The following is a 114,038-nucleotide window of genomic DNA, read 5'->3' as shown; positions in this document are numbered from 1 at the left end:
GTTGCTCTTCGTGATGCTCACCGCTCCGGTGGGGGCGCACATGCTCTCGAAGGCGATGTACGAAACCGGGTACCGGCCGTGGGAAGCGGACGGCCGGGCTCCCGCCCGGCGGCGGCGCCGCTGATGCCGTGACCGGGCGGTATCCCTCAACCGCCCCCGCAGACCTGACTGAAAGAACTCTTGCAATCCCCCTCCTGTTGTAGGAGAATCTTGCACGGAGGGGGTGCGCGTGGAGTCGCTCGATAGGTTCCGGCAGCGGCTGGAAGACCGATTCCCCGGGCTCACCAAGAGCCAGCAGCGCATCGCTTCCTATCTCCTGGACAACTACGACGAGGCGGCGTTCCTCCCCGCCGCCGCCATAGCCGAGCGCTTCGGCGTCAGCGAGGCCACCGTGGTGCGTTTTGCCAGGGCAGTAGGCTTCGCCGGCTACCCCGAACTCCGCCGCATCCTGCAGGAGTTGTTCCGCCAGAAGGCAAGCCCGGCGGCCCGCCTCCGGCGCAAGATGGACGACCTCAAGGGCGACCAGAGGCACCTCCTCACCAAGGTTGCCGAGATGGAAGTGCAGTACCTGACGGAGATGCTCCACGGCGTGCGCCCCGCCGACTTCGACCGCGCGGTGGAGATCCTCTTGAAGGCGCGCAGTATCTTCGTGTTTGGCATGGGCCCCTCGCGCATGCTCGCCGACCTTGCCAAGATCCGCCTCCAGAGGTTCGGCATACCCGTCCGCGGCCTGACCAGCTCGGGCCGGGACGTACTGGAAGAACTCCTGCTGCTTCAGCCGGGTGACGCGGTGCTGGCCGCGGGCTTCCTGCGCGCCACCCCTGAACTTGTGGCGGTGCTCGCCCACGCCCGGTCACTGGGCTGCCGCACCGTGCTCCTGACCGACACCCTGGGGCTGGCCTTCAAGCACAAGGCCGACGTCGTGCTGGCCGCCCGGCGGGGACCGGTCTCAACGTTCCATTCGATGACCGTGCCGATGACAATCCTGAACGCCCTGATTCTGGCCGTGGCCGTGGCCCGCCCCAAGCAGAGCCTGGACAGCGTCAACCGGCTGCAGGATCTGCGTGCCGCGTACGGCCTCGACATGCTGGGAAAGGGTGGGACAATACAGGCCCTGGAGTGACAGAGATGCGCCGGATCGAACTGCGCAACGTGAGCAAGCGCTTCGGTAAGGTAGTTGCCGTCAACGACCTCAGCCTCGTTATCGAACCAGGGAGCTTCCTCACGGTACTGGGCCCCTCCGGCTGCGGGAAGACCACGGTATTGCGCATGGTGGCCGGCCTCGAGGATCCCGACTGCGGGGAGATACTGATAGACGGCCGCCCCATCTTCTCGCACCAGCAGGGCATCCACGTGCCACCGTCGCGCCGGGGCCTGGGTCTGGTCTTCCAGAGTTACGCGCTCTGGCCCCACATGACCGTTTTCGAGAACGTGGCGTTCGGGCTGGAGCTGGCCCGGCTACCGGCCCAAGATATCAGCCGCCGGGTCGCCCAGGCCCTATCCGACCTGCAGCTTGCCGGGATGGAAGACCGCTACCCGCAGGAGATGAGCGGGGGGCAGCAGCAGCGCGTGGCCCTGGCCAGGATGCTGGCGCCCCGGCCCGGCATATTCCTGCTGGACGAACCCCTCTCGAACCTGGACGCGCGGCTGCGAATGGACATGCGCTCCGAGCTCAAGCGCCTCCACCGGGACACCGGCGCCACGGTCGTATACGTCACGCACGACCAGATCGAGGCGCTGACGCTCTCGACCCACGTGGCGGTCATGAAGGAAGGAGTCCTGGAGCAGTTGGCGCCGCCCGACGTGGTATACCGCAGGCCGGCCACGGTGTTTGTCGCGGACTTCATCGGAGCCCCAAAGATGAACCTGCTTCCGGCAGCCGTACGCGGCCGGGGAGAGGCGGCCGTCCTCGACTTCGGCGCGTTCACCCTATGCTACCCGGGCCCGCCTGCCCTGGAGCGCGTCATCGCCGGCATCCGGCCGGAGAGCATCATGCTCTACTTGGAACCCCAGCAGGGCGCGGTGGAGTTCGAGACATACTCGGTCCTTCCCGCTGGAGCGGAACTGATCGTCAACGCCCGGCGGGGTGATTTGATGCTCACCATCCGCGAGACGCGCCCCATGACGATCGAGATGGACCGCAAGGTCTGGCTCTCGTTTGTCCCGGCCACCTTCAACCTCTACGATCCGGTAACCTCGCGTCTGTTGACCGATGGTTCCGGGGGCCCGGCGCCGTAATGGCCGCGCTGAATCCTCCCTGGTCGTCCGCGCTGCATCCGCACATGCGCCGCCTCTGGCGTGCGATCACGACGCCCAGGATTCTGCTCTCGCTCGTCCTCTGCGCCTTGCTCATCTACCTGGTGGGGGTTCCCCTCCTGCGGATCGCGTGGGCGACAATCACCTGGCACCCTGAGGACGCGCGGGTGGCCAGGGGGTTCGAGGAAGGCGCGTTCACCCTGTTCCACTGGAAGCGCACCTTCCTGGGCACGGTCAGCAACGAGCTGGTCTACAGGCCTTTTCTCAACACCGTTGTCACCTCCGCGGGCGCGACCCTCATGGCCCTGCTGATCGGGTGCCCGCTCGCCTGGCTCCTGACCCGCACCGATCTGCCGGGGCGCCGTCTGCTCGGCGGCCTGATCACGATCCCATTCATCCTGCCCTCGTGGACCATAGCGCTGGCCTGGCTGGTCGTCTTCAGGAACTCCCGGCTGGGCGGAGCAGGTGGCCTGTTCGAGTATATGACCGGCGTCGCCACCCCCAACTGGCTGGCATATGGGCCGGTCCCCATCATCATCGCTATGGGACTGCACTACTACGCCTTCACCTTCATCCTGGTGTCGGGCGCGCTGGCCTCGGTTGACAGCCATCTCGAGGAGTCAGGGGAGATCCTCGGGGCGAACCGATGGAAGATCCTAAAGAAGATCACACTCCCCCTGGTCCTTCCGGCCATACTTTCGGCCTTCATCCTGACTTTCTCACGGTCACTGGGGACGTTCGGCACGCCGATCTTCCTGGGCAGGCCGGTGGGGTACTACACGCTCGCCACCACCCTCTACAACAACCTCAGGATGGGCTTCAAGGCCTCCGCCTACATCCTGGCCGTAGTGCTGGTTGTGTTGTCCGCGCTGACGATCTATGGCAACCAGCGCCTCATCGGCACGCGCAAGAGCTTCGTCACGATCTCAGGTAGGGGCCTGCGGGTGCGCCTGACACCGCTGCGCGGCTGGCGGTACCCGTTGCTGATCCTGGTATTGGCGTTCGTCCTGGTCTGCGTGCTGGTTCCCCTCCTGCTCCTGGTCTGGCAGTCGCTCATGCTCGAGGAGAACAACTACAGTTTGGGCAATCTGTCGCTGCACTATTGGATCTCCGAGGGCGGAAACCGCCGCTACGCCGAGGGGGAAGCAGGACTGCTGCGAAGCTGGCTTGTGCTTGGAGCCGCGAAGAACAGCATCGCGCTGTCGGTAATCACAGCGGGATTGGTGGGCCTGCTAGGCCTGCTCCTGGGGTACGCCATCGTGAAAGGGCGCGGTACGCGGCTGTCGCGCGCGCTGGAACAGATATCGTTCCTGCCATATCTCGTTCCCAGCATCGCGTTCGGGGCGGTCTACATAGCCATGTTCGCCTCGCCGCTCGGTCCGATCCCGGCGCTCTACGGCACCTTTGCGTTGCTGGTGCTGGTCTGCGTCGCCAAGAACCTGCCCTTCTCGTCGCGGACAGGGGTCTCTTCCATGCTCCAGGTGGGCCAGGAGCTCGAGGAAGCCGCGGTTATGTCCGGCGCCTCCTGGACCGCCCGGTTCCGGCGCATCATCGTTCCCCTGACACTGAGCGGATTCGTGGCAGGGTTCCTGCTGACGTTCATAAGCACAATCCGCGATCTATCGCTCATCATTCTGCTGGTGACGCCGTCCACCCGGGTGCTGCCCAGTCTGATCTTCCGCTACAATGAGCAGGGCTTCACCCAGTTTGCCAACGGCATCGTGATAATCCTCGTCGCCCTGAGTCTGGCAGGTCAGTGGTTGATCCGGAGAATCGGAAAGAAGGAGGCAACCCAATGATCAGGCAGGTTTCTTCCCTGACGTGCGCTCTGACCATCGGCGTCCTCGCCGTTGCGCTGGCGGGGACCACGCCGTCCCTGGGCGCGCCGGCGATGTCCGAGGCCCAGCAGAAATGGCTCCTGGAAGCCAAACTGGGTCCCCACTCACCGGCGACGCACGACTGGGCCGCGATCGAGGCGGCGGCCAGGAAAGAGGGTAAAGTCGTCGTCTACTCGTCGTCCTCGCGCATCCCGGCGGCCGCCAAGAGCTTCGAGGCCGCCTATCCCGGCATCAAGGTCGAGGCCTTCGACATGGGCACCGTAGAGGTGATCAGCAAGGTCAAAGAGGAAGTCCGTGCGCGCGTCCGTACCGGCGACGTGTTCTTCGCCGGCGATCCGCCCACGGTGATCTTCGAGATGGTTCCCAGGCGGATGCTCTGGAACTTCGTCCCGAGCGAGCTGGTGGGGCTGATCCCAAAGGAGCTCCGTGAGCCGCTGCTCGTACAGCGCCTGGGCACGCGGGTGGTCATCTACAACTCTGAAGTGTACAAGACGCCTCCGATCACGAGCTGGTGGGACCTGACCAAGCCCCAGTGGAAGGGCAAGGTGCAGATCAAGGACATCTTCGAGTCCGGCGAAAACCTGAGCATGATGGCCACCTTCGTCAAGCATGCCGATCACTTCGCGAGCTCCTACAAGGATGCGTTCGGCAAGGAGATCGTCCTCGACAAGGACTGCCCGAATGCCGCCTTCCAGTGGATCAGGAATTTTCTCAAGAACGATCCGGTCTTCGCCGGCAGCGACGGCGACGCGACCAGGGCCGTGGGCACGCGGGGGCAGAAGGACCCGCCCCTGGCCACGGTTGACTATGCTAAGTACCGCGACGTGATGGCCGGGAGGTTCGTCTTCGAGCCCGCGCTGGACATCAAGCCCGTCGGGGCGGTCTTCTACCAGACCTACCTGGGCATCATTGACCAGGCACCTCACCCCAACGCCGCCAAGCTCATGATCCGGTGGTTGATGGGCGACAGCCGGGGCGGAAAGGGCTATGAGCCGTTCTTCGTGCCCGGAGACTACCCGGTGCGCACAGGCATGCTGGAGTTCCCCCGTGGGGCGGTGCCCATGGCCGTGCTGAAGAACAAGGCCTGGACCATTGACCCCATGTACGCCTACGAGCACGGGGCGAAGATCCTGGACTTCTGGGTCGCGAACCAGCGGAGAAGATAGTGATCAAGGCCGTCGTCTTCGACCTGGGTGGCACGTTGGAGGAGATCTACTACGACGACGCCACCCGCCAGACCGCTGCCGGCGGCCTGCTGGAGATGCTGGCAGGCCGGGGACTTGACCCCGGCCTGTCGGTGGAAGACCTGCGCGCCGCCGTGCTGTCCGGCATGGCGGCCTACCAGCGCTGGCGGGAGCAGCACCAGCGCGAGCTGCCGCCGGATCGTGTGTGGACCGAGTACGTCTTCCCCGACAACGGGTTGCCCCGGGACCGGCTGATCGCCGAGGCCGAGGATCTGACCCTGTACTACGAGGACAACTTCTACGGGCGGACGCTGAGGCCGGAGGCGCCTGCCGTGCTCGCCGAACTGCAGCAACGCGGCTTCCGCCTGGCGGTCATATCAAACATCCTGAGTCTGGGGCTGGTGCCGCGGAAGCTGGCATCGTACGGCATAGCCCGCTTCTTCGACCCGGTCATCACCAGCTCCGGCTTCGGCTACCGCAAACCTCACCCGCGCATCTTCCATGAGGCGGCGGCTCAGATGGGGCTGCCGCCGGAGGCCTGCGCCTACGTGGGCGATACCGTCTCCCGCGACGTGGCAGGCGCCCAAGGGGCCGGGTATGGGCTGGCCATCCAGATCCGGTCGTTCCTCACCGACAAGTCCGACGGCGATATGGAGGAGCCGGCCGCGGACGTCGTTATCCGAGACCTACGGGAGATCATCGCGGTCGTGACAGGACCGATCGCGGGCAGGGGCGGACAGGGGGCCGTGAGGGAATCGTGATCCGAGGCGTGTTCTTCGATGCGGCAGGAGTGCTATACGACCGCAAGGTGCCCACCGGTAAGTACGCGGTCCGGCTTCTCGCGGAGAGGGGCTACGACCGCGAGCCCACGGAAGCCGAACGCGCCCGTCTCAGGATCACGCAGGCAAATGCCTCAACCGGTCAGGTCAACGCGGGCGATTACTGGGACGAGTTCCTGCGCGTGCGCGGCGTGACCAACCCGGAAGAACGTAAGGATCTCACCCGGCTGATCATGGAGCAGACGCACGAGGTGTACGGCCTGAGCGGGGCCCGAGCCACCCTGACCGCCCTCAAGGAGCGCGGCCTCATCGTCGGGATCATTACCGACACCATCTATCCGCTGGAGTGGAAGATGCAGTGGTTGGCCCAGGCCGGGGTCGCCGGCCTCGTTGATGCGGTCGCCTGCTCCAGGGTCGTACGGGTCCAGAAGCCGGATCCCGCGATCTACATGGAAGCCCTCAGGCAAACAAGCCTCGCGCCGGATGAGGCGGTGTTCGTGGGCCACGAAGGCCGCGAGATTGACGGAGCGCACGCCGTGGGGATGGTCACCGTGGCCGTGAACCACGAGCCGTCGGTGTGGGCCGACTACTACATCGCGGCGCTGCCGGACCTGCTGGCGCTGCCCTTGTTCACCCTACCGCCGGCCTGATAACATTAGGTTTTGGAGGAGTTCGGGAGCCCGGTACCCGGACGGTCTCGAAAACCGTTGGGCGGGAAACTGCCTCGTGGGTTCGAATCCCACCTCCTCCGCCAACTCCGCGCCACGCATCCGGGCGCCTGCCGGTCGGACGCATCTGCCTCAAAGGTTGTCCGGCGCTCCCGGCGCCCTCACCAGCAGCATCGGCCTGCGGCACCTAGCCATGATCCGGATCGCCACGCTGCCCGCCCACACCGCGCTCATGCCGGACCGGCCGTGGGTGGCCATCACCATGAGGTCCGCACCCAACCGATCGGCGGCGGCGGCGACTTCCCAGGCCGGATCACCGCGCCCTACTTCCGCCTCCGCGGTCAGGGCGTCCTGCCGCAGTCGAGCGGCCAGCCCATCGAGGTAGAGCCGCGTCTCCTCCTCCTCGAGATCAAGGGCAACCGCGGTCGCGATTGGAAGGAACAGCGCAGCGGGCGCGCGGTCAGAGGAGACCGTGGCAACGGTAGGCACCACGGTCAGCAGGTGAAGGCGGCCGCCGAATGCGCGGGCAAGCGCCTCGGCCGGCGGCAGGGCGGCCTCGGACGGCGCGCTGCCGTCCAGGGGAACCAGAACCCGGCCGCAGGTGAAGGCCTGGGCCTCTGGGCCGGGGCGGACCAGCAGGACCGGGACGCTGCCGTGGCTGAGAACCTGCTGAGCGACGCTGCCGTAGATCAGCTCCCGGGCTCCGCCCTGGCCGTGGGTGCACAGTACGATCAACGCGGCGCGCAACTCGTCGGCGTGGAGGGCGATGCTCTCGGCAACGTCGGTCTCGTCGGGGGCGTGCACGTGCGTGGTTGCGGCCCCTGACGGGAACTCCCGGACCGCCACCTCCGCCAGGTAGGCCTCTGCCTCCGCAACGGTAGTCAGATGCGGCTCGCCGTGCACTTCGTCGGGCGGTGTCCGCTCGACCACGTGCAGCAGGGTGACGGCCGACCCGAACCGGCGCGCGATCGCCCCGGCGGCAGGAAGCACGCTCTCGGCGAGCCGCGAGCCGTCGAGTGGTATCAGCAGGTGATCGAACACAGCCGCATCATCCTCCGGCGAACACCTGGTAGATTAGGAAAAGGTTGAGAGCGACGATGAGCGCCGTAACGAGAACAGCGGCCGCCGTCGTGATTACATGGTTCGTCAGAGGGCCCATCAGGTCCCGCCGCCGCGTGAAGAGGACCAGAGGGATAAGTGCGAACGGTAGCCCGAAGCTGAGCACCACCTGGCTGATGACAAGGCTGCGGGTGGGGTCCAGCCCCAGCGCAAGCACGACGAGGGCGGGCAGCATCGTCACCAGCCGCCGGACCCACACCGGGATGCGGCGGTGCAGGAAGCCCTGCATGATCACCTGACCCGACATCGTGCCCACCACGGACGATGAGAGGCCCGATGCCAGCAGCGAGATAGCAAAGACAGTGCTGCTCAACCCGCCGAGCAGCGGGATGAGCGTGCGGTGGGCCTCCTCGAGGGTCCCCACATTGGTCAGCCCGTGTGCGAAGAAGGTGGTGGCCGCCATGATCAGCATCGCGGCGTTGACCAGCCCGGCGATACCCATGGCAATGACGACGTCCGCGACCTCAAACCGGAACAGCCGTCGTGCCTGATGGGCGGTCCGGGCCACGATCCGGTGCTGCGTCAGCGACGAGTGCAGGAACACGACGTGCGGCATTACGGTGGCACCCAGGATGCCGGTCGCGAGCAGCACGCTCTCGGGGCCTGCGAAGCGCGGCCGCAACAGACCGCCCAGCACCACGGACAGCGCGGGCCGCTCGAGCCCCAGCACGATCAGGTAGCAGACGGCGATTATGCCGACAAACGCGGTTATCACAACCTCCAGGGGGCGGAACCCCCGGCGCTCCAGCGCCAGGATGAGGAACGTGACCGCGCCGGTCAGCAGGCCCGCGGGAAACAACGCCAGGCCAAACAGCAGGTAGAACCCCACCGCGGCGCCGACGAACTCGGCCAGGTCGGTGGCCATGGCCACGACCTCCATCAGGACCCACATGATCCAGACAAGCGGCCGCGGGAACTGCTCCCGGCACAGCTCGGCCAGGTTGCGGCCGGTAGCGATGCCTAGCTTTGCCGCAAGCACCTGCACCAACATGGCCATCAGGTTGCTGGCCAGCACGACCCAGAGCAGCAGGAAACCGAACTTCGCGCCCGCCTGGATGTTGGTGGCAAAGTTGCCGGGATCCACATAGGCGACCGAGGCGACGAACGCGGGACCGAGAAACGGCAGGAGACGGGCCAGCCCCCGCCGCCCGCTGCGGCCGGCAAGCACGTCCCCGGCGGCCTCAACGGTGACCTTGTCGGAACGCTGCATGCAAAGTGACGTCCTGGACTTAGTCGTGTCTAAACGACTGCGCCTACAGGGTACCGACCGCATGCTGGACGGTCAAGCAAGGGGAATAGCTCCCTCCAGGCCGAATGTCTCCGGCGGGCAGGCAACCAACGATGCCGGTGAACCTTCAGGTTCTACCCACCGCCGGGGCAACCCGGTCCGCGCTCGAGACGCTGCTGGACGGCTCAGAGAGCGTCAGGATCGCATCCGCCTTTGTCCGTCAGAGCGGCGTGGACGAACTGCGCCTGCTGCAGCGACCCGTCCGCCGGTTGCAGGTGATCGCGGGGACCGACTTCGGGCTGACCCAGGTCGAGGCGCTGGAATCCCTGCACACCCCGCCGGAACGGGAGTGCAGGCTCTACTACGCCCCGGAGGACGTCGCGGAGGGCGTCTTCCACCCCAAGCTCTACCTGGGCACCGCCGGCTCGGACTTCATCGCCGTCGTCGGCTCCTCGAACCTCACCGGTCCCGCCCTGACCAGGAACATCGAGCTCAACGTAGCCCTCACCGGCAGTCTCCAGGATCCGCTGGTCCGGAACCTGGAAGGGTTCTTTCGGAGACTCTGGCAGTCACCGGGCGTGCTGCCCCTGACGAGGGAGATCGCCGACGCTTACCGCGTCGATCAAGGCGCCCGCGAACGCCTGTGGCGACAGGTGCGCCACTCGCCGGAGTTCCGCCGCGCCCGCGAACTCGTCCGGCGGACAGTGCTGAAGCACTTCGCCGCAGGCACGGGCCGGAAATGGCTGCTGGTGACTTCAATGAACAACTACTTCAAGTGCCTGGGGCGCCAGCGCTGGGGCGATGAGAACTACGGGCGCATCAACCGCATGCAGCCCGGCGACCTCCTGCTCTTCTACATCAAGGGTGTACACAAGCTCGGCGCGGCGGCGGTCGCCACCACGGCGGTCTACCAGTCGTCGGAAGCCACCTGGGCCGACCGCGAGTATCCGTACCGGATCGACTTCGAGGTGATCGCCGACCCCGCGACGCCGATCGACTTCAAGCCGTTCATCCCGCGGCTCGGCTTCCTGGCGCGCAAGGACGAGAAGTGGGGAACGGCCCTACAGACCTCTGCGCTCGAACTCCCGCGCGCGGACGCGCAGCTGCTGATCGAAGCGATCGGCGCCGCCGAAGCCGCGCCCGAGCTCCGGCTGGCGGTGGCGGAAAGCCGGGCAGGATACGGCGCAGAGATGAAGCGCTCAACGTAAGAGGGAGGCTGTCAGGGCCGCGATAGCAAGTGTGGGGGCAGATCTTACGTGCCCATGCCACCAGTCGCTCTGCGTGCTTGATCGCGGCTTCCGCGTCATGCACCCGACACAGGCGCCCTTCGTACTCCACCGTATTCTTGCGATCAAGCAGCGCCGCCAGGTGACTTGATGCCTTCTTGGCTTCATCGTCCCCGGGAAACAACTGGCGAATTAGCCTGACCTGGTCCATGTGCGCCGGGCTGATCGACCGGACGCAGTGTTCTGCGACGCACGCAGCGTCGGCTGCGGAGATCCCGGCGTGGACCGACAGGAGAACGGCCGTATCCCACCGGCTTGCCGCCGCCGCTTCGAGCGCCTGCGCGAGATGACCCTCAGCCTTCTTCAGGTAATTCGCGCCCTGAATCCGCGCCGTGTCGCGTGTTGGGACCGTCGGCCGACCCGTAGATTCGCGCTTAGCCACCGACGGCGATCTCCGCAAGACTGCGTCCGGCCAGCACCCGCCCTTCGCTCACGATCGACCGCACCAGTTGATCGCCGGCCCCTAGCTTCGCCCGTACCTCTTCGGCCGTCATCACCATCATTGAGATGAATCGGCCGAACCGCTCGCCGAGGCGCCCGCGAAGTTCGTCGACGCGCCCCCCAACGGTCTCGCGTGCGGCCTCATCTGTCACCACCAGCAGAAGGTCAACATCGCTACGCGGCGTTGCCGCCTCGCGGGCCCAACTGCCGTACAGGACGACGGACTCCGCTGACGATCGGAGAGCTGCTAGGATCTCTTCACCGAGTCGCTCAAACCATCGCGCCTCGCTGCGGAAGGCCGGCTCCAGAATCTCGGTAACGACGTAGCGGTCGCGGTTCAGGGAGTAGAGATACGCCCTCCCGGCGCGGCGTCGCTCGATCACACCCTCTTGGGTCAGCCGTTCCAAGACCTGACGTGCGACAGAGTGGTGGACCCCCGCGGCGCTGGCGAGCTGGCGACCGGTGATCGCGGAGGGATGGGTTACCAGGTGGCGGAGCAGTCGAACCGCCGGCTTGGAGACCAGCGCGTCAAGCGGGCGCGGTGAGGGCAGGCACGGGGGCTGTCCGGGTGTACGCTTTTTATGTACACGTGTACGCATTTCGTGTACATTCTATCGCCTTGGATGAGGTCTGGCAAGTTCCCACACGCCATGTGTGATAGGTCAATGACTTTGTCACCAGCCAACGGGCCAATGAATATGTCACCCTGGGAGCATGACTAGGGAGACGATTACCTTGCAGGCTGTGGCAGTCACCACCCCTGGCTCGAAGATCGCGGGCCGCGTCTCATGCTCCACGCCGCCATCGATGACGCCACGGGCCAGGTCCTCGGCGGCGTACACTAACTTCCACGGGACCTTCCACCGCGATTTCCGCACCCCGCTCACCCTGGCCGAGCAGCTCCCGCGAGGGACGCAGCCCTCGGGATGGCTCCGGGAGCGGTCCCGTGAGTGCACGCGATATCCCACGACCCCGCTTCCTGGAAACGGCAAGCAGCCATCCCGGGATAGGCACATCCCTCCAGCGGATCATCCGTTAGGGTAACAGGATTACCGGCCTACGACAGCGCGCGACTGCCCGGCCGGCCTTGACCGAATTTCAACCCAGCGGGAACCCCGCTTGCATGGCCTCCTCCGAGCTCGGGTGACAGACTTGCGCCAGTGCAGAACCGCACCACACGGAGGTGTTGGCATGTTCGGCGCGATTATCAAGAGGACGTTGCTGGCGTTGATTCCCATAGCGATCCTGACAACGGCCGGGCTGGCCCTGACCGGCGTGACGCAGCTACCGGTGAAGTTTCTGAGCACGCCCACCGAGGAGGAGGCCGTGGTGCCGCCCGCGACCGACCCGGCGGCGGTCCCACAGAAGACGCTGGTGGCGCAGAATCAGCCTTCCGCGCAGCCGGACCAGACCGCCCAGGCATCTGAGCAGGCCGCGGCCGCGGAGGAGCCGCTCCCGGTCCTGGTGGTTGACAAAACCGCGCTGGCCTCCGCCCTGGCCGAGATTGATCGCGCGGCCGCGCAGGCCAAGTTGGCGGTCACCGCGCTGGACGCCGACGCGCAGCAGCGTTACATCCAGGAAACAATCAACCTGCTGGCGGGCTCCGCGGATCCCAGCTTCCAGCGCGTGGCGCAGGCAGGCAACGGTGACGGCTACAAGGGTATCAGGCCGCTGCTTATCGAGGCCCGCGTCATCCGCGAGGCGGCCGAGGTGCAGTGGATCGCCGCGGTGCAGCGACAGATTGAAGCCAGCGCGCGGAAGCATGCCGAACTCGTGGCCCAGGCCGGATCCGGCACCGGGGTCGCGCCCCAACCGGCGCCGGCGTCCGCCGGAGCCGAGATCGTCGCCATGGTCGGCCCGACCGGCGTGCTGGGCACCCGCGGCATGCGCCCTGAGGAACAGGCCGCCGAGCTGGTTAGCCGGGCGATCAGGCAGGCCTCAGGGGCGCTGGGGACGATCGTGAACCGGCGGCAGGGATACATCCAGGAGGGCGGCGTGGATCCAAACCACGCCTCCGAACAGGCCTCTGATACCATGGAGGCCGTGCTCAGGATGCTCGATTCGGCCAGGAAGATCGTCCAGATCGCGGCGGACCGCTAGAGAGGGAACGGCTGCGGCGTAATATACTGGGGGCGTGACCAGGCTCAGCCTCGGTGGCAAGTTCGTCCTGGCGTTCGTGGGACTGTCGGTGCTCTTCGCCGCCACGTTCGGAACGCTGGCCGCCTATCGGCTGCAAAGGGCCCTGCTGGAGCAGGTGCGACTCCGGGCGAAGGGCGTCGCCGAGGAACTGGCTCGCGACGCCTCCCGGTTTCTTCCCACGCCCGAGGGCCTTTCGGAGGCGCCCACCTCCAGCCGGCTCACACGACGGCTCGTGGCAGGAACGGTCCTCTACGCGCAGATCATCCGGGACGGCGAGGTGCGCTTCACCGACGGCCGCTACGCGCTGGCGGTCCCTGCCGGCCCGCTGACGCGGCCGTTCGCCGTGGAGGAGCGCAGGACCCGGGGCGGCACCGCGTACCTAGATATCTTCAGGGCGGTCCCCGACTACCCGCTCGACCGGCAGACCTACGTGCGCATTGGGTTTCCCCTTGCAGACGTACACGCCCGCATCCGGGCGGAGACCGAGCGGATTCTCCTGGCCAGCCTGCTGATGGCCGGCGGCGGCGTGGCGGCCGCGTTCGCCCTGCGGCGCGCGATCCTTGGGCCGCTGGCCCGCATGAACACGGTGATACGCCTGATCCGCCGGGGCGACTACTCCGCGCGCGTGGAGACTGGGGGCGGGGACGAGCTGGAACTGTTGGCCGACGAGTTCAACACCATGGCCTCCGCGATCGAGGCGCGTGACCAGGAGCTGGCACGCGTCAACGAAGCACTCCGGAAGGCCAACCAGATCAAGGACGAGTTCACCGCGGCGATGAGCCACGAGTTGAAGACCCCGCTGCACGCGGTGCGTGCCTATGCGCAACTGCTGCTGGAGGAGATAGACGGTCCGATCACCCAGGCGCAGCGCAGGGACCTGGAGGCGCTGCTGGCCGCCGGCGACCACCTCCTGCACCTGATCGAGGGCATCCTGCGCTACTCGGCGCTGGAGGCGGGCGGGATCCAGCCCCAAGCCGGCCGCGTAGACGCGGCGGTGGTCATCGAGCAGGCATGTCAGAACGTCGCACACCTCGCGCGCCAGAAGGGCCTGACGGTGGAAGTCGCCGGCACGGCGACCGTGCTGGCAGACGAAACCATGCTCCGGCAGATTCTCATCAACCTGCTGCACAATGCCATGAAGTACACCGAGCAGGGGAAGATAACGGTAACGGCCGCGAACCGTGACGGGCTGGCCGTCTTCGAGGTGACCGACACCGGAACCGGCATCCCAAAGGGACACGAGCACGAGGTCTTCGAACCGTTCCAGCGGGCGGGGCACCCGGCGCGTCGCGAGATTGACGGCATCGGCCTGGGACTGGCGGTGGTGAAGCGCTACGTCGAGCTCCACGGAGGGCGGGTCTGGTTCGAGCGCGCATCCGGAGGCGGCACGCGGTTCACCTTCACCCTGCCGGCCTTCACCATGCCGGCAGGAGATGGGGCATGAGAATCCTGGTCGTTGAGGACGATGCTCGATCCAGGGACCTCCTGGTTCGGTACCTGCGCGCCAAGGGCCACGATGTGGCGTCTGCCGGGGACGGCGCCCGGGCGCTGGAGGCCGCCGGCGCAGGAAATCCGGACCTGGTGCTGCTCGACGTCAACCTGCCGGTGATGGACGGCTGGGGGGTGCTGGAGGCGCTGCGGAAGTTCAGCCAGGCGCCGGTGATCATGGTGACCGTGCTCGACAGCGCCAGGGACAAGATCGCCGGGCTGGAGTCAGGCGCCGACGATTACATCACCAAGCCATTTGATCTGCGCGAGCTGGATGCGCGCATCCAGGCGGTGATGCGCCGCTGCCGGGCGTCTGCCCCGAGGGTGATCCGGACCGCCGAGGTGACCCTGGACGACGAACGCAAGGAGGTAACGGTCCGGGGCCTTCCGGTGGCTCTCTCGCCCAAGGAGTATGAGCTGCTGCGCCTGCTGGCGTCCCGGCCGGGCAGGGTGTTCCCCACCGAGGAGATCCTGGCTGCGATCTGGCCGGACCGCGATGCCGCGGCAGCAGAGGACGTCAAGAAATACGTCCACATGCTGCGCGCCAAGATCGAGCGAGACCCTGCTGAGCCGGCGATCATCGTGACCGCTCGGGGGTTTGGGTACCGCTTCGCACCCCCCGTGGAGGGGGAGCACTAGGCCGGTGTCACGCGCGGCGAAACCGGGTATACTGGATTGGGCTCCGGAGGGGTGCGAGAGTGGTTGAATCGGCACGCCTGGAGAGCGTGTAGGCGGGCTACAAACCTGCCTCGTGGGTTCAAATCCCACCCCCTCCGCCACATCATCGTGCACACCGGATGACCTGGTAACGCAACGCAGGGCATTAGGGTATTGAGGATGCTCACACGGCTCCGAGAATGGTTTGGCCGGCTCCCCGTAGACTGGCGCCGCGCGGGCCGAGGTGCGCTCGACTTCGCCAAAACGCTTGTGGTCGCGTTTGTGCTGGCCCAACTGGTAATGGTCGGCGTGGCGCAGGCCTTCCAGGTCGAGCAGTACTCAATGGAACCCACCCTGCTGCCGCACGACCGGGTGCTGGTCAACAAACTCATATACCGGATCCGCGAACCCCAGCGGGGCGACGTGATCGTGCTGCGCTATCCCCGCGACCCAGGCCGCAACTACATCAAACGGGTCGTCGCAGTCCCGGGCGACACGGTAGAGATCAAGAGCGGCCACCTGCACGTCAACGGCACCGCGGTCGAGGAGATGTACGTGAACGGCGCCCCGTCGGGTGATCACGGGCCGGAGACCGTGCCTGCGGGCTCGTTCTTCGTCCTGGGGGACAACCGCAACAACAGCGAGGACAGCAGGGCCTTCGGCTTCCTCAGCCGAGCACAGGTGGTCGGGCAGGCGTCGCTGATCTACTGGCCGCCGCAGCGGGTCCGGATGCTGCGGAACAGGTAACCGCAGCACAGGCGGCGCGCGTACCAGGGGCCGGGTGGCCCCTTACGCTACTCTTCCTCCGGCAACTCGTCCCTGAGCTGCTCCCGCTCCCGGATTTCCCTTCGCAGTGCCTTGCCGAGCAGCGTCTTGGGGATCTCGCTCACGATCTCAAACCGCCGCGGCACCTTGTAGGCCGACAGGCGCTGCGCGCAGAAGTCGCGCAGCTCGCGCGCCAGCGCCCGCGCGTCCCCCGCCTCCTTCGGCACGATGTGGGCGACCAGCATCTCGCCGCGGAGGCGGTGCCGGATCCCGGCCACGGCCACGTCCCTCACCCTCGGGTGCTCGTAGAGCACCTCCTCGATCTCGCGCGGGAAGACCTTGAGGCCGCCGATGTTCACCATGTCCTTCTTGCGGTCCTCTATGTAGAAGTAGCCATCGTCGTCCATGCGGGCGATGTCGCCGGTGTACAGCCAGCCGTTCCGGATCGTGTGGTCGGTCTCCCCGGGGTTGTTCCAGTAGCCCTTCATTACCTGCGGGCCGCGGATGACCATCTCGCCGATCTCGCCCGGACGGAGATCGCGGGTCCCGGTTTCGGCGTCAACGATCTTCGCGTCGGTGGAGGGAATCGGAATCCCAATGGAGCCCTCCTTGCGCGTGCCGTAAAGAGGGTTTCCGTGGGTGAGCGGAGAGGCCTCGGACATCCCAAACCCCTCCACCAGCCGCCCGCCGGTCAACTCCTCGAAGCGGCGCTGCACCTCCACGGGCAGCGACGCGGCTCCAGAGACGCAAGCGCGTATGGACTTCAGGTTGTACTTCTCGACGCCGCGTAGCTGGTTGATCGCCAGGTACATCGCCGGCACGCCGGGGAAGATCGTGGGACGGTATTTCGGCACCGCCTCCACCACGGTCTTCACCTCGAACATGCGCATCAGCAGCATGATGTTGACCGCACCGATGGCCACGCTCAGGTTCATGCAGATCGTCAGGCCGTAGACGTGGAAGAACGGGACAACCGACAGTAGGCGCTCGTCGCCCTCCCTCAGGTCGGTCAGCCACGAGCGCGCCTGGAGGCAGTTGCAGACCACGTTGCGGTGGGTCAGCGTGGCGGCCTTGGGTATGCCGGTGGTCCCTCCGGTGTACTGAAGGACGGCCGCGTCATCAGGGCTGATGACCGGCCTCTGCTCAAGACGCTGGGCGCGAAGCGCCTCCCGGAACGGCACGATGCCGGACCCCTCTGGCATTACGTCGCCTTCCTTCTTCGCCTTGAGCAGCCCATAGAGCAGCCGCCATTTCCCAGGGAAGAAGTCGTGGACGTTCGTCACGAACACGGTCTGCAGGTCGGTGTGCGGCCGGACCTCGTGCAGGTCCTTGTAGAGCCGAGAGATCGCCACGGCGAACCGTGCCCCGGAGTCCTTGAGGACAAAGGCGAGGTCGCGGCCCTTGTAGAGGGGGTTGACCTGGACCAGGATCCCGCCGGCCTTCCAGATGCCGTAGGCGGCAACCACGTACTGCGGGTTGTTGGGCAGCATGATCGCCACCCGGTCGCCGCGGTGGAAACCGCGTTCGATCAAGGCCTTGGCAAACCGATCGGAGAGGTCGTCCAGTTGTCGGTAGGTGATGCGGTTGTCAAACTTGGGGCCGGCCTGGATCAGGGCCGGGTTGTTCGGGTACTTGCGTGCGCTTTGATCGAGGAAGCCATAGATGGGTTGCGACGGGAAATCCAGCGTGCGCGGTACTCCCGGCTCATAGTGCCTGAACCAGGGCCGGTCTCCCTGGGTCACTGGGATCGCCACGACCAGCCTCCAGCAAGGGGGTGTAACAGTATTAATTCTGTGGTGGTCCGCGTGAATCCTGCCCCGCGCCCGTGCTCCACCTGTATGGTATGATGCGGTTGGCCGTGCTAGGTGGGGAGCTAGCGGTTCCCTGTACCCGCAATCCGCTACAGCGGGGCTGAACTCCCGCCCAGAGGCGCCATCTCGTGGGGCCAGGCCCGCGCGCGCAGCAAGGAAGGCCGGGTCCTGTGCAACGGGAACTGACCAACCCCGCCAGGCCCGGAAGGGAGCAACGGTACGTCAGCCGCCCCGTGTGCCGCAGGGACACCTGGCCGGAGCCGGCGGCGCGGACACCGCCCGGGGGATGGTCGTCGAAGGCGGGTGCACGGCCATTAAGGAGGGCGTGTGATGGGCGACCGGCAGTGGCTCCTCGATTTGTGGCAGAGGGCCTGGACGGAGGGCCTGTATCACGCGGCATGGGGGAAGGCGCTGGACGGACTCACGGCGCAGCAGGCGTCCTGGAAACCCGCGCCGCAGCGGCACTCCGTCTGGCAGGTCCTCCACCACATTCTCTTCTGGCGCGAGTACGCGCTGCGCGCAATAGCCGGGGATATGCCGGACAAGTCCGAGGTCAAGCGCCGCAACTGGGAGGAGCCGGCCGAGACCAGCGACGATGCCTGGCAGACCGCGTGTAGCCGGTTTGCGGACTCTCACCGGCAGGTCTCGGAAGCCATCGGCACGTCCGATGAGAAGGAACTGGAACGGCTCGCGCCCTACATCGCGCACGACAGCTATCACGTGGGGCAGATAATGACCCTGCGCGGCCTGCTGGACCTACCGCCGATCGACTAGCCTGCCTCCTGCTGATCGCCGCCCGGACTGCCCGGGACGGCGTCGGGTGCCGCCTCCTTGTCCGCGCCGTCCTCGCGGGTTCTCCCCTCGTCGCGCGCCGCGCGGTGGGGCGCAAACCGGCGCAGCAGATCCGCCATCTCGTCCAGGCGCCGGGCCACCAGGAAGTTGAGCGTGCCCTCGGGGTAGCTCCCCTGTTCGTCGGCCTGGCCCGCGGGCAGCCCGGTCAATACCTCGATGCCCTCGTCAATCGAGCGCACGGCCCAGATGCCGAACCGGCCCTCCCGAATCGCCCCGGTCACCTCGTCGTTCAGCATCAGGTTGCGCAGGTTCTGGTGGGGGATCAGCACGCCCTGCCGGCCGGTCAGCCCCAGCGCCTTGCACGCGTAGTAGAAGCCTTCGATCTTCTCGTTGACGCCGCCGATCGGCTGGATCTCGCCTTTCTGGTTCACTGAGCCGGTAACGGCAATCCCCTGGTCTATCGGCGCCCCGGCCAGGTCGCTGAGCAGCGCGTACAGCTCGGTGGAGGATGCGGAGTCCCCCTCGACCTCCTCATAGGTCTGCTCGAAAGTGATCGAGGCATTGAGCGAGAGCGGCCGCCGCCGGGCGAACTTACCACCAAGGTAGGCCGACAGCGTCAGCACGCCCTTGCTGTGAATGCGGCCTGACATCTGGGCCTCGCGTTCGATGTTTACTACTCCCCGGCCGCCGACAAAAGTGCGAGCGGTCACCCGCGACGGCCTCCCAAAGGCGTAGTCACCCAGCATCAGGACCGACAGCCCGTTCACCTGACCCACCGCGGATCCCTCCGCGCTCATGAGGATCTGCCCGTTGCGAATCAGATCGCGGATGCGCTCCTCGATCCGGTTGCTGCGCCGGATGCGCTCCTCGATCGCGCGCACGACGTGAGGCGCCGAAACCACCGTGGACCCCTCGGTCTTCGCCCACGTCGCGGCCTCATAGATCACATCCACCATTTCGTTGAAACGCATCGAAAGCCGATGCTGGTCGTCGGCGATGCGCGCGCTCTGCTCGAGCGTGCGGGCCACGGCGCCACGGTCAAAGGGCAGCAGCCCCTGCCCGCGGCAGATCGTCCCGATCGCCTGCGCGTACTCGACCATCGCGGTCTTGGTGCGCTCTATGTCCACGTCGAAGTCGGCCTTGATCTTGAACAGCTTGGGGAAATCGTCGTCGAGCTGGTACAGGAGATGGTGGATCATGGAGGCGCCGATGACGATCACCTTGACGTTCAGCGGAATCGGTTCAGGGCGCAGCGTCGCGGCGGCGAACATCCCGTACTGCTCGGCGACGTTCTCAATGCGTACCTCGCGGCTCTTCAGCATGCGCTTCAGGCCGTCCCACGAGAACGGCGCCACCAACAGGTCCCGCGCCTGGACGATCAGGTATCCTCCGTTGGCTCGGTGAATGGCGCCGGGCTTTATCATGGTGAAGTCCGTGACCATGGCGCCGAACTCGCCGCGATACTCCGCCTTCCCGAACAGGTTGTAGTAGGTGGGGTTCAGCTCGAGCACCACCGGCGCGCCCCGGGTCTGGCTGTTGTCAATCAATAGATTTACCTGGTAGCGCGTGAACTCGGCCCGCCGGGTCATAAACGGGAACTGCGGCTGTTGGGCCGCCTCGTCCTTGAAGTCGTCGTGGCGCTCGACGACGTCGGCCAGGAAGCGATCCAGCCACCCGAGGATCCGCTCGTGGCCGGCGTTTTGCTGCTTGAGTGTTTCCACTGCATGGCTGGCCACAGAGAGGACCGCGGAGCGCTCCAGCTCCTGCACCGCCTCCTTCGCTTCCCGCTCGATGCCGCGCACCTTGCGGGTGGCGTCGCCCACGCTCTCCTGCAGCGCACGCGCCCGACGCTCGAGCTCCTGACGGTGGGTTGCGGTGAGTTGGGCCAGTTGCTCGTCTGCCAGCGGCTCTCCGGACGGCGCGATCGGGATCGTCACTATCCCCACAGGCGTGCGCTGGAGCGCGAAGCCCAGGCGCCGCGCCTCCGCCTCCAGGTCGCGCCAGAGCGCGTTCGCCTGCTGCTCGAAGGCCTGAACGACCCCGCTGCGCTTGGCCTCAAACGTCTCGCTGGCGAACAGCTTACGTATCGAATCCTTGAGTTCGTCCACCAGGCGTTCGATCTCGCGGCGGAACCGGGACCCTTCACCTGGAGGAAGCGAGATCGCCATGGGTTGGTCGGGCTGCTGGAAGTTGTGCACGTAGATCCAGTCGGACGGCACGTCCTTGGTGGCTGCAACCTGCTGCACCCGACTCTGGGTATAGGTGGTCCGTCCGGTTCCCACGGGTCCGGACACGAAGATATTGTAGCCGGGCTGGGAGACGGTCAGACCGAAATCGAGCGCCCGGACGGCACGGTCCTGCCCGACGATGCTCTCCCCGGCAGGGAGGTCGGCGGTGGTCTCAAATGGCAGGTCCTCTGGCCGGCACGTCCAGCGGACCTGGTCCGCGGGCACCCTGCATCTGGCGCGGAGATCGCTGTTGTGAGTATCGTCTGAGGTAGGCATGTGGGGAACATTCGGGGGGTAAACAGCCCACTCCTATCGAATCGTGGTGGGCGTAGGGTATCCGAAACACCAGGAGGGGTGACGCATGGGTGCCTATCTGATGCTCAGCAACCTGACCGACGAGGGCGCGGAGACGATCAAGAAGAACCCGGCCCGGATCAAGGAGGTCAACAAGGAGGTCGAATCCTGGGGGGCCAAGATCCTGGCGCAGTATGCCGTCCTGGGCCCGTTCGACTTCGTCACGATCCTGGAAGCGCCCAGCTCGGAGGTTGTGGCACGGGTCTCGATCGAGTTGGGCGCGCGGGGCAGCGTGAAGATCATGACGCTGCCGATGATCCCGATTGACACATTCATCGCCTCGATGAAGCCCTAGTGATTGACGTCGCGCTTGTTGGGCACTTCGCCAAGGATAGGTTGATCTTCCGTGGGATCACGGAGATTGCGTCCGGGGGCGGGGTCTACTATGGCTCAATGGCGCTGCGCCGGCTCGGATTCGGCGTCGCGGTCGTCACCCGCCTCCACCCGGACGATTTCGGCCTACTGGAGGAGCTGCGCGGCGAGGGGATAAGCGTCCACGCGTCAGCGGCTCCGGAGACCACCGGCATCGAGAACGTCTATCCGGGCAATGAGATGGACAGGCGAATCTGCCGGCCGCTGGCGTTCGCCGGTCCCTTCCCCTCCGGGGAAATCCCTCGCTTGGACGCACGCGTCACGATCATCACTCCCCTGATGGCCGGTGAGGTCACCGGTGATCTCGTGAGCGAGCTGGTGGCGCGCGGGCCGGTTGGACTCGACGTGCAGGGGTTCGTGCGGGTCCGGCAGGGCGACGCGCTGGTCACGGTGGACTGGCCCGGCAAGGCGTCCGACCTTGCCGGCGTCGCGTTCCTGAAGGCCGACGACGCCGAGGCCGAGGTGCTCACCGGCCAGACCGATCTCCGGAAGGCGGCGGAAGCCCTCTCCGCGCTGGGGCCGCGGGAGATTGTGCTGACGCACGCGGGCGGTATCCTCGTGCGCGCGGAAGGAATGTTCGTCGAGGCCGCGTTCACACCCCGGATCGTGCGCGGCCGCACCGGCCGGGGCGACACCTGCTTTGCCACGTACGTGGCTTCGCGGCTGGACTCGGCACCGGAGGAAGCGTGCCGGCTTGCCGCCGCGGTCACCTCGCTGAAGATGGAACACCCCGGACCCTACCGGGGGTCGCGGAAAGAGGCAGAGGGCATGCTGGCAGGGAGTCCACCGGATTGGCTCTAAGCAGACAAGGCATCATACTCGGAGGTGGCGTGATGAGAGGTCGCTGGGTTGCTCTGGTCCTCGCCATGTTCCTGGTAGCGGGCGCGTTCGTCCTGCCCGCACCCCTTCCTGCCCAGACCCCGCTCAAGATTGGCTATCCGGTCTGGGTGGGCTACGGTCCGCTCTTCCTAGCCGAGAAGAAGGGCTTCCTCAAGGAGATGGGCACCTCGGTCGAGTTTGTGCTGATGGAGGACACCAAGCCCCGGTACGTGGCGCTGGCCGCCAAGCGCATTGACGGGCTCATGACCACGATTGACACGGTGGTGCAGCGCGTCAAGCCCGACTTCCAGATGGCCGCCATTCTCGCGATGGACGACTCCAAGGGCGGCGACGGTATCGTCGCACGCAAGGAGATCGCCTCGGTCCGGGACCTCAAGGGCAAGAAGGTGGCGTTCAGCGAGGGTTCGGTCAGCCACTTCTTCCTGGCCTTCCTCCTCAAGCAGGCCGGTCTCTCGCTCAAAGACATCACCGTGGTCAACATGACCGCCGGGGATGCCGGCGCTGCGTTCGTGGCCGGCAAGGTGGACGCCGCGGTCACCTGGGAGCCCTGGCTGACCAAGGGCAAGCAGGCGCCGCACGGCAAGATCCTGGTGGACTCCTCGGCCACGCCCAATCTGATAGTGGACGTCCTGGTCTTCCGCAAGGACGTGATCAAGGCCCGGCCCAAGGACATGGCCAACCTGGTCAAGGCCTGGCACCGCGCCGTGGACTACTGGAAGCAGAACCCGGACGAGAGCAACAAGATCATGGCCGAGGCCGTCGGCGGATGGCTGAAGGATCCCAAGATCTTCGCGGAGACGCTGACCGGCATCCGTTACTACGATCTGGCCGCCTCCCAGGAGTTCTTCGGCACGAAGGACAAGCCCGGGATCGGCTACAAGACCGCGCAGTTCGCCGTTGACCTGTGGACCGGTCTGGGCAAGGCCGGGATGAAGGGGATCAAGGCGACAGACATCCTGGATCCGTCGTTCGTCGGGAAGTGAGACGCTCCAGGCGGTGAAACGCGACCGACCCGGGCTGCTGGCCCGGCTAAGCGAGATCCTGCGGCCGCACGAGCCGATCTCCCGCAGCGCGTACCTGGCAGGGGTGGGCGCGTCGGCCGCAGGGATTTTCTCGCTGTGGGCCATCCTGACTTACGGCGGCTTCGTCACCCCGCTGTTCCTGCCGTCGCCGTCTGACATCGTGCGGGCCGCGGCCGCGCTTATCGCCGACGGCAGCCTGGCCGAGCATGCCTGGGCCAGCGTCAGCGTAATCGTCACGGGATGGGTGCTGGCGGTGCTGCTGGCGGTGCCGCTCGGCATCCTGATGGGCACGCTCAAGTTCGTCGAAGCCTTGTTGGAACCCATCGTGAACTTCGTACGCTACCTGCCGGTAAGCGCGATGATCCCGCTGCTGATCCTCTACGTCGGGATCGGCACCCCGCAGAAGGTGGCGGTGATCTTCATCGGCACCTTCTTCCAGTTGATCCTGCTGATAGCGGACGTGTCCGCGGGCGTGCCCAAGGACCTGCTCGACAGCGCCTACACGTTGGGCGCCGGCCGCGGCGACGTCTTCGGACGCGTGCTCCTACCCGCCACCCTGCCGGGGGTGATGGACAACCTCCGCATCACGATGGGGTGGGCCTGGACCTACTTGATCGTCGCCGAACTGGTGGCGGCCAACCGCGGGCTGGGGTACATGATCCTGGACGCCGGCCGCGGGCTGTTCACCGACCGGATCTTCGTCGGGTTGTTCACCATCGGCCTGCTGGGCTTCGTCTTCGATTTGACCTTCAAACGCCTTCACAGGTTGCTGCTGCCTTGGTCACCGAAGATCTGAAGCTCGCCATCCGCGGCCTAAGCGTGGTCTTCACGCGCCGGAGGGGCGGCACAGTGACGGCCATTGAAGACCTCAGCCTGGGCGTCCGCGACGAGGAGTTCGTCTCGATCGTCGGACCCTCCGGCTGCGGCAAGTCAACCCTGCTGCGCATCGTGGCCGGCCTGATCCGGCCAACTTCGGGCGAGGTGCTGCTCGATGACCGCCCGGTGGAGGGCCCGGGCGCCGACCGCGGCATGGTGTTCCAGTCCTACACGCTCTTTCCCTGGCTGACGGTGCAGGGCAACGTGGAGTTCGGTCTGCGGTTGCGCGGCACGTCTGCGGAGAAGCGGCAGGAGATAGTGCGCCGTTACCTGGACCTGGTGGGCCTGCGGGGCACTGAGCCGGCCTACCCCAAGGAACTCTCGGGCGGCATGCAGCAGCGGGTGGCCATCGCGCGCGCGATGGCCAACGAGCCGGCAATTCTACTGATGGACGAGCCCTTCGGCGCGCTGGATGCTCAGACGCGCTCGGTGATGCAGGAGTTGCTGCTGCGGGTCTGGGAGCAGACGCATAAGACGGTGCTGTTCGTGACCCACGACATAGACGAGGCGATACTGCTCTCCGATCGGATCTACGTGATGACCTCTCGCCCAGGCCGGATCAAGACCGAGGTGGCGGTTGCGCTTCCCAGGCCGCGCGAGGTGAGCGTGATGGACACGCCGGAGTTCATCGCGCTGCGCCAGCGGGTGCACGGCCTGATCCGGGAAGAGACGCTGCGGGTGCTGGACCAGGAGCGCCCCGCGGTCGGCGGCTCCGCGGGCGGCTAGAGCGCCCTGCCGGCGCATCGTCGGGCGGCTAGAGCGCGGCGACCACCTCTGACAGAATGCTCAGGCCCTCGTCCAGTTCCGCGCGGTTCACCGTCAGCGGCGGTGTGATCCGCAGCACGTGGCCGGACTGCCCGGCCGGATAGAGGAGCAGGCCGCGCCGCAGGCATCCCTCCAGGACGGTGCGCACGGCATTCCCGTTGGGCGCCCCATCCGCAGCCGGGTCTACGAACTCCAGGCCGATCATCAGTCCCCTTCCCCGAACGTCCCCGATGAACGGCGACATCCGGGCAAGCTCGCCGAGCCGGGCCATCGCCTCCTCGCCGCGCGCGCGGGCGTTGTCAAGAACGCCCTCTTCCCGGAAGACCTCCAGGGTAGCGATCGCCGCTGCGCAGGAGACCGGGTTGCCGCCGAAGGTCGTTCCGTGCGAGCCGGGACCCCATCGCTGCATCAGGGCCGGACTGGCGGCCACCGCGCTCAGGGGAAAGCCGGAGGCGATGCTCTTGGACAGGGCCAGGATGTCCGGCGTGACACCGAACGTTTCGGACGCGAACATCGCGCCGGTGCGGCCGAACCCTGTCTGGATCTCGTCGAAGATCAGCAGGATCCCGTGCCGGCTGCAGAGGTCCCGGAGGCCGGGCAGGAAATCCGGCGGCGGCACCACGAAGCCGCCCTCTCCCTGGATCGGCTCAACGATCACCGCCGCGACCTCGCATGGGTCCACCACATACTTGAACAGCCGGTCCAGACTGGCGAGGGGATCGCCGCAACAGCCGGGCCCGACCCTGTGCTGGCAGCGAAAACAGTACGGGAACGGCACGTGGTAGATCGATGGAAGCAGCGGCTCGTAGTGCTTGCGGTACTTGGAGTTGGACGCGGTGACCGAGGTCGATCCAAACGATCGGCCGTGGAACCCGCCGATGAAGCCCACGATGGCCGGGCGGCCGGTGACATATCGCGCCAGCTTCAGGGCGCCTTCCACGGCCTCGGTGCCGCTGCTGCCCCAGAAGAAGGCGTTGAGATCGCCCGGCGTGATCCGGCCCAGATCCTCGCTCAAGCGCAGGATCGGATCATACACCACCAGGCCGATCGCGCCGTGGATGAGCCGGTCCATCTGGGCCTTGGCCGCGGCGACCACGCGGGGATGGCGGTGGCCCAGATTGCACGCGGCAAATCCAGCCACGAAGTCGAGGTAGCGCCGGCCGTCCAGACCAAACAGAAAGGCTCCTTCGCCGCCGACTACCGGCAGGTTGGGCCAGTCCTCGGAGAGGTTGGCCGCCAGGAGGTCGCGCATGCGGGTGACGCGGTCCGCGAAAGCGGCGTGCTCGTCGGGCATCGTTCACCTCAGTAGTGTGACCCTTTCCACATTACCCGTCGGCGGAGGTAGTTCCTGCGGCCGACTACTGAACCCCTGCCGCGTTTGTGCTAACCTCTACGCAGGCAGGGCGTACGCGCAGGGGGCGAAAGCGATGTTCAAGCAGGCCGGTTGGCTGCTGCTGGCGGCGGTTGCGGTTGGGGTGAGCGGCGCGACCACCGTTTCTCAGACCGTTCCGCAGATGCCGCAGCCCGTCCAACCATCCCTGGAGATGCGCGAGTTCATCCCCCTGCCCGGTCCTGACAGCCGGCGTCCGCAGCCCCAGCAGGGAGAGTGCGAGCCCCTGATCCTGTTCTACCACGAGGGCCGGCTCTACCAGTTGCGGCCCGGTCCAAAGGACGGTGGGGGCCGCCCGGGTGCACCGCCGGAGTTCTATCAGATGAATCCGTATCAGGGCCCGCCGCCCTCTTCGCCCAACCCTAGATCTTCGCCCAACCCTCGCTCATAGCGGAACCTGGAATCGTGGCCGGCGTAGCTTCCATCCGCGTGAGCAAGGAAGCGGCAGTCATAATGCCGCTTCTGCTCATACTCGTTGGATTCGAGATAGGCGTTTCCGTTTTCGGCCCGCTCCTGCCGCAGCTGCAGCGGGAGTTCCAGGTTTCCGCCGGCAGCGTGGCAATGGCGCTGTCGGTGTATCACGGGGTCCGGCTGCTGGTGAACGTACCGATGGGCCGGCTCGTGGCCCGCTCCTCCCTGCCCGGGATGCTGGCCACAGGTGGCGCGATCCTGGCCGCAGGAGGGGTCGCCGTGGCCGTGGCGCCTTCGTTCGCCGTCGTGCTCGTTGGGCGGGCGATCATGGGCGTGGGGTCCGCGCTGTTCTTCATCACGATCCAGTTTTGGATCTCCAAGGTCGCCACGCTCGACAACAAGGCGCGGTTGTTTAGCTACCACCAGATTGCAGCCCTTACGGGCACAGCCCTGGGCCCGGCGCTCGGCGGCGTGGTGGCCGGCTGGTTATCGTGGCGGTATTCGCTGGTCCTCGCCGTGATCGCTGGGATCATGGCGCTGGGGGCAGGCCGCCGGCTGGCAGATCCTACGGCCAATCGTCCTGTCACGCAGGTGCAGACCGATCCCTCTGACGGAGCCAAGTTGGAGATCCGGAGCATCCTCGGCCCCGGCATCATAATGATGGCGCTGTTCTTCTTCTACGGCGGTGTTATCGCGACGTTGATCCCGCTGTTCTCCGCCCGGGAGATCCATCTTGGGCCGGCGGCGATCGGCACCATTTTGATGATCGGCACGATCCAACGGTTCGGCGCGGCGCTGGCCAGCGGCCGTTTGGCCGGCCTGTTTGGCACGCGGCGTGTGATCCTGACCGGCCTCACGGTGCTGGGGGTCTCGGTACTGAGTTTCCTGGGCGTCGGCTCACCGCTGGGAGTGGTACTCGCGGTCTCCCTGGTCTCGTGGGCCAACCTGGGAGGCAGTCTGGTGATCGCGCTTGTCACCGACGTCGTGCCCGAGAGACACTGGGGCGTGGCCCTGGGGATCAACCGGACAATGGCGGATGTCGGCGCGATGGTGGCACCGTTGCTCATCGGGTTTGTGATAGACCAGCGCGGATTCGGCGCCGCCTTCATCGTCGCGGCGGCCGTCCTGCTGGCGGCAACGGGACTTGCTGCCATGCTTACCGTAACGCATCCGGCCGACGCCACAGGAGCCGGAGGACGTGATGCGCCCTGAGATCACCGCACATCAGATCGCCGCGGCAGCGGCAGCCGGCCGGCGGCCGTTCGATCTGCTCGTAACCAACGTGCGCGTGGTCAACGTGTTCACCACAGAGGTGCTTCCCGGGCACATCGGCATCGCCGGCGGCCTGTTCAGCCGCATCTTCGCACCCGACGACCCGCTGCCGCCGGCGCACCAAATCGTCGAAGGCCGCGGCCGCTTCGCGGTGCCCGCTCTGGTGGATTGCCACCTGCACTTCGAGAGCACGATGGTGCTTCCGCCGGCCTTCGCGGAGGCGGTGGTGCCGCTGGGCGTGGTTACCGTGACGCCGGACCCGCACGAGATCGCGAACGTGATGGGCCTGGAGGGCATACGCCTGCTGATCGAGCAGAGCCGCAACCTGCCGCTGGACGTGTTCATGCAGGTTCCGTCCTGCGTCCCGGCGACCGGGCTGGAGACCTCCGGCGCAAACATCGGCCCCGGGGAGGTCGCGACGGCACTGGGATGGGAAGGCGTGATCGCGCTGGGCGAAGTGATGGATTACCCCGCGGTGATCGCCGGCGACGCCCGAATGACGGCAATCTTGGAAGAGGCGCTGGATGCAGGAACCGTCATCGAGGGCCACGCGCCGAATCTAACCGGCGCGGACCTGGCTGCGTTCGTGGCTTCGGGAATCAACTCCGACCACACCTTCGTGACACCGGCGCTCGCGCTGGAACGGCTGCGCGCCGGCGTAACGCTGCAGCTTCAGGAGAAGTCGCTGGCACCGGAGACGCTGGCCGCCTCCCAGGGCGCGGCGCGTGCCCTCAACCTGTGCCTGGTTACCGACGACGTCCTTCCCGACGACCTGCTGGCACGCGGGCACCTGGACCTGGTGCTGCGCGAGGCGATCCGAATGGGACTGGATCCGGTAGAGGGCATCCGCGCGGTCACGCTGGCGCCGGCGCGGAGAATGCGGCTATACGATCGCGGTGCGATCGCGCCCGGGCTGATCGCGCACCTGGTGCTCGTCAGCAACCTGGAGGAGTTTCGGGCGGACGCGGTCTTCTCCCGGGGCGTGCTCGTAGCCGAAGAGGGGCGCCTGCGACCCGGAGCCATCACGGTGCGGCCCGCGCCCGCTGCCGGCCTGGGGACGGTGCGCATCCCGGCGCCCGGGGTCGAACGCTTCCTTGTGGATGCGCCCGCGGGCCTGGCCGGACGCAGCGCGGCGCGCGTCCGGGTGATGGAGATGAACGCCACGACCACCTACACTCGGGCCGCGGAGGCTACGCTGCCCCTGGTGGACGGTCGCCTGGACTGGGAATCAAGCGGCCTCTGTCTGGCAGCGGTGTTCGAGCGCCACGGCCGCGCCGGGGGCGCCGGCTACGGGCTGGTGCGCGGTGCGCTGCGCGATGGAGCGATCGCGACCACCTGGGCGCACGACAGCCACAACCTGCTGGTAGTCGGGCGCAGCGCCGCCGAGATGGCCACGGCCGCCGGCTGGGTGGTCGAGCATGGTGGCGGCATGGCCGCGGTGCGCGGCAGCAAGGTGCTGGCGGGTGTCCCGCTGCCGGTGGCCGGAATCGTCTCCGATCAGCCGGCCCGGGTGGTCGGAGAGCAGGTGGCGGCGTTCCGGTCGGCGCTGGCAGCTCTGGGGTTCGCGCACCGCTCGCCGATCATGACCCTGGCCGTCCTGACGCTAGCGGTCAGCCCTGCGCTGAAACTAACCGATCGCGGGCTGGTGGACGTGGTCCGCGGTCGCCTCGTGGATCTGTTTATCCCGGAGGATGAACCATGAGCGACGAACTTCCCCAGCGCCACCTGAAGGTCACCACCGGTGCCGTGGCACGCACGGTCCTCATCCCGGGGGATCCGGCCCGGGCCGAGCGCATCGCCGCGCACCTCGAAGGAGCCCGCGAGGTGATACGCAACCGCGAGTACCTGGGGTTCACCGGCACCGCGGGCGGCGTACCGATCTCGGTCTGTTCCACCGGCATCGGTGGGCCGTCCGCCTCGATCGCGGTCGAGGAGCTTTGCAATCTCGGCGCGGACACGTTCATACGGGTGGGTTCTGCTGGCGGTCGGCAGCCCGAGATCGAGGTCGGGAACCTTGCCATCGTCACCGCCGCCCACCGCGACGAAGGCACCGCGCTGGCCTACCTTCCGCTGGGATTCCCGGCGGTCGCCGATCTGTCCGTGACGCAGGCGCTGATTGACGCGGCCCGCAGCCTGGGCCACCGGCCGTTCGTGGGCGTGGCGACTTCGCGCGACGCGTTCTACCGCAAGGACCCCTCGCTCACCGAACTGCTAACGGCGCAGGGCCACATCGTCGCCGCCGAGCAGGAGTGCGCAACGGTTTTCATAGTGGCGCAGGTCCGCCACGCGCGGGCGGGCGCGGTGTTGGCGATCGACTCCAACATCCTGCGGGAGAAGCTGCCGCCGGAAGAGGCCGCGCAAAGATTCCGGGCGGCCGAGGCGGCCTCAATCGAGGTGGCGATCGCGGCGGCCAGGAGGTTATCCGCGGGCTGATGTCGCGTTGACCCGCTGGGCCGCCCCTACCTGCCGGGCCGCCCAAACCCGCTGGGCCGCCCTACTCCTCGGCCGCGACGCGGTTTGTCAGAACCCCTATGCCCTCGATCTCTATCGAGACCTCATCGCCGGGCTGTAGCTGTCCAACCCCGGCCGGGGTTCCGGTAGCAATGATGTCCCCGGGCTCGAGCGTCATGATGCGTGACGCCATCGCCGCGAGCGCGTAGACGTCAAAGGCCAGGTGCCGGGTCGAGGAGTCCTGCTTCACAATCCCGTTGACGCGCGTCATCAGGCGCAGATCCGAAGGATCAACGTGCGTGGCTACCACCGGCCCATATGGCGCAAACGTGTCGAAGCACTTGGCCCGAACCCACTGCGTCTCCACCTTCTGGATGTCCCGGGCGGTAACGTCGTTGAAGATAGAGTAGCCCAAGATGACGGACCGGGCGTCCTCGACCGGGACGTTGCGGCAGCGCCGGCCGATCACCGCAGCCAGCTCGCACTCGAACTCGAGCTGCTTGGTCTCAGGTGGATAGACGATGATCTCGCCGTGCGCCAGCAGCGCGCTGGGCGGCTTCAGGAAGAACAACGGCTCCCTGGGCAGCTCCCGGCCCAACTCCTTGGCGTGGTCACGGTAGTTGAACCCGACGCAGATGATCTTGCTAGGCGCGGTGGGCGTGGAGAATCGGGCGTCGGCAACCGCCATCCGGCGGCCGGACTGCGTCGTGACCACCGAGTCTTCGACCTTCGCCTCTTCGATGGTATCTCCGTTGAACACTCGTACTAGAAATGACATTGCGCTGCCTCCTGATAGCCTGACATGTTCCTAACGTTGTTCGACACCTCTCTTGGGCTTCCCCGCGACGACACACCGATCGCCGTTGCTATACTGGGAGGGCTCCAACCCTACGGTCCTTGAAGGGAGGATCTCCAGATGCGCCTCGGTGTGGTCTTTCCTCAAACCGAAATAGGCACAGACCCCGTCGTGATCCGCGACTTCGCGCAGGCCGCAGAGACGCTCGGCTTCCACCACCTTGTGGCCTACGATCACGTGCTGAGCGCGAGCACCGCGAACCGCCCTGGATGGCTGGGGTACGACATGGACGATCCGTTCCACGAACTGTTCGTCCTCTTCGGCTACCTGGCCGGCTGTACGAAGCGGATAGAACTCGCGACCGGGGTCATCATCCTGCCCCAGCGCCAGACCGCGCTCGTTGCAAAACAGGCGGCAGAGGTGGACGTGCTCTCCGGGGGCCGCCTGCGGCTTGGAGTGGGCCTTGGATGGAACTCCGTTGAGTACGAGGCGCTCGGAGAGGACTTCCAAAACCGTGGGGCCAGGATCACCGAGCAGGTCAAAGTGCTGCGCGCCCTATGGACGCAGGAGATCGTGACCTTCCGCGGACGGTGGCACACGATCGTCGAGGCAGGGCTCAATCCCCTCCCGGTGCAGCGGCCTATCCCCGTCTGGATGGGAGGCGCGGCGGACGCGGTACTCAGGCGCGCCGCGCGGATTGCAGACGGCTGGTTGTTCGGCGGCGGACTGCCGAACCCTTACACCCGCGGCCCTTCCAGAAAGCCGGCCGAACTCATCGAGCGCCTTCGCCTGCACCTCCACGAGGCAGGACGCGACCCTGCGTCGTTTGGCATCGAAGCGCGGATCGCCGTCGGCAAGGACGGCCCGGACGAGTGGCATCGGCTCGCCGAGGAGTGGCGGGAGATGGGCGCCACTCACCTCAGCGTCTCCACGATGGGCGCGGGGCTGGGGACGCCCGACGACCACATCGAGGCGATCCGGCAATTCAGGGATGCGGTCGGCTAGCGTCCCGCTACCAGCCTCAGGTCCGCAGCCACAGGAAGATCGAAGGCATCGCCTTGCCGGAGTCGGACTGAGAAGAAAAGGATCTCCAGGTTCTCGACCTCGCCGGTCGCCGGGTTGATTCGGGCGACGACTCCTTCGCCCAGCTCTTCAGACTCCTGTTCCGGGTAGGGGGGCCGCTTGCTGATGTGAAGGATGTCGGCGTCCCGGTCATAATGGAGCGTCAACTTCGCGTCCATGCGACAATCCCTCCGGTGATTCTCCGGGCCAGATACGCTGTGACCACCCAATGGTGCCCCGGGACTCCCTGCTTGCTAACGACGACCACCACAACGTGCTTACCGCCTCGAAAACCAGTATACCAGCGCGAGAACAGCCGCGCGCTCGGGACACCGGTACTTAGGCGAACGAGATCGGGATCGGAGAGCGTCTGGGCGACTAGTGTACGGTGCTCCGGGACAAGGTCAGGATGTCTCTCAAGGATGTGCCGCTCTCGCTCTTCGGAGAGTCCCACATCCGCTGCGAAGTACGGACATGGAAACCGGAGCACGATGGACCCCCAGGATATGCCTCGTGAAGATCATCGGCATGGGCGCTGTGGCATTCAGTGACGGTACCGACCCAGGATTGCGCACCCATGCGGTCAGGCTCGAAGAGATCTCGAAGCACAGGCTCCAGTCAGGCTTTGTGGAGATCCCCCAACGCGGGTGCCGAGTTGGCCCAGAGACATATCGTTGCCTGATCTAGGCCGCAGTGCCTCGGATCACGACAGCTAAGGATGACAGCGTTCTCTCCATCACGGCCCTCATCGCGGCCCTGATGGCGCGCTTACCCTTATCTCCCCCGCGAAGTGACATGCCGCCACCTGCCCCCTCCCCGCGTCCTCCTGAGGCGGGAACTCGCGGTGGCAGATCTCCTGCGCGATCGGGCAGCGAGGGTGAAAGGGACAGCCCGGCGGCGGTGAGACCGGAGAGGGCACGTCGCCCGAGAGGATGATGCGCTCCCGCATCCTCGCAAGCCGCGGGTTAGGAACGGGGGTGGCCGACAGCAGCGCCTCTGTGTAGGGGTGCAAGGGCTTGCCGAACACCGCCTCGGTCGGGCCTTCTTCAACGATCCGCCCCAGGTACATCACCGCGACGCGCCGGGCCACAGAGCGCACCACCGCCAGATCGTGACTGATGAACAGGTATCCAACGCCCCGCTGCTGTTGGAGCCGCTGCATCAGTACAAGGATCTGTGCCCGTACCGAGAGATCGAGGGCGGAAACCGGCTCATCGGCGATGATCACTGTAGGATCGGCGGCGAGCGAGCGGGCCACATTGATCCTCTGGCGCTGGCCGCCCGAGAGCTGGTGTGGAAACCGCCCGAGGAACACCGCCGGAGGCTCCAGGCCGACCTCGACCAGCAACTGCGCCGCGGCGTCTCGGCGCGCTCCCGCAGCCACCCCATGCGCGGCCAGCGCCACTTCCAAGATCTGCGCCACGGTCTTGCGCGGGTTTAGCGAAGCCTGCGAGTCCTGAAATACCATCTGCACACCGCGACGGTACTCGCGCCAGGCCTGACCGGTCAGCGCGGACAGCGCCCGGCCGCGATAGCGCACCTCGCCTGCGGTCGGCGCCTCGAGTCCGGCCAGGATGCGGCCCGTCGTGGTCTTGCCCGATCCGGACTCTCCGACGAGCGCGAGAGTATCACCCTCGGCCACGCTCAGAGAGACACCCTCCACGGCACGCACCCAAGCGCGGGTGCCGGTGAATGTCCGGCCCCACGGGAACCGCTTGGTGAGATCACGGGCTTCCAGGATCACAACGCGCCCTGTCCCTGTTGAAGCCAGCATGCGGCGAGATGGTGCGGGCCGAGGCGGAAGGCCGGCGGGTCCTCGATCCGGCAGCGATCCATCACGGCCGGACAGCGGGGATGAAACCGGCACCCGCGCGGCAGGCAGGCCAGGTCGGGGACCGCACCCTCCATCACCCTAGTGATGGGCCTGGCCTCGTCAATACTGAGCGTGGCGGCCAGCAGGCCCTGGGTGTAGGGATGGCCCGGAGATGCGAACAGCGCTTCCGCCGGGGCAGACTCGACGATTCGGCCGGCGTACATGACGTGGACCGTCTCGCAGACCTCGGCCACGACCCCCAGATCGTGGGTGATCAGCAGCAGCGCCATTCCCATCTCCTGGCGGAGGCGCTGGAGCACATCGAGGATCTGCGCCTGAATCGTCACATCCACCGCGGTCGTTGGCTCATCGGCGATCAGCAGCGCAGGCCGGCAGACGATCGCCATGGCGATAACGGCGCGCTGGCGCATCCCTCCCGAAAGCTCGTGCGGAAATCGGCGGTAGGTCTCGCCCGGATCCGGCAGGCCCACCAGACCCAAGGCCTCGACCGCCTTCTGCCGCGCCTGCGCCCATCCGTGGCGCACCGCGTACGCTTCGGCCACCTGCTGCCCAATGGGCATCACCGGGTTGAGGTAGGTCGTTGGGTCCTGGAAGATCATCGCCACGTCCCCGCCACGCACCCGGCGCATCTCCTCATCGGTGAGGGACAGCAGGTCGCGCCCGGCAAGCTCGATCCGGCCGCGCACGACGCGGGCGGCATCCGTGGGGAACAGCCGGAGGATCGAGAATCCGGTCATCGTCTTGCCTGATCCGGACTCGCCAACCAGGCCCGCGGCGGAGCCCTGCGGAAGCGAGAGCGAGATGCCGTCAACCGCGCGCACCACGCCCCGCGTCGTCAGAATGTGGGTATGGAGGTCTTCAACCAGCAACAGGGGCTCGGTCCCGTTCATAGAAACCACCGCAGGAGACTGCCGCCGTCAGGCGGCAGAGGAATGCGGCTCCTCCTTCCCTGCTTGATAAGAGCGGCCAGATGTTCTATGCTAGAATTATGAAGCTGGTGGCCAACCTCAAACTGGTCCCGGATGCGGCCCAGTCGAAGGCGCTGCGGGATACGTTGATCACGGCCAACGCCGCCTGCAACGCGATTTCCAAGACCGCCTTTGAGACCCACACCTTCGGCCAATTCGCCTTGCACAAGCCGACGTATCACGAGACTAAACGACGGTTCGGCCTCAATGCCCAGATGGTTGTCCGGTGCATTGCGAAGGTCGCCGACGCCTACAAAGCCGGGCGCCAAACGCTTCGCCGATTCCGCCCCGATTCGGCCCAACCCTACGATGACCGGATTCTTCGCTTCTGCGCGAACGACACGGTCTCGATCTGGGTGCTCGGCGGTCGGATTAAGGTTCCGTTTCGCTGCGGCGACCACCAACGGCGCCTGTTGGAACACCGAAAAGGAGAAGTCGATCTGATGCGGGTGAACGGCGTGTTCTACCTCGCCTGCGTCTGTGACGTAGACGATCCTGCCTTGATCGAGACGACCGATGTGCTCGGTGTCGATCTGGGTGTGGTCAACATTGCCGCCGACTCTCGCGGTCGCACCTACAGCGGGAAGAAGACCGAACGAATCCGCAAGACGTTTGAACATCGGCGGCGCAACCTGCAACGCAAGCAGACGAGATCGGCAACCCGCAAGCTCGTCAAGATCTCCGGGCGGCAAGCCCGATTCCAGAAAGACACCAACCACTGCATTAGCAAAGCAATCGTGTCGGAGGCCCAACGCTCCCTGTCTGCGATTGCCCTGGAGGATCTCACGGGCATCCGTGGACGGGTTCAGGCCCCGCGGCCCCGGCGGGCACGATTGCACAACTGGCCGTTCGCCCAACTGCGGGCGTTCCTCGGCTACAAGGCGGCCCTGAAGGGCTTGCCCGTGATCCTGGTCGATCCCGCCTATACGAGCCAGACCTGTCCAGCGTGTGGGCACTTCGAACGAGGCAATCGGCCCACCCGAAGCGAGTTTCGCTGTCGGTCCTGCGGTCTCGCTGGACCCGCCGACACGATTGCGGCCCGAAACATCCGGGCCAGGGCGCTTGTCAACGCGCCGACGGTAGCGAGTGTCCAATGGGTTGCGTAGTCGCATACCTTCCTCAGCTACAAGCCGCCTGATTTAGCGGGCGGTCGTTGACGGCGCCTCACACACCGAGTCGGGGATCGGCAGCGTCATTGAGGCCGTCGCCCATCAGATTGAATCCCAGCACCGCCAGCGAAATGGCCAGTCCGGGGAATACGCTCATCCACCAGGCCTGGCGCAGGTGGGCCTGCGCGTTGTTCAGCATCATTCCCCACGACACGAGGTTGGGATCCCCCAGGCCGAAGAACCCCAGGCTCGCCTCCAGCAGTATGGCGCCGGCGACGTCAAGGGACCCGATCACGACCACCGGAGCCAGCACGTTCGGAAGAATCTCCGAGAAGATTATGCGGGCGTTGCGCAGCCCCAGCACGCGTGCGGCGTCCACGTAGGCCGCGCCCCGCAGCGCCATGACCTGGCCGCGCACGACCCGCGCGGCCTGCGGCCAGGACAGAATGCCAATGACGGCAATCAGCTTCCACAGGCCGCTGCCGAATAGTGCCACCACGAGCAGCGCGAGCACGAACCGCGGGATCACCTGGAACAGCTCGGTGACGCGGCCCAGGACCGCGTCCGCCCACCCCCCGTAGAACCCGGCCAGGGAGCCGATGAGTACACCGAGCAACACCGCGGTGGCGGCGGCGCAGACGCCGACGGTGAGCGAGACGCGGCTTCCCCAGAGGACCCCGCTGAGAATGTCGCGGCCGAGGTTGTCCGTTCCAAGCGGATGCCCGGGGATCCCAGGGGGGTTGAGCGTGACCAGGGAGGTGGTCTGAGGGTCGCGCGGCGCCAGCAGCGGCGCGGCCAGGGCGACGACAACCAGGAGAACGACCAGGCTGAGGCCGAAGACGCCTGCACGGCTCCGGCGAAAGCGGCGCCAGAACTCGCGCCCGCCGGCCGCGGAAGGTGTCTCTGTGCTCGCACCACCAACCATCTGTCAGTACCTGACACGCGGATCCAGCGCCGCGTAGAGAAGGTCGGTGAGCAGGTTCACGACAACGACCGTCGCGGAAACCATTAGAAGCACGCCCAACAGCACCGGCGTGTCACGCTGCAGCATCGCATCGTACAGCAGCCGTCCCACGCCCGGCCAGCCGAAGACGGTTTCCACCAGCGCCGATCCGGCCAGCACAAAGGCGAAGTTGTAACCGATCACCGTCACAATCGGCAGCGCGGCGTTCCGCAGGCCGTGCTGGAGCAGCACGAGGCGCTCCGGAAGGCCGCGGGCCCGCGCGGCCAGGATGAAGTCCTGGCTCATCGCCTCCAGCATCGAGGCGCGGGTCAGGCGGGAGATGAGCGCCATGTACCTGAATGAGAGCGCAGCCGCCGGCAGTATCAGGTGCCGCGCCGTGTCCAGGACAGCGGCCAGGCCGGTGTACTCCTCGCGGACCGAGCGGATTCCCTGCGCCGGAAGCCACCCCAGGAACACGGCAAAGAACAACACCAGAAGCTGTGCCAGCCAGAAGTCGGGGATCGAGTACCCTGCCAGCGATATGCCGGTGGCCGCGGTGTCCAGTCCTGAGCCCCTGCGGCGGGCCGCGGTGACTCCTAGTCCGACCCCGACCAGCGCCGCGAGCGATAGGGCCGTCACCATCAGAAGAAACGTGTTCCCCAAGCGCCCGGCCACCAGGGTGGCGACAGGCAGGCGGTAGGCAAAGGAGAACCCCAACTCGCCGCGGACCACGTTCCAGGCGTAGAGCGCCAGCCGCATCGGCGCGGGCTGGTCGAGGCCGAACTCACGGCGCAGTTGCGCGATATACTCCGGGGGTGCGGGATACTCGCCCAGGAGCGTGGCCACGGGATCGCCCGGAGCCAACGAGATGAGAAGAAAGTTAACTACAACTACACCCAGCAGCAGCGGGACGGCCTGCACCAGCCGTCCCGCCGCGTACCGCCAAAGCGGCGTGCTACCCGCCGTCACCACCGCGCCTGTGCCACCCTCGCCGCGCGTGCGTCTGCGCGCGGGCCCCCACCCGGACTACTTCTGGACCCACACCGCGTCCCAGCGGTCGCGGGCCTCCGCACCGATCCACACACCCCGCAGCGTTGCGCGTGTGGCATCCACACCTATCTCGTCAAACAGCATCAGCGTCGGCACATCCGCCGCCAGGATCTTCGATGCCTGGGCGTAGATCTTGCCCCGGGCAGCCCGCTCAGGCACCTCCGCGGCGCGGTTGAGCAGCGAATCCACCTCCTGGCTCGAGTACCCCGTGGCGTTGACGAACGGGGTGCCCGGCGCCGCGGATGCGTAGATGCGATGGTACCCGATCGCCGGATCCCCGCCGCTTGTAAAGGTCTGCACGGTCAGCTCGTAGTCGGGCCGGGTGTAGATGCGCTCGATCATGACGGCGCGGTCCATCGGCTGCAGATCCACGGTGATGCCGACCGCGCGCAGGTTGTCACGTATGATCGCTGCCGTCGCCGCAATCGGTGCGCGGGCCGCGTCGTACACCATGCGCAGGCGCACGGGCCGCTCGCCGCCGGCGCCCCTGGGGAGGCCGGCCTCATCCAGCAGAGCGTTGGCCCGTTCGACGTTGTAGGGGTAGAGCCGGTTGTAATCGGATTCGGGCGAGAACGCCCACTTGAATCCATCGCCGAACGGTCCGCGGGCCGGCCTCGCGAGGTTACCCATCGCCTGCGTGACGATCTGCACTCGGTTGATGGCCAGGGCCAGGGCCCTGCGCACCTTGGGGTTGTCCAGAGGAGCGCGGCGCGCGTTGATGAACATGAACCCCATCGAGGGTATGGGCTGGCCCAGCCGCAGCCGGACATTGGGGTTGCGCTTGAGGCGGTCAACGTCGGTCTTGGGCAGGTAGAAGTCCGCGACCATGTCCACCTCGCCCACTTCCAGCGCGGTCACGCGCAGGGCGGCGCCGGGAATGATCCGGAAGATCAGGCGATCCAGGTAGACAGGGTCCCAGTAGGCATCGTTGCGCTCCAGCACCAGCCGATCACCGCGCACCCATTCGCGGAACTTGAACGGACCGGTGCCCACCGGGTCGTTGTTGCGGGAATGCCGGGTGATGTCCTCGCCCTGGTAGACGTGCCGCGGCAGGATGGGACAATCGAAGACCGTCAGCAGCCGCAGGAGCGGCGCGTACGGACGCTTCAGCGTGATCTTGAGCGACTGGGGCGACATCACCGTAATGGCCTCGAAGTTCAGGAAGGCCGGCCGGAACCGGCCGTGGTAGAGGCCCGTCACCTGCTCCATCGTGAACTTGACGTCCTGCGCGGTGAAGGCCCGTCCGTCATGCCACTTTACCCCGCGGCGCAGCTCGAAGGCGTAGCTCAGCCCATCGGACGACACCGTCCACGATGTGGCCAACCCCGGCTGGATCTCGCCGCGCGCGTCTATCCAGACCAGGCCGCTGAAGATGCTCGCGGCCACCGCGCCGACGGCGTAGCCCGTTGTGATGCCCAGGTTGAGGGTTTCCGGGTCGCCGCCTATGGCGACAACGGCCGAACCACCACGCTGGGGCTCCGGTGGGGCAGCGGCAACGGTACTCCCGGCGGCAACCACAGCCATCAGCAGAACAATCATGCTGATCCGCATAGAACGTGTCCTCCCGGTCATATCGGTGCGTAACGGTCAGTTGAGTGGGTCTTTGACGGCCCTGGGCGGCCTCCCTGCCCGATCAGTCAAATGGCCCGCCCTCATCCAGCCGCAGTACCGCGCGCAATAGCACCTCGGCTCCCAGCGCCGCGTCCTCCCACTCGGTCCACTCGCGCGGCGAGTGGCTGATCCCGCCGGCACTGGGCACGAAGATCATGCCGGAGGGCACGTGTGGGGCCAGGACCATTGCGTCGTGACCGGCACCACTGGGCAACGCAAACGGCTCGCATCCGGCGTCCTGAATCGCCTGTTTGATCGCCCGTTGCACGCCCTCATCCATCGGCACGGGATCGCGCAGATCCCAATCTGCAACATGGCAGCTCAGGCCGCGGTTCTGCGCTACCTGCCGGGCCTCCGTCTCAATGCCGGCGCACAGGCCGCGCAACTGGATGCCGTCGGTCGTCCGGAACTCGATGCTGAGCTCCGCACGACCGGGCACCACGTTGGAGGCCCCGGGTGACACGGACAGCGCGCCGACGGTTCCCACGGCAGGCGCGCCCGCAGCCCGGGCCAGGGCGTGTACCGCGAGAACCATCTCAGCCGCGCCCACCAGCGCATCGCGGCGATCCACCATCGGGGTCGTGCCCGCGTGGTTGGACTCACCTTCCAGGACGACCACGGTCCGGGCGATCCCGGTAATCGTGCTCACCACCGCGACACGGCGGCCGGACCGCGCCAGAACAGGACCCTGCTCGATGTGCAGTTCCAGGTATGCCGCGGCGCGCTCTGGAAAGGCGCAACGAGGAAGGCCGGGCGCGAACGCCGCCAGCGACTCGGCCAGGGTACGACCGTCGCGCCCCCGCAGTGAGGCAAATCTCTCCCTGGGGATCCTCCCGGTCACGCACCGGGACGCCAGCGTGCCTACCCCGAACTGATGGCCTTCCTCGTCGGCAAACCCCACAACTGCCAGCGGGTGATGCAGGCCGCGGCCTGACTCGTGCAGCGCCGCCGCCACCTCGACCCCGGCCACGACGCCGAGCGCGCCGTCGAAGATGCCGCCGCAGGGAACCGTGTCGAGGTGCGACCCAAGGATTATGGCAGGCCCGTCCCCGGAACCCGGGCAAGTGCCGATCAGGTTGCCGAACTCATCGCAGCCCGCGGAGAGACCGGCCTCTTCCATCCATGCCGCGACAACGCGGACCGCCTGAGCGTGGGCTGCGGAGAAGGGAAACCGGCTGACGCCCCGGACGTCACCACCGAATGCGTCGCCTTCGGATGCTTCGCCGCCCTGCGCGGCCAGCATCTCGAGGCGCGCCCTCAAGCGGTCGGGTCGAATCGTCGGTTTCGGCATGACAGTGGCAGGGCTGGTGGCATCAGGATCGTATTACTATGCGGGCGCGACTATTCCTGTAACGAACCGGGGGAGTGAAACGTGATTGCACCTCGCGGACCTAAGGTCCTGATCTCAGCGCCGGGGTTCGGCCGCACCGGAGACGAAGCGATCGGGCTGCTCCGGGAAGCCGGATGCGAGATCATCCCAAACCCAACCGACACCACCCTGACCGAGGAAGTGCTCGTTGGGCTTGTGGGCGACGCCGATGCCGTCATCGCCGGCATGGAGCTCATCACAGAGCGCGTGCTCGGCGCGGCGCCTCGTCTGAAGATCGTGGCCCGCCGCGGGGTGGGATACGAGACCGTGGATCTGGATGCGGCCACCCGGAGGGGTGTCCCGGTGACAATCACCGCCGGCGCGCTCACCGACGCCGTGGCCGATCACACCATGGCGCTGTTGCTTGCGGTCTCCCGCAGGATCCCTTCCCTCGACCGGAGCGTCAAGGCCGGTAAATGGGACCGCGTGCCAGCTGTGGACGTCGGCGGCAAGACGCTGGGTATCTTGGGGTTCGGCTCCATCGGTCGGGCAGTTGCCCGGCGCGCAGCCGGGTTCGGCATGAGACTGCTGGCGCATGATGCGCTGCCGGACGAGGCGACCGCGGCAACGTTCGGCGTAACGCTCACCGACATGGACACGCTGCTGGCGGAAAGCGACTTCGTCACGATCCACGTGCCATTGACGCCGCAGACCAGGGGCATGATAGGCGAGGCGGCCCTGCGCCGGATGAAGCCGGGCGCGTACCTCATCAACACCAGCCGCGGGGCGGTGCTCGACGAGGCGGCACTGGTCTCGGCCCTGCGCGAGGGCCATCTGGCAGGCGCAGGGCTGGATGTGTTCCAGGACGAGCCGCTCCGGGGCCTGTCGCTGGCAGGACTCGATCAGGTGGTGGCCACGCCGCACGTGGCTTCGCACACGGCAGAGACGCTGGCCCGCATGGAACGCTCCTGCGCGGAAGCGGTGCTGGCCGCACTCCGGGGAGAACGCCCGCTTCACGTGGTGAACCCGCAAGTGTACGACCACGGTCCCAGGAGATGCGGTCCGAGCAGGTAGGGACGGCCCGCGTTCCGGCGAAGCGATAGTCTATGCCTGCCCCCACACACGCCATGCTCGCCGAGATCCGTGAACAACCGGCAGCCCTGGACCGCATGTTGAGCCGGCACGCGGCCGAGATCGGCGAAGCGGTGCGCGCATTGCGGCACCGGCAACCACCGTTCGTCGTCTTCGTTGCGCGCGGCACTTCGCACAACGCGGCCATCTACGGACAGTACATGGTTGAGACCTTCCTGCGCACACCTACGGGCACCGCGATGCCGTCGGTGACGACCCTGTACCGCCGCACGCCGGACTGGCGCTCCGCCGCGGTGATCGGCATCTCACAGTCGGGACGGTCGGTGGACGTCACCGAGGTGTTGGCCGAGGCGCGCAGGCAGGGCGCCCTGACCATGGCCATCACCAACGATCCCAACTCGCCGATGGCAGGTTGCAGCCACCACGTACTGCCCCTGGCTGCAGGGCCCGAGCTGAGCGTGGCGGCGACCAAAACCTTCACGTCGTCGCTGGCGGTGCTTGCCGCCTTGGTCGCGGGATGGGGGAGAGCGACGACGCTGGCGCGCACCATCCGCCGCCTTCCAGATGCGGTCGCTTCGGCCATCGAGCACGAGGCCGTGATCAGGTCGCTGGCCAGACGCCGCGCCAGGCGCGATCCCTGGGTGGTGACCACGCGGGGCTACATGCTGGGCGTGGGGGACGAGATGGCGCTGAAGCTCAAGGAGACCGCGTACGCGGCCGCGGAGTCGGCCTCCGCGGCCGCCCTTCTCCACGGTCCGATCGCCGCCCTCGACCGAAGAAGCACTGTGTTGCTGCTCCTGCCGCCGGGAAAGAGCAAGGCCGGCCTGATTGACCTTCGCGACCGCTTGCGCAGCCGGTCGGTCACCACGCTCACGTTCACGTTTGACGACGACCCGGGAGACGTGGCCATCCATACCGGCCTGCCCGAACCGCTGGCGCCCATCGTCGCATCTCCGGCCGTGCACCTCTTCGCCTACCACCTCTCGGTCGCACGCGGCCTGAACCCTGACAGGCCCCGAGGTCTAACCAAGGTCACCCCGACGCGCTGAGCGATGCAAACGGTGCAGGCGCGCGCCCTGGTGAAACGCTACGGCGACCTGGCTGCCGTGGACGGCATCTCGTTCGAGGTTCGTCCCGGCGAGTGCTTCGGCTTCCTGGGCCCCAACGGCGCCGGCAAGACCACCACGATGAAGATGATCTACTGCGTGCTGCCACCGACCTCGGGCGACCTACGGGTGCTGGGCATGGACGTGCGCACGCACCCCCGCGCGATCAAGGCGCGGCTGGGGGTCGTCACCCAGGACAACACGCTGGACACCGCGCTGACGGTGCGCGAAAACCTGGTGATCTTCGCGCGCTACTTCGACATTCCGTGGAGATTGGCCGGGCAGCGGGCCGATGAGCTTCTGGATTTTGTATCGCTCACGGACCGGTCCGGGGACAAGGTTGAGTACCTGAGCGGCGGCATGAAACGGAGACTCATGGTGGCACGGGCGCTCGTGCCGCAGCCCGAACTGCTCGTACTCGATGAGCCGACGACCGGACTCGACCCACAGGCAAGGCAACTGGCATGGGAGAAACTGCGGCAGCTCAAGCGAACGGGCGTCACCCAGATACTCACCACTCACTACATGGAGGAGGCAGCGGCGCTGTGCGATCGCATCGCCATCATGGACCAGGGCCGCATCGTCACCGAGGGCTCACCCGCCGACCTGATAGCCGCCCACGCCGGCCGCGAGGTGGTTGAACTGAGGGCCAACGACGCGGACTGGGGTGATCAGGACGTCCTGAAGCGGGTACTGAGCATCGCCGGCGACCTGGCAGAGACCCATGAGGTGTACGGCGACCTCCTGATGCTGCCCACGCAAGATGGCGAGACCCTGCTGCGCCGCATCCGAGAACAGGGCGTCTCCCTGGAGTCCGCAACGCTGCGGCGCGCCACCCTCGAGGACGCGTTCCTCAAGCTCACCGGCAGGAGGCTCCGCGACTGATGGCGCCGCGCGCGCTCGGCCCGTCCTCGTTCCTGTTCTTCTCGCCCCGTGGCGCGTTCCGGTTTTGGCAGCGCAACGCCTACATCTTCAGGCGCATCTTCCCGGAGTCCATAGCGGTGAACTTCCTGGAACCGGTGATCTACCTGCTGGCGATGGGTTTTGGAATAGGTGCGTACCTCAGCACAATCGGCGGGCTGCCCTATCTCACGTTCGTCGCCACCGGGCTGGTGGCGACCGCGGCGATGTTCGGGGCCACGTTCGAGTGCACCTACAACGCCTACGTGCAGATGCACTACGAGAAAGCCTACGACGCGGTCATCACGACCCCGCTGGGGGTCGAGGACGTGGTGATCGGTGAGGTCTGGTGGGGAGCGACCCGGAGCGTGCTCTACGGTACGGTGTTCCTGGTGGTGATCACACTGTTCGGCACCGTGCGGTCACCGCTTGCCCTGCTGATCCCACCGCTGTTCCTTCTATCGGGCCTGATGTTCTCGGTCATCGCAATGACCTTCACCGCGGCCAACCCCAGCATAGACTACTTCACGTTCTACTTCGCCCTGTTCGTTACGCCGATGTTCATGTTCAGCGGCGTCTTCTTTCCCCTTGATGCCCTGCCGGCCTGGGTGCGCACCGCGGCCTGGTTCACGCCGCTCTCCCACGTCGTCAGCCTCAGTCGGGCGCTGGCGTTGGGAACGGTGGAAGCGCGCCATGCCAAGGACCTGGCGTGGATCCTGACGGTCACGGTGGCGATGTTCCCGCTGCCCGTCGTGCTGATGCGGCGCCGGCTCGTCAAGTAGCGGCGGTCTAGTGGAACAACCGCGTGAGCCGGAACAGCTCCGGGTCGAGCGGGCTCGTGCCGGCAAGCGCCTCCTCAAGGCCGACGGTGGTGATCTTCGTACCGCGCAGGGCGACCATCACGCCGAAGCGCCCCTCTTCCACGGCTTCAACCGCCGCCACCCCGTAGCGGGTCGCAAGTATCCTGTCGAACACGGTGGGTGATCCACCCCGCTGCAGGTGGCCCAACACGGTCACGCGCGTCTCGTAGCCCGTCTGCGCCTCGACCTCGCGTGCAAGCAGGGCTCCTATCCCGCCCAGGCGCACGTGGCCGAACTCATCCACGCGGGCATCCTGCGTGATCTGCATCCCGAAATCGGTCGGCCTGGCCCCTTCGGAGACCACCACGATGCTGAAGGTCCGCCCGCGCGCATGGCGCCGGCGTACGATCTCGCACACCTCCTCGATCGTAAACGGGACCTCTGGAACGAGGATGACATCGGCGCCTCCGGAAAGGCCGCCGACCCCGGCCACCCAGCCGGCATCGCGTCCCATGACCTCAACTATCATCACGCGGTGATGGGCCTCCGCCGTGGTGTGCAGCCGGTCGCAGGCGTCCATCACGATGTTCACGGCGGTGTCGAAACCGATCGTGTAGTCGGTGCCCGGCACGTCGTTGTCCATGGTCTTGGGGACCCCGACCACCTTGACGCCCATCTGGAATAGTTTGAGGGCCACGCCCAAAGTGTCGTCGCCGCCGATGGCGATGATGGCGTCAATTCCCAGCCGCTCGATCATCTGAAGCAGGCGCGCCTCGCCGTCGTCGGCCTTAAACGGGTTCGTGCGCGAGGTGCCCAGGATGGTCCCGCCGCGCGGCAGGATACCCGACACGCTGTCCCGGGTCAGGGGAAAGGTGTCCCCATCAAGCAGACCCAACCAGCCCTTTCGGATCCCGATGACCTCGTGGTTCCCATCGAGTGCCCGCCGGGTGATCGCACGAATCGCCGCGTTCAAACCCGGCGCGTCACCTCCGCCGGTCAGCACCGCTATCCGCATCTCAACACCTCCTGACCCCTGGCTCAAACTTCACTCCCCAGCGAGATCCCCAACTCGCGCGCCGTACGGGCCATCTCGCCGTCGGGAGCCACCCGCTTGGGTTCGGTGATCGCCTCGGATATCGGCACCGCGACAACCGACGGTCCCCGCAGCGCGACCATCTGGCCCAGGCGTCCCTCCATGACACACTCCACCGCGCGCACCCCGAACCGCGTGGCCAACAGCCGGTCGAACGGGGTGGGACTCCCGCCCCTCTGGAGATGCCCCAGCACGGTACACCGGGTCTCTCGGCCGGTCATGTCGCCTAAGGCATTAGCGACCTGCTGCCCTATCCCGCCCAGCCTGGGCAGCCTGCCCGGACCGCCTTCCTCCACAACGACCTGAGCCCCGCCGACCTGGACGGCCCCCTCGGAGATCACCACGATCGAGAACCGCCGCCCCCGGGCCGCCCGCTCCTCGATTGCCTGGGCGACGACCTCGAGACGAAACGGGATCTCCGGGATCAACACCGAGTTCGCGCCCCCGGCGATCCCGGACTCCAATGGGAGCCATCCGGCGTTGCGGCCCATCGTCTCCACGACCATGATCCTGTGGTGACTCTCAGCGGTCGTGTGGAGCTTGTCAATCGCCTCGGTCGCCGTGAGCCGCGCGGTGTCGAATCCGAACGTCACATCCGTGGCCGAGATGTCGTTGTCAATGGTCTTGGGAATACCGACGATAGGCGCGCCCATCCGGTACAGCGCATCTGCGATGTGCAGGGTGCCGTCGCCTCCGATGACGAGCAGCGCGTCCAGCCGGAGGGTTTCAATTCGCTTCAACACCGTGCGGGACGCATCCACGACCTCCCGGCGTCCATCGCGCTCGACCGGCCAGGCAAAGGGGTTCCCGCGGTTGGTGGTCCCAAGGATCGTGCCGCCCTGCGTCAGGATGCCGCGCACGTCGTCGCTTTCCAGCGGCCGGATCCTATCGTGCAGCAGGCCGTCGAACCCGTCCTCGATGCCCAGTACCTCCCAGCCCATCCCGACGGCAGCGGACAGCACCACGGCCCGGATGACGGCGTTCAGCCCTGGGCAGTCCCCTCCCCCGGTCAGGATCCCTATTCGACGCCGTGTACTCATCACAACAACCACCTCAGCGTAGGGTTGGCTCGGCATGTCGCCGAAGTTACCTGGCATGGTGAGTTCTGCCAAAGGCCTGCCCTCTTCCTCCTGGATCTCGATTGACGGCCGGCTTATCCTGGGCGCACGCGCGGTCCGGACGTTCGCCTACGGGTTCCAGTCGGTGTTGCTGGGCGTCTACCTCAAGGAGGCGGGCTTCGCGCCCTGGCAGGTAGGCGCGGTGCTGACCGCGACCCTGCTGGGATCGGCCGCGCTCACCGCGTTGTTCGCAGGGACCGCCGACCGGTACGGCCGGCGCAGGATGCTGCAGATCAGCGCGGTCTTCATGGCCGGCAGCGGAGCGGCGTTCGCGTTCAGCACCTGGTATCCCCTGCTCATCCTGGCATCGCTGACCGGTACTGTGGGCGCGACCTCGGGTGAGGTTGGCCCTTTTCTCTCGCTCGAGCAGGCGATTCTGCCGCAGACGACTGCGCAAGAGCACCGGACGCGGCTGTTCTCTATATACAACATGGTCGGCGCGCTGGCAGGTTCCCTGGGCGCGCTGGCCGCCGGCACACCGGTCCTGTTGCAGCAGGCCCTGGGCATGGATCCCAGGATGTCGTTTCGGACGATGTTCCTGGCCTATGCCGCGTTTGCCTGCGTCGCGCTGTGGCTTTTCACGCGACTCAGCAACCGCGTAGAGGTAATAGCGGGAAGCCCGTCGGGCTACGGCCTGCGGCGCTCACGCGGAATTGTCCTGAAGCTGGCAGCGCTGTTCAGTCTGGACTCGCTCGGCGGTGGGTTCGTGGTGCAGAGCCTGATCGCCTACTACTTCAACCTGCGCTGGGGAGCAGGGCCGGAGATCCTCGGCCCGATCTTCATGGGCGTCGGCCTGCTGCAGGCCGCCTCCTTCCTGGCCGCGGCCAGGGTCGCCGAGCGCATCGGCCTAATCAACACGATGGTGTTCACGCACCTGCCCTCCAACGTGCTGCTGATGGCCATCCCTCTGGCGCCCTCGCTGCCGTGGGCGATCGGACTGATCCTGGCCCGCCACGCCCTCTCTCAGATGGACGTCCCCACGCGCCAGTCCTACGTCGTGGCCGTGGTGGATCCCGAGGAACGCGTGGCAGCGGCCGGGGTGACGAACATCGCGCGCAACCTGGCCCAGGCCACGACACCGATCGTGGCCGGCGTGGCGATGCAGATGGTCGGACTGGGCGTGCCGTTCTTTGTGGGGGGCGGGCTCAAGATCATCTACGACCTGCTCCTCTTCCGGATGTTTCGCAACGTCCGGCCGCCAGAGGAGCAACGCCGGTGATTGGCCGGACCGGCGCAGGCGAGATATGCTGACGACCAGCTACCACACCCACAACCGCTACTGCGACGGAGAGGGCGAGATCGCAGAGTACCTTGATGCCGCCCTCGGCGCCGGGCTGGAGGCAATAGGGATCTCCAGCCACTCGCCGCTTACCTTTCCCAACGACTTCGCCCTGCGGGCTGGTGATCTGCCGGCATACTGCGCCGAGGTCGAGCGGCTCCGGAAGTCCTACGCAGGGCGGCTGCGCGTGCACCTGGGAATGGAGTTCGACTTCATTCCTGAGTACGCAGCGCCTATGTGGGAGATCGTGGCGCCGGTCCGATTCGAGTTCCTGATCGGCGGCGTCCACTTCCTCGGGCACGACGCGGCAGGAGTACCCTGGGCCTTCGACTACACACGGCAGGAGTTCGAGCGGGGGCTGCGCGAGATATTCGGTGGCAATGCCCGGGCGCTGGTTGCCGAATACTACGGGCGTGTGCGGCAGCTGGCAGAGTGGGGTCACGTAGCGATCCTGGCGCATCTGGATCACATAAACAGATGGAACCGAGATGGGTGCTACTTCAGCGAGGGCGCAAGGTGGTACAGGGACGAGGTGGAGGCCACTCTGCGGGCCTGCGCGCAGTCAGGCCTGATCGTGGAGGTCAACACCTCGGGATGGCGTGGCCCGTCGGCGGCACCGCATCCCAGCCCGTGGATCGTCCGGCGTTGCGTGGAACTTGAGATTCCCCTGGTCGTCACCGCCGACGCCCATAAGCCCGAGCACGTTGCCGCCTTCTACGCCGAGGCGGAAGCGATGCTGCGCGAGGCGGGGTGCTGTGCGACCGTGGTCCTGCGCGAAGAAGGCTGGCGGATGGAACGGTTCTGACAGACGAGGAGGTTGGATCTAGATGGCCGTAACCGCAGTGGCAGAACAGTGGGTGGACGAGGTGGCGCGCTTGTGCCATCCCGACCGCGTGATCTGGCATGGAGGTTCGGAAGAAGAGTTCCGTCTGTTGGTTGATGCGATGCTCAGCGACAGCACCCTGCACCGCCTGAACCAGTCCACCTATCCCAACTGCTACCTTCACCGGAGCCATCCACAGGACGTGGCCCGCACCGAGCACCTGACCTATGTCTGCACCCCTCGGCGCGAGGACGCCGGGCCCACCAACAACTGGATGGCCCCGGACCAGGCCAGGGACAGGGTGGGGGCGATCGTCAGGGGAAGCATGCGGGGTCGGACCATGTACGTCATACCCTACCTGATGGGGCCGGTGGGATCACCTTACAGCCGGGTCGGCATCATGGTCAGCGACAGCGCCTACGTCACGGCCAGCATGCACATCATGACCAGGGTGGGGCGCGTGGCGCTGGAGCATCTGCGCACCCCGGAGGACTTCGTCGCCGGCCTGCACACGCTGGCGGACCTCTCCCCGGAGCGGCGGTTCATCCTGCACTACCCACAGGAGCGGCTGGTCTGGAGCATCGGCACCGGGTACGGCGGCAACGCCATCCTGGCGAAGAAGTGCCATGCGCTGCGCATCGCCTCCTGGCAGGCCCGGCAGGAGGGCTGGATGGCGGAACACATGTTGATCCTGGGGCTCGAGGATCCCTCGGGCGAGGTGACCTACCTGGCTGCGGCCATGCCCAGCGCGTCCGGCAAGACCAACCTGGCGATGGTGCAATCGGCGCTGCCGGGCTATCGGGTGTGGACGGTTGGAGATGACATCGCCTGGATGAACGTGGACGATCAGGGTCAGCTCCGAGCCATCAACCCCGAGCGCGGTTCGTTCGGGGTGGCGCCGGGGACCAACATCAAGACGAACCCCGCCGCGTTAGAGATGGTTCACCAAGACGCCATGTTCACCAACGTGGCCCTAACCCCGGATGGAGAGCCCTGGTGGGAGGGTATGAGCGACGCACCGCCCGACGGGCTCCTGGACTGGCAGGGGCGGCCGTGGCAGAGCGAGGCCGGACCCGCCGCTCATCCGAACTCCAGGTTCACCGCCTACCTGCGCCACTGCCCCACCATCTCGCCCCGCTGGGAGGATCCAAAGGGGGTGCCGATCTCCGGCATCATTTTCGGAGCGCGGCGCTCGCGCGATGTTCCACTGGTCTTCGAGGCGTTCGATTGGCAGCACGGCGTTTACATGGGCGCCTCGATGGGAACCGAGACCACGGCGGCGGCCACCGGCAAGGTTGGTGTGGTGCGCCGAGATCCCATGGCGATGTTGCCGTTCTGCGGCTACAACATGGGCGACTACTTCGCTCACTGGCTGGAGATGGGCAGGCGGCTGGCCGCGCCTCCCAAGATCTTCCGCATTAACTGGTTCCGCCGCGGCGCCGACGGGCAGTTCCTCTGGCCCGGGTTCGGAGAGAACGTGCGCGTCCTCAAATGGATCGTCGAGCGGATCAGGGGCAGGGGCCGGGCAGTCGAGACCCCTGTGGGCTTGATCCCGTCACCTGACGACCTGGACCTGACCGGCCTGGAGCTGGGTGGCCCGGAGGCCCCCCACAGCGCGGTGGCGGAAGCTCTGAGCTACGACCGGGAGGGCTGGCTGCAGGAGCTGGAGGAGCAGCGGACGCTGTTCGAGCAGTTCGGCGAACGGCTGCCGGCGTCCATCTGGGAGGAGCACGCGCGGACCGGGCGGGAAATTAAAGACAATTCGCCGTGATCACTACCCCATCCTCTCGAGCAGAACCCTCAAGTTACGCGGAAGAATATCAACCATGTCCAACAGGCCGCACTCCTCCAGCTTCTTCACCATCCTGGCGGGCAGTTGCTCAAGTGGTGTCCCGGCCACAAGGAGCGCCGTCTCCTCCAATGAGAATTGCGCTCCCTCCTCAACCCACCCCACGAACTCTTTGTTCTCCGGGCAGACCCTTTGGCATTGCATGCAACCCACCAGACAATCATGCCACGAAGCCTCCAACCACGCCGGAAAGGGGACTTCGCCGGGCTTCTCATTATGGAACGCGATACACCGTTCCGCATGCAGCAGAAAGCGCTCTGTGCTGATCGCGCCCGACGGACATTGCCTGATGCAGGCCTGACAGTCTTTACACCGTTCCACCATCCTTGATTCCTGCCAATTCTCCCCCTCACACGGCAGATCAGTGTAGAAGGCCACCAACCGATGAAAACTTCCCATCCCAGCAACGTATGTGATGTTGTTCCTACCATACGCTGCCAACCCGCTGTGTGCTGCGAGGGGCTTCTTCGGCAGCAATGCCTGAACCACCTGATACCCTTCTGGACCGAGAACCTCGGCCAAGGTTTCTTGAACTTGCCGGTCGGTCTCTCGCCAGTGTATGTACGTGGGGGGCACAATGATTGGCATCAGCTCCCCTTTCCAGGCAAAGGCGAAACGCATCTGAGGCTGCCTTACGGCCACCACAAGCAGAGACCGAGCCTCTAACAGACTCTCGGGTGGGCTGAAGGCAAATCCAGTCAGACGTTCCTGATGAAACTCCTCATCGAATGAGCCGCTGCCATAGTTGGCCTCTATGTCCCGCCGTAGGTCATGAAGGTGCTGGATTGATGCAACACTCCCCGCATACCCACGCTGCTCCAGCCGCTGCAGCATTCTCGCTTTCAATGAGATTCCCCCTTCGCCATGAGTAGCTTGCCTGACGGCCTCGAGCTAAGCTGCCCGGCGGAAACGGGCAGAACCTCCTTCACTCCAAAGTGAGACTGCGAGCACTGAGAGACGCGCCTGAGCGCTAGCCTGCCGGGCCAGCTTCAGCCAGTTGTTGTGGGGGCTGTTTCGAGCCTGCGGACCAACGAGCATGACAAAGCGCGAGACGCATCGGGCACCGCTACGATAGAATCGTTCCGCTCTCCACATCATACGTGGTCAGGTTGCGCGCTGCACCAGGATGGCCGATTGCATCCCGCAGTTGTGGATGGCAAGGACCTGCCTTGCTTCCTCCCTTGTGCAACCCACAAGAACTTTCAGTTCAGCGTCATGCTTCTTCTCATCTACCGTTACAAGAAGGCCGGTGACAGTACCCCCGGAAAGGCTTCCAACCCAGACATCGACCTCGGCACCATCGCCGGAGAGAGTGCCCTCCAGAAAGCCATAGTCCAGCGGATACACAAGATCTGGCTCCTCAGGATATGATAGCCCCTTCGGCCGATCGACCCGAATGCGGTGCGACGCCACGAATTCGTCAAGCCGGACCCAGAACTGTTCGTCTTCCATGGGAGAAGATGGCTCCAGAGGGTCGCCTAACATAAATGTCTTCAACTGAAACACGCGCCCGCCCTGCGCAACGCTTGCCCTCCACCCAAGTGCCGGAGCTCTTGCGGTCCCCCGAGTCCTTACTCCCCGGCGCGACGAATCTCCGCTACTCCACGATTCTTGTCCTTAGATCGCTTGCCCGTGATCCGCTCAATCGAGATGCGCCACAACCGCGTCTTCTCGAGCGACCGCTCGTTGAGGCTCCATTCCCTGCCGGAGTAGTGCCTCATTATCTGGTTCAGCGCATCGGCCTTGCCCTGGGAATCCACTATCTCCTCAACCGTGCCAAACCCGATCACGCTGTAGAAGGAGAAGGACCATTCGCAGGCTTCACCGGAGCTTGGGATGACCCTAACATCGTGCTCCAACTCGAAGCAGACTCTATTATTGGAAGCCAGGTAGTCCAGCTTCATGCCCTCCCTGGCCGAGTGAAAGTAGATGAAGGCACCGTCATAGCCGAAGGACACGGGAACTACGTAGGGCACGTTGTCTTTGCACAGCCCCAACCTGCAGACCTGGGCCTGCGCCATGACCTTGTCGATCAGATCTCTATTCGGGATTTCCTTGTCCTTACGTCTCACTGGGAGCGCCCGCGGGCATGCTAGCCCGCGTACCTCAGCACTGCGACGAAGTGACAGGCCGTACCCGTGAGAACGAACAGGTGCCAGACGAAGTGGCCGTAGCGAGCCCGCTCCGCTGCCAGGAATCCGACGCCCACCGTGTACGCCATGCCGCCGGCCACGAGCCACAGCAGGCCGGGTAGCGGCAGATGGGTCCAGAGGGGCTTAGCCGCGATGACGATCAGCCATCCCATCCCCAGATAGAGCGCTATCGACAGGACCGGGTACCTCACCCCGCACACTGCCTTGAGCACGATGCCCGCGATCGCTATGCCCCACACGAGCCCGAGCAGCGTCCAGCCCCACGTACCCCGCAGCGCACCGAGGGTGAACGGCGTATAGGTGCCGGCGATCAGAAGGAAGATCGCGCAGTGATCCAAGATCTGAAACACGCGCTTGGCCCGCCCCTTCGCCAGCGAGTGGTATAGCGTGGACATCAGGTAAAGCAGCAGCATCGTGGTCGCGAAGATACTCGCGCCCGCGATTCCGAGGCCATCCCCGCTTCGAACCGCGGAAACAATCAGGAATGGAGCGGTTACGGCCGCTGCCAGCGCGCCCACGCCGTGGCTGACGCTGTTTGCGATCTCCTCGCCCAGCGACTGCGTCCTTGAGTTGGCCCGCACAGACTAACCCGTCGCAGCGTCCTAGGTCTGGTTGGTCAGGTAGTTCGCCAGGCCCATCTGCTCGATCTGAGCGTTCTGCACTTCCGCCCAATCCTCGTGGTCCTCTTCCATCTTGAGGATGCGGGTCAACAGGTCAACGCTGGCATTGTCACCTACCTCGCGCGCCAGCGCGATGGCTTTGTTGTAGGCAGCCACCGCGTCAATCTCGGCCTCCTGGTCGTTCGTAATCATCGCGGGTATGGTAGCGCCGATCTTCATGGGATTGAGCTTCGAGACAACCGGCGTGCCATCCAGGAACAGTATGCGCTGGATAAGCCACTCGGCATGGTGCATTTCGTCCACCGCTTGTCCCTCGATGGCTTTGTGAAGCTTCTCGTATCCCCAGTTGGCGCACATCTCCGAGTGCACCATGTACTGGCTGATGGCGGTGAGTTCGTCCGCCAGGAGTTGGTTCAGCGCCGATAGCATCTTCTCGTTACCCTTCATTCTTCTCGCCCCTTTCCCGCCCGAGTCAGGTTGCCGGTCCTTCCTATCTCCTTCGACCAGACCGCGCGGGAGGCCTGCCGAGCCGCGGGAACAATCCCGGGGGTAGGAGAACGCGGCGGTGGGTCGAACCGCTGGAAGGATACGCCGTTTCATCACGAGGCACAACAGGCGCGCACCGGATGGTCGAGCAGATCACCCTGGCCCGGCCCCGCGTGGATCCGGGCCTCATCCTGAGGCTGCAGAAGTACCGGAAGATCGAGGCGGTCTCGCCGGTCGTGCGGGAGACCGCTGCGCGGATGGCCGCGCTGGCCGAAACGCTGGTGGAACCACGGGCGTGGCTGGCGCGCGGGCGGCTCACCCGGGTTGAGACCGCAGGCGGCGTGCTGCTTGCCGGTGGCCTCGCTTTCCACAGCCGCGCGCTGGCGCGCCGGCTCGCCCAGGCGGTAGAGGTCGCGATCGTGCTCCTCACCGTCGGGTCGGAACTGGAGCGGCGCGCGCAGGAGATGGTCCGCGACGGACAGTTTGTGGAAGGGTTGTTGCTGGACACCGCGGGGTGGGTAGTGATAGAGATTCTCATTAAGGACATCAGGCGTCGCCTGGCCGCCGAGTGCCGTGCGCAGGGGCTGCGGCTGACCGGGCGGATGGCGCCCGGCTTCGGAGACTGGGGCCTGGAGCAACAGCGCGCCCTGTTCTCTGCGTTCGACGGCGCCGGTGTGTCGGTGCGGCTGACCGAGGCCTGCGTGATGCTGCCCCTCAAGTCCGCCTCAGGGCTCTACGGTTTGGTCCCCGTGGCCGCGCGATGATGACGGTGGCACGATGATCACGGTGGCACGATGATCACGGTCAGGTTCGAGCCGGACGGGCGGACCACGGAGGTGCCCAGGGGCACCACGATCCTGGCCGCGGCGCGGCAGGCGGGTCTGGAGATCGTGGCCACCTGCGGCGCGCGCGGCCGGTGCCGGAGCTGCCGGGTCCAAGTGGTCGCGGGCGCGGTCCCACCGCCTACGTTGGCCGACCGGGTCCAGCTCGGCGAAGACGAAGTGCGAGAGCGCTTTCGCCTGGCGTGCCAGGCCGAGATCGGCGAGCCGCTGACGGTCCTGGTTGCCCCTATCCTGGAAGAGGTCGCCTTCCAGATCATGTCCGACACGCGGGCACTGCGGTCGGCGGCGGGCTTCCTTCTCGACTCCGGCGTGGAGCAGAACCCTGCCTTTGGGCTGGCGTTCGACATCGGGACCACCACGGTCGTGGGCTACCTGGTGGACCTGCCCGACGGTACGGTCGTCGCGTCCGCCTCCGGCCTGAACCCCCAGGCCGCGTTCGGGGGTGACCTGATATCCCGCATTGCGTTCGCGCAGGAGAACCCATCCAACGTGCGTGCGCTCCAGACCAGGATCGTCCGGCTCCTCAACGGGCAGATCGAGGAACTCTGCTCCGCCGCTGGCATCAACCGTGACGCCATCTACAAGACCGTGATCGTGGGCAACACCGTGATGCACCATCTGTTCCTGGGCATTGATCCCACGCCCGTGGGGCAGGCGCCGTACACGCCGGTGGTCCGCAGCAGCATGCGCCTGCGTGCGCACGAGGCCGGCCTGCGGCTGGACCCGCAGGTCCCGGTCTTCCTGCTCCCCATCGTCGCCGGGTTCGTGGGCGCCGACGCGGTCGGCATGGTCCTGTCCACACGCCTCTACACGAGTACCGAGCCCCGGATCGCCGCGGATATCGGCACCAACGGCGAGGTGGTCCTGGGATCGCCCGACGGCCTGATCGCCTGCTCGGCGCCGGCCGGCCCGGCGCTGGAGGGCGGACAGATCCACTGCGGCATGCGGGGGGCGCGCGGCGCCATAGACCAGGTTCATCTCGGGAGCGATGTCGCCTACCACACAATCGGCGGCGACGCGCCGCTCGGCGTGTGCGGATCCGGCATCCTCGATGCGGTCGCCGGCATGCTGGATGCGGGCATCCTGGACCCATCCGGGCGGCTGCATCCCGATCCACCGGCCTCGGTCCCTGATGCGCTCCGCCGGCGGGTTGTCTCGTCTGCCGGCGAGGCGCCGGCGTTTGTGCTGGCGCGGGGCGACGAGACCGCCTCAGGAGAGGACATCGTGCTGACCCAGGCGGACGTGCGTCAGGTGCAGCTCGCCAAAGGCGCGATCCGCAGCGCGATCACCATGCTGGAGCGGATAAGCGGAACGTCGGAAGGCAGGATAGCCGAGCTGATGCTGGCGGGCGGGTTCGGCAACTACCTCAATGTGCGCAGCGCGATACGCATCGGTCTTATCCCCGCGCTGCCGCTCGATCGAATCAGCTACGTCGGCAACGCCGCCGGGCTGGGCGCGCAGATGGCACTCGTCTCGGAGACGGAGCGGCGGAGGGCAGACGAGCTGGCAGCCAAGATCCGGCACATCTCACTGGCCACGTACCCCGAGTTTCAGCAGGTGTTCCTGGAAGCCGTCACGTTCCCGCCCCCGGGAGGCATGGAGTGAGCAGACCAATGGCATCGAGAGGACGAGAGTTGCTGGAACGGCTGCGCACCGAGGTGCTGATCCTCGACGGCGCGATGGGCACCATGCTGTTCGAGGCCGGACTGCGGGACGGGGGTTGCCCCGAGCTGTGGAACGAGACGCGGCCCGAGGCCATCCGCGAGATCCACCGAGCCTACCTGGAAGCCGGAAGCGACATAGTGGAGACCAACACCTTCGGCGGCACGCGGCTCAAGCTGGCGGCCTACGGCCTGGCGGACCGCGCCCGCGATCTGAACCGCCGGGCGGTCGAGATCGCCAGATCGGTCTGTCCGCCGGGGAAGTACGTCGCCGGCTCGATCGGCCCCACCGGCCATCTCCCTGACACCGTCGAGCCGCTGGGTGACGTCCCTCTGGAGGAGTTTCGCGCCAACTTCACGGAGCAGGCGGCGGTGCTGGCCGCATCCGGCGTGGATCTGCTGGCGATCGAGACGATGATGGTCCCTGAAGAAGCCCTGATCGCGATCCGCGCGGCCAGGGAGGTAACTGACCTGCCGGTCATGTGCACGATGTTCTTCAAGTACGGCCGCGAGAAGGACATTGACCGGACCCTCTGGGGCTCCTCGCCGGCGGAAGCGGCCCGGTTTCTGACCGATGCCGGCGCGGACATCGTCGGCTGCAACTGCGGCGAGGGAGGCCCTGACCGCGCCGCGGTAATCATCCGGGAGATGCGCGAGGCCACGACGCGGCCGCTCGCGGCGTACCCCAATGCTGGGCTCCCCAGGCTGGTGGATGACCGCACGGTCTACGATCTGCCGCCCGATGAGATGGCCGCGGGGTATCCCGCGATTCTCGACGCCGGGGCCCGCATCGTGGGCGCCTGCTGTGGGAGCACGCCGGCGCACATCCGGCAGATCGCGGCCGCGGTCCGCGGGTGGGGTGGAGGAACCTGATGGACCGGACGGAGATCCTCGACGCGCTCAAGCAGGCGATCCTAACCTACGACGAGGACGGCGCCCGGGCGCTGGTGGCACAGGCGCTCGAGGCCGGCATCCCGCCGCTGGACCTGGTGGAGGGCGGCCTGTCGCGCGGCATCAAGGCCATCGGCGAAAAGTTCCAGGCGATGGAGGTCTTCCTCCCCGAGCTGATGCTGGCGGCCAAGGTGTTCCTCAGTGCACTGGAGCTGATCGAGCCCGCCCTCGTGGGCTTGGGCGAGAGCCGGCCCAGGCAGTGGGTCGCGGTCATCGGCACTGTCAAGGGCGACGTCCACTCGATCGGTAAAGATCTATACGCGACTCTCCTGAAGGTGGCCGGCTTCGAGGTCCACAACCTGGGCGTCAACGTGCACCCAGGCAAGTTCGCCGATAAAGCCCAGGAGACCGGAGCCCAGATCGTCGGCCTATCGGCGCTGATGACCACCACGATGCCCTCGATGCGCGAGGTGGTCGAGTTGTTCGTGGCCCGTGGGATCAGGGACCGGCACGCGATCCTGATCGGAGGTAGTCCGGTGACGCAGGCGTTCTGCGACAAGATCCGGGCCGACGGCTACGGCGAGACCGCGCAGGACGGCGTGGACCTGGCAGTTCGGTTCGCAGGGCAAGGAGGGAAGCCATGCTGATTGTCGGCGAATTGATCAACTCGACCCGCAGGCAGATCCAGCCGCTGCTGGAGGCCCGGGACGGCGCCGCCATCGTGGACCTGGCCCGCCGGCAGATTGAGGCCGGCGCGCACCTGGTGGATGTCAACTGCGCCACGCTGATGGAGGACGAGGTCGAGTGTCTGGCCTGGGCGATCCGGACGATCCAGGAGGCCTGCGACGCGAGGATCAGCGTTGACAGTCCGAATCCGCTGGCGCTGCGGCGCGGTCTGGAGGTACACCGGGGAAAGGCCATGCTGGACTCGATCAACCTGGAGCACGAGCGCTGGAGCGGCTTCCTGCCGGTGGTTCGGGAGTTCCGGCCCGAGGTCGTGGCCCTGTGCATGGACGATAACGGGATTCCCACAACGGCCGCGGGCAAGCTGGCGCTGGCCACAACGCTGGTCGAAGGACTGACCGGGGCTGGGATCCCGCCGCAGGACATATACATAGACCCGCTCATCTTCCCGATCGCCACGGACAGCGGTTGCGTGAGGGTATTCCTGGAGGCGCTGGACCTCATCAAGAAACGCTTCCCCGAGGTCCGCACCATCTGCGGGCTGAGTAACGTTTCGTTCGGCCTGCCCCACCGCGCCCAGATCAACCAGGTGTTCATGGTCCTATGTTTGACACACGGGATGGATGCGTTCATCCTCGACCCACTCGACCGGCGCCTGATGGCCAACATGGCCACGGCGCAGATGCTGCTGGGCCAGGACGAGTTCTGCCGGCAATATCTAGGTGCGGTGCGGGCCGGCAAGTTCGACTTCCTGAAAGCCCGGCGTGTGTAAGCTGCCCGGCGCGACGACCTCGTCTGCGACGGCCTCCGGCGCGACGGCCATCGTGCTCGCGGTCGTCCTCTTGGCCATCCTCGCGGGAGCGCTGATCGTAGCCGGGTGCGGCCCCCGACCCGTCAACGTCGCAGGGACCTGGGAAGGGATTTGGATCGGTGCCGACCCACAATCCCGCGGGACGTTCCGCGTCGTGATCCAGCAGCGCCGCAAGGTGATCAAGGGAACTATCGAGCTGAGTCTGGACTGGCTGCCCCAGGCCCGGATAGACGGCGGCGTCGAAGGTCCGCGGGTACGGTGGGGCGTGCTGCGTGGCGGGTTGGTCGTGCTGACGTTCGACGGGTCCGTGTCCGGGGACACGGCCGAGGGGACATACTCGTTCGGTCAGGCCGGCGATGGAACCTGGACCGCCCGGCGGACCGGACGCCCGTGAGTCAAAGATGGTGAGCCACAGCCCGTGAGGCTAGAAGCGGACCACGCGAGCGGCGAACGCAGGTCCTTCGGGGTGGGCGACCTGCTGGTGCTCACGACGGTGGTGCTGTGGGCCGCGTCGTTCACCGTCATCAAATCCGCCTACGCCGAGTTCACGCCCCTTTCCTTTGCCGCGACGCGCTTCGCGATCGCCTCGCTCGGGCTGCTGCTGATAACCGCGCTGCGCAGGGAGCCGCTGTCATTCGCGCGGAGCGACTTGCCCCGCATCGCGGCGCTCGGGCTGTGCAACGTCACTCTCTACCAGGCGTTCTTCGGCGTCGGACTGGGCTACACGACGGCGAGCAACTCCGTCCTCATCACCAACACGGCCCCTGTTATGACGCTCCTCCTGGCGGCAGCAACGCGGGCCGACCGGATCACGCCCAGGCAGGCCCTGGGAGTGCTCCTGGCGTTGGGTGGGGTGGTCGTGCTCGTAAGCGCCAGCGGCGGGCTGTCGGCAGGACACCTGAAGGGCGACGTCCTGACGCTGCTCGGCGCCGCGTCCTACGCGGTGACGCCGATCACCGTGCTGCCGCTGTACCGACGCTACAGCACGCTGCCGGTCATGGCTGCCTCCATGACCTTCGGCACAGTCCTGCTACTGGCGGTAGGGTTTCCCGACCTGGCGCGGCAGTCGTGGGCGCTCTCGCCTGCGGCCTGGAGCCAGCTCGCGTACGCGGCCCTGGGCGCGGGCTCGCTCGGGTACCTGTTCTGGTACGAGGGCATTCGCCGGATCGGTCCGACCCGGGTGGCCGCGTACTCCTACCTGATCCCAGTCCTGGGAGTGTGGATCGCGGTCGCGATCCTGAGCGAACCCTTCGGCCTGCGCCACCTGATCGGCGCCGCGGTCACTATCACCGGCGTGGCGCTGACCCGTTGGCCCGCTCACAGCCGCTCGAAGCGCGCCTGGAAGAAGCGCAGGTACTTGGGCTCGTAGACCATCCGCAGCCCCCGGGTCTTCTCCCGCTCTTCGTACACCGCATCCACCGACTCGGCCACCACGTCCATGTGGGCCTGCGTGTACACGCGGCGGGGAATGGTCAGCCGTACGAGTTCCAGCTTCGGATAGCGGTGATCCCCGGTGGCCGGATCGCGCCCGGCTGAGACCACGCCCCGCTCCATGCTCCGCACACCTGAGTCCAGGTAGAGATCTGCGGCCAATGTCTGGGCTGGGAACTGGTCCTGGGGAATGTGCGGGTAGAAGCGCGCGGCGTCCAGGTAGATGGCGTGGCCGCCGATCGGCTCCACTATGGGAATGCTCCACTCCAGGAGCTTCATCCCCAGGTATTCCACCTGGCCCACCCGCGCCCGTATGTGGTCGTCCTGCACCGACTCCTCGATCCCCCGCGCCATGGCCTCCATGTCGCGGCCGGACATACCGCCGTAGGTGTGCAGCCCTTCGTACACCACGACCATGTTGCGGGCCTCGTCGAACAGGGCCGGGTCGTTGAGGGCAAGCCAGCCGCCGATGTTCACCAAACTGTCCTTCTTGCCGCTCATAGTGCAGCCGTCGGTGTAGGAACAGAACTCGCGGAGGATTGTGGCCACCGAAACACCGCGGTAGCCCTCCTCACGCTGCTGTATGAAGTAGGCGTTCTCCACGGCGCGGGTGGCGTCCAGCATGATACGGATGCCGTAGCGGTTGCAGAGCGAGCGCAGGTCTCTGGCGTTCTGCATCGAGACCGGCTGGCCGCCGGCCATGTTCACGGTCGCCGCCAGACTGACGTATGGGATCTTGTCTGCGCCGACCTTGTTGATGAGGGCCTCCAGCTTGTTCAGGTCCACGTTGCCCTTGAAAGGCAGCCACGCCCGTGGATCGTGGGCCTCGTCAATGATCACGTCCACGAACGTGCCCCCGGCCAGCTCCTGGTGCAGACGGGTCGTGGTGAAGTACATGTTGCCCGGGACGAAGTCGCCGGACTTGATGAGCATCCTAGAGAGGATGTGCTCGGCTCCCCTGCCCTGGTGGGTCGGCACGACATGAGCGTAGCCGTAGTACTTCTGGATGGCGGCCTCCAGGTTGTAGAAGTTCCTGCTCCCGGCGTAGGACTCGTCGCCCAGCATCATCCCGGCCCACTGGTAATCGCTCATCGCCGAGGTGCCGCTGTCGGTGAGGAGATCGATGTAGACGTCCTCCGACCTCATCAGGAAGGTATTGAATCCCGCCTCGCTCATGGCCCGCTCGCGCTGCTCGCGGGTCGTCCACCTGACCGGCTCTACCACCTTGACCTTCCACGGCTCGGCCCAGGACCGGCGGGCCGGGCGCTTGCGCGTCTCTGCCATGGCGTGATTCCTCCTCTTTCTCGTCCTCGTCGGCCGCCAGCGTCGGATTGCGAACACCCGGAGCACGGACGGCATAGAGGATGCTTCGAGATTGCAGGGGGTGGGTTCCTGGGGACGTGAGAGAGAGAAGCTCACCGCACCTTACGAGATCCGAGAAAGACGCGGTCATGGACAGCCTATCAAACTTGTCCGGAACAACTACATCACTCAAGATCCACTAGTTGCAGGTTCAGAAACGCAGAAATGAAGACATCAGACTGCGATAGTGCGGGCAAATACCCCAAGAACCTCAACTGAGTCTACGCCTTCCCGCAACTCCAGGGATGGATATGCCTTGTTTTCAGAAGAGAGAATTATCTTGGTTGTTTCACCCACCGCTCCGGAAGAGCCAGCCAGGGATTTCTGGTATCTTCTTATGACGATGCTCGGAGTCCTACTAGCGTATCTAGAAATCCGGGCCAGCACTATTCTACCCTCCGGGTTATCAGCAGGCCGAGCGCGAAACTCGCAAAGACTATCCTCCCGAATCCCGGGCTCCATTGATGCGTCCTCAGCCTCTACCACGAACCGGTCTCGAAGAAACGGGCCGCCACCAATCTGCGTGCATTCGCCCTGCCAACCCTCCTCGAGCTGGATACGCAAATCTGAAGGAGTCATGTGTTCGAGATCCTGAATTCTAACCAGAGGCAAAGCGTTCACAAAGGGCTGCAGTTGCTCTACCCTTGTCTTCCGAGCCGCTGGGGCCGGAATATCCATGCGGCTTCGGAAGAACCTCTCCGTGTCCTGGTCGAGGAAGTGAACATAGCATCCCTTCAATCCCCTGGTAAGCAGTACGCGATATGTGTTCTTGACAAGATCGACGAACTTGCCTCTTGCTCTCTTAACCACGGGGTCTTTCGAATTCTCAGGGTATCCTATCCATTTCCCCTCTTCGAAGCAGAACATGATGTCGTTCCCGATGATGACTCCAACATAGTCGAATTCGAAGCCTTGGGCGGTATAGACGCAGCCGATTTGCTCGATGCCATTCGGATCGTAGGCCCAGAATTGTGCCTTTGGGACACCCTTAGGTAATCTCACAGCGTCATGCCTTGCGTTCCAAGGCCTCTTGTAGTCTCCGATAACGACATCATCATTCAGTGCACGGGATGGATTGTGCTTGGACCATTCCCAACAGAATCCGGCCGTCACTCGGGCGCTATGGCCCTGCTGGGCCTTTAGGCGGATGGCTCTTTCCAGGGATTCCGGGGAATCGAATATCTTGAAATCAAAACTCTCCTCTCCCGTCCACAAGACATGAGCCGTCCGCGCGATCCCCAGCGTGTTGTTGATCCAACTGACGAAAGCCTCGGAACCGCTACACCGGAACTGGGTTTGCAGCTCGTGCTCATAGAGAAGGCAATCGTTTCTTGCGGCGTATTCCTTTATGTGCTTGATCGAACCGACTTCAGCCGGGCGAACGATCTGGTCCTGATCTATGAAGAACACCGCGACTCTGGAAGCATTGATCAGTTCCTGGATCTGGGGAGTGTCTTCGCGCTTGGCCTTGGGGACAAACTGACTGTGGCTGGTTTCCCTGATGCGATGGGCTTCGTCGCAGATCAACACGTCAACAGCGTTTGGATTGGCGCCCGCGTAGCTGTTGAAATACCTGAATTGCACAGCGCCCCTGCTTCCAATGATCTTCCTGAGCGTCTCGGTAAACGCCTTGGAGCCGGTGGCGTAATGGGCGTTGTAGCCGGCCTGGAGGAGATCGGCCATGAGATTGATGGCGATGACAGATTTTCCGGTACCCGGGCCGCCTTCTATGATGATGACCGTCTTCCTCCTGTCGCCCATTCCTTTCTTGGCCGAAGCTATTACGCGGTCGTAGGCCACCAACTGCTCGTCTAGAAGGACGTATTCGGACTTCCCCTTGATGACGTCGGCAACATGCTTCATGAGCTTCTTGCTCGGGCGATACTCCCCGTCCTCAACGCGTCCCAGAACATCCATTCCAGAGCCGCCCTCAAGCCGAGCTCTTAGAAAACCAGACAGGCGGTCGACATCGTCCTTGGAGAAGAGGGGAAAACTGCGGCGGATCTTTGAGAACTTCTTGGCCAGGAGGATTTCGTCTGAAATGAAACGGTAATTGTGCAGGTAGGCGCAGGCGCTGAGTCTAACCGGTCTGGGAGGTTCGTAGAAGGCCGTGTGGACATCTCCTAGATAGGTCGCGTACTGTCCGACTTGGGCGGAGGGATGTAGAACCTCCCTTTCAGCCCCGCCGACATATGTCATGACTTCGTTCTCTCCATCGGCCGGTCCGCATCTTTCCCACTGCTTCAGTTCAATGATGACCGCGTTGTCGTTGCGCAGCTCGTCCTTGCCCGTGACCAGACAGTCGAGTCTCTTGGACGTGAAAGGAATCTGGTACTCCAGAATAACCCCGTGATCTAGAAGGTTGTTGTGCTGAAAAACCTGGGAAATTGAGCCCAACGAATGGCGCCAGGATTGCATCTCGCCGGGTGAGGGCGCATGGCGGTAATAGTTGAAGAACGCCGATCCTAGCTTATCCGCAACTTGGTTGTGCACGGCATCCGTTATGAACTGCTGCGTGGATCCTATGTATAGCCTCATCGGTCGAGGTCCGTGGACTTAGTCGCTCTTCCCCGGGCCTTGTCCGGGGGGTACTTCCGACGGTTGATCTCGAGCTTCTCCAGGGCTGCTTCGAGCGGGGATATCCCGAGTTGATCAGCAAGCCTGGCGAGGTATATCTGGACATCTCCGATTTCCTCACGGACTCTCTCGAGGACTTCGGGGTCGACGCTGCGGCTCTCTTCCTGGGTCAGCCACTGGAAATGTTCGATGATTTCGGCAACTTCGACAGCTAACGCCATCGAGAGATTCTTTGGCGAGTGAAACTGTTCCCAATCCCGTTCTGCGGCGAATTCCCTAAGCTTTCTGATGAGCTCCTCCATTTGGGGCTATTATTGGACAATTGGCCCGGTTGCGCAATAGAAGACGAAAGAGGTCCTGCTAATCTGGCCAGCGAGAGCCGGACTTCGTGAGGTGTTCGCTCGTTTCTTCGAGCTCAGGAAGCGGGGGGATGAATACGCCCGTTCCGTCGCATCCGAGGGGTCAGGAGGACGCGGTAGGAGTTCATGCGGGGCTGAAATGGGGCCTTGACTTGGGCTCTGCGCTGGTAACCGCGGGCTCTCCGATTTGTCCAGCGGTCATCCTCGCACACGAAACCAATCGATGCGTCGGACATCCAGAAGCGGTCGGAGTTATCGCCATCCCCGGAGGGAGAATCGATGAAGGCCTTTGTGGCGCCTACGCCAATCATCGCCAGCAGCTCATCATACTTGGCCGGCGGCCTGGGCCCTGCGGTACCCGGTCAGGGAGTGCCCCGCATGACTCCAGAGCCCGACCTCGGCGTGCGTATGTCGTCGAGCGCGGCGCGGCGAGCGTCCGGCAGACGCGGGCCAGCGCCACCCCGGTCTGCTCGCTCACCTCAACGGCTTCCTGGGAGGGATCTAGAGTCCCGTTACGGGCCACCGCCCGGCGGGCCTCGCTCTCCATCATCAGATCTCCGATCTTGTGCTCGGCCTCTTTCAGCCGGTGTTCTTCAAACGCCAGGGGCTTGCCCTTCAACTCTCGATGCCCGGCGACGAACTCATCGCGCCAAACCTGCAACCGGCGGGGTTGCCTGAGTGAGGGGTGTTGCCGTGATGATGATTGGCGCGCTATTGTGTCCTCAACAAGCACAGGGAGGCGGGATGAATGAAGAAGATGCTTTTCGTGTTGGCGTTTTGCATCCTCCTGGGTTTCGCCTTTGCGTATCTGCTACGGGCGCAGACAACCCCCACCCCTGCACTTGTGACAGCAATAGCCGCAATGAAGGCCATTGACAATCATGCCCATCCGTTGCGGGCACTCAAAGAAGGTGAGCGCGATACCGAATGGGGCGCGCTGAGCTATCACGCCGTAGAAACCGCCGGCACTGATCCCGGGGCTGAGATGCCGCTTGTTCCCTTTCGGCTGCGGCCGAAAAGCCCGGAATTCATCCCTGTTTGGCAAGCCCTCTATGGACTCCCTCGCGGCGCTGCTACAAAAGAGCTTGCTCATGAGTTGGTCCAGGTCAAACGGCGGATCATGCGTGAGCAGGCCAACAACTATCCCACCTGGATCCTGGACAAGATAGGCATTGAGACCATGCTTGCCAATCGCGTCGTCATGGACCGCAGCCTACCCGTTCCCCGCTTTCGCTGGGTCCCTTACGCCGACGCCTTGATGTTCCCGCTCTCGAATGAAGAAGTGCGAAAAGCGAGATCCGATCTTGTTACCTCATATGGCAGTCTGGAGCGTTTACTGAAGACCCATTTGACAGACCTGGGATTGAGCCGATTACCGCCCAGCCTGGAGGGATATCTGACCGGGGTTGTTACCCCTACGATGGAACGTCAGAAGCACGGAGGCGCGGTGGCGGTCAAGTTCCTGACAGCCTATGTGCGCACGCTGGATATTTCCAATCCGCCAGCGGAACAGGCAAAGCGCGTATATGACCAATATGCCACGGGAGGGAAACCGACGGCAGGCGAATACAAGACGCTGCAGGACTACCTGTTTCGCTATATCTCCCGTGAAGCCGGGCGATTGGACATGGCCGTCCACATCCATACGGGCTTTGGCATCGGTATGTACTTCGATGTAGTCACCTCGAACCCCATCTTGCTGGAATCGGTCTTCAACGATCCGGCGTTGCGCAAAACCGGTTTTGTCATCGTCCATGGGGGCTGGCCGTTTGCCAAGCAAACCGCGGCCATGCTCCTTAAGCCCAATGTCTATGCAGATTTCTCAGCCATCGCATTTCTCGTTTATCCGCGAGAACTCAGCCAGGTGATACGGAGTTGGTTGGAAGTCGCTCCCGACAAGGTCCTCTTCGGAACCGATGGTTTTGAACTCGATCCGGACATGCCCTTCCTCAATTGGGAAGAATTCACTTGCATGGGGACCCGCAGCTCCCGACAGGCATTGGCGCTTGCGCTCACAGAAATGATGCGTGACAACGAGATTACCTATGAGGAGGCCGTGGGTATAGCCAGGAAAGTCCTTCGAGAAAACGCTGTCAAACTGTATAAGCTGGGGACCCCATGAGCAATGGGACGCTGGTGTCCGCGCGTCCTACGAAGGCGCAGCTTGGTGCATTCAGGGACGCCGCACGTGCGACCGTCACTAAGAACAGGCGCGTGAATGCACGTCTAACTTCCCGCTCAGCCCGGACGCGCGCAGGAGCGGTGCGCGCCTGCTAGCGGGAGCGTTGGGCAACACGGCATCGTATCTTGTGGAGGGAGGGAATACGTTGGATTCGATTGAGGATCGCGCTTCCACCTGCCCCCGGGGGCTATGCACGCTCAGCGCCATTGTCGCCTTCACCGCCCTGGCTGCAGGGATCGGTGGGGTCGCCTCGGCCCGCGCGCCGGAGTTCTATCAAGCGCTCGTGAAGCCGTCGTGGGCGCCTCCGGCATGGGTTTTCGGACCCGTATGGACTCTTCTGTACCTGCTGATGGCCCTCGCAGCGTGGATGGTCGTTCGCGCCAGTGGTTGGCGCGCCGCCCGCCTGCCCCTTGTCCTCTACGGCCTTCAGCTACTCGTCAATGCTCTGTGGACGTGGCTGTTCTTCGCCTGGCGCTCAGGAAGCGCCGCAGTCCTTGACATCACCGTTCTCTGGATCCTCGTAGCAGCAGCGCTCTGGACCTTCTGGAGGGTGCGCCCGCTCGCCGGGGCGCTGCTCGTCCCCTACCTGGCCTGGGTCAGCTTCGCAGGCGCCCTCTCGTGGGCCGTGTGGCGGCTGAATCCTGGGGTGTTGTGAGATAGCGTCAGCCACCGCAGTTCCAGTCCCGGCGTAGGAATAGTCGTGAAGAGATAGCTGCCGGACAACCGCTTCTTCCGAGCGCGGCGCGGACCAAAGTACCATTAGTGGTTTGATCCGCGCCCATCTCTACCGCCTTGCGTAAGATGGGGCCACCTTAAGGCAGGACAGAGCTCAGGGCACCGCGAACCCAGCCGGCGCTGAGTGGGGTCGAAGCATTGTCATGCGTTACCTACTCGCCGGTAGCGTCTTCGTGGGGGTTGGTTTGCATAGGCGACTGCTATGCGAATCTGGAGTCTACATCCCAAATACCTCGACACCCGCGGGCTGGTTGCGCTGTGGCGGGAAGCACTTCTTGCTCAAGCTGTTCTGCGGAAGAAGACCAAAGGATACACCCATCACCCTCAACTTGCTCGATTTCAAGCGCAATCCCTTCCCGTCGGCTTCATCGCCGACTATTTGCGAGCCGTCCTGGAGGAAGCGGCCGGTCGTGGCCACAACTTCACGGCCGGCAAGATCAGCCGCTCACGAGCTCGCGGCCGAATCACCGTTACGCGCGGACAGCTTGAGTTCGAATGGCGGCACTTGATGGAGAAACTGCGAACGCGCGATCCGAAGCGGCGGGCCCAATTTGCTCACGTGAAGCGCCCTCTGCCGCACCCGCTCTTTCGGCCGGTGCCTGGTGCCGTTGCACAATGGGAAAAGGGGTAGGGAACCCTAGGGGGTGAACCATGCTACAGGACGTCTTCCTGAACGACGAAGAAAGGGCTCTCAGCCGGGAGATCCGCGAGTTCGTGAAGCATGGAGTCTCCTCAGAGTTGCTACAAAAGATGGATCGCGACGAGATCACATATCCCAGAGAGTACGTGAAGGCGCTGGGAGACCGGAATCTCTTAGGTCTGCGCTTCCCAAAGGAGTACGGGGGCCGGGGTCTCGGCTGGACCGCGGAGATCGCGGCGCACGAGGAGATCGGGGTCCTGGGCACCTCGCTCGGCTGCGCCTTCTCCATGCCGTCCATCGTGGGGGAGGCGATCGTACGCTTCGGGACCGATGAGCAGAAAGAGAAGTTCCTGAAGCCCATGCTGAAAGGAGATCTCGTCTCTGCTGAGGCCCTGACCGAACCCAGGGGAGGATCCGACTTCTTCGGCGCCACGACGACGGCCGAGTTGAAGGACCGGGCCTTCAAGGTGAGGGGACAGAAGCGCTTCGTCGTCGGAGCGGCGTCCGCGGACTTCTTCCTCGTGTACTGCAACACGAATCCGGCCGGTAAGCCCCACGAGCGCATCAGCCTGATCCTGATTGAGCGGGACCTCCCGGGCGTGGAGGCCAAGTACCTTTACAAGCTCATGGGAACCCGAGGAGGCGGTACAGGCCGACTGCTGTTCCGGGACGTGCAGGTGCCCGAAGCGAACCTGGTGGGCGGGCTCAACCAGGGGGCTGCCATCTTCAACCAGATGATGATTCCCGAGCGGATGACCTCGGCCGGAGGATCCTTGGGAATGGCCCGTGCCGCCCTGGAGGTCGCCGTCCGGTACAGCAATCGGCGCAAGGCCTTCGGCCAGAAGATTCGGGCCTTTCAAGGAGTGAGCTTCAAGATCGCCGACGCCATCACAAAGCTCGACGCGGCCCGGGCGCTCACGCAGGCCGCGGCCCGAACCGTGGATCAAGGCCGGCCGACTGCCCGGCGCATGGTGAGCGAGGCCAAGAAGTTCGCCACCGACACGGCCTGGGAGGTGACCAATCTCGCCATGCAGATCGTCGGAGGAATCGGATACACCAACGTCTTCCCCCTCGAGAAGATGATACGGGACACCCGGCTCATCCAGATCTGGACCGGGACCAACGAGATTATGAGCCTCCTCATCCAGCACGAGTTCTACAAGGAGGTGCTCGGCGCAGAGAATCCCGGGCGGATGATCGAGCTGGACGCCGAAGAAGCCCGGGCCGAGGGCGAGAAGGTGTACGAGGATGAGGAGATGTGGATCAAGGGTTGGTAGTCCCGGCGAAGGCCTTACCCCTGCGAGGAGTCTTGCCGATTTCGCCGGGGATCGATAGAATAGCTGTAATACGATAAACTGATCGATCGGGGCCGCCGATGGAAACCGTAACAATCTCGCCGAAATTCCAAGTCGTGATCCCAAAGGGCATCCGCGACAAGCTGAAGCTAAGGCCCGGCCAGAAAGTTCAGGCCATCCTCTACCAAGACCGCATCGAGCTAGTTCCTGTGCGGCCGGTTCGCGAGATGAAGGGCTTCCTCAGGGGAATTGACACCGATGTGCCCCGTGAACGGGACCGCGTGTGAACGTAGTCGATTCCTCAGGCTGGCTCGAGTACTTCGCAGAAGGCCCGAATGCCAAGTTCTTCGCGAAAGCCATCGAGGCACCCGCGGAGCTTCTGGTTCCCACCCTGAGCCTCTACGAGGTCTTCAAGCAGGTCCTTCGGCAGCGCGGCGAAGGGGAGGCGCTTCAGGCCGTTGCGGTTATGCTGCAAAGCACAGTCATTGAGCTCACCGCGCCCCTGGCTTTGGCGGCTGCTCGCATTGGCCTTGACCTGGGAATCCCAATGGCGGACAGCATCATGCTGGCAACCGCGCGTGCCTCAGGCGCAACCCTGTGGAGCCAAGACGCTGACTTCGCCAACGTGCCAGGGGTTCGGTACATCGCCAAGCGCGGTGGCGGAAAAGTTGGCTAATCTGCCGGCCCGGGTGGCTCGGGAATCTGCCTGAGCGCCCGCACCGGCGAGCGCCACACCCACACAAACGCCAGCGCCGCCCCGGCCGCGGCAATCGCGATCGTCGGGCGCAGCCCCAGAACCTGACCCAGGGCGCCGCCGGCCAGCGCGCCCAGCGGCATCGTACCCCAGACCAGGAACCGCATCGTGGCGTTCATCCGTCCCTGCAGCCGGTGCGGTGTGATCGCCTGGCGCAAACTCACCTGGCTGATGTTGTAGATGGGGTACCCGAAACTAGAGACCAGCGCGCCCAGCGTCAGCAGCGGAACCGCCAGCGCCGGGGTAGCCAGCACCACCGGCACGAATCCCAGACCTGAGATCAGCGGCGCGGCCACGATCACGCGGCCTATGCCCAGCCGCCGAGCGAGTGATCCTGCGAGCAGCACACCTGCCAGCGCCCCGAGGCTGCCCAGGCTGAAGACGGCACCGATCGCGACCGGCTTCATCCCCAGCTCGCGCGTGACAAAGAGAATGTAGAGAGCGCCGGCCACAGAGGCAAAGAAGTTCGAGGTGCCGGTGCAACCGGCAATCGCACGAAGCATCGGGTTTCCGAAGACCACCGCGAGTCCCTCGCGAATCTCGCCCAGCATGGGCGCTCGGACAGACTCAGGCGCCGGCTCCAACTGCCTGATCAGCCCGATGAACAGACCGGAGACCAAGAAGGACAGGGCGTCGAAAACGATTGCCATCGGGGCCGAGACAATCTGGACGACGACGCCGGCGAGCCCCGGTCCGGCGATCTGGGCGGTCGAGCGGCTGGCCTCGAGCTTGCTGTTCCCCTCCACGAGATGTGCGCGGCCAACCAGGGACGGCAGATACGCCTGGTAGGCGACGTCGAAGAACACGGTCAAGACGCCGGTCAGAAACCCAACCGTGTAGAGCAGCGGCATGCTGAGCGCGTCGGCCAGGTACGCGATCGGGATCGCCGACAGCACCAGCGCGCGGCCCACGTTCCCGGTGATCAGAACCGGCCTGCGGGGCCAGCGGTCCACCCATACCCCGGCAAAGAGGCCAATCAGCAGAAAAGGCGCGGTCACGACCGCCGAGAGGATGCCCATCTGCGCCGGCGAGGCCTTCAGGATCATCGCGGCGATGAGCGGCACAGCCAGGTGCGTGAACTGGCTCCCGAAGACCGAGATCGTCTGCCCGGTCCACAGCAGCAGGAAATCGCGGTGCCGCCAGAGGGTGTGTGGTTTCATCGGATCGGGTTTCATCGGATCAGGCTGATGAACGCAGCAAGGCCGAACGCGGCAATGATGCACCCCGAGAGTCTGTTGATCCAGCGCATCCCCGGAGGACCGACCTTCGATCGGACGGCGCCGGCGCTGCCGCTCAGGATCAGCCACCAGGCAGCCGAGCCGAGGAACACCCCTGCCACGAGCGCTCCGGCCGTGGTGTAACTCCCAGCCACGCCGTAGCCCCCTGCCGTCGTGTAACCCCCGGCCGCGTTCGCCAACCCCAGCCCCGCAAAGATCGCCGCAAATGAGAGGATCGTCATGGGATTCGTCAGGGTCAGCAGGAACGTGGATGCGTAGGCGCGCAGGAGACCGGCGCCAGTCCGAGACGGCCCCTCGGAGGCCGAAGTCGCTGAGAACGTTCTCACACCGAGGTAGACGAGAAAGACGCCACCGGCCAGGCGGAGCCAGGCCTGGTGACCGATCAGCAGGCCTGATACGAACGTCAGCCCGAATCCGGCGATCGCGCCGTAGACCGCATCGGCCGTGGCCGCGCCCAGGCCGGAGACTAGCCCTGCCGCCCGGCCGTCAGCAAGCGTGCGTCGGATGCACAGAACGCCAATCGGCCCAACAGGGGCGGCGATCGAGAAGCCGATGATGATCCCCTTGAGGAAGAGACTCAAGGCGGATTTCTGGGTGCGCGTGAGGCGGGATTCACCGTCCGGTACTTCAGCGGCCCGCGCCCCGCACCCTGCCTCTTCGGCTTGCCGGCGGCTCGCGACCTCTCCAGGTACCCGGCCACCATCCACCAGGGACGCAAACCTCCCCCGCGGAATAGGAAGCCCATGGACGCCCTTGTCGCCGCCCAGAACCTTGTCAAACACTACGATGGGCACGCCGCAGTCCGCGGGGTCTCGTTCGAAGTGCGAGGCGGCGAGGCATTCGGGCTGCTCGGCCCCAACGGCGCCGGCAAGACCACCACCATCGGCATGCTGGCCTGCCTGCTGGAGCCCACCTCCGGCGACGCGTCGATCGCAGGGAGCAGTATACGCAGGGATCCGATGGCGGTCCGCAGGGCGATCGGCGTGGTCCCGCAGGAGATCGCCCTCTACCCAACCCTCACCGCGCGAGAGAACCTGCGCTTCTGGGCGCGCATGTACGAGGTCGCGGGCGAGGAAGCCGCGCGCCGCATCGAGGAGGTACTCGATGTCGTGGGCCTGCGCGACCGGGCCGGCGAGCGCATTGACACCTATTCAGGTGGGATGAAGCGCCGCGTCAACATCGCCGTAGGCCTCCTCCACAGGCCCCGGCTGTTGATGCTCGACGAGCCAACCGTCGGCGTGGATCCCCAGTCGCGCACCAACATCCTGGAGACCGTGAAGCAGCTCAACCGCGATGGCCTCACCGTCCTCTATACCAGCCACTACATGGAGGAGGTCGAGTTCCTCTGCAACCGGATCGCGATCATGGACGCGGGCCAGATCATCGCCATGGGCACCCAGGAGGAGCTGCGCCTGCAGGTCGGGGAGCGCGACCTGATCAGCATAGCCACGCACGCGGCGCGGCTTGGCGCCGAGCTGCCCGCGTCGCTCCGCGCGCTTCCGGGGGTGGACGATGTGCGGATGCGCGAGGACCGGCTCGAGGTGCTGACCACGACGGGCCGCCGGCTGCTGCCGCAGATCGTGACGCAGTTCGTGGCGCACGACGTGCCGATCCTGGCTATCGAGGTCCGGGAGCCCAACCTTGAGAGTCTCTTCCTCCACCTCACCGGCAAGGGACTCCGTGACTGAACCGTGACCAGCAAGGCCCTGTTCATCGCCGCGAAGGATCTCAGCATCCGCGCGCGCGACCGGCGCGCCCTCGTAGTGCTGCTCGCCATGCCGATGGTGCTCATCTTCATCCTGGGGCTAGTCTTCAACCCGATGTGGCAGGGCACCGCCGAGTTCCAACGCATCCCTGTGGTGGTCGTGGATCAGGACCAGGGCGAGATCGCGCGGCTGCTGGTGGAGCAGGTACTCGGGACCGGAGAGATCGGTCGGATGCTGCGTGTGGACCACGCCGGCCAGCCCGCGGATGCCCGAAACCTGGTTATGCGCGGGCGCCGGGCCGCCGGGCTGGTGATCCCCCGAGGATTCTCGCAGGCGGTAATGACCGGGCGCCCTGCGCGCCTGACGCTCTACACCGACCCGGCCCAGAGCATCCGGGCCGGCATCGTCAACAGCATCGTCAACCGGTTCGGCGCGGAGGTGGTCAAGCGGCAGGTGGCGATCACGGTGGCGGCCGAGACGCTCATCGTCGAACGCATCATGACCCCGGCCACGGTCGTCGCGGCCATTCCGTCATGGCTGAAGGACGTCGAGCAGTTCACGGGCCGCCAGGCCGTGGCGATCGCCGAGGAACGCGGCAGTGGGCCCCGCTTCCCCGCGGCCATTGACTACTACGCCGTGGGGATGGGTGTCATGTACCTGCTCTTCGGGGTGAGCATGGCGAGCCAGAGCATCCTGGTCGAGCGGCGCGAGGGCACGCTCGCGCGCATGCGCACAACCCCCACGGGCTCCTCCGACATCATAGCCGGCAAGCTCCTGGCCACCTTCCTGACGGGTTTGGTACAGTTCAGTCTGCTTGTTCTCTTCACGTCGGTCCTCTACAAGGTCCGGTGGGGCTCTCCGCTGCTGCTGTTCGTAATGATCGGCGCCACGGCGCTGGCCGCGGCCGGGCTGGGCACGTTCCTGGCCGCCCTGGCCCGCACCCCCGAGGCCGTCGAGTCGCTGGCACCGGCCATCATCCTGCCCATGTCGTTCCTGGGCGGCGCGATGTTCCCTGTGTACTTCATGCCGCCGTGGCTGGAATACGTCAGCCGGCTGACCTTCAACCGCTGGGCCCTCGACGGATTCCTGGCCATCATGGCCGGCGCACAGACCCCCGTGGCCATCTGGCAGCCGCTGCTGGCGCTGCTCGCCATGTGCGTGGTGTTCCTTACCGTGGGGGCGTGGAGGCTGCGGTTCCGGTGAGCGCAACGTGACCGCCCTGCGCAAGGCCTGGGCGATTGCGCTGCTGTCGCTGACCATCACCGCGCGCGATCGCGGCGCGCTGCTCTGGCGGCTGGCGATGCCTCTGTTGATGACCGTGCTGGTGGGCGCCGTCTTTGGAGAAGGCGCCGCCGGCGCGCGCACGCCGGTGGCGGTCGCCGACGAGGACGACAGCACGTACTCGCGGCTCTTCGCTGAGCGTCTTGGAAAGGAGCCCACGGTCGGCCTTCGGAAGACCACCGGGGTGGAGGCGAGGGCGCTGCTCGAGGATGGGCGCGTCGCCGCCGTCATATTCATACCCAAAGGGTTTGCCGCCCGCATCAACACGGGCAAGGACGCCGACGTGAGCGTGCGGTTCGACCCACGCCGGGGCCCGCCCATGCTCGTCACCGAGATCGTGCGCGAGGTGGCGATGCGCCTGGCGGTGGACGCCATCGCGGGCGAGTTCACCGCGGCGCTGGCCGTGCGCGAGACGCAGGACCCCTCGCTGGGACCGGCTGTGCGCCGCCGCGCCATTGATCGGGCCGACAGCCGCTGGTCGCCCACTCCCCCTGTGACCGTCAACGTGGAGGTCGCAAGCGCCCTCACCACCGACCGGCGACAGCGGCTTCCAATGGGCATGGAGCAGGCCTCGCCGGGCTTTGCTGTGATGTTCGTCATGATGGCCGCGGCGATGAGCGCGGCCACCCTTGTGGTCGAGCGCCAGAACGGCACGCTGGCGCGGCTGATGACCACTCCGACGCTGCGGGCATCCATCCTGGGAGGCAAGATCGCCGGGATCTACCTGCAGGGCATCGTTCAGATGGGCATCCTGATCATCGTGGGCTGGGGATTGCTCGGCGTGAACTGGGGACAGGACCCTGCCGCGCTCGCCCTGCTCGTGGCAGCATACCTCTTCGCGGCCACCGGGCTCGGTGTCATGCTCGCGGCGGTCGTCCGCACCGAGGCGCAGGCGTCCACGCTATTTCCGGTTGTGACCATCATTCCCGCGATGCTGGGCGGGGCCTGGTGGCCGATAGAGGTCACGCCGCGGTACATGCAGACCCTGGCCTATGCCGTGCCCCAGGGATGGGCCATGACAGGGTTCGTGAACATCATCACGCGCGGCCTGGGGCTGGCGGAGGTGCTGCCGCAGGCGATCGCGCTCGTCGGATTTGGCGTTGCGTTCTTCATCGTGGGGATCCTGTTGTTCAAGTTCGAGTAGCCGGGGGCATGTGGCCGGGTTCGGAGGTACGAGCAGAAGGCAGGTCGAATCCCACAGGAGTTGAGGGGAGGGATCGGCGTGCACTATCCCTGGTGGTACGTTCCGCTTCTTACGTCCCCGATGCTCATCGCCGCAATCGCGGTGCTGCACGTGCTGGTAGCGCACTACGCCGTGGGCGGCGGGCTGTTCCTGGCGGTCGAGGTGCGACACGCCTACCGCACACACAACCGGCACTACCTCGCCTACCTGAAGCAGCACGCGTGGTTCTTCATACTGCTCACGGTGGTCTACGGCGCCATCACCGGCGTCGGCATCTGGTGGACGATCGGCCTGGCCTCCCCTCTGGCCACCAGGACGCTGATCCACATCTTTGTCTTCGGCTGGGCGATGGAGTACGTGACCTTCATCGTCGAGATCGTCGCCGCCTTCATCTTCTACTACTACTGGGCCCGGCCGGACCCGAAGACCCACCAGACCATGGGGTGGATCTACGCGGGCTCGGCCTGGTTGAGTCTGGTGCTGATCACCGGAATCACCGGCTTCATGCTCAACCCCGGCGCATGGCTCGAGAACAAGAACTTCTGGGTGGGCCTGTTCAACCCGCAGTTCGTGCCCCAGGTGCTGGCGCGCACAGGGGGCGCGATCCTGCTGGCGACGCTGTACGTGTACCTGCACGCGGCGTTCAAGATCAAGGATCCTGCCCTGCGCGATCTGGTCGCAAAGCGATCGGCCCGTCCCGGGCTGCTGGGGTCCGTCCTGATCCTGATCGGCGGAGCGGGATGGTACGCGTTCCTACCCGAGTCGGCCCGGGCGGCCCTGATGGCTTCCGGCGTCCTGACCGTGCTCACGACCCTGATCTTTGCCACCACGGCCATCGTGTTCGTCATGCTGTACTTAGGACCGTACCGCAACCCCGGGTGGCTATCCCCGGGCTTTGCGATCCTGCTCTTCATCTTCGGGGTGGGCGCGTTCAGCACCGGTGAGTTCATCCGTGAGGCCGTCCGCAAGCCATACATCGTCTACAACATCGTGATGGGCAACCAGTTGTTGACCGAACAGCTTCCCCAGGTGCGCAAGGTCGGCTATCTGGAGAGCGGCACCTGGACCAAGGCCTTCGTTGCCTCGCAGTATCCCCAGGTGATGGACGGGACTAAGATCGTTCGGGAGAAGCTGAGCGGGCTATCCGAGCCCGACCAGGTGCGGCTGGGCCACCTGATCTTCCAGTACGCCTGCAACAACTGCCACTCCACAACGGCGGGATACTCGGCGGTCGGACACCTCATGCGGGGCTGGACGCCGGACATCATCCGGAGCACCGTCCCGCACCTGGGAGATGTGAACATCTTCATGCCGCCGTGGGTGGGTACGCCCGAGGAAACGGAGATGCTGGTGAAGTACCTGGCGTCAATCGCGCTGCCGCGTCCGGAAGGGATGCGGTAGGGAGGGGAAGATGGATCCAACCCGTCTATTAGGACCCGACAGCCCGCTGGGAGTCCCATCACCCTACTGGTTCACGGTGTTCTTCAAGGTGCTGGGATTCACGCTACACACGATACCGATGAACCTGTGGTTCGCCGGGATACTGCTGGCGATGCTCCTGCGAACGCGCGGCGAGCATGCCCGGACCTGCTCGAACCGCCTCATGAACCAGATGCCGATCATCATTGCGCTGGGCATCAACTTCGGGATCGTCCCTTTGCTGTTCATCCAGGTCGCGTACTACAAGGTGTTCTTCCCTGCCACCATCCTGATGGCCTGGCCGTGGTTCAGCATCATCCTCATGCTCATCCCGGCCTACTACGGCGTCTATTTCTACGCCATAGGGCTCCGCACGGGACGCTTCGCGCCGGTTCATCGCACGGCCGGATGGATTGGAGCGCTGCTGTTCATCACTATCAGCTTTGTCTTTGCCAACGGCTTCAGCTTGATGACCAACCTGGCCGGGTGGCCGGCGCTGTGGCAGAAGACGAGCGTGGCAGGCGCGCCGCTGGGGATCGCGCTCAACGTCGCCGACCCGACACTGTGGCCCCGTTGGCTGATGATGTTTGGCCTGGCGCTGACAACGACGGCGGCCTACCTGGTGGTGGACGCGGGTTTCTTCGCGGCTAAGGAGAGCGACGCGTACCGACGGTGGGTATCCGGCTTCGCGCTGAGACTCTACACAGCGGGCGCGGCCTGGTTCGCCCTGATGGGCACGTGGTACACGTTCGGAACATGGTCCCCGGAGTTGCGCCAGATGATGTTCGGCGGCTCCCTGGTGGTGCTGACGGCCCTGACCGCCCTGGGCCCGGGCCTGCCCTGGCTGCTGATCCTGGCTCAGCGCAGGAAGGTTACGCGGCCGCTGGCGTTCGCCACCGGCCTAGCTCAGGTGGGAGTCATGGCGCTGAACGCGATCAGCCGCCAGGTGCTGCAGAACGCGGAGCTTCGCAGGTATCTTGATCTGGCCGCCGAGCAGGTCAACGTACAGTGGAGCCCGCTCATAGTGTTCCTGATCGCCTTCGTCGCCGGGGCGGGCGTGATCGGCTGGATGGTCGTCAAGGCGGTGGCCGCATCCAAGCTGCCGGCGTCGGCGAAGGGATAGCGGGCGCTCAGAACAGTCCCAGGCGCTCGCCTCTCATCCTTGGCCGTCGAGCGGCTTGAGTTGGCCAATTGCGACTGCGTCGCGACCGCGCATGACGTGCCAGAGATCCCAGTCCTGCTGAAGGCCCAGCCAGAAATCCGCGGACATACCCAGTACCCTCGCGAGACGTAGCGCGGTATCCGGGGTGACACCCCGCTTCCCGCGAATGACCTCGTTCAGACGCGGAAACGACACCCCAAGTCGGATCGCAAACGCAGACTGGCTGATGCCCAGAGGCTTCAGGAACTCCTCGAGCAGCATCTCCCCCGGGTGCGTGGGGGGACGACGCGACGGAAGCCGCCGGCCTATGAGTGCGGCTTCCCTCACGTGGCGATGTCCTTTGGGCCGAGACCTAGTGGTAGTCAGCGATCTCGACGTTGCCGGCATGTCCATCCTCCCAAACGAAGCAGATGCGATACTTGTCGTTGATCCGAATGCTGTACTGCCCCGGACGATCGCCGCGGAGCCGCTCAAGCCGATTGCCCGGAGGAACAGCTAGTTCCCTCAGCTCACGAACCCGGTTCAGCTGATCGAGCCTTCGCCTCGCAATGGGCCACAGCACGGCGGGGCAGACTAACCGGGCCCGTCTGCTGTCCTCACCGTCAAACACGTCCTCGGTCCCGCGATTCGCGAAGGATCGTATCACGGTACGTATTATAACAGTCCACGGAAATCGAGCAAGAGGCCAAAACTGGCGGCCCAGGCGAAGGGGTAGCAGAACAAAAGGAAAGTCTCTCGCGTCAATCCTGTCTGGGTCAGAACGGTCCGTAGCGTAGAGCAGCCTGAGCGTCGCCCTCCAAGACCTCTTTGCCGAAGCTCTCAATGTGAAAAGGGTGTTTCTCCACGATAACCTTAAACTGCTTGAACATGATTACCCTCTCGCGGCCCTCTGAATGGTGTTCACGGGCCGTTCCTTGACTCCCGCCAGCCTCCGCGCCAACCGCATCTTCTCCTCCAGGTCGGCGAGCCGCGCCAGCATGATCCTCTGCGCCTGCGGCGATCCGGCCCCATGCATTGACTCCGTGAGATAGGCCGCCGCACCCGGCCCAAGCGTGAGGTTCTCCAGCAGCCGCAGCATCCGGCAGCGCTCCTCCGTCGTGTAGCGGTCCACGCTGCGCAGGTACTTCACTAGGTAGGGGCCCACGACGGGATGGGCCAGGTCCTTCTCCGACGGCAGTGTGACGAGCAGGCCGCCTGCAATATCCTGTGCCAGGCGTGCGATCTCGTACGGGAAGCGGGTCACGTTGAGCTTGCACACGTTCGCCAGCAGCGAATCGATCAGGTAGGTGCCGGAGGCCGTCGGCCTGCCTTCCGCTGAGCACGCGATGCCGCACGCGTACATCGTCTCGTTGAGGTGGATCATCTCGACGATCTTGTCCTTGACATGCGATGCCTTATCCGTGCCCTGGTATTGGGCCAGCGACTGCGCCGCTCCGATCATCACGTCACCCACGCCTGCCTTGCAGCCGCCATAGCTCTGGCGATGATAGCCGGCAAACCGCTCAACGAGCAGCCCACTGAAGGCATGCTCGCCGGCCATGAAGACCCGCTCCCAAAGGACGAACACATCGTCCAGGATGATCACCGCCTCGTGCCCGCCAAACTCGCGGTTGCCCACGTCAATCTGGCCGCCTTCTAGCCTGCGCGTGTCCGACGGCTGCCGTCCGCAGACCATGAGAATGCCTGGGGCGTCCGCCGGGACCGCAAACGCTACGGCATAGTCCTGGTCCTCCTCCGAGAGCGTCTGTGTTGGCATGACGATGATCTCGTGTGCGTTCAGGGCTCCGGTTTGGTGGAGTTTTGCGCCACGCACCACGATGCCATCGGGCCTTCTCTCCACTATGTGCACGAACAGGTCCGGGTCGGCCTGCTGTGAAGGCTTCAGCCGCCGGTCGCCTTTCGCGTCCGTCATCGCGCCGTCCACCACCAGGTCGTGCTCCTGCACATGCTGTAGGTACCGGCGAAACCTGGCGTGATACTCCGTCCCCAGCTCCCGGTCCATCTCGTAGGTCACCGAATCCACCGCGTTGAACGCGTCCATACCTACACAGCGCTGGAAACAGCAACCCGTCCTCTGCCCAAGCAGGCGCTGCATCTTCACTTTCGCCACCAGGTCTGCGGCACTCTGGTGCAGGTGCGTAAACCGATTGACCGTCTGGCCCGTTAGGTTAGAGGTAGCCAGCATCAGGCCGGCATGCTCAGGATCCTGGGCCAGATCGTAGGTCATCGCGCATGCGTTGAGCGACGGCCGGATCAGCGGGTGGTCAACCGGGTTCTCGACCTCCTGGCCCAGGATGAAGACGCGCTTCTTCATCCTTCGCAGGCTTTCGATGTAGTCATCTCGTGTCATCAGCGCCATGACGACCTCCAGCTATCCAACCCGAGCATAGACACCGACTTCCTTCTCCAGGCGCCGGCCCAGCCGATCCTTCTCGACCTCCAGGTCGTAGTGCGCCTGCAGATTCTGCCAGAATGTCTCGGTCATCCCAAAGTATCGTGCCAGCCGCAGAGCCGTATCGGCGCTGATCGCCCGCTTGCCATGGACGATCTCGTTGATCCGTCGGGGCGGCACGCCCGTGTCCTTCGCCAACCGATACTGGGAAATGCCCATCGGCTCCAGGAACTCCTCCATCAGTATCTCGCCGGGATGAACCGGCGCCAGCTTCTTAGCCACCATCTCTACCTCCTTCGATGGTAGTCAACGATCTCTATGTCGTAGGCATCCCCATCCCGCCAGACAAAGCAGATGCGCCAGCGCTCATTTATGCGTATGCTGTGCTGCCCCGCCCGGTCCCCTGAGAGCTTCTCTAGACGATTGCCTGGCGGCACCCGCAGATCCTTGATCGAACCTGCAGCATGAAGAACGGCCAACTTCTTGTACGCCGCCCGCTGCAGATCTGGTGAGAGGTGTCTCGAACGCTCGCGCGCGAAGACGCGCTCAGCTTCAGGATCGCGAAATGTTCGAATCATCGCATCTGATGATAACGCAATACGGTAATATCGTCAAGCGTTAACACCTTCTTGCGGTCAGGCCTAATGTTGCGCATCCGCCGCGTGGCCCTCCCGGGTCAGATCCCCGAGCTCGCCGGGCCGAAGATTGGCCTTCACTGCCGGGACATCCAGAGGAGGGCCCAGTGTGGCGACCGGCTGCAGGACGAACAGCTGCCCGTCCCGGCGGCGGATCTGGACCTTCCCCTCTCGTCGCGACTGATCAAGCAGACTGGCGAGACGCTGCCGCGCCTCGGAATACGTGTAGACCTTCATGGAGTAACCTCCCATACCTCAAGCCCCAGCGTGGACGCGCTTGTTAGACCGCCCGAGGTTGGGATGATAGCACCGCGGCGGTCCATAGGGCACCGAGCAGGTCAATGACGCCGAAGAGAACCAGCGTCGGCCGAGCCAGGCCTAGCACAACGAAGGCTCCGAACAGCAGGAATACGATGGCCCGGCCCCAGATCGTGGCACGGAAGAATGGGATCAGCTCATGCCGTGCGGCCTGAACATAATACCCGCCGAGCACACCCACGACGACTCCGAGGACCCGGATCCACACCTCCGTGGTAGTGGGAATCCCAAGGACGGCAAGCAGGGTGTTCGGGCTGAGAACAAGGATGATGCCAACGGCGCAGAGGTAGACTCCAAACGCGAATACCGTCTTCGCCAATCTGCTCATGGTAAGCCTCCTTCTCGAGCGGTGCAGCGTTTGAGTTCAGCGGTTAGTTCACCTTCTGGCCTGCTATTCATATGAGACCTCGGTAATGCGGCCCCTCCAGTAAGCCTGCGGGCCTTCCGGCAATATCCACTCGACTTCGCAGCGCACTGGGATGCGCATGCCGCCACGTTCCTGGTACTCAAAACAGCGCCCCCGCCAAGGGGTGGGAACGTCGCGGCCGTCTACGTTGCGGGGGCGATCAGCAGCGTAGATGCTTTGCATCAGACCGTCATTGCCGAAGCGGAAGTCGAGCGACACCTTGACGCCGGCAAGGCTCAGGGTTGCGCGCGCGCTCGAGCCGTCAATCGCCGACCACGCCACCCCTTGGGAGGGCAACAGGGCAGTCGGGTACCAAACCGCCTCTGCCAGATAGCGCTGCAACGCGCCGGCCGCGATGCCTGGGGTACCCTCCACCGCGACCAACGGCACCGTGGCCAGCAGGCTGGCGTGCATGTAGCCGCGACCGTCTACAAACGAATCGCGCACCCGCACGGCAATTCCGGGCGCCATGCGAATGCGTGCGTCCCACACAAACCCCGCCGGTTTAACGCCAACGGTCTGCGTGGCGGTGAAGGGTCCCCAGACGTTCTCCTTGGGCTTGATGAGAAAGTCGCCCTCTTGCTTGAGCCGCGCGCGGCGTACTATCGGCTGCCCGTCGCGCAGCACTGCGCGAAAGTAACGCTGCACAGGGGCCGGAAGGCCATCAATCTCGGCTGCGGAGTACGCGGCAGTCGGCAAGCCGGCAGTCGCACCGTTCACACGCGCAACTTGATCCGCGGTTCTGGTCTGCCAGCGATAGTTGCAGAATGCCAGCACGCCAACACCGCCAAGCAGCAGCACCGCGAGGACGGACAAGAGGATCCTCATGACGCTGCCCTCACTTCCTTCCCCTGCATGTCAGCGGTCTTGAGCACGACGTGTAACTGTGGCAACGCCCTGAAAACGCCCCTAGCTCATCTTCCCAAACCATCCGCGCCTCTCCATCCACTTCGCCATCTCCAGCACCGGCGAAACTGTGAAGGCCAAAGCGATGACGATGGCCCAATCAATCAGCGGTAGGCTAAACGTGCCAAACGGCTCATGCAGGAAAGGCACGTGAACGATTAGGGCTAATAGCACCAACTCCCACACAATAGCCAAGTTCAACCATTTGTTGGCAAATGGACGGTCCAGCACCGAATGGCGGTCAGAGCGGAAGTTGTATGCCTTGAAGAACTGAATCAACACCAGCGAAACGAAGGTCATCGTCATTGATTCTTCAAGACTACGTCCAGAACTCAATGCCCAAACAAACAGGCCCAAGTTGACCGCCGCCGACCATACACCCCCCACCACCATGAGACTCACGACAGGCCGGGTGAAGATGCCGGTTCGCGGGTTGCGCGGTTTGTGGCGCATGAGGTCAGGTTCGGGCGGGTCTACCGCTAGTGCCACAGCAGGCAGGCCGTCGGTAGCCAGGTTGACGTACAGGATTTGCACGGCGCTCAAGGGCAAGGGTAGTCCAATGAGCGAGGCCGTGCCCAGCAGGCCGATTTCGCCGATGTTGGACGAAAGTAGAAACATTAGGTACTTCTTGATGTTGCCGAAAATGCCGCGCCCCTCTTCCACCGCCGCCACGATGGAAGCGAAATTGTCGTCGGTGAGCGTCATGTCGGCGGCCTCTCTGGTCACGTCCGTGCCGGTGATGCCCATCGCGATGCCGATGTCGGCCTTCTTGAGCGCGGGCGCGTCGTTCACGCCGTCGCCCGTCATCGCGACAATGTGACCTTTCTTTTGCAGGGCCGTGACCACGCGCAACTTGTGCGCCGGAGAAACGCGGGCATAGACCTCGATGCTTTCTACCGCGCGCTCAAACTCGGCCTCACTCATCGCCTCCAGTTCCGCGCCGGTGACACTGCGGCCGGTGTTGAGCAGGCCCAGTTCGCGGGCCACGGCCTGCGCGGTCAGCGGGTGGTCGCCGGTAATCATCACCGGCTTGATGCCGGCCTGCTCGCACGTCTGAATCGCGGCCTTCGCCTCGGGGCGCGGCGGGTCAATCATGCCCACCAATCCGAGGAATGTCATTTCGCGCTCGGCGTTTTCCAATGTTGCGTTCGGCTTGGAGGCCACCGCCAGCACACGCAACGCCTCGCTTGCCATCCGGCGGGCTGTTTCCAGAATCGCCTCTTGGCCCGCGGCGTCGAGCGCCGCTTCATCCTTTGCCGTCAACTGCCGAGTACAGGAAGCAAGTATGACTTCCGGCGCGCCTTTGGAGTAGGCAACGACACCCTCGGGCCCGGCGTGCAGCGTCGTCATGCGTTTGGTTTCGGAGCTGAACGGGATTTCGTTCACCCGAGGGAATTGCGACTCAAGGTCCGCCTTGTTCAGCCCGGCTTTAGCGGCGGCGACTACCAACGCTCCCTCCGTCGGGTCGCCCTTGACGCGCCAGCGGCCATCCGACTCGCTAAGAACGATGTGCGCGTCGGAGGCAAGCGCAGCGGCCCGCAACAGCAGTTTCAGCGGATTGGAGAGCTCAACCGTAAGGCCATCGCGCGAGAACTGCCCGCGCGGCTCATAGCCCGCTCCGGAGACATCCAGCACTTGCCCGGCAACAGATATCCTGCGGGCCGTCATTTCGTCCTTCGTCAGCGTGCCGGTCTTGTCGGAGCAGATAACCGAAGTGCTGCCGAGAGTTTCAACCGCCGGGAGGCGGCGCACAAGCGCATTGCGCTTGACCATCCTCTGCGCACCGATAGCGAGTGAAATCGTGACCACCGCAGGCAACGCCTCCGGGACAACGGCAACGGCCAGAGCAATACCGAAAATCAGCATCTCAATGAAGGATTGACCACGAAACAGGCCAAGGGCCACAACGACCCCCACGACTGCAAAGCCGCCCCACGCCAGCGTGCGACCGACCTTATCCAGGTATTCCTGCAACGGAGTCTTGCCGGTTTCAACCGTTTGCAGCATTTGGGCGATCTTGCCGAACTCGGTGTTCATGCCGGTGGCGACGACAACCGCGCGGCCTCGGCCATAGGTCGCGATTGTGCCAGCATAGGCCATGTTCTTGCGGTCGCCAAGGGCCAATTCACCGTTGGCAAGAGGCGCGGCGTGCTTCTCTACTGGAACAGACTCGCCCGTGAGCGCGCCTTCTTCGACCTGCAAATTGACGGCCTCTATCAATCTGACGTCGGCGGGGATTTTGTCACCTGCCCGCAAGAGGACAACATCGCCCGGCACAAGGTCGCGCGCTGGGATCTCAACTTCCTCTCCATCGCGAATGGCGGTTGCCGTTGGCGCGGCCATTTGGCGTAACGCCTCGATGGCGCGTTCGGCGCGGTATTCCTGCACAAAACCCAATAGCACGGCAAACAACACGATGGCGGCAATCGCGATGGCTTCAATCCCGTGCCCGAGGAAGGCGGAGAGCGCCGTCGCCACAAGAAGAATGACAATCAGCACATTCTTGAACTGCCCAACAAGAATCGGCCACGGCGAGATACGGCGGGCGGCCTTCAGTTCGTTCGGGCCATGTTCCGCCAGGCGCGGAACCGCCTCGGCCCCGGTCAACCCGGCGGGCGTGGATCTCAGGCGAGAAAACACCGTTTCGCTGGACAGGGTATACCAGGAGGAAGTTGATTCGACGGGAGACGGTTGCATAAGAACTTATCCTCTTGTCTGGTTGTGGTTGTTCAAGTCGCACCGGTCCTGGTTAGTCGGACAGTTTCTTGGGTTCGCGGATCATCAAGATCGGCACACCCGTTGCAGGGGGGCTCGCCGACGAACGCCGGGGACGCCTCGATCCCCAGCCGGCGCAGCGCGCCATGGAAGTGGCCTGAGGCGTCGTAGATCGGCTCGGGTATGCGCCATCGTGGCATCCGTGCCCCACAGGCGGTCGGGCGTGTTGCGGCGGCCATGTCCTACTTCATCCGCGTTGGTTGGCTCGGGCCGGCGATCAGCGCGTCGGCCCCACGCGTCGCGAGCTCCGCGAGCGGCACCACGTCCACGCGCCGCTCGAGCGGGTAGCGCCGATCGCCGGGGTAGAGCACGGTGAGGCGCGTCAGGTCGAGATCCTTGAGTGCGATGCGCATCGAGGGCGTAAGCCGCGGCGCGTCCTGAAACTTCACCTCCACGCCGTAGCGGCGACCGCCCAAGAAGAGCAGTAGGTCCAGCTCCGCGCCGGTGTGCGTCGCCCAGAAGTGGGCCGCCTCGGGCCGCACCGCCCGTAGGGTCTCCTCGATGGCAAAGCCTTCCCACGAGGCGCCGACCTTCGGATGCGACAGGATCTCCCGCTCGGAGGCGAGTCCCAGGAGCGCGTGCAAGAGGCCGCTGTCGCGCAGGAAGACCTTCGGCGACTTGACCTGGCGCTTCTTGAGGTTCTCGTGCCAAGGTTGGAGCTGCCGCACCATGAACAGACCCGTGAGGATGTCCAGGTAACGGCGCGCCGTGGGCTCGGTGACACCGAGGGATCGGGCCGCCTCGGCCGCGTTCCAGACGCCGCCGTGGTAGTGCGCCAGCATCGTCCAGAACCGGAGCAGGGTTGCGGCAGGGATGGTGATGCCGAGCTGCGGCAGATCGCGTTCGAGATACGTCAGGATGAACTGCTGGCGCCAGACGTAGCTGGCCTGGTCTGAACGTGCCAGGTAGGCGGGCGGGAAGCCTCCGCGCCGCCAGAGCCGACGGAGCGTCGCGGCACCACCGCCCAGCTCGTTCGCGCTGAAGCCGCTCAGGATGACGGTCTCGATCCGACCCGCGAGAGTCTCCGACGACTGGCGGAGCAGGTCAGGGCTCGCGCTCCCCAGGATCAGGAAACGCGCCGGGAGGGGACGCCGGTCGGCCAGGACCCGAAGGATCGGGAACAGGTCGGGCCGGCGCTGGATCTCGTCTATCACCACGACCCCCCGGAGGGGCGCCAGGGCCGTCATCGGCTCGGCCAGCCGCGCAAGACTCGTGGGGTCTTCGAGGTCGAAGTAGGCCGGCGAGTCCGGAGGCACGATCTCGCGGGCAAGCGTCGTCTTGCCGGCCTGGCGGGGGCCCACGAGGGCGGTGACCCGACTCCGTTTCAGGGCCGCGCGGATCTCGGCTAGCCAGCGGGGGCGCTGGATCATGCCTCTACGATACCATGAAAATCGAAACTGGCAAGTTCGATTTTCATGGTGCCAAGCCCAGCACTAGCCGCGCCGGATCGAGCCGTACGACCTCGTCTGACATGCAGGGGAAGGAAGTGAGGGCGGCGTAGTGGGCGCTGGGGGCTGCTCCCGAAAGATCAACTCCCCTTGGGACACCCTCAGGAGGACACCCATGAGCACGCACGTCCTTCCGCCCGAGAGGGTCCACTACAAGTGGAACAAAGACCTCCCACCCGCCCTGGAGGTCGACCCCGGGGACATCGTCACCTGCCGCACCAAGGACGTAACCGATGGCCAGGTGACGCCGGGATGCGATGCGTCGGTCCTGGCCTCCATCAACTTTGATCGGATCTATCCCCTGGCCGGGCCGATCTCCGTCCGTGGGGCGACGCCGGGCGACGCGCTGGAGGTCGAGATCCTCGACCTGCGACCGCTGGACTGGGGCTGGACGGGCATCATCCCCACCCTGGGCCTGCTGGCGGAGGACTTCCCCGGCCCCTACATCCGCCACTGGGATCTGTCCGACGGGCATACGACGCGGATGCGCGACGATCTCATCATCCCGCTGCAGCCCTTCTGCGGGGTGATGGGCGTGGCGCCGGCTGAGCCCGGCGAGCACTTCGTCCTGCCGCCCGGACCGTTCGGGGGCAACATGGACATCCGCCACCTCAACAGGGGGACGCGGCTGCTGCTGCCGGTGCAGGTCCCTGGCGCCCTGTTCTCGGCCGGCGACTGCCACGCGGCGCAGGGCGACGGCGAGGTCTGCGTGACCGGCATCGAGTGTCCGATGGAGTTCACGCTGCGCTTCGGCGTGCGCAGAGGGCTGACCATCCCCGCCCCGCAGTTCCAGACGCCCGGCCCACTCACGCCCCGGCACGACGCGCTGGGGTATTACGCGACGACGGGCGTGGGGCCCGATCTGATGCAGTGCGCGAAGGACGCGGTGCGGGCGATGATCGTCCACCTGGGGCGCACCTACGGGCTTTCGCCCGAGGACGCCTACGTGCTGTGCAGCGTGGCGGTGGACCTGAAGATCAGCGAGGTGGTGGACGCGCCGAACTGGATCGTGTCGGCATACCTGCCGCTGTCGATCTTCAAGGGGAGGTGAAGCGGGCACGTCCGCGATGACGCACCTTGTGTACCAGCCAGCCCCGCCGTGCTGCCAGGCCTCAAAACAGGCGCCCGGCTGCACAACGAGCACCTGCCCGTCCCTGCGGCCGTCTAACGCTGCGACGCCCGCAGACTAGCGGCGGCGCGACCCGCCTTCTGGTCACGCGGCGTGTAGGCGCGCAGGGCGTGTTGGATGCGGTTCCCGAGCTGGCCAAGAATGTCGTTTGGCACGTCGTCCGGAAACTGCGAACAAAAGTACACGCCCACGCCCTTGGACCGGATGATCCGGACGACCTGCTCCACCCGCTGGCGCAGCGCCGGCGGAGCGTCGTCGAACAGCTCCGACAGCAGCCACAGCAGGAAACTCGAATACAAATGAGGCTTCAGGACGAGTTGGTCGGCGGCAAGTATGTTAACGATGCCGCGGCCGGTGAGGTCGGTGCGCATCAAGTCCCCTAGTTCTAGGCCCGGTTCGCCGAACAGGGCTTCCCCGCCTTCCCGCTACAGCGACAGCAGTGAGCGCTGAATGGCAGCCACGGACTGTGTGCGGACCAGACCGTATTGCGCGTCGAGATCTCTTTACGATTGTCCGCGACGATCCCCGGGTGCGCCGCTTGATCACCTTTCCGGGCGTTGGTCCGTTCGTGGCAATCCTGGAGGAGGCCTCATAGGTGCTGGGCCGCTGCATAGGCGGCTACTTGCCCTTCCTAGCCGATCCTTGGCGATCCTCGACAGCCTTCCAGAATTCGGCCTCGGTCAGGCCCTTACCCTGACGGATGCTGCGTCGAGCCCTCTCGATCCTGGCTAGGAAGCGGGGAGAACGGGCAAGAACAAGAGTCTCCAGGTCATCCTCGTCTTTGGGGGCAATCAGAACGGCTACTGCCCTTCCATTACGAGTGATGATGACCGGACCCTCTTTCTCAGAGGTGTCAACGTACGCACTGAGCTTGGCCTTGACATCGGCAAGTGGGGCGATCTTCATGGCGCATGCTCCTCTTTTCCGATCCGCAACACATTCCTCTCCTTGACGCCGACTGCCAGGACTGTCGGTCTACAGACATCGCTAGCAGGTACAGGAAGGGTAGGTGCGCTCATCGGGACTGCCCCCTCTGGAACGTGGCCTCCGAATACGGGAACCTGGGGGGTGGCTAACGACAAAGCTCAGCCGCGGCCCTGCCGGAGCGAAGCGGAGACAGGGGTGTCGGCTGGAGCGCGCTGTTGGGCATGAAAAGTTGCCTTGATAGCAGCCTCGTCCGGTAGCGACTTCGCCTGCCAGCGAATGATACGAATACCTGCAGCACCCAGTGCCTTCTCTTTCTTTGCGTCTGCAACTTTCCGATCTTCTCGCTCATGGGAGGCATCATCAAGTTCGATAACAGCGACAATGCTTGAGTCTCTAGAGCAAACGACGAAATCGGAGCTCATGCGATTGATGCGATTCTGCCACGCCTGAGAGTTATTGCCTTTCTTAACGCCGAGCAAGCGCGACAAACCGACCTGGGCCAAAACGATGTGCTCGGGAAGTGACTTGCTCAAACGAGAATAGAGGATCTGCTCTGGTACAGATAGAGGTTTCTTTGCATAGAAGGGCCACGGGCCTTCTTCCGAGCCAGCCCCGGACTTTGCCTTTGCAGCAACGAGGAGCACCACTGCAACTACGACAATAACGACCAGAACAAGAAGCTCCGTCATGAACTCCCTCCCTTCAAGCCCAGCGGTCTCGAGCTAAGCTGCCCCGGTGTACCTCTCGTCGATGACCAACCTTCACCACTACGACGACGACTACCTCGTCATGAATCTCGTAGATGATGCGATAATCTCCTTGACGAACCCGGTACTTCTCCTGCCCCGAGAGCTTCTCAGATCCCGCAGCCCGCGGTTCTTCAGACAACGCAACGATCGTCGCGAGAATCCTCCGAACGTCGCGGTTAGGGCATACCCGCAGATCTTTGGCGACGGACCTTCGGAAGACAACCCTATATCTTCCCATGCTTCTTGAGGTCCTTGAGGAGCTGCTCATAGCTGAGCATCGGTTCGCCAGCCCTTTCCTCGAATGCGGCCAGATCCTCCTGGTCTTCCTGGAGAGCCTGCCGGACCGCCTCGTTCACAAGCTCGGATACGGAGCGTCGGGTGTGCGCAGCCTTCAACCGCAGAGCTCGATGTAGGTCCGGCTCGAAGTAGACAGTTGAACGAGCTACCATGTCGCTCATGGGTCATCACCTCCGACCCCAAGCGTAGCGCCATAGCGTTATAGCGTCAAGAAGCTGTGGGGTCGGAATCTGCCGCCAACGCCGCGCTCGCGCGAATCCGCTCAATGTTGCGATTCGCCAATTTGGCAAGGAGGGGATAAGCCATCGATTGAGCCGCATTGAACCGGAGGTACTTATCCGATGCAAAGTACTCCGCCGGATCCTCCCAGACGCCGTGATCTTCCACGACCGCGCCCATATGGACAAAGCCCTTCTCGCCGAAGTTGAACTCGCAACTGGACTTCCCGTCGACAAAGGAAACCGAGCAGCCGATCGCGGCTCCACCCGCCTTCAGCCGATTGAGCGCTCGTTCGTAGAACGCCTGGTCATTGATGTAGGAGTCGATGGGTTTCCATTGACCCTCCAGTTGTACTTCGATCCACGAGTGTCCGCCGGCCTTCGGCATGAACGGAAAAACAAATGACGGGAGTATCCCCCGCATGATCCTGATGTCGATGAGGCCGAAGTGCACACGCGCCGGCACGCCGCAAGCTTGACTGAGCGCCAGGAAGAGGGTGGCCTTTGTGTTGCAATAACCCAGGCCGTAGCCGATGACTTCGGAGGCTTTGACCTCATCCCACTTGGGCGGGAATCCAAACCTGATCCCGTCGCGAACGAAGTAGAAGATGGCCTCGATCTTCTCCATGGGGGTGTGCTTTCCGAGCGTCAGCTCAGCCGCTTTCTTCTCGACAACCGGGTGACCGAAGTTCGACAAGCGCCTCTCGGCCTTCATTCCATCCTCCCATGTTGACGGATTGTTGACCCAACCAGACAGACGAATTCGTTCTGTGGGCTAGATTGCCTCACAGCAATCGTTCGAACTGCTCGACCGTGAGCCGTGCGTGTTTCAGAATGTGCGAAAGCGTGGACCTCTTGATTGGGCGGTGGGCTGGCACCACGAGCTTGAGCATCTCGTCGGCCGTGTGCTTCTGGAGCCCAATGCGGGTGCCGCGCTGGCGTACGACGCCCCAGCCGTCCCGACGAAGTGCCTGAACCACCTGATCGTAGTTCAGGCTCGGGACCTTCGTCATACTGCGATCTCAACGACCTCGGCGCCCGGTGAAAGGGCTGCATCGGCGGCGGGTTCGAGATACAGCCGAATGGCTTCTTCGATGTTGGCAAGCGCCTCTGCGCGCGTGCCCCCCTCACTAATGCACCCAGGAAGGGCGGGTACGATCGCCGTGAATCCGCCCTCGTCACTCGGCTCTAGAACCACGCGTAGTTTCATTGGGCTTCCTCCCACGACTCAGCGTACCCCCAGGAGGGGCCATGCTGCAATCCAACGCTCAGCATCAGCGGCGGCGCGGGGCGCCGCCTGCTGCATGCCGTTGTTACTCATCGATGAGATTCTACACCCAACAGCACCTGTACTACTGCGGAGTCGATCTCCACGCCCGATCCCTGTACATCTGTGTCCTCGACCAGGCGGGAGACGTCCAGGTCCACCAGAACCTCAGAGCCAGCCCGGAGGAGGTCCTCCAGCTCGTCGCTCCGTACCGCGCGGATATCGCCGTGGCCCGAGCCCGGCGACTAACTGGAGAGCGCTCCGCGCTCAGCCCGACGCTTGACTGGGCCGGCATGAGGGTGCCGATGGATTTCTTGGTCGCGGGGAGAACCTCCGCCAGCTCCCTCCGGCTTTCACAGAGAGGAAGCTGTGAACCTCGATGAGTGTTTGGTGCAGGCACCGCCTGGCACCGGAACCGTGAAACCAGTACGGCAGGGCTGATCTCGCGGCACGGACGACACATCTCAGCGGCGTCTTCGGCCCCGCCGGAAGGACTTCCCTACCTCTTGACGCGTGGAGGCCTCATAAGTGTTAGGCAGCATCAGGGGCTGCCATACTGATCGCAAGCGGCACACGATTCAGCCTGTCTAGGCTCCTGTGCTGGCCGTGTCGTTGACCAGGACGATTCGGTAGCGTGCCTTGTTCTCGCTTACCCTCCGAATTGCCTCGTTTACCTGCGACATGGGCATCAGTTCGACCGCGGGTGTGATGCCATGCACCTGCGCGAAGGAGAGCATCTCCCGCATCGTGGCCCGATTGCCGATAAAGGACCCGGTGATCGACAGCTGGTGCGCCACGAGGTCGGTCGAATTGAGCGCCACGTCTGGGAAGCCGAGAAGGACCAGCCTCCCGTTTTTCTTCAAGGTGTTCAGCAGCGCCTCCCAGTTGATCTTGCCGTGGGCGGTGCATAGCAGCAGGTCGAAGCCGAACAGAGCCTGGCGCAAGCCGGTCTGGTCGTCCGAAACGATGAAGTGGTCTGCGCCGAAGGCAAGCGCCTGCTCCTTCTTCTCTGGAGAGGAGGAAATGGCGGTGACTTCGTAGCCAAGGGCGCGGGCAAGCTGTAATGCGAGATGGCCCAGCCCCCCCACGCCGATGATGCCGATTCTCTGCGCGGGTTGGGCGGCGTACGATCGGAGCGGGGAGTAAACCGTGATCCCGGCGCACATGAGCACCGCGGCCACCGCGGAGGGCATGGCGTCAGGCAGCGGGTAGGCGAAGCGGCTATCCACAAGGACAGAGGACGAGAAACCGCCATAGGGGACCCACGTTCCCGATGGGACAATGTCTCGGCAGAGGTGTTCTTCGCCCTGCAAGCACCACTCACATTGCATGCAAGAACGGCCCTGCCACCCGATGCCGACCCGGTCCCCTTCCTTCAGGCCGGATGCCGCGCGGCCCACAGCCGACACGTACCCGACGATCTCGTGACCGGGGACAAAGGGAAAGGTGGTTATCCCGTAGTAATCGTCGATGGCGTGGATGTCGGTATGGCACACACCGCAGTGGGTGACCGAGACGCGGACATCATGCTCCCCCAGTTTGGGTGGCTCGTAGGTGAATGGCTCGAGCGGCTGTCCCACCGCTCTCGTTGCGTATCCCAAGACCCTCGAAGCGGACATTCGCAAGACCTCCCCTGTTCAGTAGCGCGCATCCACGGGAATACCCAAGGATGCGGCCTAACGTGCCGTTAACCCGCGCGCGCCGCTCTTGAGCGCGTCGGGGTTAAACGGGTGGTTGGGCCGCGCTGATTGTCTCGCGAGTACTGCCATAGCGCTCGATCAAGCACACGCATTGACGCCCCAACTTCTCGCGCGAGTGCGCGACAGTACAAAGTGTATGCCGACCAAAGCCTGTGATCATAGGTGGGCGGCTTCGAAATGCCGAGCGACCACAGAGCACGAAAATCGAGGATGGGATAGACATCTCTTGTGCCGAAGTGCAGGAGTACCGACGCCGTCGGCCAGGCAACGCCGTTGAGGAGCGTCAATACCTCGATGCGTAACCGCTCGTCCTCGGTGGAAAGAGCGGTTCGCGTAACTGACTCAATGAACTCATCGGTGTTCGTCGTGCACTGATGAACGATGCGAGGACTTTTCCAGCGGCAGACAGCGAGGAAGTCTGAGCGGGAATAGAAGCTCCTCCGCCAGACTCGGGGTTGCACCTCGCGCTCGACTACCTCGTCGCCCTCGGCAGGGAACCGAGACGCCAGCGCGGGAATGGCTGACTTATCGAATCGTAGTGCAAACACTGATCACCTATTCTGCCGCCCAACGCCTTGCGCGAAGTTGAAAATACGTTTCAGCTCGTCAGCGATCGATGATGCCACCGGCAGCCTCTCCTCATCATGCACCAGGCGGCTTCGGAACAGCGGGAAACCTAGTCCGGATGAACTCCGCAGCGCTCTCCGGAGTCAGCCGCACGCTCCCCGGACCGCTGCGGACGTAGAAGTCACCGTCCGGGCTCGTTTCCATCCCCTTCCACTTGAGAAACACCGGCTCGGGACTGCGCTGGCAGCTCGCGAGACAAACGGTCTTCCCCTGAACAATCTGGGTCTTCTGGTCGATGCAGGTGCTCGCCCGGTCGCCGAGGCCGTTGCGGACCACCTGGGCAAGATGACGCATGAACTGGTCGTCGGTCTCGAGGCGATCTATCTCGATGCCGACGATGGATCCGCCGTCCGCGACGCCGATCAGGAGGTCGCCGCCCTCGGTGTTGAGGAACGCGGCGATGGTCTTGAGGACGGCGCGCGTGATGGTCTCGTCGTCCTGCCGATCCTCGCGGAGGTTCCAGCGCAGCGTGGCCTTGAACTCCAGCGTCTTCGACTCGCCCCGCTTGATCAGCTCCTCGGCCTGGCGATGCGCGCGCAGGTACTGGTCAAATAGGAAGTTCTTGATCGCCTCGCCGAACGCCCGGTCGTCGGTGATGCGCTTGTAGAGGTCGAAGTTCGAGTCGACGATCTCCTGGATCACGTGCTCAACCTTCTGGTCGAAGGTGAGGCGCACGTTCTCGCGCGTGTTGACCCGGGCGCTGGCGTCGAGGGCCGCGTCGGCGTCGAGCCTGTCCATCATCTGGCCGAGGGTGACGCGGTGCTCGGGCCCGAGGTTGAGCCCGAAGCGCTCGTTCAGCTCGGCGATGATCCGGGAGAGGAGCTCAATCTGCTCCGGGGCCGTCCCGTGAGGGCCCTTCGTGCCCACAGGGTCGAGCAGGCCGGTCTTGCGTTCGAGCGCGATCTTGCCGCTCCCAGTCTGCTGGATGCGGTAGGACTCCATGTCGATGTTCTGCTGCACCTCGCGGGGCAGCTCGGCCCGGTCCGCGGGAAGCAGCCGCCGCAGGTGGCGCGCGAAGACGTAGAGCTTCTCGAGGTCCGCGTCGGTAAAGGTCAGCACTTGCGCCAGGAACGCATAGAGGCGCACGTAGTCGGTGAGCTGCCCGCGAAAGTCGTGCTGCTCCCCTTCGGACAGCTCGCGGAAGTGGTCCACCACCGGGGCGAGGGCCGCGTAGAGCTGGTCCTGGGTGGCCTTGCGGTCGAAGTAGACCCTCGCGAAGCCGTTCACGTCGGCCTCGGTGTAGACGGGAAAGGCCAGGAGCCGGCTCTGGATCTCGTAGAGCAGGTTCGGATCGGTCGCCTCGGAAAGTAGCGTCGTCTCGTAGTATGGCTCGAAGGCCACCCGGATCTCGTCGGCCTCGTTGGCGAAGTCGAGCACTATCGTGCCGCGCTTCTTGGGATCGTCATGAATGCGGTTGAGGCGCGACAGGGTTTGCACCGCGTTCACGCCGCCGAGCTTCTTGTCCACGTACATCGTGTGCAGCAGCGGCTGGTCGAACCCGGTCTGGAACTTGTTGGCCACGATGAGGAACCGGTACTCCGGCTTCTCGAATTCCTTGGCCGTCTGGCGTTCGCCGATTCTCTCCTTCTTCCCAGCAGAGTTCATCCCCGCCTCGGTGTAGGACTCGCCTCCATCCTGGACGCTCCCCGAGAAGGCGACGAGCGCCTTGAACGGATAGCCCTTCTCCTTCAGATAGCGGTCCACCGCCAGCTTGTAGCGCACGGCATGGCGGCGCGACCGGGTCACGATCATCGCCTTGGCCTTGCCTCCGATCTCGTTCTGCGCCTGCGCGGCGAAATGCTCCACCATGATCCGCAGCTTCTCCTGGATTGCGTGCGGGTGGAGCTCGACGAACAATTTGAGCAGGTACTCGGCCTTGCTCTTGTCGTAGCGCGGGTCGTCCTCGATCGTCTTGAGCAGCCGCCAGTACGCCTTGTAGGTGGTGTAGTTGGCGAGGACGTCGAGGATGAACCCCTCCTCGATCGCCTGGCGCATGCGGTAGAGGTGGAAGGCCTCGAACTTCCCGTCCGCGCGCGGCGTCCCGAAGAGCTCCAGCGTCTTGGGCTTGGGCGTGGCGGTGAAGGCGAACATCGAGAGGTTGGGCAGCCGCCCGCGCTTCTCCATCTCGGCCAGGATCGTGCTCTCCAGCTCCTCCTCGGGGGTCTCCGCCCCCGCCTCCTCCCGCTCGGCCTCCTCCAAGCTCCCCGCGGCCAGTACCGACTTGAGGCTCTTCGTGCTCTCGCCGGACTGCGAGGAGTGCGCCTCGTCCACGATCACGGCGAAGCGATGTCCCGGGAGTTCGCCGATCTCCTTGGCGATCACCGGAAACTTCTGCAGCGTGGTGACGATGATCGTCTTCCCCGACTCGAGGGCCTCCTTGAGCTGGCGCGAGGTGGTGTCGATGTTCTCGACCACGCCGAGCGTCTGCTCGAACTGGCGCATGGTGGTCTGGAGCTGCCGGTCGAGCACGCGCCGGTCGGTGATCACCACTATCGAGTCGAACACCCGCCGGTCGCCCGCGTCGTGGAGAGTGGCGAGCTGGTGGGCGAGCCAGGCGATCGTGAAGCTCTTCCCGCTCCCCGCCGAGTGCTGGATCAGGTATCGCTGGCCCGTCCCGTGCGCGCGTGCGTGCGTCACCAGCCGGCGGACGGCATCGAGCTGCTGGTAGCGCGGGAAGATCAGGAAGCGCTTGCCGGTCTTGCGCCCCTTCTCGTCCTCCTCCTCCACCTCGTGGATGAACTGGCGGATGAGGTCGAGCACGCTGTCGCGGGCCCAGGCCTCCTCCCACAGGTAGGCGGTAGCGTAGCCGCTCCGGGTGGGAGGCACCGGCGGGTTCCCGGCTCCACCGAACTTCCCCTGGTTGAAGGGCAGAAAACGCGTGTTCGGCCCCGCGAGATGGGTCGTGACATAGACCAGGTCCGGGTCCACCGCGAAGTGCGCGAGGCAGCGACCGTAAGCGAAGAACGGCTCACGCGGGTCGCGGTCGGTCTTGTACTGCCGAATCGCATCCTCGACATCCTGTCCGGTCAGCGGGTTCTTCAACTCGGCCGTGAAGATCGGGATGCCGTTCAGGAAAAGCGCGAGGTCGAGGTTCTTATCGTTCTTCTCGCTGTAGCGGATCTGGCGCACCACGGCGAAGAGGTTCGCCGCGTGGAGGCGCCGGGTCTCCTCGTTGAGCCCGCTCGCAGGCCGGAAATAGGCCAGCCGGAACTTGCAGCCCGAGTCCTTGATGCCCTGGCGGAGCACGTCGAGCGCGCCGCGCCGCTCGATCTCGCCCGCGAGGCGCTTCAGGAACTGCTCCGTCACCGCCGCGCCGTGGTGCTGCTTGAGCTTTCCCCACTCCTTGGGCTGCGTGGCGAGGATGAAGTCCACCACGTCGCGCGGGATGAGGCAGAGCGCCCGGTCGTAGTCTTCGGGCGAGCGCTTCCGGTAGCCGCCCGGCACGGTGTCGCCGTAGGGCGCCGCCGTTTCGCGCACGGCGCTCGCGTCGCCGGCGCAGGCGTCGGGGCCGTGCTGGAGCAGCCCGCACTCGATGGCTTCCTCGAAGCTGCGCTCGGACACGCGCCCGGTCATCGTCGTGGCCTCCAGTCCGGCAGGATTCCGCGAGCAGGCGTCACAGCCCCCTGTCGCAGCGTGTCACAGCTCGCTGTCACAGCTTGTCACAGCTTCTTCCCCGGTCCCAGGATCGCCTCCGCGAGCCGGTAGTGTCGAGTTGGGTCCGTCGGTCCCGTGCCCCGCTCCGCGAGCAAACCCTTGCCCACCATCGCTTTGAGGTCCCGCTGGAGCGTCCGCCGGTTCGCCCTGGGGCAGAGGGCCTGGTACTCCTGGATCGTGAGCCGGCCGTGTTCGAGCACGTGGCCGAGGGCGAGCGCCTGCCGCTCCGAGAGGCCGTGCTCGCGCGCCAGCACATCCCCTCGGATGGCCCGCTCGCCGCGCGCCTGCACCTCGCTGAGCTGGGTGGCGAGCCCCTCGGTGAAGTACTCGAGCCACCCGGTCAGGTCCATGTCCCGCTCGCGCACGCTCTGGATGGCCCGGTAGAAGGCCGGCCGGTCGCGGTCGTAGTACTCGCTGATCGTGAAGAGCCGCTTGAAGTCGTAGCCCGCCCGGTAGAGGCAGAGCGTCGAGAGCAGGCGCGAGGCGCGGCCGTTGCCGTCCAGGAACGGGTGGATGTGGGCGAGCTGGAACTGGGCGACGCCGCTTGCGAGCACGGGATGCACTTCCCGCTCCTCGTTCAGCCACGCCACGAGCTCCTGCATGAGGATCGGCACGTCGTGGGCCGGAGGCGGCGTGTAGACGACCTCCTTCGTGGCCGAGTTGACGACGTAGTTCTGCACGCGGCGGTACTCGCCCGGGGCGGCCGCGCCTCCGCGCACGCCCTCGACGAGCCGCTTGTGGATCTCGCGGATGAGCCCCTCGCTGATCGGCCCGCCGCTGCCGAGATACTGCGACACGAATTCGAAGGCTCCGCGGTAGTTGAGAAGCTCCCGGACGTCGTCCGGGTCGGCCTCCGGAACCCGCTCGCCGGCCCACAGGCGCTCGGCCTGCTCGAGCGTGAGCCGCGTCCCCTCGATATGCGTTGTGTGGTGCGCCTCGAGGACGAGCGCCCGCTCGCCCATCCGGCGAATCCACTCCTCCGAGAGCTTGGCCGCCTCGAGGAACCCGCGCGCCCGTTCGATCCGCGTCAGCGCCGCGGTGATCGGGTGCGAGATGGTGAAGCGGGGGGCAAAGCTCATGCGGCGTGCTCCCGGACGTCGATCTTGCCGGTGACGGCGGCGGAGATGAGGGCGGTGCGGAGCTCCTTGAGGCGGTCGAGGGCGGCGCGGACCTTGGCCACAAGGGCATCGATCCTCGGTGTTTCTTGCTTAACGTATGACTGAATCTGCGATTGCGTTGCTAGCGAGGGTACAGGCAATACGAGTGAACGCCACGTGGACATGTTGAAACTCTCGATGATGTCGCCAAATCCGATCAGCGACTGCGCTGCCTGTGAAAGCATGAGCAACGCGTACCCTGTCGCGAGTTCTGGAGCGAGCTTCACTCGCTGCACTACGTTCGTGTAGATCGAACCTGGCTCGGGCAGGTGAACGTACGGCGTCCCGTTCCTCGTCACCAGCAGGTCACCCGGTTCGGTACGGCGGTTCACCGGGAAGCGATCAAATGTCGAGCGCATGGGATTGCGTTGGCAGGAATAGAGCAGCTCACCGCCATCGTGCCAGTAGCTGCGATCGATCACCTCACCGGCGTTCGAGGATGTAATCAGCCAGGCGAACTTCCTTGTTGTCCAATGCGCCGGAATCTCCCCCAGCCACTCGACGTCGGAGTCCTTCATGGGGACGTTCGGGTCGAGGCCCTTGGTGACGGCCCTGGTGATGAGGGCGGTGCGCTTCTCCTGGAGCAGCTCGATCAGCCGCTCCTTCTTCGCCACCAGCGCATCGATCCTCGCCGTCTCCCGGTCGAGGAAGGCGGCGATGGCGCGTTGCTCGGGGATGGGTGGCACCGCCAACCGAAACGTCCCCATCTCGCTCTCGTTGATGGCGGGGTAGCTGACACCAACCGAATGAGCCACGACCCGGTCAACGAAATACGGCGCTCTAAGCGCGTAGGCGGCGAAGGTCGTTTCCAAGCCGCGTCGTGGTCTCACCACTGCGAAACCAGTCGATACCACGAGGTTCGACTCGGGCTCGACGATTGGGGCGATGGCGCGCAGGTACGTACGAACGGTCGAGACGATAACATCGCCAGCGCGGACCATCCTTCTTGCCCGCGAAGGCGCTTTCGCGAAGATTAGAGGCTCCTTGCCGAGGATGCCGCGAGTACTGTCGACACTGCTGATGTCGACGTACACCATATCGAAATCAGGGTCGGTGTTCTCTGGAAGTGCTTCCTCGTTGAGCGACGCCAGGTACTTCAGGCGTCCTACTTCCCAATGCGCCGGAATCTCCCCCAGCCACTCGACTCCGGAGTCCTTGTATGCCGGGTAGGGCTTGAAGCGGCGCTGGGCGGCGGCGATGGAGATCGCAGGTGCAGCGCGGTTCATCGCTTCACTCCTCGCCGGGCTGAGATACAAGGTCGAAGCTCATCCCAGAGGTATAGTTGCGAACCGACGCCACCGCATCGAGGATGTACTGGATGCGAAATCGCCAGCTTCTAGGCTGCACGAACCGCCTCGCTGAGGATCGTCTGGCGGAGTGCTGGATGCAACGCATCGCGCGTCACGAGATCCACACGCCGGCCAAGTAGCTCCGAAAGGCGGCGCTGCAGACGAGCAAAGGCAAAGACGCCCACGCGCGCCCCCGGGGCAAACTCGACCAGGATATCCACATCGCTGTCAGAATGCTCTTCGCCCCGTACTGCCGAGCCGAAGACGTAGAGCGCCGCCACGGAGAAGTCGTTGAGGAGGTCCCTGTTTTCCCGCAGGACCCCCAGTGTGTCTTCATGAGCCATGGTTCCTACCTCCTCGCCTGCGGTAGTCATGGCGCCATCGCCTCCAGGTACGGTCGGATCACCGTGCGGGCACGGCAAACCTCCCGCGGTGCGCAGGATCTCATCCACGCTGGCCAGGCGCGAGCGCAGTACCTCGCGCAGGGCTTCGGCGGCCACGTCGAGGCCGATCATATTCCGATGCGCCGGAATCTCCCACACCCATTCGATGCCCGAGTCCTTGTACGCCGGATACGGCTTGAACCGCCGGGGGTCGCTCTCCGGCGCATGATGCGAGGTCATCGCCACGGCCCTCCCGGTGCCCATGTCCCTGTGGTCGGATCGCCGCGCCGGAGGTCGTCCAAGATCGGAAGGAGGAACGGCCTGAGCACGTTCAGGATCTCCCCACCCGCCTCCGGTCCGACCTCGAGACCCGCCCGCCGCGCGAAGGCGCGGATGTGTGGAGCGCGGACGGGGTCCTCCCAGTACGCTGCGGTCAGCCCGAGCGGCTCCTCCTTCGGAATGGGCGTCCGCCGCCTCTCGAATGTCCTGCGGATGGAGTCCGCGAGAGTCGCTCCGTCGAACTCGAATCGGCTCGCCAGATGACGGATGTCGAAGAAGTCCTTGATGCGGCTGTTGCGGTCTCCGAGGACGACGATCGCTTCCAGTTTCTCGGCGATCACGGACTCCGGCGCATAGGCGAGCACCTCGGGCGCCGGGAAATCCAGCAGCGATGGATACGCAAGCGACCGTGGCGGAGGCCAGACAGGGTCCCCGACGCCGAGATCGATCTGGAGCGTCACCCGGGCGCTGCCACACCGGGCGAGCAGCGTGACGCGCGTCCCGGCGTACTCGTCCTCGGGGCGAATTGCCTCGAGTCGGAGCGAGGCGGGCTCAAAGGCGAGTCCGTCCGGTTCGACTTCGGTCGCGCACACTGCCTCGACATCCGCCCGGATCGCCTCCGTAGAGCCATCCCCTTGCCGCAGCAGGTCGAGGTCCCGCGTCGCTCGATAGGGCTGGTCGGACCACACGCGCAGGAGCATCGCCCCTTTGAGCACGAAGCGGCTGCGGACGCTCGAGACCCCGAGCCGGTAGAGAAACCGCTCGCAGACAAAGGCGGTGAGAAGCACCTGATAGTCGTCGCCCGTTCGCCTGGCTCGTTCCAGAAGGCGGGCCAGAACGGAAGCGGGAAGGTTGCGAGTCTGCTTGGGGCTCACGAGACCGCGTCCAGATAGGGCCGCATCACCCGGCTCACCCGGCAGATCCTGGCGAATCGGGCGAGATCCCCGGCGCCGCCGCGATGACGGTGGGTGAAATCCTTGAGCGCTTCGACCGCCACGTCGATGCCGATCTTGTTGCGGTACTTGAAGCAGTCCGCCACCGTCTTGGAGGCCGAGTAGATACGAACGTCGACGCCCTCGATCCTGTGCGTCTCAATCCCCGCGGTGAGCGCCGCCCCGGAGAAGCGGGTGACGCGCAGGCGCGGATCGTCGAGCCGCGGGCGCCGGGCCTTCTCGGGGAGGGCGATCCAGACCTCGGGGGGGATCTGGGTCGTGAGCTCGTGGAAGCGCAGCGCCGTCAGCAGGCAGACCACCCCGTTCGGGACGCGCTTCGCGACCTGCGCCAGCGCATGCTCGGCCGTGTAGGGATGATCGCTGGCGACGTAGACTCCGCGGGCCCGGCGCTCCAGGAGGCCCTCCGCGACGAGCTGGTAAAGTCGCGCTCGCGGGATGCCGCGGGCCTCGAAGTCCGCCGGACGCACAACGCCCAGCCGCTTGACAAGGGCGAGGATCTGGTGGTCTGGGGAGGAAGCCATCTCAACGAACAGCATACATAACGTCGGTATATGTGCGCAATCCCCGACGTTTTGTTACGGGCGGGTTACGTCCCACCCGTCACCTCCGCCAGCATCCGCACGATGTCCTTCTCGGCGGCACGGATGTCGGCCTCAATCTCCTCGAGCGGGCGCGGCGGCGTGTACTTGTAGAAGTAGCGGTTGAAGTTGATCTCGTAACCGACGACGCCCACCTGACTGTCCTTCTCGTCGCGCTTGGAAGTATCGATCCAGGCGTCGGGGACGTGGGGCTTCACCTCGCGCTCGAAGAAGGCCTCGACGCTCTCGGAAAGCGGGACGCTCTCGGTGTCGCGCAGCTCGGGGTCGGGCTCGGGATTGCCATCTTTGTCGCGGCAGATGGCGGCGGTCTCGTCGCGGTCGGAGAGGGCGGAGAGGACCGCCTTCCTGGCCGGGGCCGGCAGCTTGAGGCCGCTCTTCTTGGCGGCGGCGTCGAGCACGCTCTCGAACTCGTCCCGGTCCTTGAAGAGGGTGCCGGGCAGAGTCCGCAGGAGCCTGCGGATCGCCTCCTGCTGGGCCCGGCCTTCGGCCTGCTCCTTGGCGCCCGCGGCGCCCTTCTTCTTCGATTGCGCGAGGCCCTGAAAGGCCTTCTCCTCTTCGAGCCGGGCGATGCGCTCGCGGCTCGCCTGGAAGTTGAGCTTGAGCGGGCGCTCGACAGTGATCTTCCGGAAGCCGAAATGGGTGGTGGGGAAGATCTTGACGTGTTCGCCCTCCTTGAAGTCGCGCAGCAGGTGGAGGATCTCGCCGGCCTTCTCCAGCGGAATCTCGCGGCGCTTGTCCCCGAGGCTCTTGCGCATCGGTACCCAGAACGACGTGGCGTCGATGAGCTGGACCTTGCCCTTGCGTTCCGGGGCCTTGCGGTTCGTGAGCACCCAGACGTAGGTGGCGATGCCGGTGTTGTAAAATAGCTGCTCGGGAAGCGCGATCAGCGCTTCGAGCCAGTCGTTCTCGAGGATCCAGCGACGGATCTCGCTCTCGCCGCTCCGGGCATCGCCCGTGAAGAGCGGTGAGCCGTTCATGATGATCGCCACGCGCGAACCGCCGTCCTTGGACTCCTTCCGATGCGCCAGCATGTGGAGCAGGAAGAGGATCTGACCGTCGCTGATCCGCGGGAGCCCGGGGGCGAACCGACCGGCGGCGCCGCGCTCGTGCTCGGCGCGCACGGCCTCCTCGTCGCGCTTCCAGTCCTTGCCGTACGGCGGGTTCGCGATCAGGTAGTCGAACGCTCGGCCGGTCTGGCGGTCGTTCGACAGGGTGCTACCGAACGCGATGTTGTCGGCGTCCCGGCCGGTCGGGTCCTTCATGAAGAGATCCGACTTCGACACCGCCCACGTCTCGGGGTTCACTTCCTGGCCAAAGAGGTGGATGTCGGCCTCCGGATTGATCGGTGGCCGGATGACCTCGCCGTTCCGGCGAACTCCGACCGTGATGTGCTCCTTCGTGATCATGAGCATCCCGCCCGAGCCGCAGCAGGGATCGTAGACGGAGCGGCCGGCGCCCTTCTTGCGGATGCCAGTTTCGTCGCCGGCGAGCATGAGGTCTACCATCAGGTGCACCACGTCGCGCGGCGTAAAGTGCTCGCCAGGATTCTCGTCCAGCGCCTCGTTGAACTTGCGGATCAGCTCCTCGAAGATCGTCCCCATGGTTGGGTTATCGATCCCATCGGGATGCAGGTCGATGTTCTTGAAGCGCTCGAGCACCTGGAACAGCAGCCCGGCCTCGTCCAGCTTGCTGATGGTGTTGTCGAAGTCGAACTTCTCCAGCACCTCGCGCATGTTCGGGCTGAACCCCGCGATGTAGTTGCGCAGGTTCGTGGCCACGTGCGGGGCGTCGGCGAGGAGCTTCTCGAAGTCGTAGCGGGACGTGTTGTAGAAGGCGAAGCCGGAGGCCTTGCGGAGCTGGCCTCCTGGATCCCCGAGCTTGCCTCTGAACCTCGCCTGCGTCTCCAGCACCTTCGCCTTGGTGGGCGCGAGCACGCAGTCGAGCCGCCGCAGGACCGTCAGCGGCAGGATGACGTCCTGGTACTTGCCGCGCTTGAACGTGTCGCGGATCAGGTCCGCGACGCCCCAGATGAAGCTGACGATCTCGCTATGGTTCACGGGTTCGGCTCCTTAGGAACGCGTGTGCTGGCTTCACTGTCAGCGGGTGGGCCGTCTAACCGTCTCTGGGGATGAGCCGCGAGTGAAGCGATTCGGCTCGATCCCCGGGTTAGAGCGACGCCCCCTCGCCCTGGGGCGTCATCTGCAGCTCGCTGCTTCCAGTAGTCAGCATCAACCCTGAGATGCGCAAGGCGCGTGGGGTCAATCCAGTCGAGGAAGCAAGACGCGACCTTCCAGCCGCCCGCGAAGTTGCGGGTGTGAATCAGCGTGCACTTCTTGCGCGTGCGAGTCAGTCCGACGATGAACTTGCAGATCTCGAGATCCTTGATCGACTGGGGATCGTGGGGCAACTCGCCGTCATGCAGCCCGACCATGTACACGTGCTGGGCCGAGAGGCCTTTAGCCCCTTCGAACGAGGTGACCTTGATGCTGGGCCGAAGCTCCCCCTCGCCCTGCGGCGCCGCCCCCTCCGTTTGCTGAGGCAACTCGTTCGCTTCAGCTTCTGCAAGGACGTGCTTGCGATAGTCGACGGGAATTGAGTCCGCGAGCAACGTCAGGTTATCCGCCGTCGCGCGGACGGCGTCGCCCAGAAACGCGGGCCTGTCGGCTGCAAGGATGATTCGCCATCCAAGGTTGGACTCGGCATTCGACTTCAGAATCGCGAGACCCGTTTCACGAGTCAGCCTACCTTCTGAGTCGCGCTTCGTGTCCACCTCATACCCCGCATCCTCCAAGTGCCGGACTATCTGATCCCGGTAGGGCTGGGCGACGATCACGAGCGCCGTTGGGTAGCCTCCGTTGAGCGACTCCTGGATCTCGTCATCTGGAATCTGACCGATTTCCTGAGCGATGTATTGTCCCATGTAGTTTGCGGTCTGCCGCTGCACCGTTGTCTCGACTTCGTCGATGAGTGGGTACTTCGCGCTGTCAGAGCCCTTCACCGGCGGGAAGTGCTTGTACGGTTTGTCGATGCGGCCAGCAAGCCGGTCGAGTTCATTGGCCCGTGTGATGATGTCATTGACGGCATCGACCACCACCTTGGGACAGCGCATGCAGAATGGAAGCTTGTGAACCTCGTAGTCGCCCGCGTCGTTCAGAAGTCGGATGTGATCCCAGCTCGCATCGCGTAGCTGGCTGTACAACGCCTGGTCGTCATCGCCGGCAATCACAATCGGGCTAGTCTCCGCCAGGGAATCGATCACCCCTGCCTCCATGGCGTTGAAATCCTGGTACTCGTCAATCAGAACGAGCTGAAACGAATCGACAGGGGCGTGGCCGACCTTGAGCCCCTGATACGCTCTGTAGACCGTGTCATCGAAGTCGGCGGCGTCGTAGTACACCCCTCGCTCCAGGTAGAACCGCATGTCGTCGTCATCAGCCAGTGCGCGCATCTTGCCCACGAAGCGGGGCGCGTCCTCACCATGGATGATCTTGTAGTCATCTGCGATCAGGCCTGCAAGCCCCGGGCGACACGTGAAGTCCTCCGACAGCGGTCCCCTGAGCGCAGGATGCCGATAGAGCAAGCCCAGACAGTACGAGTGCAGGGTGTAGACCTGAGCCATCTCACCGAGGTCGTCCTTGAGGTCGTCTTTCAGGGTGTTGATGAAGGTGAGGACGATTCGCTCGTCACGACCTCCCGGGGACAACTCGAGCAGCCACTTGAACAGTGTCGTTTTCCCGGTACCGGGTCCGGCAATGACCAACTTCTTGCGGCTGGATGAGGCAAGCACCGCCTCGATGGCTGCCTGGAGTTCCGCCTCTTCGGCCGAGTGGTCTGCCTCTTCCGACACTAGTCCCCCTCGACTGGTGGCGTTCGCTCTAACGTTCGCCATCAGCGGCTGGAGAAAGCAAGCGAAGCGCCGCTTTCGACAGTCCGTTGCATGGCGGGGTTAGGCGGCATGTGCCCTATAGGTTCTCAAGCATCTCCTTCAAACCCTTGAGGAGACGGATCTGAGCCGCCAGTAACTCGTCGGGTCCGCACTCTCCGAGAGCGTCCTTACCAGTGTACTTCTCGAAAACCGCCCCCGCTCGTTTGCGTTTCTTGGCCGCATCGGCTTCGTTGCCATGATCGAGGTCATGGCGCAAGTGGGTGCGAAGAAACTTGACGTCCATCGAGAAGTTCGGCGGTGGGCTCGGTAGACGTTTGCAGTCACCAGACCCTTCATAGACGAGGAAATACAGATTGTCTACAAACGCGCCGAAATCGCCTTCACCCTGGCAGGCCTTACCGAGCGCCTTAAGGGCCTTGGACGATCGGGTTGTCATCTTAAAGGTGTCGACGCCCCCCACCGCGGCCGCCTTCTCGTTGACGACGTACACCAGATCCGACACCTCGCTCGCAAGGCCGGCCACGGGCGCACCCGCTTTCGCTTGTGCTCGAATTACAGGAGCGAACAAGGGGTCGAAGGCCGCGAGATTCCGGGTTAGAACTTCGAGGCGCTCTCGAATGGAGTCGGCACCAGTCGAGCCATAGCTGATAGCCTCCTGGTATCGGAGGAGGTCCGCGTTGGTGGCCTTTGAACCCTTTTCGACCTCACGAGTCAGGTCGCTAAAGAACTGCTTAAGGAAGGCCCCGAACTTGGGCGCGGTCGTCTTCGGCACGCCCGCGCGAACCACCGCCGATGCTAACATGCATACGGATAATACGCTCGCTCGGTTACGAAGGAACTGCGCCTGATCTGGCTTGACTGCGGTCAGATACTGAAGGACAGCCTTCATCCGCTTCGCCGTGTCACCAACACGGCTGAATGAGGTGTTCTCGCGTAGGAAGTTGTTGAGCTGCGCAAAGCGCATTTGAGGCAGGACGCCCCGGGCTTCAACAAAAAGCCACTTAGATGCAATGTCGAAATGGGCGTAGCGCGTGTCCCGAACACCGATGCGGCGTCCGAAGAACTCCTGATCAGCGACCCAATGCGCGAAATCACGTGCCTCGCCGCTTACTGCATTGAGCTTTTCGGCTGTAGTCAGGGGAGTGCCGAGTTGGAGGCGAACAAATAGTTCCTTAAGGTCCTCGTCGCTCGTGTCCTCGAGCTCTTCGATATCGAGTTCGAAATCGTCGAAGTCATCGGAGTGCTGCGGTTTGAGCTTGGCGTACGTCGGGCCGCCAAAAGCCTTTGTCGTGTCGTTTGCGAGGAGCAACTTGTTGTCGTAGAACTCCCAAACGGCGCTCAACCGCTGCTGCCCGTCGACGCACTCGTAGCTCGACTCGTCCACCTTGCGAAAGTAGAACTTCGGAAGATGCCAGCCCCTAAGAATCGTGTCGATGAGGAGGCGCTTCTGATCGAGCGTCCAGACCTCTTCACGCTGAAAGTCGGGCATCTCGATCCGATCCCGGCGTTTATACAGCTTGTCGAGTGCTCTGCGGCGCAACTCCATTTTCATATGAGCGTCCTCGAGTTCCGAGCAGTTTAGATGAACCGAGACCTATGTGGTGCCGCCTACCGGCCTCGAGCTGAGCCACCTGGACAGCCCAGGACTGGTATCGCGCAAACGCTAACCGTGGCTGGCGAGGCTGGCTCCAGCGAGTCGTTAGGTAGTACACAGATCGCCTACGATTCGCGAGCTAGCGGGACTTCTGCGGGTACGCACATAGTTCCTTCATGAGACAGTCAGGACAGCGAGGCTGGCTGGCGACGCACACGCTCTTCCCAAGCCGGTAAAGCGGCCGATCAAGAGACCACGGGTTTTCAGGATGCATCCTTCGAGTTGCGTCGACCGCTTCTTGCGCTCGGTCCGCGGTGATCTCAGTGCCTGTGAGGAGACGGCCGAGGACTCGGCGAACGTGGACGTCCGCCTTGACATCGCCTTTCCCGCGAAGAATGCCCACGTCGTTGAGGGCCCCGACAACCATCCTGGAGATCTGCTCGCCGACGCCCAGGTCGTTAAGGCGGTACAGGGTTGCATCGATGGACTGATTGTCCCAGATAGTTCGTACGTCACTACCATACTGACCCACTATCCTCTTTCCAATAGTGAACACGCGTTCGTGACCTTTGGGGAATCGGTGTAGGGAATACTCCTGCCGTCTGGAGTTCCATTCCTCAAGGGACCCGGATGTGATCGTCCCCCAGAGATCGTCTGGATCGGCGAGTATCTGCTCCGCAAGCCTTCTTGCATTGGCCCACGCGGTCTCGGCCCGGACTTGGTAGTCGAGGATGCAGGCAAGGAGAAACTTGTTGGCGTCCTTGCGGGAGAGGGGCTGGCCAGGGACTAGCCAGTCCCAGAAAGTAAGGTCACTGTCCCGATTGGCGAGGAGAGCTTTCGCAACGCGATGTTCGTGTGTTGGCACGTGTCGAGACCTCGGAGGTGTGGTGCCGTCTGCTGTGCTGCCTAACGTCTTGGTGAACGGCGGGCCAGCACGACGGAAAGCAATGGCACGGCGCTTATGGCCCGTCCGTTCCACCTAAAGTTAGGCGCGGCTATCTCCAATATGCTGGTTTTCGCTCTCCGTTTATCAGTCCATCCCCAACCAGTCATTGATCGACTCTGCTAGCCGCTCGGCGCGCCACTGGCGAAACTCCTCGTACCGACCGGGCTTTAGTTTATCGCCTGCCGGATCGCCGAAGAACTGGACGGCGGCGAGCTTGCGTTGGTCCGGCGTCAGCATGCTGAGAACCTCCTCCGGCTGTTTGTCGCCAAACTCCGAGTTGCTCGACCGGCTCAGCAGCGCGTAGTTCGCAGGACTGTTCGCGTGGTTGGGATTGTCAACGACATCGGCCAACACCCGGCGAGCAAAGATGTGGTGGACCGTTAGGTCACCCCCAGGAAGACCAAGATTCCCGGCGCGAGCCAGCGCATCCATCGGATCGCTGCTCAACCAGTCTTTGGCCTCTTTGCCGACAAGCCATGCGTGCATTACTTGCGTCGCGGGCCCCCACGGTTGCGCGAATGAGTTGAGTTCGTCCGCACGGATTCGGCGCTTTTCATCTCGCTTCAGCGCATCCATGAGCGCTGTGGCAGGCTCCCGCTTGGATTCCCGGATCGCACGATGGAACCGGTTGATAGTGGTTTCGACCGACCCCCGGAACACGCCGCGGAGTGCGGTTAGGCTGAGCCAGCGCCGATACAACTGCTCGGCGTCCGCGCTTAGCTTGAACTCCGCCTTGTCCAAAGCCGCGGCCAGCACGATGACCGCGTTCGCGGACGGCAGCAAGGCGCGACGCGACCACCCCATCCGTTCATCGACAAAGCAGAGCGACTTGTCGATTGCGCGTTCGGTCGCGCGCCACGACTCCCGTAACGACCGACCATGCTGCGCGGGCGCGTCCATCCAATCGGGTTTGAGCTTGCTGAATTGTGCGGACTCTCGGTGGAAGACGACGAGTGCGCGGAAGGCGAATGAGAAGCCGAACCCAAGTCGCTGCGGACGCTCCCCAGTGACAAACTCTCGCATGCTCGTCAGGACATCGACGGCATGTCCACGCGCAAGCTCAGCGGCCCGCACGTCTCCTTGGCTGAGCGCGCTGCCGCCCTTGTTTAGCCTGCTGAATACTTCGACTGCCTCCTTGTCCCCCACGTCGTAGACCGTGGTGCATGGCACCTGTTGGTTGAGCATCTCGCAAGCCCGGTCGAACCGCGCGAGCGTCGTAGCCACGCGCTTCGCGTTCCAGCCTGGGATCAGTCGGAGAGTCTCGTCCGTCTGCTTGCGCAGGTCGTGGTCCGGTCCTCCGAACAAGCGAGAAACCTCAATGAGCGCTAAATCGCCGCCCTCCACGCGTCGGGCGACAGACTTGTTGCCCGCGTAGGAGGCAAAGAGTCGAGTGTCTCGCGCCCCCTCCACTTCGGGTGCTTTCAGATCGAGGTAGCAGCGCAGTTCGGCGCCATCCTTGTCTTCACCGCTGTAGAAACCGAATGCCGCTTCCAAGCTCGTCAGCCGCTGCTGGCCGTCGATTAGGTAGCCAACGAACTCGGCTGCGATGCGCTGCTTGCCGTGCGCTTTGGGCTTCGCGTCGCGAGTACCGCCCGCGGGCCTCCACAAGTAGAATCCGCCGATCGGAAATCCCTTGAGCAGGGAGTCCAGCAAATTGCGGATCTTGGCCGACTTCCAGACGAAGTCCCGCTGGAATTGGGGAAGCAGGATCGCTCCACTGTGGAATCCGCGAACCAGTTCGCGCAGGGGACGAGTCGTTGTTTCAGTCCTCATGTCATCGCTCTCCTCCACCACAAATGACGCCTAACGAATAGGGTCTTATCCGGCGTGCCCCAGCGGGCAGGGGCATACGCCGGCGAGCCGAGGGCACGCCGGATAAGACCGGTTGAACTGAACCGCGGGCCCACGGGCTATGGGAATTCTATCCCGGATGCCCCCTGGAGGGAAGCCTGTTGTGGGCGATGGGGGAGGCCCACCGGGGGCGGGGGAGGGGCGACCGGCCCACGGGCGCGGGAAGGCCCGGGGCGGCCAGAGCGCACGCCGGGCCCGTCCCGGCAGAGAGGTGCCCGCCGGCGCCCTGCGGCGGGTGCGGTCGGCAAGCCAGCGCGAGACGGAACGGGCGGCGGCACCCGCGGGGCAGCCATCTCACGAGGAGTCCAGGGGTGGCACGGGGTGCTCCCCCGGCCGGAAGCGGGCGACGGGGTGGAGCCGGCCCTGCGCGCACACGGGACAGCGGGTGAGGTCCACCCCACTCACCCGCAGGATGAGGGCCGCTGCGGACTCGGGGGCTGCGGGCGGGGCTGCGGGCGGCAGGGCGAGGAGGGCCCGGCACCGGGCGAGCTTGGCTGCGCGGCCCCGGTTGGCCAACAGCCCGAAGTGGCGGATGCGCACGAAGCCGTCCGGGACGACGTGGAGGAGGAAGCGGTGCAGGAACGCCTCGGAGGGGAGCGCCATGGTCTTCACCGTGTTGCCGTGGGCGTAGTCTTTCCAGCGGAAGCGCACGACCCCTTCCTCCAGGCTGACGAGGCGGTCGTTGGAAATGGCCACGCGGTGGGTGTATCGGCCGAGATACTCCAGGACCTGCGCGGGGCCGGCGAACGGCGGTTTGGCGTACACCACCCACGCGTGCTCGCGCAGCGCGGCGAGGAACTCGCCGAAGGCCTTGGGGTCGGCCAGGCCCGCCGCGCGGCCGGCGAACGTGAGCTCCCGGCGGTCGAACGCCCGGCGCAAGAGGTCCAAGTATTTGCCCCGGAACACCGCGGCCAGGGCGCGCACCGGGAAGAGGAACCCCCGCTTCGCCGGGAGCCACCGCGCCCCGTCGCGGGCCAACGCGCCGCCGGTGACCACGCAGTGCAGGTGGAGGTGCTGGACCAGAGCCTGCCCCCAGGTGTGGAGGATGGCAATCAGCCCCAGCTCGCCCCCCCAGGTACTTGGGATCCTGCCCGAAGGCGGCGAGCGTGTCCGCTGCGGCCCGGAAGAGGAGAGCGTAGATCACCCGGGGGTTCCCCTGCGCGAGGGCGTTCAGGGCGTGCGGCAGGGTGAAGACGACGTGGAAGTACTCGACCGGCAACAGCTCGGCCCGCCGCGCCGCGAGCCACCGCTCCTTGGCCAGGGTCTGGCACTTCGGGCAGTGCCGGTTGCGACAGGAGTTATAGGCGATCCGGACCGCCCCGCAGACATCGCAGCCTTCCGTATGGCCCCCGAGCGCGGCGGTCCGGCAGGTCGCGATGGCCCGCAGGGCGCGGTGCTGCCCCCGCGTCAGGCGCTGCGCCTGCTGAACCGCCGCTCCATGGGCCCGGACGATGTCGGCGAGCTCGATCCGGCGCGGATCACGCGCCGGGCCCACGGGCTAGGCCCGTGGCGGTACCGTGGACAGGTCGAGCCACTCCAGCGGCGAGGTCGTCCCCAGGAGGGTTCGCCGGGCCAGGTGGAAGTACCGCATCGTGCTGCCGATGTGGCCGTGGCCGAGGAGGCGCTGGATCGTGTGCAGGTCGGTGCCCGCCTCCAGGAGGTGCGTGGCGAAGGCATGGCGCAGGGCGTGGATGCCGCCCTGCTTGGTGATCCCCGCCCGCCCCTTCGCCGCGTAGTAGATCTTCTGGGCCGTCGACGGATCCATGGGCTGCTGCCCTCCGCGGGCCGGGAAGAGCCACAGGGCTGGCCGATACGCCCGCCAGTAGGCGCGGATCTCCTCCAGCAGGCGAGCCGACAGGAGCGTGTAGCGATCCTTGGCCCCCTTGCCCTGCTCCACGCGCAGGCTCATCCGCTGCGAGTCGATGTCGCGGAGCTTCAGCCGCACGACCTCGCTGACCCGCAGGCCCGCGGCGTACGTGGTGACCAGGACAGCCCGCTGCTTGCGATTGACCGTGCTCTCGATCAGGCGCCGCACCTCGTCGGCGCTCAGGATCGCGGGGAGCGTCTGGGGCTGCTTCGGCCCCGGAATCGTGAAGCTGGCCGCCGGCCGGCCCAGGGTCTTGTGGTAGAAGAACCGAAAGCCCTGGACCGCAATGTTGCACGTGCTCCACGAGAGCTGCTCCTCCCGGAGCATGTGGACGAGATAGGCTTGGACCTCCCGATCGGTGAGCTGGTCCGGGGAGCGCCGATAGAACTTGGCCATCCGCGCCACCGCGGCCAGGTAGCTCTCCCGCGTTCGGTCCGCCATCCCCCGCAGGGGCATGTCGTTGTCCATCTGTACCCGTAGCGCCGTCATGATCCACCTCCGGTGTCGGTGTGTCCTGCCCATCGAACACCCACGATGGGTGTTCCCCGGAGGCGATTGTGCTACCGCAGATGGATCGGACGGAAGGACAGCGGGGAGTGCGGGACCTGGGAGGAGGACTCGCGGATGCGACCGAGAGAGCGTAAAGAGCGCTGGCTGTGCCTACCGCGCCAGCGGTTAAGTTCAACTTGAATTAGGCCGCTTCGCCAGATTCGTGGTGTTCATAGAGCGTCTCGGGCGCGATGTCGGCTCCGTTCGGCCACACGACAGTTCCCCCGTCGATGAAGAACCTTCGGAAATAGTCCGGGGCCTTCAGTGGCTCGAAGACCGGACCCTCAAGCCACTGCCAAAAGTCAATCGTCTTCTCCAAGCCGTCGTTGAACGTGAGGTGAATGCGATATCCGCCGCCGTACTCAGCACGTACCACCGATGGAAGATCACCCATGACGATGCCTCACTCCAGGGGCGCAATCCGGTCCAGAGGCCGGCCCGCCCTCATGTTCTGCCAGTTCGCCTCAAGCTCGAGCCGGCGGAGGGACGCCCACTCTCGGATGAGCCGGAGCGCCGTTCCCGACTGGATGTTCCCAGCGATCATCTCGCCCCCAAAGTCGAACTTCGCCTGCTGCCCCTGGTACTCAGCAT

General features: G+C 65.0%; 110 protein-coding genes, 2 tRNA genes, 1 other RNA gene and 2 pseudogenes (1 of these 115 running past the window's edge). 53 read left to right on the top strand and 62 right to left on the bottom strand.

The genetic code is table 11. From position 1 onward, the window contains the following. The 8 genes from mnhG to RDU83_07755 all read left to right on the top strand — a co-directional run. Positions 1-124, top strand: partial view of a monovalent cation/H(+) antiporter subunit G gene (mnhG, locus tag RDU83_07790; GenBank protein MDQ7840913.1) — the final stretch only. 194 nt of this gene lie to the left of the window's left edge; only the last 124 of its 318 coding nucleotides appear in the window; its start codon lies beyond the left edge, outside the window; its stop codon occupies positions 122-124. A gap of 105 nt (positions 125-229) precedes the next feature. Then, positions 230-1,123 carry a MurR/RpiR family transcriptional regulator gene (locus RDU83_07785; GenBank protein MDQ7840912.1) on the top strand — a complete coding sequence of 298 codons (894 nt, stop codon included), beginning with the start codon at positions 230-232 and terminating at the stop codon, positions 1,121-1,123. Between the two features lie 5 nt (positions 1,124-1,128). Beyond that, positions 1,129-2,238 carry an ABC transporter ATP-binding protein gene (locus RDU83_07780; protein MDQ7840911.1) on the top strand — a complete coding sequence of 370 codons (1,110 nt, stop codon included), beginning with the start codon at positions 1,129-1,131 and terminating at the stop codon, positions 2,236-2,238. Then, positions 2,238-4,055, top strand: a complete 1,818-nt coding sequence (locus RDU83_07775) for an iron ABC transporter permease (GenBank protein MDQ7840910.1) — start codon at positions 2,238-2,240, stop codon at positions 4,053-4,055. Before RDU83_07780 ends, RDU83_07775 begins: the two co-directional genes overlap by 1 nt. Further along, a complete protein-coding gene (locus tag RDU83_07770) occupies positions 4,052-5,260 on the top strand; it encodes an ABC transporter substrate-binding protein (protein MDQ7840909.1) in 1,209 nt (402 codons plus the stop codon). The genes RDU83_07775 and RDU83_07770 overlap by 4 nt, the downstream gene beginning before the upstream one ends. Further along, entirely contained in the window at positions 5,260-6,039 is a 780-nt protein-coding gene (locus RDU83_07765; GenBank protein ID MDQ7840908.1) for an HAD family hydrolase, read from the top strand. The genes RDU83_07770 and RDU83_07765 overlap by 1 nt, the downstream gene beginning before the upstream one ends. Continuing rightward, entirely contained in the window at positions 6,036-6,707 is a 672-nt protein-coding gene (locus tag RDU83_07760) for an HAD family hydrolase (GenBank protein MDQ7840907.1), read from the top strand. The genes RDU83_07765 and RDU83_07760 overlap by 4 nt, the downstream gene beginning before the upstream one ends. Before the next feature lie 14 nt (positions 6,708-6,721). Then, positions 6,722-6,811 (top strand) — tRNA-Ser (locus RDU83_07755). 46 nt (positions 6,812-6,857) lie between these two features. On the opposite strand, the gene RDU83_07750 is transcribed toward RDU83_07755, so the two are convergent. Further along, positions 6,858-7,766, bottom strand: coding sequence for a universal stress protein (locus tag RDU83_07750; protein ID MDQ7840906.1), 909 nt, complete (start codon positions 7,764-7,766; stop codon positions 6,858-6,860). A 7-nt stretch (positions 7,767-7,773) separates the two neighbouring features. Further along, a complete protein-coding gene (locus tag RDU83_07745; GenBank protein MDQ7840905.1) occupies positions 7,774-9,054 on the bottom strand; it encodes an Nramp family divalent metal transporter in 1,281 nt (426 codons plus the stop codon). A gap of 131 nt (positions 9,055-9,185) precedes the next feature. Between RDU83_07745 and RDU83_07740 the strand changes: the two genes are divergently transcribed. Then, complete coding sequence (locus RDU83_07740) at positions 9,186-10,280, top strand: phospholipase D-like domain-containing protein (GenBank protein MDQ7840904.1); 1,095 nt, start codon at positions 9,186-9,188, stop codon at positions 10,278-10,280. A gap of 452 nt (positions 10,281-10,732) precedes the next feature. Here the strand turns inward: RDU83_07740 and RDU83_07735 are convergent, their stop codons facing one another. Beyond that, positions 10,733-11,398, bottom strand: a complete 666-nt coding sequence (locus tag RDU83_07735; GenBank protein MDQ7840903.1) for a MarR family transcriptional regulator — start codon at positions 11,396-11,398, stop codon at positions 10,733-10,735. A 102-nt stretch (positions 11,399-11,500) separates the two neighbouring features. Further along, on the bottom strand, positions 11,501-11,767 hold the full coding sequence (locus RDU83_07730) for a hypothetical protein (GenBank protein MDQ7840902.1): 267 nt from the start codon (positions 11,765-11,767) through the stop codon (positions 11,501-11,503). 223 nt (positions 11,768-11,990) lie between these two features. Here RDU83_07730 and RDU83_07725 point away from each other — a divergent pair, with 223 nt between their 5' ends. The 5 genes from RDU83_07725 to lepB all read left to right on the top strand — a co-directional run bounded on the left by RDU83_07725 (position 11,991) and on the right by lepB (position 15,830). Next, the gene (locus tag RDU83_07725; GenBank protein MDQ7840901.1) at positions 11,991-12,899 is read left to right on the top strand and encodes a hypothetical protein; all 909 of its coding nucleotides are present in this window, start codon (positions 11,991-11,993) and stop codon (positions 12,897-12,899) included. Between the two features lie 34 nt (positions 12,900-12,933). Then, positions 12,934-14,382 carry a HAMP domain-containing sensor histidine kinase gene (locus tag RDU83_07720; protein MDQ7840900.1) on the top strand — a complete coding sequence of 483 codons (1,449 nt, stop codon included), beginning with the start codon at positions 12,934-12,936 and terminating at the stop codon, positions 14,380-14,382. After that, positions 14,379-15,065 (top strand): response regulator transcription factor, encoded by a 687-nt coding sequence (locus RDU83_07715; protein MDQ7840899.1) that lies wholly within the window; start codon positions 14,379-14,381, stop codon positions 15,063-15,065. Before RDU83_07720 ends, RDU83_07715 begins: the two co-directional genes overlap by 4 nt. Positions 15,066-15,110: 45 nt before the next feature. Then, positions 15,111-15,205, top strand: a tRNA-Ser gene (locus RDU83_07710). Between the two features lie 58 nt (positions 15,206-15,263). Next, entirely contained in the window at positions 15,264-15,830 is a 567-nt protein-coding gene (lepB, locus tag RDU83_07705; GenBank protein ID MDQ7840898.1) for a signal peptidase I, read from the top strand. 47 nt (positions 15,831-15,877) lie between these two features. Here lepB and RDU83_07700 read toward each other — a convergent pair whose 3' ends face one another. Next, complete coding sequence (locus tag RDU83_07700) at positions 15,878-17,602, bottom strand: long-chain fatty acid--CoA ligase (protein ID MDQ7840897.1); 1,725 nt, start codon at positions 17,600-17,602, stop codon at positions 15,878-15,880. Between the two features lie 102 nt (positions 17,603-17,704). Between RDU83_07700 and ffs the strand changes: the two genes are divergently transcribed. Next, positions 17,705-17,970: signal recognition particle sRNA large type (gene ffs / locus RDU83_07695), an RNA gene on the top strand. A gap of 19 nt (positions 17,971-17,989) precedes the next feature. Next, the gene (locus RDU83_07690; GenBank protein ID MDQ7840896.1) at positions 17,990-18,433 is read left to right on the top strand and encodes a DinB family protein; all 444 of its coding nucleotides are present in this window, start codon (positions 17,990-17,992) and stop codon (positions 18,431-18,433) included. Here RDU83_07690 and RDU83_07685 read toward each other — a convergent pair. After that, positions 18,430-20,904 carry an AAA family ATPase gene (locus tag RDU83_07685; GenBank protein ID MDQ7840895.1) on the bottom strand — a complete coding sequence of 825 codons (2,475 nt, stop codon included), beginning with the start codon at positions 20,902-20,904 and terminating at the stop codon, positions 18,430-18,432. The genes RDU83_07690 and RDU83_07685 overlap by 4 nt on opposite strands. A 136-nt stretch (positions 20,905-21,040) precedes the next feature. Between RDU83_07685 and RDU83_07680 the strand changes: the two genes are divergently transcribed. Genes RDU83_07680 through RDU83_07660 form a run of 5 tightly spaced genes read left to right on the top strand, consistent with a single transcriptional unit; the run spans position 21,041 to position 24,869 of the window. Next, positions 21,041-21,328 carry a GYD domain-containing protein gene (locus RDU83_07680; GenBank protein MDQ7840894.1) on the top strand — a complete coding sequence of 96 codons (288 nt, stop codon included), beginning with the start codon at positions 21,041-21,043 and terminating at the stop codon, positions 21,326-21,328. After that, a complete protein-coding gene (locus tag RDU83_07675; protein MDQ7840893.1) occupies positions 21,328-22,206 on the top strand; it encodes a PfkB family carbohydrate kinase in 879 nt (292 codons plus the stop codon). The genes RDU83_07680 and RDU83_07675 overlap by 1 nt, the downstream gene beginning before the upstream one ends. 32 nt (positions 22,207-22,238) lie before the next feature. After that, positions 22,239-23,228 (top strand): ABC transporter substrate-binding protein, encoded by a 990-nt coding sequence (locus tag RDU83_07670; GenBank protein MDQ7840892.1) that lies wholly within the window; start codon positions 22,239-22,241, stop codon positions 23,226-23,228. 13 nt (positions 23,229-23,241) lie between these two features. Next, positions 23,242-24,063, top strand: coding sequence for an ABC transporter permease (locus tag RDU83_07665; GenBank protein ID MDQ7840891.1), 822 nt, complete (start codon positions 23,242-23,244; stop codon positions 24,061-24,063). Between the two features lie 53 nt (positions 24,064-24,116). Further along, complete coding sequence (locus RDU83_07660) at positions 24,117-24,869, top strand: ABC transporter ATP-binding protein (GenBank protein MDQ7840890.1); 753 nt, start codon at positions 24,117-24,119, stop codon at positions 24,867-24,869. 28 nt (positions 24,870-24,897) lie between these two features. Here RDU83_07660 and RDU83_07655 read toward each other — a convergent pair whose 3' ends face one another. After that, positions 24,898-26,202, bottom strand: a complete 1,305-nt coding sequence (locus RDU83_07655) for an aspartate aminotransferase family protein (protein MDQ7840889.1) — start codon at positions 26,200-26,202, stop codon at positions 24,898-24,900. 133 nt (positions 26,203-26,335) lie between these two features. Between RDU83_07655 and RDU83_07650 the strand changes: the two genes are divergently transcribed. The 4 genes from RDU83_07650 (at position 26,336) to RDU83_07635 (ending at position 30,414) form a co-directional block, all read left to right on the top strand. Next, a complete protein-coding gene (locus RDU83_07650) occupies positions 26,336-26,689 on the top strand; it encodes a hypothetical protein (protein ID MDQ7840888.1) in 354 nt (117 codons plus the stop codon). 62 nt (positions 26,690-26,751) lie between these two features. Next, entirely contained in the window at positions 26,752-27,921 is a 1,170-nt protein-coding gene (locus RDU83_07645) for an MFS transporter (protein ID MDQ7840887.1), read from the top strand. After that, positions 27,911-29,683, top strand: a complete 1,773-nt coding sequence (locus RDU83_07640; GenBank protein MDQ7840886.1) for an adenine deaminase C-terminal domain-containing protein — start codon at positions 27,911-27,913, stop codon at positions 29,681-29,683. Before RDU83_07645 ends, RDU83_07640 begins: the two co-directional genes overlap by 11 nt. Beyond that, a complete protein-coding gene (locus RDU83_07635) occupies positions 29,680-30,414 on the top strand; it encodes a nucleoside phosphorylase (GenBank protein MDQ7840885.1) in 735 nt (244 codons plus the stop codon). The genes RDU83_07640 and RDU83_07635 overlap by 4 nt, the downstream gene beginning before the upstream one ends. Positions 30,415-30,475: 61 nt before the next feature. Here RDU83_07635 and RDU83_07630 read toward each other — a convergent pair whose 3' ends face one another. Continuing rightward, positions 30,476-31,210: a fumarylacetoacetate hydrolase family protein gene (locus RDU83_07630; GenBank protein MDQ7840884.1), complete on the bottom strand. Its 735-nt coding sequence runs from the start codon at positions 31,208-31,210 to the stop codon at positions 30,476-30,478. A gap of 138 nt (positions 31,211-31,348) precedes the next feature. On the opposite strand from RDU83_07630, the gene RDU83_07625 reads away from it, so the two are divergent. After that, complete coding sequence (locus RDU83_07625) at positions 31,349-32,233, top strand: LLM class F420-dependent oxidoreductase (protein ID MDQ7840883.1); 885 nt, start codon at positions 31,349-31,351, stop codon at positions 32,231-32,233. Here the strand turns inward: RDU83_07625 and RDU83_07620 are convergent. The 3 genes from RDU83_07620 to RDU83_07610 form a co-directional block, all read right to left on the bottom strand. Continuing rightward, positions 32,230-32,469 carry a DUF2283 domain-containing protein gene (locus RDU83_07620; protein MDQ7840882.1) on the bottom strand — a complete coding sequence of 80 codons (240 nt, stop codon included), beginning with the start codon at positions 32,467-32,469 and terminating at the stop codon, positions 32,230-32,232. The two genes, RDU83_07625 and RDU83_07620, sit on opposite strands and share 4 nt — an antisense overlap. A 566-nt stretch (positions 32,470-33,035) precedes the next feature. Continuing rightward, the gene (locus RDU83_07615) at positions 33,036-34,064 is read right to left on the bottom strand and encodes an ABC transporter ATP-binding protein (protein MDQ7840881.1); all 1,029 of its coding nucleotides are present in this window, start codon (positions 34,062-34,064) and stop codon (positions 33,036-33,038) included. Further along, on the bottom strand, positions 34,031-35,014 hold the full coding sequence (locus RDU83_07610) for an ABC transporter ATP-binding protein (GenBank protein ID MDQ7840880.1): 984 nt from the start codon (positions 35,012-35,014) through the stop codon (positions 34,031-34,033). The genes RDU83_07615 and RDU83_07610 overlap by 34 nt, the downstream gene beginning before the upstream one ends. Positions 35,015-35,112: 98 nt before the next feature. Between RDU83_07610 and RDU83_07605 the strand changes: the two genes are divergently transcribed. Next, entirely contained in the window at positions 35,113-36,198 is a 1,086-nt protein-coding gene (locus RDU83_07605; GenBank protein MDQ7840879.1) for a transposase, read from the top strand. Positions 36,199-36,256: 58 nt separating this feature from the next. Here the strand turns inward: RDU83_07605 and RDU83_07600 are convergent, their stop codons facing one another. The 4 genes from RDU83_07600 to RDU83_07585 all read right to left on the bottom strand — a co-directional run bounded on the left by RDU83_07600 (position 36,257) and on the right by RDU83_07585 (position 41,096). Continuing rightward, on the bottom strand, positions 36,257-37,126 hold the full coding sequence (locus tag RDU83_07600; protein MDQ7840878.1) for an ABC transporter permease: 870 nt from the start codon (positions 37,124-37,126) through the stop codon (positions 36,257-36,259). A 3-nt stretch (positions 37,127-37,129) separates the two neighbouring features. After that, complete coding sequence (locus tag RDU83_07595; protein MDQ7840877.1) at positions 37,130-38,113, bottom strand: ABC transporter permease; 984 nt, start codon at positions 38,111-38,113, stop codon at positions 37,130-37,132. Positions 38,114-38,170: 57 nt separating this feature from the next. Beyond that, positions 38,171-39,745, bottom strand: a complete 1,575-nt coding sequence (locus tag RDU83_07590; protein ID MDQ7840876.1) for an ABC transporter substrate-binding protein — start codon at positions 39,743-39,745, stop codon at positions 38,171-38,173. A gap of 82 nt (positions 39,746-39,827) precedes the next feature. Further along, positions 39,828-41,096 (bottom strand): Zn-dependent hydrolase, encoded by a 1,269-nt coding sequence (locus tag RDU83_07585; GenBank protein MDQ7840875.1) that lies wholly within the window; start codon positions 41,094-41,096, stop codon positions 39,828-39,830. 81 nt (positions 41,097-41,177) lie between these two features. Between RDU83_07585 and RDU83_07580 the strand changes: the two genes are divergently transcribed. The 4 genes from RDU83_07580 to RDU83_07565 are packed head-to-tail and all read left to right on the top strand — an operon-like array spanning position 41,178 to position 44,994. Next, positions 41,178-42,188 carry a phosphoglycerate dehydrogenase gene (locus RDU83_07580; protein ID MDQ7840874.1) on the top strand — a complete coding sequence of 337 codons (1,011 nt, stop codon included), beginning with the start codon at positions 41,178-41,180 and terminating at the stop codon, positions 42,186-42,188. Between the two features lie 32 nt (positions 42,189-42,220). Then, positions 42,221-43,255, top strand: a complete 1,035-nt coding sequence (locus RDU83_07575; GenBank protein ID MDQ7840873.1) for an SIS domain-containing protein — start codon at positions 42,221-42,223, stop codon at positions 43,253-43,255. Between the two features lie 3 nt (positions 43,256-43,258). After that, positions 43,259-44,197: an ABC transporter ATP-binding protein gene (locus tag RDU83_07570; protein ID MDQ7840872.1), complete on the top strand. Its 939-nt coding sequence runs from the start codon at positions 43,259-43,261 to the stop codon at positions 44,195-44,197. Next, entirely contained in the window at positions 44,197-44,994 is a 798-nt protein-coding gene (locus RDU83_07565) for an ABC transporter permease (GenBank protein ID MDQ7840871.1), read from the top strand. Before RDU83_07570 ends, RDU83_07565 begins: the two co-directional genes overlap by 1 nt. A gap of 7 nt (positions 44,995-45,001) precedes the next feature. Here RDU83_07565 and RDU83_07560 read toward each other — a convergent pair whose 3' ends face one another. Together RDU83_07560 and RDU83_07555 are read right to left on the bottom strand one after the other, a co-directional pair. Further along, positions 45,002-46,027, bottom strand: a complete 1,026-nt coding sequence (locus tag RDU83_07560; GenBank protein MDQ7840870.1) for an ATP-dependent 6-phosphofructokinase — start codon at positions 46,025-46,027, stop codon at positions 45,002-45,004. Between the two features lie 23 nt (positions 46,028-46,050). Next, positions 46,051-47,145, bottom strand: coding sequence for an ATP-dependent 6-phosphofructokinase (locus RDU83_07555; protein MDQ7840869.1), 1,095 nt, complete (start codon positions 47,143-47,145; stop codon positions 46,051-46,053). Between the two features lie 34 nt (positions 47,146-47,179). Here RDU83_07555 and RDU83_07550 point away from each other — a divergent pair, with 34 nt between their 5' ends. The 3 genes from RDU83_07550 to RDU83_07540 are packed head-to-tail and all read left to right on the top strand — an operon-like array spanning position 47,180 to position 51,096. Beyond that, entirely contained in the window at positions 47,180-48,442 is a 1,263-nt protein-coding gene (locus tag RDU83_07550) for an MFS transporter (GenBank protein ID MDQ7840868.1), read from the top strand. 25 nt (positions 48,443-48,467) lie between these two features. Continuing rightward, a complete protein-coding gene (locus RDU83_07545) occupies positions 48,468-49,307 on the top strand; it encodes a histidinol-phosphatase (protein ID MDQ7840867.1) in 840 nt (279 codons plus the stop codon). A gap of 22 nt (positions 49,308-49,329) precedes the next feature. Further along, positions 49,330-51,096: a phosphoenolpyruvate carboxykinase (GTP) gene (locus RDU83_07540; GenBank protein ID MDQ7840866.1), complete on the top strand. Its 1,767-nt coding sequence runs from the start codon at positions 49,330-49,332 to the stop codon at positions 51,094-51,096. Positions 51,097-51,099: 3 nt separating this feature from the next. On the opposite strand, the gene RDU83_07535 is transcribed toward RDU83_07540, so the two are convergent. The 5 genes from RDU83_07535 to bfr all read right to left on the bottom strand — a co-directional run bounded on the left by RDU83_07535 (position 51,100) and on the right by bfr (position 54,394). After that, positions 51,100-52,008: a 4Fe-4S double cluster binding domain-containing protein gene (locus RDU83_07535; protein MDQ7840865.1), complete on the bottom strand. Its 909-nt coding sequence runs from the start codon at positions 52,006-52,008 to the stop codon at positions 51,100-51,102. Positions 52,009-52,278: 270 nt separating this feature from the next. After that, positions 52,279-52,626 (bottom strand): inorganic pyrophosphatase, encoded by a 348-nt coding sequence (locus RDU83_07530; protein MDQ7840864.1) that lies wholly within the window; start codon positions 52,624-52,626, stop codon positions 52,279-52,281. Positions 52,627-52,745: 119 nt separating this feature from the next. Next, positions 52,746-53,246: a pyridoxamine 5'-phosphate oxidase family protein gene (locus tag RDU83_07525; GenBank protein MDQ7840863.1), complete on the bottom strand. Its 501-nt coding sequence runs from the start codon at positions 53,244-53,246 to the stop codon at positions 52,746-52,748. A gap of 20 nt (positions 53,247-53,266) precedes the next feature. Then, positions 53,267-53,908 carry a hemolysin III family protein gene (locus RDU83_07520; protein MDQ7840862.1) on the bottom strand — a complete coding sequence of 214 codons (642 nt, stop codon included), beginning with the start codon at positions 53,906-53,908 and terminating at the stop codon, positions 53,267-53,269. Positions 53,909-53,929: 21 nt separating this feature from the next. After that, positions 53,930-54,394, bottom strand: coding sequence for a bacterioferritin (gene bfr / locus RDU83_07515; GenBank protein ID MDQ7840861.1), 465 nt, complete (start codon positions 54,392-54,394; stop codon positions 53,930-53,932). A gap of 179 nt (positions 54,395-54,573) precedes the next feature. Between bfr and RDU83_07510 the strand changes: the two genes are divergently transcribed. From RDU83_07510 to RDU83_07480, 7 genes are read left to right on the top strand one after another with little or no spacing between them, the layout of a single operon-like run. Next, on the top strand, positions 54,574-55,197 hold the full coding sequence (locus RDU83_07510; GenBank protein MDQ7840860.1) for a hypothetical protein: 624 nt from the start codon (positions 54,574-54,576) through the stop codon (positions 55,195-55,197). Positions 55,198-55,227: 30 nt separating this feature from the next. Further along, positions 55,228-56,880, top strand: coding sequence for an ASKHA domain-containing protein (locus tag RDU83_07505; protein MDQ7840859.1), 1,653 nt, complete (start codon positions 55,228-55,230; stop codon positions 56,878-56,880). Next, positions 56,877-57,809, top strand: coding sequence for a homocysteine S-methyltransferase family protein (locus RDU83_07500; protein MDQ7840858.1), 933 nt, complete (start codon positions 56,877-56,879; stop codon positions 57,807-57,809). Before RDU83_07505 ends, RDU83_07500 begins: the two co-directional genes overlap by 4 nt. Further along, positions 57,809-58,474, top strand: a complete 666-nt coding sequence (locus RDU83_07495) for a cobalamin-dependent protein (GenBank protein MDQ7840857.1) — start codon at positions 57,809-57,811, stop codon at positions 58,472-58,474. The genes RDU83_07500 and RDU83_07495 overlap by 1 nt, the downstream gene beginning before the upstream one ends. Next, entirely contained in the window at positions 58,468-59,283 is an 816-nt protein-coding gene (locus tag RDU83_07490; protein MDQ7840856.1) for a dihydropteroate synthase, read from the top strand. Before RDU83_07495 ends, RDU83_07490 begins: the two co-directional genes overlap by 7 nt. Further along, complete coding sequence (locus RDU83_07485; protein MDQ7840855.1) at positions 59,276-59,716, top strand: hypothetical protein; 441 nt, start codon at positions 59,276-59,278, stop codon at positions 59,714-59,716. The genes RDU83_07490 and RDU83_07485 overlap by 8 nt, the downstream gene beginning before the upstream one ends. A 24-nt stretch (positions 59,717-59,740) precedes the next feature. Further along, positions 59,741-60,691, top strand: a complete 951-nt coding sequence (locus tag RDU83_07480) for a DMT family transporter (protein MDQ7840854.1) — start codon at positions 59,741-59,743, stop codon at positions 60,689-60,691. Here the strand turns inward: RDU83_07480 and RDU83_07475 are convergent. The 4 genes from RDU83_07475 to RDU83_07460 form a co-directional block, all read right to left on the bottom strand. After that, complete coding sequence (locus tag RDU83_07475) at positions 60,640-62,037, bottom strand: tyrosine phenol-lyase (GenBank protein MDQ7840853.1); 1,398 nt, start codon at positions 62,035-62,037, stop codon at positions 60,640-60,642. The two genes, RDU83_07480 and RDU83_07475, sit on opposite strands and share 52 nt — an antisense overlap. 252 nt (positions 62,038-62,289) lie before the next feature. Continuing rightward, positions 62,290-64,653 (bottom strand): DUF2075 domain-containing protein, encoded by a 2,364-nt coding sequence (locus RDU83_07470; protein MDQ7840852.1) that lies wholly within the window; start codon positions 64,651-64,653, stop codon positions 62,290-62,292. Then, the gene (locus RDU83_07465; GenBank protein MDQ7840851.1) at positions 64,650-64,994 is read right to left on the bottom strand and encodes a nucleotide pyrophosphohydrolase; all 345 of its coding nucleotides are present in this window, start codon (positions 64,992-64,994) and stop codon (positions 64,650-64,652) included. Before RDU83_07465 ends, RDU83_07470 begins: the two co-directional genes overlap by 4 nt. Before the next feature lie 364 nt (positions 64,995-65,358). Then, positions 65,359-65,712 carry a hypothetical protein gene (locus RDU83_07460; protein ID MDQ7840850.1) on the bottom strand — a complete coding sequence of 118 codons (354 nt, stop codon included), beginning with the start codon at positions 65,710-65,712 and terminating at the stop codon, positions 65,359-65,361. 87 nt (positions 65,713-65,799) lie between these two features. Here RDU83_07460 and RDU83_07455 point away from each other — a divergent pair, with 87 nt between their 5' ends. From RDU83_07455 to RDU83_07430, 6 genes are all read left to right on the top strand, one after another. Then, positions 65,800-67,173 carry an amidohydrolase family protein gene (locus tag RDU83_07455; protein MDQ7840849.1) on the top strand — a complete coding sequence of 458 codons (1,374 nt, stop codon included), beginning with the start codon at positions 65,800-65,802 and terminating at the stop codon, positions 67,171-67,173. A 265-nt stretch (positions 67,174-67,438) separates the two neighbouring features. Beyond that, complete coding sequence (locus tag RDU83_07450) at positions 67,439-67,888, top strand: TspO/MBR family protein (GenBank protein MDQ7840848.1); 450 nt, start codon at positions 67,439-67,441, stop codon at positions 67,886-67,888. A gap of 282 nt (positions 67,889-68,170) precedes the next feature. After that, a complete protein-coding gene (locus tag RDU83_07445; protein MDQ7840847.1) occupies positions 68,171-68,599 on the top strand; it encodes a pyrimidine dimer DNA glycosylase/endonuclease V in 429 nt (142 codons plus the stop codon). A 20-nt stretch (positions 68,600-68,619) separates the two neighbouring features. Continuing rightward, positions 68,620-69,885, top strand: a complete 1,266-nt coding sequence (locus tag RDU83_07440; protein ID MDQ7840846.1) for an acyl-CoA dehydrogenase family protein — start codon at positions 68,620-68,622, stop codon at positions 69,883-69,885. 98 nt (positions 69,886-69,983) lie between these two features. Continuing rightward, positions 69,984-70,190: an AbrB/MazE/SpoVT family DNA-binding domain-containing protein gene (locus tag RDU83_07435; GenBank protein ID MDQ7840845.1), complete on the top strand. Its 207-nt coding sequence runs from the start codon at positions 69,984-69,986 to the stop codon at positions 70,188-70,190. Further along, positions 70,187-70,579, top strand: coding sequence for a type II toxin-antitoxin system VapC family toxin (locus tag RDU83_07430; protein MDQ7840844.1), 393 nt, complete (start codon positions 70,187-70,189; stop codon positions 70,577-70,579). Before RDU83_07435 ends, RDU83_07430 begins: the two co-directional genes overlap by 4 nt. Here the strand turns inward: RDU83_07430 and RDU83_07425 are convergent. Both RDU83_07425 and RDU83_07420 read right to left on the bottom strand, forming a co-directional pair. Then, positions 70,576-71,817, bottom strand: coding sequence for an MFS transporter (locus RDU83_07425; protein MDQ7840843.1), 1,242 nt, complete (start codon positions 71,815-71,817; stop codon positions 70,576-70,578). The genes RDU83_07430 and RDU83_07425 overlap by 4 nt on opposite strands. An 11-nt stretch (positions 71,818-71,828) precedes the next feature. Continuing rightward, positions 71,829-72,476 (bottom strand): LysE family transporter, encoded by a 648-nt coding sequence (locus RDU83_07420; protein MDQ7840842.1) that lies wholly within the window; start codon positions 72,474-72,476, stop codon positions 71,829-71,831. Between the two features lie 162 nt (positions 72,477-72,638). Between RDU83_07420 and RDU83_07415 the strand changes: the two genes are divergently transcribed. The 5 genes from RDU83_07415 to RDU83_07395 all read left to right on the top strand — a co-directional run bounded on the left by RDU83_07415 (position 72,639) and on the right by RDU83_07395 (position 78,607). Next, entirely contained in the window at positions 72,639-73,583 is a 945-nt protein-coding gene (locus RDU83_07415) for an ABC transporter ATP-binding protein (GenBank protein MDQ7840841.1), read from the top strand. A 3-nt stretch (positions 73,584-73,586) separates the two neighbouring features. Further along, positions 73,587-74,804 (top strand): ABC transporter permease, encoded by a 1,218-nt coding sequence (locus tag RDU83_07410; protein ID MDQ7840840.1) that lies wholly within the window; start codon positions 73,587-73,589, stop codon positions 74,802-74,804. A 7-nt stretch (positions 74,805-74,811) separates the two neighbouring features. Beyond that, positions 74,812-76,026 carry an ABC transporter permease gene (locus tag RDU83_07405; GenBank protein ID MDQ7840839.1) on the top strand — a complete coding sequence of 405 codons (1,215 nt, stop codon included), beginning with the start codon at positions 74,812-74,814 and terminating at the stop codon, positions 76,024-76,026. A gap of 78 nt (positions 76,027-76,104) precedes the next feature. Continuing rightward, positions 76,105-77,466, top strand: coding sequence for a cytochrome ubiquinol oxidase subunit I (locus RDU83_07400; GenBank protein MDQ7840838.1), 1,362 nt, complete (start codon positions 76,105-76,107; stop codon positions 77,464-77,466). A 10-nt stretch (positions 77,467-77,476) separates the two neighbouring features. Continuing rightward, the gene (locus tag RDU83_07395; GenBank protein ID MDQ7840837.1) at positions 77,477-78,607 is read left to right on the top strand and encodes a hypothetical protein; all 1,131 of its coding nucleotides are present in this window, start codon (positions 77,477-77,479) and stop codon (positions 78,605-78,607) included. Between the two features lie 33 nt (positions 78,608-78,640). On the opposite strand, the gene RDU83_07390 is transcribed toward RDU83_07395, so the two are convergent. From RDU83_07390 to RDU83_07345, 10 genes are all read right to left on the bottom strand, one after another. After that, entirely contained in the window at positions 78,641-78,973 is a 333-nt protein-coding gene (locus RDU83_07390) for a HigA family addiction module antitoxin (protein MDQ7840836.1), read from the bottom strand. 25 nt (positions 78,974-78,998) lie between these two features. After that, positions 78,999-79,256 (bottom strand): type II toxin-antitoxin system RelE/ParE family toxin, encoded by a 258-nt coding sequence (locus RDU83_07385; protein ID MDQ7840835.1) that lies wholly within the window; start codon positions 79,254-79,256, stop codon positions 78,999-79,001. 261 nt (positions 79,257-79,517) lie between these two features. Continuing rightward, positions 79,518-81,005, bottom strand: a complete 1,488-nt coding sequence (locus tag RDU83_07380; protein MDQ7840834.1) for a 4-hydroxyphenylacetate 3-hydroxylase family protein — start codon at positions 81,003-81,005, stop codon at positions 79,518-79,520. Between the two features lie 12 nt (positions 81,006-81,017). Continuing rightward, complete coding sequence (locus RDU83_07375) at positions 81,018-81,323, bottom strand: HigA family addiction module antitoxin (protein ID MDQ7840833.1); 306 nt, start codon at positions 81,321-81,323, stop codon at positions 81,018-81,020. A gap of 2 nt (positions 81,324-81,325) precedes the next feature. Further along, the gene (locus tag RDU83_07370; GenBank protein ID MDQ7840832.1) at positions 81,326-81,616 is read right to left on the bottom strand and encodes a type II toxin-antitoxin system RelE/ParE family toxin; all 291 of its coding nucleotides are present in this window, start codon (positions 81,614-81,616) and stop codon (positions 81,326-81,328) included. Positions 81,617-81,679: 63 nt separating this feature from the next. Further along, positions 81,680-81,910 carry a type II toxin-antitoxin system Phd/YefM family antitoxin gene (locus RDU83_07365; GenBank protein MDQ7840831.1) on the bottom strand — a complete coding sequence of 77 codons (231 nt, stop codon included), beginning with the start codon at positions 81,908-81,910 and terminating at the stop codon, positions 81,680-81,682. 43 nt (positions 81,911-81,953) lie between these two features. Then, positions 81,954-82,319 carry a hypothetical protein gene (locus tag RDU83_07360; protein MDQ7840830.1) on the bottom strand — a complete coding sequence of 122 codons (366 nt, stop codon included), beginning with the start codon at positions 82,317-82,319 and terminating at the stop codon, positions 81,954-81,956. A gap of 63 nt (positions 82,320-82,382) precedes the next feature. Continuing rightward, positions 82,383-83,225, bottom strand: coding sequence for a hypothetical protein (locus RDU83_07355; GenBank protein ID MDQ7840829.1), 843 nt, complete (start codon positions 83,223-83,225; stop codon positions 82,383-82,385). An 81-nt stretch (positions 83,226-83,306) separates the two neighbouring features. Next, entirely contained in the window at positions 83,307-86,000 is a 2,694-nt protein-coding gene (locus RDU83_07350; GenBank protein ID MDQ7840828.1) for a cation-translocating P-type ATPase, read from the bottom strand. A gap of 260 nt (positions 86,001-86,260) precedes the next feature. Beyond that, positions 86,261-87,448 (bottom strand): ATP-binding protein, encoded by a 1,188-nt coding sequence (locus RDU83_07345; GenBank protein MDQ7840827.1) that lies wholly within the window; start codon positions 87,446-87,448, stop codon positions 86,261-86,263. 193 nt (positions 87,449-87,641) lie between these two features. Between RDU83_07345 and RDU83_07340 the strand changes: the two genes are divergently transcribed. Further along, positions 87,642-88,577 carry an acetamidase/formamidase family protein gene (locus tag RDU83_07340; protein MDQ7840826.1) on the top strand — a complete coding sequence of 312 codons (936 nt, stop codon included), beginning with the start codon at positions 87,642-87,644 and terminating at the stop codon, positions 88,575-88,577. A gap of 137 nt (positions 88,578-88,714) precedes the next feature. On the opposite strand, the pseudogene RDU83_07335 reads toward RDU83_07340, so the two are convergent. From RDU83_07335 to RDU83_07220, 24 genes and pseudogenes are all read right to left on the bottom strand, one after another. After that, positions 88,715-89,158: pseudogene (locus tag RDU83_07335) on the bottom strand (DUF853 family protein). A gap of 115 nt (positions 89,159-89,273) precedes the next feature. Then, complete coding sequence (locus RDU83_07330) at positions 89,274-89,561, bottom strand: type II toxin-antitoxin system Phd/YefM family antitoxin (GenBank protein ID MDQ7840825.1); 288 nt, start codon at positions 89,559-89,561, stop codon at positions 89,274-89,276. Positions 89,562-89,740: 179 nt separating this feature from the next. Beyond that, the gene (locus tag RDU83_07325) at positions 89,741-90,271 is read right to left on the bottom strand and encodes a DUF2726 domain-containing protein (GenBank protein MDQ7840824.1); all 531 of its coding nucleotides are present in this window, start codon (positions 90,269-90,271) and stop codon (positions 89,741-89,743) included. A gap of 13 nt (positions 90,272-90,284) precedes the next feature. Next, complete coding sequence (locus RDU83_07320; protein ID MDQ7840823.1) at positions 90,285-90,569, bottom strand: type II toxin-antitoxin system RelE/ParE family toxin; 285 nt, start codon at positions 90,567-90,569, stop codon at positions 90,285-90,287. Beyond that, complete coding sequence (locus tag RDU83_07315) at positions 90,556-90,789, bottom strand: CopG family transcriptional regulator (protein ID MDQ7840822.1); 234 nt, start codon at positions 90,787-90,789, stop codon at positions 90,556-90,558. The genes RDU83_07320 and RDU83_07315 overlap by 14 nt, the downstream gene beginning before the upstream one ends. 46 nt (positions 90,790-90,835) lie before the next feature. Next, entirely contained in the window at positions 90,836-91,561 is a 726-nt protein-coding gene (locus tag RDU83_07310; protein ID MDQ7840821.1) for a transglutaminase-like domain-containing protein, read from the bottom strand. A gap of 70 nt (positions 91,562-91,631) precedes the next feature. After that, on the bottom strand, positions 91,632-91,859 hold the full coding sequence (locus RDU83_07305; protein ID MDQ7840820.1) for a type II toxin-antitoxin system HicA family toxin: 228 nt from the start codon (positions 91,857-91,859) through the stop codon (positions 91,632-91,634). Continuing rightward, the gene (locus RDU83_07300) at positions 91,856-92,056 is read right to left on the bottom strand and encodes a type II toxin-antitoxin system HicB family antitoxin (GenBank protein MDQ7840819.1); all 201 of its coding nucleotides are present in this window, start codon (positions 92,054-92,056) and stop codon (positions 91,856-91,858) included. Before RDU83_07300 ends, RDU83_07305 begins: the two co-directional genes overlap by 4 nt. 644 nt (positions 92,057-92,700) lie before the next feature. Continuing rightward, the gene (locus RDU83_07295) at positions 92,701-93,693 is read right to left on the bottom strand and encodes an NAD(P)-dependent alcohol dehydrogenase (protein MDQ7840818.1); all 993 of its coding nucleotides are present in this window, start codon (positions 93,691-93,693) and stop codon (positions 92,701-92,703) included. Between the two features lie 762 nt (positions 93,694-94,455). Then, entirely contained in the window at positions 94,456-98,013 is a 3,558-nt protein-coding gene (locus RDU83_07290) for a type I restriction endonuclease (GenBank protein ID MDQ7840817.1), read from the bottom strand. An 86-nt stretch (positions 98,014-98,099) separates the two neighbouring features. Further along, complete coding sequence (locus RDU83_07285; protein ID MDQ7840816.1) at positions 98,100-99,173, bottom strand: Fic family protein; 1,074 nt, start codon at positions 99,171-99,173, stop codon at positions 98,100-98,102. Then, complete coding sequence (locus tag RDU83_07280) at positions 99,170-100,477, bottom strand: restriction endonuclease subunit S (protein MDQ7840815.1); 1,308 nt, start codon at positions 100,475-100,477, stop codon at positions 99,170-99,172. The genes RDU83_07285 and RDU83_07280 overlap by 4 nt, the downstream gene beginning before the upstream one ends. A gap of 110 nt (positions 100,478-100,587) precedes the next feature. Continuing rightward, a complete protein-coding gene (locus RDU83_07275; GenBank protein MDQ7840814.1) occupies positions 100,588-101,163 on the bottom strand; it encodes a nucleotidyltransferase family protein in 576 nt (191 codons plus the stop codon). Further along, positions 101,160-102,077 carry a nucleotidyl transferase AbiEii/AbiGii toxin family protein gene (locus RDU83_07270; protein MDQ7840813.1) on the bottom strand — a complete coding sequence of 306 codons (918 nt, stop codon included), beginning with the start codon at positions 102,075-102,077 and terminating at the stop codon, positions 101,160-101,162. Before RDU83_07270 ends, RDU83_07275 begins: the two co-directional genes overlap by 4 nt. Then, positions 102,074-102,676 carry a type IV toxin-antitoxin system AbiEi family antitoxin domain-containing protein gene (locus RDU83_07265; GenBank protein ID MDQ7840812.1) on the bottom strand — a complete coding sequence of 201 codons (603 nt, stop codon included), beginning with the start codon at positions 102,674-102,676 and terminating at the stop codon, positions 102,074-102,076. The genes RDU83_07270 and RDU83_07265 overlap by 4 nt, the downstream gene beginning before the upstream one ends. A 65-nt stretch (positions 102,677-102,741) precedes the next feature. Then, entirely contained in the window at positions 102,742-104,811 is a 2,070-nt protein-coding gene (locus RDU83_07260) for a class I SAM-dependent DNA methyltransferase (protein MDQ7840811.1), read from the bottom strand. Further along, the gene (locus tag RDU83_07255; GenBank protein ID MDQ7840810.1) at positions 104,808-106,601 is read right to left on the bottom strand and encodes an AAA family ATPase; all 1,794 of its coding nucleotides are present in this window, start codon (positions 106,599-106,601) and stop codon (positions 104,808-104,810) included. The genes RDU83_07260 and RDU83_07255 overlap by 4 nt, the downstream gene beginning before the upstream one ends. 115 nt (positions 106,602-106,716) lie before the next feature. Next, a complete protein-coding gene (locus tag RDU83_07250; GenBank protein ID MDQ7840809.1) occupies positions 106,717-108,192 on the bottom strand; it encodes a DUF262 domain-containing protein in 1,476 nt (491 codons plus the stop codon). A 181-nt stretch (positions 108,193-108,373) separates the two neighbouring features. Continuing rightward, on the bottom strand, positions 108,374-109,099 hold the full coding sequence (locus RDU83_07245) for a hypothetical protein (protein ID MDQ7840808.1): 726 nt from the start codon (positions 109,097-109,099) through the stop codon (positions 108,374-108,376). A gap of 165 nt (positions 109,100-109,264) precedes the next feature. Continuing rightward, complete coding sequence (locus RDU83_07240) at positions 109,265-110,953, bottom strand: DUF262 domain-containing protein (GenBank protein MDQ7840807.1); 1,689 nt, start codon at positions 110,951-110,953, stop codon at positions 109,265-109,267. A gap of 372 nt (positions 110,954-111,325) precedes the next feature. After that, positions 111,326-112,526: pseudogene (locus RDU83_07235) on the bottom strand (IS91 family transposase). Positions 112,527-112,529: 3 nt separating this feature from the next. Further along, positions 112,530-113,387 carry a site-specific integrase gene (locus RDU83_07230; protein ID MDQ7840806.1) on the bottom strand — a complete coding sequence of 286 codons (858 nt, stop codon included), beginning with the start codon at positions 113,385-113,387 and terminating at the stop codon, positions 112,530-112,532. Positions 113,388-113,589: 202 nt separating this feature from the next. After that, the gene (locus RDU83_07225; protein MDQ7840805.1) at positions 113,590-113,841 is read right to left on the bottom strand and encodes a DUF2442 domain-containing protein; all 252 of its coding nucleotides are present in this window, start codon (positions 113,839-113,841) and stop codon (positions 113,590-113,592) included. Between the two features lie 9 nt (positions 113,842-113,850). Further along, positions 113,851-114,038 (bottom strand): DUF4160 domain-containing protein (locus RDU83_07220; protein MDQ7840804.1); only part of this gene is annotated, 188 nt, incomplete at its 5' end.

The organism is bacterium, from assembly GCA_031082185.1.
Classification (GTDB): Bacteria; Sysuimicrobiota; Sysuimicrobiia; order Sysuimicrobiales; family Humicultoraceae; genus VGFA01.
The sequence above is the reverse complement of the archived record's forward strand: the minus strand, read 5'-3'. Positions and strand labels throughout refer to the sequence as shown.

Coding starts and splice junctions, on each gene's coding strand:
- RDU83_07775 (MDQ7840910.1), top strand. CDS start 2,238: ATGGCCGCGCTGAATCCTCCCTGGTCGTCCGCGCTGCATCCGCACATG.
- RDU83_07370 (MDQ7840832.1), bottom strand. CDS start 81,616: ATGATTCGAACATTTCGCGATCCTGAAGCTGAGCGCGTCTTCGCGCGC.
- RDU83_07340 (MDQ7840826.1), top strand. CDS start 87,642: ATGAGCACGCACGTCCTTCCGCCCGAGAGGGTCCACTACAAGTGGAAC.
- RDU83_07530 (MDQ7840864.1), bottom strand. CDS start 52,626: ATGGAAGACGAACAGTTCTGGGTCCGGCTTGACGAATTCGTGGCGTCG.
- RDU83_07635 (MDQ7840885.1), top strand. CDS start 29,680: ATGAGCGACGAACTTCCCCAGCGCCACCTGAAGGTCACCACCGGTGCC.
- RDU83_07320 (MDQ7840823.1), bottom strand. CDS start 90,569: ATGGGAAGATATAGGGTTGTCTTCCGAAGGTCCGTCGCCAAAGATCTG.
- RDU83_07375 (MDQ7840833.1), bottom strand. CDS start 81,323: ATGGTGGCTAAGAAGCTGGCGCCGGTTCATCCCGGCGAGATACTGATG.
- RDU83_07570 (MDQ7840872.1), top strand. CDS start 43,259: ATGCAAACGGTGCAGGCGCGCGCCCTGGTGAAACGCTACGGCGACCTG.
- RDU83_07735 (MDQ7840903.1), bottom strand. CDS start 11,398: ATGCGTACACGTGTACATAAAAAGCGTACACCCGGACAGCCCCCGTGC.
- RDU83_07600 (MDQ7840878.1), bottom strand. CDS start 37,126: ATGGTTGGTGGTGCGAGCACAGAGACACCTTCCGCGGCCGGCGGGCGC.
- RDU83_07615 (MDQ7840881.1), bottom strand. CDS start 34,064: ATGCTGGCTTCAACAGGGACAGGGCGCGTTGTGATCCTGGAAGCCCGT.
- RDU83_07680 (MDQ7840894.1), top strand. CDS start 21,041: ATGGGTGCCTATCTGATGCTCAGCAACCTGACCGACGAGGGCGCGGAG.
- RDU83_07455 (MDQ7840849.1), top strand. CDS start 65,800: ATGAAGAAGATGCTTTTCGTGTTGGCGTTTTGCATCCTCCTGGGTTTC.
- RDU83_07640 (MDQ7840886.1), top strand. CDS start 27,911: ATGCGCCCTGAGATCACCGCACATCAGATCGCCGCGGCAGCGGCAGCC.
- RDU83_07470 (MDQ7840852.1), bottom strand. CDS start 64,653: ATGAGGCTATACATAGGATCCACGCAGCAGTTCATAACGGATGCCGTG.
- RDU83_07505 (MDQ7840859.1), top strand. CDS start 55,228: ATGATCACGGTCAGGTTCGAGCCGGACGGGCGGACCACGGAGGTGCCC.
- RDU83_07230 (MDQ7840806.1), bottom strand. CDS start 113,387: ATGACGGCGCTACGGGTACAGATGGACAACGACATGCCCCTGCGGGGG.
- RDU83_07565 (MDQ7840871.1), top strand. CDS start 44,197: ATGGCGCCGCGCGCGCTCGGCCCGTCCTCGTTCCTGTTCTTCTCGCCC.
- RDU83_07725 (MDQ7840901.1), top strand. CDS start 11,991: ATGTTCGGCGCGATTATCAAGAGGACGTTGCTGGCGTTGATTCCCATA.
- RDU83_07415 (MDQ7840841.1), top strand. CDS start 72,639: ATGGACGCCCTTGTCGCCGCCCAGAACCTTGTCAAACACTACGATGGG.
- RDU83_07575 (MDQ7840873.1), top strand. CDS start 42,221: ATGCCTGCCCCCACACACGCCATGCTCGCCGAGATCCGTGAACAACCG.
- RDU83_07535 (MDQ7840865.1), bottom strand. CDS start 52,008: ATGCTGCAGCGGCTGGAGCAGCGTGGGTATGCGGGGAGTGTTGCATCA.
- RDU83_07475 (MDQ7840853.1), bottom strand. CDS start 62,037: ATGGCAGAGACGCGCAAGCGCCCGGCCCGCCGGTCCTGGGCCGAGCCG.
- RDU83_07225 (MDQ7840805.1), bottom strand. CDS start 113,841: ATGGGTGATCTTCCATCGGTGGTACGTGCTGAGTACGGCGGCGGATAT.
- RDU83_07280 (MDQ7840815.1), bottom strand. CDS start 100,477: ATGAACCGCGCTGCACCTGCGATCTCCATCGCCGCCGCCCAGCGCCGC.
- RDU83_07435 (MDQ7840845.1), top strand. CDS start 69,984: ATGGAAACCGTAACAATCTCGCCGAAATTCCAAGTCGTGATCCCAAAG.
- RDU83_07585 (MDQ7840875.1), bottom strand. CDS start 41,096: ATGCCGAAACCGACGATTCGACCCGACCGCTTGAGGGCGCGCCTCGAG.
- RDU83_07545 (MDQ7840867.1), top strand. CDS start 48,468: ATGCTGACGACCAGCTACCACACCCACAACCGCTACTGCGACGGAGAG.
- RDU83_07395 (MDQ7840837.1), top strand. CDS start 77,477: ATGGATCCAACCCGTCTATTAGGACCCGACAGCCCGCTGGGAGTCCCA.
- RDU83_07380 (MDQ7840834.1), bottom strand. CDS start 81,005: ATGGCGCTGATGACACGAGATGACTACATCGAAAGCCTGCGAAGGATG.
- RDU83_07440 (MDQ7840846.1), top strand. CDS start 68,620: ATGCTACAGGACGTCTTCCTGAACGACGAAGAAAGGGCTCTCAGCCGG.
- RDU83_07690 (MDQ7840896.1), top strand. CDS start 17,990: ATGGGCGACCGGCAGTGGCTCCTCGATTTGTGGCAGAGGGCCTGGACG.
- RDU83_07265 (MDQ7840812.1), bottom strand. CDS start 102,676: ATGGCTTCCTCCCCAGACCACCAGATCCTCGCCCTTGTCAAGCGGCTG.
- RDU83_07310 (MDQ7840821.1), bottom strand. CDS start 91,561: ATGAAGGCCGAGAGGCGCTTGTCGAACTTCGGTCACCCGGTTGTCGAG.
- RDU83_07715 (MDQ7840899.1), top strand. CDS start 14,379: ATGAGAATCCTGGTCGTTGAGGACGATGCTCGATCCAGGGACCTCCTG.
- RDU83_07315 (MDQ7840822.1), bottom strand. CDS start 90,789: ATGAGCGACATGGTAGCTCGTTCAACTGTCTACTTCGAGCCGGACCTA.
- RDU83_07620 (MDQ7840882.1), bottom strand. CDS start 32,469: ATGGACGCGAAGTTGACGCTCCATTATGACCGGGACGCCGACATCCTT.
- RDU83_07250 (MDQ7840809.1), bottom strand. CDS start 108,192: ATGAAAATGGAGTTGCGCCGCAGAGCACTCGACAAGCTGTATAAACGC.
- lepB (MDQ7840898.1), top strand. CDS start 15,264: ATGCTCACACGGCTCCGAGAATGGTTTGGCCGGCTCCCCGTAGACTGG.
- RDU83_07625 (MDQ7840883.1), top strand. CDS start 31,349: ATGCGCCTCGGTGTGGTCTTTCCTCAAACCGAAATAGGCACAGACCCC.
- RDU83_07305 (MDQ7840820.1), bottom strand. CDS start 91,859: ATGACGAAGGTCCCGAGCCTGAACTACGATCAGGTGGTTCAGGCACTT.
- RDU83_07630 (MDQ7840884.1), bottom strand. CDS start 31,210: ATGTCATTTCTAGTACGAGTGTTCAACGGAGATACCATCGAAGAGGCG.
- RDU83_07655 (MDQ7840889.1), bottom strand. CDS start 26,202: ATGCCCGACGAGCACGCCGCTTTCGCGGACCGCGTCACCCGCATGCGC.
- RDU83_07465 (MDQ7840851.1), bottom strand. CDS start 64,994: ATGGAGGAGCTCATCAGAAAGCTTAGGGAATTCGCCGCAGAACGGGAT.
- RDU83_07425 (MDQ7840843.1), bottom strand. CDS start 71,817: ATGAAACCACACACCCTCTGGCGGCACCGCGATTTCCTGCTGCTGTGG.
- RDU83_07490 (MDQ7840856.1), top strand. CDS start 58,468: ATGCTGATTGTCGGCGAATTGATCAACTCGACCCGCAGGCAGATCCAG.
- bfr (MDQ7840861.1), bottom strand. CDS start 54,394: ATGAAGGGTAACGAGAAGATGCTATCGGCGCTGAACCAACTCCTGGCG.
- RDU83_07345 (MDQ7840827.1), bottom strand. CDS start 87,448: ATGATCCAGCGCCCCCGCTGGCTAGCCGAGATCCGCGCGGCCCTGAAA.
- RDU83_07670 (MDQ7840892.1), top strand. CDS start 22,239: ATGAGAGGTCGCTGGGTTGCTCTGGTCCTCGCCATGTTCCTGGTAGCG.
- RDU83_07780 (MDQ7840911.1), top strand. CDS start 1,129: ATGCGCCGGATCGAACTGCGCAACGTGAGCAAGCGCTTCGGTAAGGTA.
- RDU83_07290 (MDQ7840817.1), bottom strand. CDS start 98,013: ATGACCGGGCGCGTGTCCGAGCGCAGCTTCGAGGAAGCCATCGAGTGC.
- RDU83_07300 (MDQ7840819.1), bottom strand. CDS start 92,056: ATGAAACTACGCGTGGTTCTAGAGCCGAGTGACGAGGGCGGATTCACG.
- RDU83_07555 (MDQ7840869.1), bottom strand. CDS start 47,145: ATGAGTACACGGCGTCGAATAGGGATCCTGACCGGGGGAGGGGACTGC.
- RDU83_07745 (MDQ7840905.1), bottom strand. CDS start 9,054: ATGCAGCGTTCCGACAAGGTCACCGTTGAGGCCGCCGGGGACGTGCTT.
- RDU83_07330 (MDQ7840825.1), bottom strand. CDS start 89,561: ATGAAGATCGCCCCACTTGCCGATGTCAAGGCCAAGCTCAGTGCGTAC.
- RDU83_07350 (MDQ7840828.1), bottom strand. CDS start 86,000: ATGCAACCGTCTCCCGTCGAATCAACTTCCTCCTGGTATACCCTGTCC.
- RDU83_07550 (MDQ7840868.1), top strand. CDS start 47,180: ATGTCGCCGAAGTTACCTGGCATGGTGAGTTCTGCCAAAGGCCTGCCC.
- RDU83_07560 (MDQ7840870.1), bottom strand. CDS start 46,027: ATGCGGATAGCGGTGCTGACCGGCGGAGGTGACGCGCCGGGTTTGAAC.
- RDU83_07610 (MDQ7840880.1), bottom strand. CDS start 35,014: ATGAACGGGACCGAGCCCCTGTTGCTGGTTGAAGACCTCCATACCCAC.
- RDU83_07510 (MDQ7840860.1), top strand. CDS start 54,574: ATGGTCGAGCAGATCACCCTGGCCCGGCCCCGCGTGGATCCGGGCCTC.
- RDU83_07365 (MDQ7840831.1), bottom strand. CDS start 81,910: ATGAAGGTCTACACGTATTCCGAGGCGCGGCAGCGTCTCGCCAGTCTG.
- RDU83_07285 (MDQ7840816.1), bottom strand. CDS start 99,173: ATGAGCTTTGCCCCCCGCTTCACCATCTCGCACCCGATCACCGCGGCG.
- RDU83_07445 (MDQ7840847.1), top strand. CDS start 68,171: ATGCGAATCTGGAGTCTACATCCCAAATACCTCGACACCCGCGGGCTG.
- RDU83_07325 (MDQ7840824.1), bottom strand. CDS start 90,271: ATGACGGAGCTTCTTGTTCTGGTCGTTATTGTCGTAGTTGCAGTGGTG.
- RDU83_07360 (MDQ7840830.1), bottom strand. CDS start 82,319: ATGAGCAGATTGGCGAAGACGGTATTCGCGTTTGGAGTCTACCTCTGC.
- RDU83_07275 (MDQ7840814.1), bottom strand. CDS start 101,163: ATGACCTCGCATCATGCGCCGGAGAGCGACCCCCGGCGGTTCAAGCCG.
- RDU83_07645 (MDQ7840887.1), top strand. CDS start 26,752: ATGCCGCTTCTGCTCATACTCGTTGGATTCGAGATAGGCGTTTCCGTT.
- RDU83_07355 (MDQ7840829.1), bottom strand. CDS start 83,225: ATGAGGATCCTCTTGTCCGTCCTCGCGGTGCTGCTGCTTGGCGGTGTT.
- RDU83_07605 (MDQ7840879.1), top strand. CDS start 35,113: ATGAAGCTGGTGGCCAACCTCAAACTGGTCCCGGATGCGGCCCAGTCG.
- RDU83_07650 (MDQ7840888.1), top strand. CDS start 26,336: ATGTTCAAGCAGGCCGGTTGGCTGCTGCTGGCGGCGGTTGCGGTTGGG.
- RDU83_07540 (MDQ7840866.1), top strand. CDS start 49,330: ATGGCCGTAACCGCAGTGGCAGAACAGTGGGTGGACGAGGTGGCGCGC.
- RDU83_07240 (MDQ7840807.1), bottom strand. CDS start 110,953: ATGAGGACTGAAACAACGACTCGTCCCCTGCGCGAACTGGTTCGCGGA.
- RDU83_07740 (MDQ7840904.1), top strand. CDS start 9,186: ATGCCGGTGAACCTTCAGGTTCTACCCACCGCCGGGGCAACCCGGTCC.
- RDU83_07590 (MDQ7840876.1), bottom strand. CDS start 39,745: ATGCGGATCAGCATGATTGTTCTGCTGATGGCTGTGGTTGCCGCCGGG.
- RDU83_07495 (MDQ7840857.1), top strand. CDS start 57,809: ATGGACCGGACGGAGATCCTCGACGCGCTCAAGCAGGCGATCCTAACC.
- RDU83_07770 (MDQ7840909.1), top strand. CDS start 4,052: ATGATCAGGCAGGTTTCTTCCCTGACGTGCGCTCTGACCATCGGCGTC.